We start from the raw sequence: 115,343 nt of genomic DNA, 5'->3' as shown, positions 1-115,343 counted from the left end.
GCGCTGGCCGGGGATCCGATTTGATACCCGGGTGCTGGCCACGCCGCAGGCCGGCCGGCTCAACGCCGATGCCGCGGTCACCGCCCTCCAGGAATCGGCGCGCGCGCACGGGGCCCAGATCCGCCACGGCGCGCGGGTGACGCGGGTGCGGGTTCTGGGAGATGATCGAGTCCGGATCACGGTGGTACCCCAGGACGCGGACGGAAACCCGCAGGGGGATCCCGAGTCCTGGGAGGCCCGGCGAGCCGTGGTGACCCTGGGTGCGTGGACCACCGCGCTCCTGGGACCGGCGATCGCACTACCCCGGCTCACCGTCACCCAGGAACAGCCCGCGCACTTCGCCGAACGCGAGCCGGGCCTGATCTGGCCGGGATTCAACCACACCCCGGCACCCGGGGATCCACGCTATGGATACTGGCACTCGCCCATCTACGGGATGCAGACGCCTGGTGAGGGAATCAAGGCGGGGTGGCACGGCGTCGGACCGGTCAGCGACCCCGATGCACGCACCTTCCGCAGCGAACCGACCCAGCTGCATGACCTGCAGCGTTATGTCCGCGACTGGCTCCCCGGTGCCGATCCCGATTCATTCACCGAGATCAGCTGCACCTACACCACCACCGAGGATTCGAACTTTGTCCTGGACCGGGTGGGACCGATCGTGGTGGGGGCGGGTTTCTCCGGGCACGGATTCAAGTTCACCCCGGTGGTGGGGACATACCTGGCCGATCTGGTGCAGGGCCGCGGCGCACCGGAGCTGTTTTCGCTCCGGGCGGCGCGCGGACCCGCCCGCGCCTAAGCCGCGGCCGTCTCGGCCGCGTCGGTGGCCGTCTCGGCCGCGTCGGTGGGCGTCTCGGCCGCGTCGGTGGGCGTCTCGGCGGCGTTCGCCTTGTCTGCGGCGTTCGCCGAGGATCCCTAGTCCGTCGCGTCTGCTGCGTTCGCCGGGTCTGTCGTGCCTGCGGCGTCCGCGCTGCTTGACTCACCGGCGGCCTCGGACTGCAGCTCGGGGAGGAACTCTGCGCGTTCGGCGTCGTAGCGGGCCTGGATCTCACGCGCGTCCAGGTCCTCGGCGGTCAGGGACTTCGCGAACCCATAGATGCCGATCTGCTCGGCCGTTTCCCGCGGATCAAACAGGGGTGTCCAGCCGGTGCCGAGGTACAGGCGAACGGCCTCGGGCTGACGCGGCCCGGTGGTCAGGTAGGCACGGGTGAACCCGCGACGCCGAGACTCGTCTTCCAGCTCGGCCAGCACCCGCTTGGCGAGTCCCTGACGGCGCTGCTGGGAGGAGACCCAGATGCGCTTGAACTCGGTGGTGTGCTGGTCAAAACGCTTGAATGCGCCCCCGGCCACCGCGACGCCGTCACGCATCAGCAGGGCGAATGCTCCGATCGGCGGCAGGAAGTTCTCGGCCGGATACCGGTACAGCTCGGCAGAAGCAGGCTCGCCGAAGAGGTCACCGTAGCGGTGGTCGTACTCGGCGGCGAGTTCGCGAATCAGCGGTTCCACGCGCGGGTCCTCGGGGGAAACGTAGACAAACTCCTCGTGCGAAACGGTCGCGCCCGCGGAGTCGGTGGCGGGAACTGCGGCGGCGCGGGCGTCGCTAGCCCGTTGTGTGTCGCTAGCCTGTTGTGCGTCGCTGGACTGCGCGCCAGTAGGCTGCGTGTCAGCGGCCTGAGTGTCGGTGGGGGTCTGAACGGTGTCTGTCACGGCGATTCTCCAGGGTGACGTGGGCGCGCGGGCTTGCGAAAAAGCGGGCGGTGCGGGGATGGGGAGCGCTCACGCGAGGGACAATTCTCACGGAACACTCGAACGTAACACGAGCAGCGTAGTCCTGATTCCCGACCGCGAGCTTCGGCCTGTCGGAACCGGATGCTCGGACCTAGTGATCGTAGGGCTCGATGTGATCCCTGACGATTCCGTGGGGCGGGACCGAGGGGGCCGGCGCGGCCCGATCCAGCAGCGCGGCGGACATGATCGCCCCGGCCCCGAAGCGGGCGCGCAGCGTATCAATCGCGGATTCGGCCTCGCGCCAATCCTCATCGGGGTCCCAGAGCGCGGCGCGCGGATCGGTCCCGGTTTGCAGCTGTTCCCCGCGGACGCCGATCAGCCGGACCGGACGCCCGGCAATCTCCAGCGCGTCCACCAGGTCGGCGGCCTCCTCGAAGATTCGCCGGGCCACGTGGGTGGGCTCGGCGAGGGTGCGCGAGCGGGAGAGGGTCGTGAAATCGTCAAAGCGAACCTTGATCGCCACCGTCTTGGCCGACATATCCGCCGCCCGCAGCCGCGCGGCGACCCGGTCGCTCAGTCCCAGCAGTTCGCGGCGGATCGCTCGCGGATCGGCGATCGAGTGTTCGAAGGTGACCTCGTGTCCGATGCTCTTCTCGGCGGCAACCGCCGGCTCCACCCGACGGGCGTCCTGGCCGCGGGCAAGCAGCTGCAGTTTCAGCGCCGTGGCCGGACCAACCGCGCGCACCAGGAGTCGTTCGGGAGCATCGGCCACGTCGGCCACCGTGCGCAGCGCGATCCGCTCGAGTGACTCGGCGGTTTTGGCCCCCACTCCCCAGAGCGCACGGATCGGAAGCGGACGCAAAAACGCCACGGTTTCGGCCTTGGGGATCACCAGCAGCCCGTCGGGTTTCCCCTTGCCGGAGGCGATCTTGGCCACAAACTTGGTGGCGGCGATGCCCACGGTGCAGGCCAGGCCGGTCTGTTCGCGCACCCGGCGACGGATCTGCTGGCCGATCTCGCTGGGGCTGCCCAGCAGTCGGCGAGCGCCGGACACATCGAGGAACGCCTCGTCGATACCCAGGACCTCGACCATCGGGGTCATCTCGCGGAAGATATTCATGACGATGCCCGAGTAGTGCCGGTAGGCGGCAAAGTCGGGTTCGATCACCAGCAGCGAGGGGCACAGCTGGAGCGCCCGGGCCATCGGCATCGCCGCGTTCACCCCGTAGCGACGTGCCGCATAGTTCGCGGTGGACACCACGCTGCGTCCCGAACGGTGACCGATGGCCACCGGCCGATGCGCGTCTTCGGGGCGGTCCAGCAGCGACACCGACGCAAAAAACGAGTCCATGTCCACGTGCAGGATCGGGGTTTCGCTGTCGTCGGCATTTGCCGCCGACACCAGCCTCTCGCGCCCGTCCTGCTTACTCACTCCCCTATTGTCCCACCGACCCCCGACATCGGCGAGGCCCGCGAGGCCCGTGTGGGTCTACTCGGGGATGCGATGCCGCGGACTGTTCGGGTTGAGGAGCGAATGGCGGCGTGAGTACCCGAAGTAGACAGCCAGGCCGATGACCAGCCAGATCAGGAAGCGCAGCTTGGTGAGGTCATCAAGCTGCCAGATCAAGAATCCCGAGGCGAGGACCCCGAATGCCGGAATCACCGGCATCAGCGGCAGCCTGAACGCCCGCTCGGCATCGGGACGCGTGTAGCGGAACACGATCACCGCGATACACACCACAACAAAGGCGGCGAGGATCCCAATATTGGTGAGCTCGGCCACCTCACGGATCGGAAAGACCCCGGCCAGGAACGCGGCGGCGCATCCGGCGATCCAGGTCACCCGGTTGGGCACGCCGCGCTTATCCGTGTGCGCAAACCAGCGCGGAAGCAGACCATCCCGGCTCATCGAGAACCAGACCCGAGTGACGCCGAGCAGGAAGGTCAGGACCACGGTGATGATCGAGACCACCGCGAAGATCGAGAGAATCGTCGCGACGTTTTTCAGCCCCACGCTGTTGAAGGCCGAGGCAAAGCCCGCCCGGGTATCGATGTCGGCGTAGTTCTGCATGCCGGTCAGGACCAGGCTGGCCCCGATGTAGAGCACCAGCGCGATGCCCAGGGAGAGCACGATGGCCCGAGGCATGTGTTTGGGTCCGTCCTTGGCCTCCTCGGCCGCGGTACTCATCGCGTCGTATCCGAATACCGCAAAAAACACGGTCGCCGCCCCGGTGATCACCGAGCTAAAACCGTTGGGCATAAACGGATCGTAGTTATCGGTGTTGATAAAGAAGGCTCCCAGGCCCACGATGCCCAGCACAAGGAGCACCTTGATCCCCACGGCGATCAGCTCAAACCGGCCGAAGGCCCGGGCGCCGCGGCTGAGGATCCAGGTGACCACCAGACACACGATGATCGCCGGGAGATTGATAAAACCGCCCTTGCCCTCATCTACCGTCGAGGTCAGCCAGATCGGCATGTCCACCCCCACGCCGCCGAGGAACGCCTGGAAGTATCCGGCCACCCCGATCGAGACGACCGCTGCCACGGCAACGTATTCCAGCAGCAGGTCCCAGCCGATGAACCAGCCCACCAGCTCGCCCAGTGCCACGTAGCCGTAGGTATAGGCGGAACCGGCGCGCGGCACCATCCCGGTGAACTCCGCATAGGACAACGCGGCCGCCGCCGAGGCGAGTCCGGCGATCAGAAACGAGAACAGGACCGCGGGCCCCACCCCGGGAACGCCGTCGCCTCCGCGGGCCACCAGCCCGGCGAGCGAGAAGATTCCGACCCCCAGGATCCCGCCGATGCCCAGCGCCGTGAGGTGCCAGAGTCCCAGAGTCTTCTTGAGTGGACTGTTTGCGGCCTCCGCCATGATCTGATCGAGGGGCTTGCGCCGGACCAGGGATCGAAAAAACGAGGGTTCGGACATCGAGGCCTCCGCATCGGTGGGGATCGCATCGACTCCACCGGGCGCGGAGTACGCGACACAGCCTAGGTTGAGCGGCGAGACCGTCCCCAGCCCTAATCCCATTTCCCAGCGGATATCAGGCGCGATACTTTCCCGCGTTTCCCCTGCCGTATCGGGGTGTATGCCCCGGGTACGGATTCACATTAGTCACTGCACCCGGTACCGAGCGCGTCCCGGATACCCTGCGCCGTAACTGCCTGTTTGGGGTGACGACGCTCGGCTTCATCGGCCAGGGCGAGAATCGAATCGACCAGGGCGGGCGTGCGGGAATCGGGGCACAGCAGAATCGCGAGTTCCAGCTGCCCCAGCATGGCGGAGCGTTTCGGCACAATCTCGAGGTAGGTCTCCCAGCCGCGCGGATCGCCGGTCAGTGCCAGCAGATAGGCGGCCTCACACCGCGTGGGCAGATCCGAGTTCTCGACATACGTCTCGCCCGTGGAGTGCAGCCACTCGTTCCACCAGTTACCGTGATCCTCACGGCGAAGATCTCCCCACATGGGATGCACAATGTGGCGTTCATAGGCGTTTCGCATCGTGTTGAGCAGAATCACACGGGTACGGTCATCGGCGGCGATCAGGACCGGGTCCAGGACGTCTCGAAAAGCCGGATCGAGGAAGTGGTTTCTCACGGGGAGAAGCATCCAGCTGAGCTCGGCACGAGCCAGCCGATTCAGTGCTCGTCCCGCTTGCAGGCGGTTCTGGTTCTCATCGCTGGTTGACCCCAGATCCTCGGTGATCCGGGCGATCTCGGCCTCCAGCGTCGCGGCCCTCCGAGCATATTTTTCGGATTGCAGTAGCGAGATGATGTGCGGCTCCATGCTCGCTAGGGTAGCCGGAATCGCTCACCCTTCGCAGCACCAGGACTCGACTCGACACGCAAAAACGATGGCCCATATTCCGCGAAATCAGGCCCACGGGCCGCCGCGTGGCGGGGCGTGCGGTATGCCCCGTTCAGCGTGTGTCAGGATTCGGGCCCACCACTCATACGGGTCACAGCGGACACACGGCTAACAGGGGTTAGTCTTCCCACATGACAACGGATTTCCCCTCCCGCGCCCGGCGCGGACCCCGCCGATGAGCGCCGCCTCCGCCTCCGAGCGGCCCCACACCGAAACCGGATGGGCGAGTACCGGACGGGCGGCACTGTTTTGGGCCAGCGCCACGGTGGGCGTGGCCGTCATGTTTGCGGCCTGGTTCCTGCTGAGCGTCGCCTCCCTGGAGGAGGCCACCGATCAGAGCAGGGCCCTCGCCGCCGGCGAAAGCATGGCGGGAACCGCGCTGCTGTGGGGTGTGCTGCCGCTCGTGGCTGTGCACATCTTGGGCCTGGCTATCCTGATCCCCATGGGCCGCCGGGCGCGTGCAAACCCTAAGATGGGCGGGCTTCTCGGCACGATCACGGTGATCGCGGCCTCGGCCATCGGCTTCGTCTTAGTGCTCCTCGTGACCAACGGCGTTCTCTTCAAACTCGCGTCCGCCTAGCAAAACGGCGGCCCGCCCTCCCGAAGGGAGTGCGGGCCGCCGTGGAGCGGGGCGTGAGTTATGCCTGCGCGGCGCGCTCCAGCAGGAGTTCGCGCACGCGAGCGGCGTCGGCCTGGCCCTTCATGGCCTTCATGACGGCACCGATCACGGCACCGGCGGCCTGGACCTTGCCCTCGCGGAGCTTTTCCAGGATGTCGGGCTGGGCGGCCAGCGCCTCATCGATCGCGGCGATCAGGGCACCGTCATCGCTCACCACGGCGAGGCCGCGAGCGTCCACGACCTCCTGCGGCGAACCCTCACCGGCGATAACACCCTCGATAACCTGGCGGGCCAGCTTATCGGTCAGGGTGCCGGCCTCGACCAGCTTGGCGGTCGCGGCAACGTTCTCCGGGGAGATCAGCGACGCGGCATCCACACCCTGGGTGTTGGCGATGCGCGAGATCTCACCGGTCCACCACTTACGGGCGGCCTGAGCGGTAGCCCCGGCGGCGACGGTAGCGCTGATCTCTGCCAGCAGACCACCGTTCACGACGTCCTGGAACTCCAGGTCGGTGAAGCCCCACTCGCCCTTGAGGCGACGGTTACGGGCGGCGGGGGCCTCGGGCAGCTCGGAGCGCAGCTGCTCGATCAGCTCGCGACCCGGCACGACGGGCAGCAGGTCGGGCTCGGGGAAGTAGCGGTAGTCGTCCGCGTCCGACTTCGGACGGCCGGCGCTCGTGGTGCCGGTGTCCTCGTGCCAGTGACGGGTCTCCTGGGTGATGGTGCCACCGGCCTCGAGGATCGCAGCCTGACGCTGGATCTCGTAGCGCACCGCACGCTCAACCGAGCGCAGCGAGTTGACGTTCTTGGTCTCGGTGCGGGTACCCAGCTTCTCCTGGCCGCGGGGGCGCAGCGAGACGTTGGCGTCGCAGCGCAGGTTACCGCGCTCCATCCGAGCCTCGGAGATGCCCAGCGAGATCGCGATCTCTCGGACCACGGCCACGTAGGCCTTGGCCAGCTCTGGGGCGTTGTGCTCGGCACCAAAGATGGGCCGGGTCACGATCTCCACCAGCGGCACACCCGCACGGTTGTAGTCCACCAGCGAGGCCGAGGCACCCTGGATGCGACCGGCCGAACCACCCACGTGGGTGAGCTTTCCGGCGTCCTCCTCCATGTGCGCACGCTCGATCGGCACGTGGTAAATGGTGCCATCGGCCAGCTCAACCTCAACCGAACCGTCATAGGCGATCGGCTGATCGGACTGGGTGATCTGGTAGTTCTTGGTCATGTCCGGGTAGAAGTAGTTCTTCCGGGCAAAGCTCGAGGTTTCGGCGATCTCGCAACCGAGGGCGAGGCCCAAGCTGATCGAGTAGCGCACTGCCTGCTCGTTGACCACCGGCAGGGTGCCCGGCAGGCCGAGGTCCACCGGGGTGATGTTGGTGTTGGGCTCGGAACCGAACTCGTTCGGTGCCGACGAGAACATCTTCGTCTTGGTACCGAGCTCGATGTGAACCTCGAAGCCGAGTACGGGCTCAAACAGTTCGAGTGCGCGCTCGAAGGAGAGGATCTTGTCCTTGGCCATGTTTACTTTCCTCCCAGGGCGGGTGCCTGCGAAATGAGGGTGTGTCCCCAGCCGGATTCGAGGCGGGCCTCGATCGCGGCGGCGACGCGGTACAGACGGTCATCGGCGCGAGCCGGGGCCATCAGCTGCAGACCGGTGGGCAGACCATCCTCGGGGGCGAGACCCATCGGGATGCTGATGCCGGGCACACCCGCGAGGTTTGCGGGAATGGTGGTGATGTCGTTGAGGTACATCGCCAGCGGGTCGTTGATCCGCTCGCCCAGCTTGAAGGCGGTGGTCGGGGCCGACGGCGAGGCGATCACGTCCACCTGCTCGAACGCGGCGTTGAAGTCGCGCTGAATCAGGGTGCGGACCTTCTGTGCGCTGCCGTAGTAGGCGTCGTAGTAACCCGAGCTCAGGGCGTAGGTACCGAGGATGATGCGGCGCTTCACCTCGGGGCCGAAGCCGGCCTCACGGGTCGCGGCCATGACGTCCTCGACGGTGCCGCCACCCTGCGGGTGCACGCGCAGGCCGAAGCGTACGGAGTCGTAGCGGGCCAGGTTGGAGGAGGCCTCGGCTGGCAGAATCAGGTAGTACGCGGCAACGGCGTACTCGAAGTGCGGGGCGTCGATCTCGACGATCTCGGCACCGGCACCCTGCAGCAGGGTCAGGGTCTCGGCAAAGCGCTGCTCGACACCGGCCTGGAAGCCCTCACCGGAGAACTGCTTCACCACGCCGACGCGCAGGCCCTTGAGGACCTCGCCCGACTGGCCCTCGCGGGCCGCGGCGGCCATCAAGACCCAGGACTCGGGGATCGAGGTCGAGTCGCGGGCATCGTGTCCACCGATGACGTCGTGCAGGAGCGCGGCGTCGAGGACGGTCCGGGTAACCGGGCCGACCTGGTCCAGGGAGGAGGCCAGCGCGATCGAACCGTAGCGGCTCACGCCACCATAGGTGGGCTTGACGCCGACGGTACCGGTGACATGGGCAGGCTGACGGATCGATCCACCGGTGTCCGAACCCAGTGCCAGCGGCGCCTCGAATGCGGCCACGGCCGCGGCCGAGCCACCACCGGAACCACCGGGGATGCGGGTCAGGTCCCACGGGTTGTGGGTCGGGCCGTAGGCCGAGTGCTCGGTGGAGGAACCCATCGCGAACTCGTCCATGTTGGTCTTACCGATGGCGATCAGGCCGGCGGCGCGGGCGCGCTCCACCACGGTCGCATCGAACGGGGACATGTAGCCCTCGAGGATCTTCGATCCCGAGGTGGACGGCATGTCCGTGGTGACCAAGACGTCCTTGACCGCGAGCGGCACACCGGCCAGCTCGTGGAGCTGCTCACCGGCGGCGCGACGCTCGTCGATGCCGCGGGCGGTCTCCAGTGCCGAGTCCGAGACGTGCAGGAACGCGTGGACGTCGCCATCGACGGCGGCGATGCGGTCCAGGTGGGCCTGGGTGGCCTCCACTGCGGAGACCTCACCGGCGGAAAGCTTGGCGGCCAGCTCGGCCGCGGAGAGGCGAATCAACTCGCTCATTACTGCTCCTCCCCGAGGATCGCGGTGACCACAAACTTGCCGTCCTGCTGCTCGGGCGCATTCTGGAGCACCTGCTCCTGGGTGAGGGTCTCCCCCACCACGTCGGCGCGCAGCGCATTGGTCAGCGGGATCGGGTGGCTCGTGGCGGGCACCTCGGCGGTGGCCACCTCCGAAACCTTCGCGATGCTGTCGACGATCTGACCCAGCTCGGTGGTGAGGCTGGCGATTTCGTCCGGGCTGAGGTCGATCCGGGAGAGCGACGCGAGGTGCGTCACGAGCTCCGGGGTAATTTCCGACATGTAGCTCCATCTCAGAGGGCGGGAAGAATCTCCTCAGTCTATCGTGGGGCGCGCTCCCCTCGCCTCCCGCCACCGCAAAACCGCGGTGTCGGGGAGGTAAACCACCCGCCGGCCGCGCACCACGCCCCGAGTTTCGCCCGAATTGGGGACCGGTCTGCGTAGTATGGTGCGCGTGAATACCTCGTCCTTCGCATCCGAAACCCGTCCCTGGCTGGCCAGCTACGCAGAAAACGTCCCCGAGGACATCGCCGTCCCCTCGGGCAACCTGGGCGCGCTGGTTCGTGGCTCCGCCGAGAAGTATCCGAGCGCGGTTGCGCTGGAATTCTTCGGGGCCACCACCACCTACGCACAGCTGCAGGATCAGATTGAGCGCGTGGCCGAGGGGCTGCGCCGCCTGGGCGTGCGCCGCGGCGACACGGTCGCGCTGGTGCTACCCAACTGCCCGCAGCACATCGTCGCGTTCTACGCGGTGCTGCGCCTGGGTGCGATCGTAATCGAACACAATCCGCTCTACACCCCGCGCGAGCTGCGCCACCAGTTCGAGGACCATCGCGCGCAGACCGCGATCGTCTGGGACAAGGTGGCCGAGACCGTGCAGGACTTCCCGGTTGACCTCGGTGTCCGCTCCCTGGTTTCGGTCAACGTGACCACCGCGATGCCGCGGGCCATGCGCGCCGCGCTGCACCTGCCGATCGCCTCGGCGCGCGCCTCCCGCAAGCAGCTCACCACCCAGGTGGAAAACACCATTCGCTGGGAGAAGCTGCTCAAAAACGACCGGATCTCGGCCGAGGTTCCCGAGCCCGAAACCGCCGAGACCGCGGTCATCCAGTACACCTCGGGCACCACCGGCAGCCCAAAGGGTGCGGTGCTCAGCCACGCCAACCTGCTCGCCAACGCGATGCAGGCCCAGGCCTGGACCCCGACGATTACCCGCGGAGGCTGCGTGGTTTACGCCGTCCTGCCGATGTTCCACGCCTACGGGCTCACGCTCTGCCTGACCTTCGCGATGAGCATGGGTGCACGCCTGGTGCTGTTCCCCAAGTTTGATCCCGACCTGGTCCTCAAGGTCATGAAGAAGCACCCGCCGACCTTCTTCCCCGCGGTCCCGCCGATCGCCGAGCGACTGATGCAGCGCGCGGTGGAGCGCGGCATCTCGCTCGAGGGGATCGAGATCGCGATCTCCGGGGCGATGCCCCTGCTCACCGAGCTGGTCGAGCCCTGGGAGAAGCTGAGCCGCGGCTACCTCGTCGAGGGCTTCGGCCTGAGCGAGTGCTCCCCCGTGCTGATGGCCAATCCGGTGGCCGAGAACCGCAAGGCCGGCACCGTGGGACTGCCGATGCCCGGCACCCTGCTCAAGGTTGTCGATCCCGAAAACCCCACCGTCGAGCTGCCGCTGGGTGAGCCCGGCGAGCTGCTGGTCAAGGGCCCGCAGGTCTTCTCCGGGTACTACCGCAAGCCCGAGGAAACCGCCGAGGTGTTTGTGGACGGCTGGTTCCGCACCGGTGACATCGTCACCATCGACGAGGACGGTTTCACCCGCATCGTTGACCGAATCAAGGAACTCATCATCACCGGCGGCTTCAACGTGTCCCCGTCCGAGGTGGAGGCCACGATGAAAACCCACCCGGCCATCGCCGATGTCGCGGTGGTAGGCCTGCCTTCGACCCACTCGGGTGAGGACGTGGTGGCCGGCGTGATCGTCGAGGCCGGACAGAGCCTCAACGAGGAGGAGGTGCGCACCTGGCTGCGCGAACGCCTCACCCCCTATAAGGTTCCCCGCCGGATCGTGGTGCTGGACGAGCTGCCGCGCTCACTGATCGGCAAGGTGCTGCGCCGCGAGGTGCGCACCAAGATTCAGGAGCTCGACGCCGCGTAGGCGACAGACTGCATCGAAGACACACCACAGAACCCCCGGAGGCCGCGAAGTCTCCGGGGGTTTTGCGTGCGCGGGCGGCGCGCTACTCGGCGCTCGGGGCCTCGGCGTCGGCAGTTTCTCCGGTGTCCGATTCCGTGGCCACACCCTCGGGTTCTGCGGTGTCGGTTCCGGCGGCGTCAGTGGCGGCGTCGGCAGCGGCGTCACTGGCTGCATCGTCGGCCAGGAATCCCGGCCCCTCCACCACCAGGCGCGCGAACTGCGCGGCGTCCAGCACCGGTACCCCCAGCGCCTCGGCCTTGGCCAGCTTGGAACCGGCACCGGGTCCGGCGGCCACATAGTCGGTCTTCTTGGACACGCTGGAGGCGGACTTTCCGCCGGCCGCGATGATCGCCTCGGCCGCCCCCTCGCGGGTGAAACCCTCAAGCGATCCGGTCGCCACAACCGTGAGTCCGGTCAGCACACCCTCGGCCGCCGATGAGGCACCGGGTCCGGGATGTCCGGGAGTGGCCCACTGCACGCCGGCGGCACTCCACGCGGCGATAATCTCCTCGTGCCAGTCGATCGGGAACCACTCCAGCAGCGAGTCGGCGATGGTCGGTCCCACGCCCTCAACCTCGGCCAGTTCCTCCCGGGTGGCGGTGCGAATCGCGTCCAGCGAGCCAAAATAGTCGGCCAGGGCACGCGCGGCCACCGGGCCCACGTGACGAATATTCAGCGAGACCAACAGCCGCCACAGCGGCTTGGTCTTGGCGATCTCCAGGTTTCGCAGCAGCTCCTCGGCGTTCTTGGAGGGCACCCAGTCGGCGTCCCCGAAGAATTCGCCCTCGGGATCAAACTCGGGGTCGCGCTTGCTGCGCTTCCGGCGGAACGGGTTCAGCCGCTTGGGCAGCCCGGTTTTCTCGTCGATCCGCGGCTCGCCGGTCTCTCCGTCACGCACCTCGACCACGATCGGGAAGATGTCTTCCAGGCGCAGCGCGAACAGGCCGGCCTCGGTCACCAGCGGCGGAACCTCGGGGAACACCGGCTGGGTCAGCGCGGCGGCAGCCACCTCACCGAGCGCCTCGATGTCGAGGCCCCCACGCGAACCGATGTGCTCGACCCGGCCGCGCACCTGGGCGGGGCAGGAGCGGGCGTTGGGACAGCGGAGGTCGATATCGCCCTCCTTCATGGCCCGCAGCTCGGTCCCACACTCGGGGCAGCCCACGGGCATAACAAACTCGCGCTCGGAGCCGTCACGCAGGTCGACCACCGGGCCCAGGACCTCGGGGATCACGTCCCCGGCCTTGCGCAGCACCACCATGTCACCGATCAGCACGCCCTTGGCCTTGACCACATCACGGTTGTGCAGGGTGGCCTGGGCCACCTCGCTTCCGGCCACCCGCACCTTTTCCATCACCGCATAGGGGGTGGCACGACCGGTGCGGCCGACGCTCACCACGATGTCGAGGAGGCGGGTGTGCACCTCCTCGGGCGGATACTTATAGGCCGTCGCCCAGCGCGGCGCGCGGCTGGTGGCACCCATCTCGGCGTGCAGGGCCAGTTCATCCACCTTGACCACGATGCCGTCGATCTCATGCTCGAACGTCCCCCGGGTGGACCCGACCTCCTCGATCCGCGCGGCCACCTCCTCGATCGAGGCATACACATTTGAGTTCGGCGAGGTGGGGAGCCCCCAGCTGTCCAGCAGGTCATACACCTCGGACTGGGCGGAGACCGGCGGGTTCTCCCAGGCACCGATCCCGTGCACATACATCGAGAGCTTGCTCAGGCGCAGCGTCATCGCCGCCAGCTGGGCGGGGGTCTTTCGGTCGGGCTTTTGCCGCAGCGATCCGCTGGCCGCGTTGCGCGGGTTGGCAAAGACCTTCTCGCCGACCTCCTGCTGGGTTCGGTTGATCTCGTCAAAGTTTTTCACCGGGAAGAAAATCTCCCCGCGCACCTCGACCAGCTCGGGCAGATTATCGCCGTGCAGTCGGTCCGGGATACCGGGAATCAGCGCGATGTTTTCGGTCACGTCCTCCCCGGTCACGCCGTCGCCGCGGGTCGCCGCGCTGACCAGCTCGCCGTTTCGATAGCGCAGGTTGATGGCCAGTCCGTCGATCTTCAGCTCGGTCAGGAACCTGACCTCGCGCCCCGCCAGGGCGCGGGCCTTCTCGGCCCACTCGCGCAGTTCGTCCAGGCTGAATACGTTATCGAGGCTCAGCATGCGCTCGGCGTGGACAACCTCGGAGAACAGGGTGTTCTTGGCGGCGCCAACCGTCAGGGTCGGGCTGTCCTGAGACTGGAGCTCGGGATACAGCCGTTCCAGCTCGGCCAGGCGATGCTGCAGGGCATCGTATTCGGCATCGGTGACCGGCGCGGCATCGCCACCGTAGTACGCATCACGCAGGGAGAGGATCCGCTCGGTCAGCGCGGCCACCTCGGCGGCGGCGGCATCACGATCGGGCACGGCCTCATTCTCCGGCGCGGTCCCCTCGCCCGGTGCAACCTCGGAATCGGGCAGGTCGGCCAGCGCCGTGTCCGGCTGCGGAACCGGGGTGGCGGCCTCGGGCGCGGAAGAAGCGGGCTGGAGGGCGTCGGAACCTGCGTTGTTAGTCACGAATCCATTGTACGAAGGGACCACCGACACGGCTATCCGCCCCGCTGGCACAGATTTGTCGTATATTGACCGTGAATTTTGGATACAAAACGGTCTCGGTTTCCGTGTTTTGCACAAACGTGCTTATGGTGTGAGACGTACTAATTCGATCTACGGCGGCTCCGGGGGCAGCCGTAGGCCGAGCCCGGACGCCAAAAGTGACCGGACGCGGGTAAGTTCCCCGAACGAGAAAAGAGAATTCGTGTCCGAATCTAGGGGGCCGCACTCTACTGCGGAACAGAAAAAACTACATCGGCGCGTGGTGGGGGTTGCCGCGGCCGCAGCAGTCGGAGGATTTCTTTTCGGCTTCGACTCCTCCGTTGTTAACGGCGCCGTCGATGCGATGCAGAAGCACTTCGCACTCTCCGATGCACTGATCGGCTTCGCGGTAGCCTCCGCGCTGCTGGGCTGTGCCATTGGTGCCTACTTTGCCGGTCGGATCGCGGATAGCCGCGGCCGAATCTTCACCATGCTGCTGGGCTCCGCCCTCTTCCTGGTCTCCTCCTTCGGTGCGGCCTTCGCGTTCGCCCCCTGGGACCTGATCATCTGGCGCGTCGTGGGAGGCCTGGGAATCGGTATCGCCTCGGTGGTGGCCCCGGCGTACATCGCCGAGGTCGCACCCAAGTATGAGCGTGGCCGCCTGGCCTCGCTGCAGCAGCTGGCGATCACCCTGGGTATCTTTGCCGCCCTGCTCTCCGACGCTTCCTTCGCCGGGGCCGCCGGATCCGCCGAGTCGGAGTTCTGGTTCGGGATCGAGGCCTGGCGCTGGATGTTCCTCGCCTGCGCCGTCCCCGCCGTCGTCTACGGCATCCTGGCCCTGCGCCTGCCCGAGTCTCCGCGCTATCTGCTGATGCACGGTCGCGAGCCCGAGGCCCGCAAGATCTTCGCCACCATGTGGAAGGCCGAGGACATTGAGGCCGCCGTGGGCGAGGCCAACCGCGCCATCGAGGAGGACAAGACCACCAAGAAGGCCTCGCTGTTTGAGGGCCGTCGTCTGCTGCCGATCGTCTGGATCGGTATCATCCTGTCGGTGTTCCAGCAGTTCGTGGGCATCAACGTGATCTTCTACTACTCCACCACGCTGTGGAAGGCCGTCGGGTTCGATGAGAGCAACTCGCTGCTGATCGGTGTGATCACCTCGGTGATCAACGTGGTCGCAACCCTGGTGGCCATCGCCCTGGTGGACCGAATCGGCCGTCGTCCGATCCTGCTCACCGGTTCGCTGGGTATGGGAGTCTCCCTGGCCGCGATGGCGATCTCCTTCGCCAACGCGACCGTGGTGAACGGCGAACCGCACCTGCCCGGTGCCTGGGGAACCGTCGCGCTGATCGCCGCCAACCTGTTTGTGGTCTGCTTCGCTGCCAGCTGGGGCCCGCTGGTCTGGGTGCTGCTGGGCGAGATCTTCCCCGGTCGCATCCGCGGTAAGGCGCTCGGTGTGGCCGCCATGGCCCAGTGGATCGCCAACTTCCTGATCACCGTGAGCTTCCCGGTCATGGCCGCGGCCTCGCTCCCGCTGACCTACGGCATGTACGCGCTGTTCGCGTTCGCCTCGCTGGTGTTTGTCTGGTTCAAGATTCCCGAGACCAATGGTCTGAGCCTCGAGCAGGCGGAGACCCTCTTCACCCGCAAGAACGTGGCGAAGAAGGACTAACGCACCCACACAAAAGGCGGCGACCGGAATTCCGGTCGCCGCCTTTTTGGGTTTCGAGATCTAGCCCAGCGCACCCGCGGGCACGGCCGAAACCGTGCGATCGATCGTGCACTGTCCCAGCACCCGGGTACCCACGTAGATCACCGCGGTCTGGCCGGGCGCGACGCCGTCCAGCGGGGTCTCGGGGATGATGTGCAGCTCGGTGCCCTCGGCCGTCTCGGCCACGCGGGCTACCGCGGGAACCGGATCGGCGTGGGCGCGAATCTGCACCTCGCAGTCGAAGGTCTCGGTGGGGTTTTCGGGGGCAAGCCCCGCCCAGGTGTAGCGGGATCCGGCGATCTCGGCGGTGGCCAGGGCCTCCTTCGGTCCGACGATCACCTCGTTGGTCTTCGGACGCACCTCGAGCACAAACCGCGGGCGACCATCCGGTGCCGGGGTTCCCAGGTGCAGGCCGCGACGCTGGCCCACGGTGTAGGCGTGGGCACCCTCGTGGCTGCCCACGACGTTGCCGGCGCGGTCGACGATCTCGCCGGTCTGCGTGCCCACCCGGTCGGCCAGCCAGCCGCGAGTGTCGCCGTCGGGGATGAAGCAGATGTCGTGGCTGTCGGGCTTATTGGCCACGCTCAGTCCGCGCTCCTCGGCCTCGGCACGAACCAGCGCCTTGGTCGGGGTGTCGGCCAGCGGGAAGTAGCAGTGTTTGAGCTGCTCGGCGGTCAGCACGCCGAGCACATAGGACTGGTCCTTGGCCCAGGCACTGGCGCGGTGCAGCTCAATGTTGCCCTCGGCATCGGTGACGATGCCCGCGTAGTGACCGGTGCACACGGCATCGAAGCCGAGGTCCAGGGCCTTTTCCAGCAGCGCGGCGAACTTGATCTTCTCGTTGCAGCGCATGCACGGGTTCGGGGTGCGACCGGCCGAGTATTCGGCGATGAAGTCGTCCACCACGTCGAGTTTGAAGCGTTCGGAGAAGTCCCATACATAGTAGGGAATGCCGATGATGTTTGCCGCGCGTTGGGCATCCATCGAATCCTCGATGGTGCAGCAGCCTCGGCTGCCCGTGCGGAGGGTTCCGGGCATCCGGCTCAGCGCCAGATGCACCCCCACGACCTCATGCCCGGCTTCGACCGCCCGGGCCGCGGCGACGGCGGAGTCCACTCCGCCACTCATTGCTGCAAGAACCTTCATCCCTCAAGTCTACGCGCCGAAGGGAAATCCCCACATTCGAGTGGGGAACGTCGTGTGCGGTGCGCCCGGTCCCGCCCGCTCAGACGGTGCGGCTCAGCGAACCGAGCCCCGCCGCCTCAGACGGTGCGCTCAGCAAACCCGGTCCCGCCCGCTCAGACCGTGCGGTTGGAGAGCCCCGCCCGCGCGGCCGACGCATAGGCCGCGGGGACCGCGGCGACGCAGGCATCCACGTCTTCCTCGGTGCTGGTGTGGCCCAGAGTAAAGCGGAGGACGCTTCGTGCGGCATCCTCGTCCCGGCCCATCGCCAGCAGCACGTGGGAGGGTTCGGGGATCCCCGCCTGGCAGGCCGATCCGGTCGAGACGGCGAGGCCCGCCATGTCCAGCAGGAAGAGCAGCGAGTCGCCCTGAGCTCCGGGGAAGGCCACATGCACGTTGTTGTCGAGGCGCTCCTCCCCCGCGACCCCGGACAGGGTCGCCGCGGGGTTCGCCGCAAGGACCCCGGCGATCAGGCGGTCCCGCAGCGCGGTGAGCCTGACGTGTTCCTCTGCCCGGGTCGCCTCGGAGATGGTCGCCGCGGCGGCGAAGGCCACGGCCGCGGGCACATCCTGGGTGCCCGAGCGCACCTGTCGCTGCTGCCCGCCGCCGTGCAGCAGGGGCTCGATCGCCGCGCTTCGGGCCAGCACCAGCGCGCCGATGCCGATCGGCCCGCCGATCTTATGGGCGGACACGCTGATCGCGACCGGACCGGCGTTTCCGCTGGCCCCGGCCTCGGCGCGCAGCGCGTGCAGGTTGATCTCGGCGTGGCCATAGGCCGCCACCGCATCCAGGTGCAGCGGCACCCCGGCCGCGGCGGCGAGCCGGGACAGCTCGGCGACCGGCTGAATCGTCCCCACCTCGTTATTGGCCCAGATCGCGGTGGCACACGCGACCGCGTCGCCGTGCTCGGCCAACGCCGCGGCAAACGCGTCGGTCCGGATTCGCCCCGCCTCATCCAGCGGAATCGCCACGATGGTGGCGTCCTCGTGGGTGGCCAGCCATTCGGCCGTGTCGATGGTCGCGTGGTGTTCCCCATCGGGCACCAGGATCACCGGACGCGAGGCACCGGTGTTGCGCTGCCAGTACAGGCCCTTAAGCGCCAGATTGATCGACTCGGTGCCGCCGGAGGTGAACACCACTTCGATCGGATCGGCACCCACGGTGCTCGCGACTCGTTCCCGCGCCTCCTCCAGCACCGCCCGAGCCGCCTGCCCGGGACCGTGAATGGAAGCGGGATTGCCCACCCGCGAGTGCGCGGCCACCAGAGCCGCCAGCGCCTCGGGGCGCATCGGGGTGGTGGCCGCGTGATCGAGATAGATCGACATCGAACCCGGGCTTAGAAGAGCAGGTCGGAGAGCGCGCGGCGTGCGGTGCGCACGCGCGGGTCCTCGGCCCCCACCACGTCAAAGTACTCCACCAGGCGCTCACGCAGGCGACCGCGATCCTCGGCGGAGGCCGCCGGGAACAGCTCCAGCAGGCGCACGAAGGCATCCTCGATGTGGCCACCGGACAGGTCCAGGTCGGCCACCGCGAGCTGCGCGGTCACGTCGGTGGGGCCCTCGGCCGCGGCGCGACGGATCTCGTCCAGGGTGCCGTGGCTCAGGCGCTCCAGCAGGCGTACCTGGGACAGGCCGGCACGGGAGAGCTCATCGCGCGGGTTCAGCTCGAGCGCCTCGGAATAGGCCACGATCGCCGCCGGGAAGTCTCCCGCCTCGATCGCGTCAAAGGCCGCCTGCTGCTGCGGGGTCAGCGGTTCGGGCTCGGGCTCGATGGCCTCGCCGCTCACCTGGGCGATCCCGGTGACGCCGTTCTGACCGGCGAGCTCGATCAGCTGGGCAAACACCGACTGGATCTGCGCATCGGGCTGGTCGCCCTCAAACATCGGGACCGGACGCCCGCCGATCAGACCGGCCACGGTCGGAACCGCCTGCGCCTGGAAGGCACCCACCAGCTGCGGGTTGGCGTCGCCGTCCACGGTGGCCAGCACCAGGCGGCCGCCAAAGGCCTCCACCAGCGAGCCCAGGCGAGCGCGCATCGCGTCGCTCTCGGGGCTGCGCGGCGACCAGATCAGCAGGGCGACGGGCACCTTGGCCGACAGCTCGGCGACCACGCTCACGGTGGCATCGGTTGCGGTCAGCACCAGGCTGGCCACCGGCACCGCCTCGACGCCCGCGGGCACCGGGGCCGCCGGGGCCTGCTGGCCGGGCACGCCAAACGCGCTCTGGGCGGCGGCTGCCTGGGCAGGGGCGGCCTGGGCCGGACGACCCAGGGCTGACAGGTCTGCGGCTCCGCGCAGTCCTGCGGGGATGGACTCGTTTACGGTCACTGTACTTCCTCGGCTTTAATCAGGGCCTGGCTGAAGCCCAGAAGGGTAATCTTCTGCTTGCTATCCTTCGCCGGCACATAAAACAGTAGCTGCTCTTCGTAGGTGGTCTGCAGCGGCTTGGTGGTTTCCGCGGCACCCAGCAGGGCGGCCACGGCCTCACCGCTGGGCTTCACCTTGGCATCGGCACTGGTGGGCGACACCTTCACAATATCGTGCAGGCTCACCGAGACGATCGCACCGGAGTCATTCGTGGCCAGGGCCAGCGGCTTGCCGGTTCCGGGTTCGGTGCGGAATTCGGCGGTGGCGGCCTTATCGGCCAGGCTCGCGGTGACCTCGTCCCGGAACTTCTGGATCTGGGTGCGCAGCGAGTCACCATCGGCGTCGAACTTCGCATAGCTCTCGCTCTGCTCACCGTTGGTCAGGATGTCGCCATAGGCGGCTGCCAGCTGGTCGGGGGCCATGGCCAGGAAGGCCGAATCGGCGGGAACCGAGGCGGCGCCCACGCTGACCGAGGCCACGTCGGGGATGGTGACCTTGGGCTCGAGACGGGTGGCATAGTGCACCACGTAGTTGGCACGCGGGCTATCCTGCACCAGCATCAGCGCGGTCGGGGCCAGGGTGGGGTCGTCCTTATCGGCAACAACCGTGAGCAGGGTCCGCGGCCAGCCGTCGGTGGCCTGGGGCAGGGTCAGTCGCAGCGGCGATCCGGGAACCGGGGTCAGCGGTGCCAGATCGGCCTTCACACCCTGAATCTTGTAGCCGATTTCGCGCTCGGTCAGCGCGGGACCGGCAAAGCGGGTCTTGGCCAGGTCGAGGTTTTTCGCCTGATCGGCCTCATGGGTGGTGACCGAAATACGCTGAATGATGCGCTTGGCCTGCGGCTCGGTCACCACGGGGTTGGGCAGCGCGTCGGCGTCGGAGGTCGCGCTCGGGCTGGCCGACGGGTCGGCGGGGCTGAGCGGCGCGACCGAGGCGGCGGTGTCCTCGGGGGTCTGGGTTTCGCCCCCGGGCCAGTAGGCGGCCGAACAGCCCGACAGCGCCAGCACGGTTGCGAGTCCCAGCGGAACTACCACCAGGCTCCGCTTGCCGAAGCGCGGACCGGTGGCCCCACCCTCGGGACGGTACTTACGTGCGCGCGGCAGCTTCACCTTGGTGCCCTCCTCGGACAGCGGGGCCAGGCTCTTTCGACGCGGCCCACGCGACTTACGCATGTGGCGCACACCCAGCAGGTACAGGATGATACCCAGCAGCAGGAAGGCCAGGCCGGCCACGATCAGCGGCCCCGCCCACGGGGTGCTGTTATCCAGCGGCCAGCTGACGGTGATGTTCTTGGGGGCCGGCTTGGTGCCATCCGAGGCGATGATGACCGAAACGTCTTCCGGCACCGAGATCGGCGCGATCACCGCGGTGTCCTCCGAGGTCTCCCAGAGCCACATGTCCGAGCCGGCGGGGTTCGCCCAGGTCGCCGGGCTCACGCCCTCGGGCGCGGTGCTGGCCGGAATGGTCGAGCTCACATCAGGGGTCTTGACCTTGTCAACCAGCTGCGTGCCGTCCTTGTTCAGCGAGAGCTGGTTGTACTTGGACTGCCCGAGCCACGCCTCGACGTTGCTGGTGCGGCCGTAGGCCACAAAGACCTTCTCGCCGTCGTCACCGGTCACCGAGAGGGACTGTCTCCCCTCGTGGGAGGTCAGCACGGATCCACCGATCACGGTGTACGGCTCGGAGGTGGAAACCTTGGTTTCCAGCTCCACCTTATCCGGGCCCAGGAACACGGTTCGCTGGGCGATCCCGAGCACAATCAGGACGGCGGCAAGCACGAGTGAGGCAATGGCCAAAACAAAACGCACGGATTTTCTCCTTCTGTGTCACCGCAAATCGGGCTACCAGGTCATCATCTTTTCGGTACGCGGTCACACACACAGACTCTTCAGGATAACCGACTTGGCACACGGGTGCCCAGATTGATCCGGAAATTCCCAGCGTGTGACGTTGGCTCGCCGCCATTTTGGCAGCCTCGGGTCCCCCGTTCGGGCTATGCTCGGGACAGTAATGATGGCTGAAGGGAGCCACTCGGTGCAGATCAAAAACGCGTTCCGCCTCGGCCTGGTGGGAACGCTCGGGGTGGGGCTGGGAATTCTCATCCTGATGTCGGTGGTTTCCCTCCAAAGCATCCTGGTCTACGTGGGAGCGGCGCTGTTTCTCGCCCTGGGCCTGGACCCGATCGTGGGCTGGCTGGAGAAGAAGCGGTTCCCCCGGTGGACCGCGGTTCTCACGGTGGTTCTGGGGGCGCTCGGCGTCCTGGCCGGCCTCGCCGGCATGGTGGTGCCGATCGTGGTTGAGCAGATCAGCCGCCTGATCGCGATGCTGCCCGACATTCAGCGCCAGCTCACCAACACCGACATCGTCGACTACCTGGAAACCCAGTTCCCCGCACTCAACATTCCCCAGCTGCTGGACCAGGTCTCCAACTTCCTGCTCGCGAATATCTCGAATATCGGCAGCCAGGCGATCCAGATCGCCTTCGGGTTTGGTACCTTCCTGTTCGGCGCGCTCGTGGTGACCATCCTCACCATCTACTTCACCGCCTCGATGCCGGCGATGAAGCGCGGCATGTACCTGCTGGTTCCCGCGAGCAAGCGGGTGCGCTTTGCCGAGCTGTCCGAGCAGATCACCGACTCTGTCGGCCGATACGTGATCGGCCAGATCGCCACGGCCTCCTGTAACGGCGTCCTCTCCTTTATCTTCCTCTCGATCATCGGGGCGCCCTTCCCCCAGGTGCTCGCCTCGATCGCGTTCTTCTTCTCGCTGATCCCGCTGGTGGGTACGCTGAGCGCCGCGGTGGTCATCTCGCTGATCTGCCTGATCCCCGGCCTCGGCTCCCCCGGGATCGCCCTGGCCGCCGCCATCTACTACCTGATCTACATGCAGATCGAGGCGTACGTAATCTCCCCGCGCATCATGAGCCGCGCGGTGGCGGTGCCCGGTGCCGTGGTGGTGATTGCCGCGCTGAGCGGTGGTGCGCTGCTGGGGCTGCTGGGGGCCCTGATCGCGATCCCCACGGCCGCGGCCATCCAGATGATCGTCAAACAGGTCCTGATCCCCAGGCAGAACCGCGCCTAGGGAGAACCGCAAAGAGAAGGAGCGGGGCCGATTTTCGGCCCCGCTCCTTTTATTTGGTCAACGCTACTCGGCTTCGTCCCACTCGGTGGGCAACGGCAGCGCCTCGGGGTTGGTCACCCGGACAATCTCATCCAGCACGATCTTGACGTACTTCTCCCCCACCCAGAGGTGCTTGGCACCCTCGATCGGCAACACCCTCATCTCCGGGACCGAGGAAAAGCGCTCGGCCGCCTCGGGCGGACGGAGATAGTCGTCAAACTCGGGGATCAGCGCCGTCAGTTCGCGGGGATCCCCATGCCACGCGGCGACCTCCTCGGCGCTCGCGCGATGCAGCGGAGGGCTCAGCAGGATGGCCCCGCGAATCGCATGGTCCCGGCCGTATTTAAGCGCGAGTTCGGTCCCGAAGGACCAACCCACGAGCCAGGGATTGGGCAGGTTGCGCTCGGCGACAAACGCCATGGCCGCGGCGACGTCCAGACGCTCCCCCAGGCCCTCCTCGAAGTGCCCGTCACTGGTGCCCCGGGGCGAGGAGGTCCCGCGGGTGTTGAAGCGCAGCACGGCCAGGTCGGCCAGCGCGGGCAGCCGCGCGGCGGCCTTTCGCAGAACATGGGAGTCCATAAAGCCCTGCGCGGTGGGCAACGGATGCAGGGTTACCAGGGTGGCCACCGGCGGATGCTCGGCGGGCAGCGCGAGTTCGCCCACCAGCTCCAGTCCGTCCTCGGTGTGCAGGGTGATGTCCTCACGGATGGCCGGCAGCATCACGCCGGCCCGCACCTCTACTAATGACACAACAAATCTCGCTTTCCCTGGCTCGCCTAGGCGATCAGCCAGCAGTGATTGTGCCAGTGGCGACGAGCCTCCAGGCCCGCACGCTCCCCCATGACACCATCGGTGCGCCACACCACCACGTGGGCGGTGCCGATCTCGATGGCCAGGTTGCAGCCCGGGCACACGTAGGGCTTGACCGCGCTGCGCGGGGACACCGGCTGCACCGCGTACTCGATGCCGCGGCGCGTCTCGGAGCGTTTGAGGCCCGCAACCAGGTGTTGCAGGCCGTCGTGGTCATGAGCGGGAGGTTTACGTCCCCGCGGCCGATTACTCCGAGGCATACAGTCCATTCTAGGAGGCGAGACCCGACAGAAGAAACGACGAGGGGCCAAACGCACGTGGCGTTTGGCCCCTCATCACAACCGTTAGGTTAGTACCAGTTCAGCGCCTGGGAGTGAGCCCAGGCACCACACGGCGAGCCGTAGCGGCCGGTGATGTAGCCCAGTCCCCAGTTGATCTGGGTGGCCGGGTTGGTGGCCCAGTCGGCACCGGCCGAAGCCATCTTGCTGCCGGGCAGAGCCTGCGGGATGCCGTAGGCACCGCTGGGGTTGGCCGCGTTATAGCGCCAGCCGGACTCCTTGTTCCAGAGCGCAACCAGGCACGCGTACTGGTCCTGACCCCATCCTCGTCCCATCACGATGTCAAACGCGATCGCCTGAGCGGAACCCGCGTTCGGTGGTCCGGCGGGCGGTGCCGAGGCGTTGCCGGCCGGGGCGTTGTTCCCGGTCGTCTTGGTGGTCTTGGTGGTGCCTGTCTTTCCCGAGGTGTCCGCGGTGTCATCCGCGGGGGGCGGGGTGACGGGTGCCTTGGGAATCAGGGCGACGTCAAAGCCGTCGCGAGAGAAGTCGTTTGAGTACTCCCCGGATGCCTCCAGCGCCTGGGTCGCGGACGTGAGAACGTCTGCGGAGACCGGCGCAAAGGGCGAAGTACGGTAGGGGGACGCAACGGCTCCACCGGAGGGATCAATCACGGTCGTCAGTACAAAGCCTGCGGATGCCGCAAAGGCGATGCAACCAAGAAAGACCCGACCCCGGGAGAAGGGACGTACGGGCACCGGGCGCCGATTACGAGTTCGGCGCGCGGGTGCGGCGGGTGCGGGAGCTAGATGTTTTGTCACGATTTGATAAAGCATACGCGGCGATTCGTGATCTGGCCAGCAGCGACCCCCCATTTGGGTCAAAAAGGTTGGATCCGCTGTCTGGCTAGTACCAGTTCACCGCCTGCGAATGCGACCACGCACCGCAGGGTGAACCGTAACGACCCGAGATGTACCCCAGGCCCCACTTGATCTGAGTAGCCGGGTTGGTTTCCCAGTCGGCACCCGCCGACGCCATCTTGCGTCCGGGCAGCGCCTGCGGGATTCCGTATGCCCCGCTGGAGCGGTTGGCGGCGTTCACGCGCCAGTTGGATTCCTTATGCCAGAGCTTCTCCAGGCACAGGTACTGCTCATCGCCCCATCCACGGTCACGCACCATCGAGAGCGCCACCGAACGCGCGCCACCGGGATCCGCAACCACGCCGCGACCGGGGGTTTTCTGCGCATCCGCGTCGGTCTTATCGTCGACCGGGTCCGGATCGGGCACCCGCTCGATCATCGCGATTTCATAACCGTGACGGGAAAAACTGTTGTTGTATTCGGCCGTGCTCACCAGGGTCTGACCCGGGTCGATTGCCCGCGGCTCGGTGACGGTGGCCAGCTGGAAGTACGGCGAGGCGGTCGCCCCCGAGTAGGGATCGATGATGCTGACCATCAGGAATCCGGATACCGCGGCGAAGGAAACCCCCGCCACCGCCCGCCGACCCCGGGGACGTGCATTTCGCGTCCGTCGATTGGGAACGCGCTGCTGCGCCTGAGAATTAGCTCGGTGTTTGCCCACGATTTCCCTAGCCTAGCCGACCGATGCAAAAAGCGCTATGCGCTTAGCGCACCGAGAGCATGACGTTGATGACCTCGTCGAGCACCAGGTCGACCTGCTCCTCGGAGTATCCTCCACGCTCGGCACCGAAGGTCACCGTACGCACGCGATCCACCGAGAGCGGGGCGCCCTCCTGGAAGTATCCACGCAGCTCGACCGAGAACGCATCCACGTCATCCACCGAGTACCCCTGGGTAAACCGGCCCACGCGGCGGAATCGCTCGCGGCTGGGACGGGCCAGACGGTTCAGCAGAACCTGGGCGGTCTCCCGCACCTGGACCAGCCAGGCATCCTGGCCGGACCGGGCCAGCGCGATCTCACGCTCGCGCGAGGCAAACGCGTCCTCGAGGCGCTCCAGCGCCGCGTCCACGTGTCCGGTCGAGTACCCCTTCTTTACCAGCTTGAAGGAGGTCTCACGGATCTGGGCACTGGTCAGCGCGTCCTTATCGCCGGGCGCGGCATCGTAGGCGGTGCGGGCGCGCTCAAGGAAACCATCAACATCCGCGGGACGGTACCCGCGCACACCGCGCTTATTCTCGGGAAAAGTCGTAGGCACGAGGGACCTCCTGGGGTGAGTAGGCAGAGCCTAGTGAACCGCGCTAGAGAGCGGACTAAAGATCATAAAGAGGGCAAAGGCAAGCGGGGCGGAGGGCAGCATCGAGTCGATGCGATCCAGGAATCCGCCGTGACCCGGCAGCCAGGACGACATGTCCTTGATTCCGATGTCGCGCTTGATCAGGGACTCGCCGAGATCACCGAAGGTGGCCGACACCGTGAGCAGCGCTCCCAGAATCATTCCCACCCAGAAGGGCACCTCGAGCATGAAAATCGCCAGCAGGATTCCGGCGATCTGCGCGGCAATCGCCGCACCGGCCAGACCCTCCCAGGTCTTCTTCGGGCTAATCTTCGGGGCCATGGGATGCTTACCGAAGCTCAGGCCACTCGCGTAGGCACCCACGTCCACACTCACCACCACGATGAGGAAGGCCAGGGTCCACCACTCGCCGTGTTCCTGACGGGTGAGCAGCACCGCGAAGGAGGCCATCAGCGGAACGTACACCTGCACCAGGAACACCACCAGGACATCCCGCAGGATCTCCGGGGCCGTGCGCTCATCGGCCTCGATCATCTGGGCGATCAGGCGCCACACCACCACCACGGCGATTCCGCCGAGCAGGGTGCTCCAGATCAGAACGGGGTCGGCGATATAGGAGGCCACCACCATGGCGGCACCGGCCAGGACGTTGGGGATCGGGTCGACCTTGCGCGGCGTGAGTCGCAGCGCGTTGACCAGTTCCAGCGTGGTGAAGACCACAAACGCCAGCGCCAGGATCGCAAACAGATCCTTGATCACGATCAGGCTCACCAGCAGCACGCCGCCCAGACCCAGACCGATCAGGATCGCCAACACCAGGTTACGACCGGTGCGGGCGGCGATGCGCTCGTTGACCTGGTCAACCTGCGCGCGCGTCTCCTGAACCTTGCGTTCGATATCGGCGCGGGTCGCCTTCAACTGAGCGTGCAGCACCTCACGCGAGGAGTGCGACTCCCCCGTGGTGCCGGGCTCGGGATCGCCCGGGGCGCCCGTGACCTTAGCCACGAGCGCCTCCGAACGAATCGATGATCGAGATGATGACCAAGATCAGATCTCGAGCAGCTCGGCTTCTTTACGCTTCAGGGCCTCGTCGATCGCATCGGTGTGCGACTTGGTGAGAACCTCAAGCTCCTTCTCGCCACGGGTCACGTCATCCTCGCCGACCTCGCTCTTGAGGGCGTCGAGCTCTTCCTTGGCCTTGCGACGGATGTTGCGCACGGCAACCTTGGCGTCCTCGCCCTTGGTGCGAACCAGCTTGACGAACTCCTTGCGACGCTCCTCGGTGAGCTCGGGCAGGGTCACGCGGATGACGGATCCGTCGTTCGAGGGGTTGGCACCCAGGTTCGGGATGTCGCGGATCGCGTTCTCGATGTCGCGCAGTGCACCCTTGTCATACGGGCTCACCAGGATGGTGCGAGCCTCGATGTTCTGCAGTCCGGCCAGCTGCGAGAGCGGGGTCGGGGTGCCGTAGTAGCTCACGATTACCTTCTGGAACATCTGAGGGTTGGCGCGACCGGTACGCACACCGGCAAAATCTTCCTTGGCAACCTCGACGGCCTTGGCCATACGCGCGCCGGTGTCGGTCAGTACTTCCGCAATCACGGGGACTCCTTCAACTTTCTTAGGGGCTCGGTTCATTCTACCGGGAACGGCGTGATACCCGAGCAGGTTGGGGTGGAACTAGTTGCGAACGAGGGTTCCGATTTCCTCACCCAGAATGGCCTTGGTGACGTTTCCTGCGGGTTCCATCCCAAACACGCGCATCGGCATGCCGTTGTCCATGCACAGGCTGAACGAGGTCGAGTCCACAACCTTGAGGCCGCGCTGCAGCGCCTCCTGATAGGTGATCTCCTCGATCCGGGTCGCGGTGGAGTCGATGCGCGGGTCGGCGGTGTAGACACCGTCCACGCCGTTCTTGGCCACCAGGACCACGTCGGCCTCGATTTCCAGGGCGCGCTGGGCGGCCACGGTGTCGGTGGAGAAGTAGGGCAGACCGGCGCCGGCACCGAAGATGACCACGCGGCCCTTTTCCATGTGACGCTCGGCGCGGCGCGGGATGTACTGCTCGGCAACCTGGGTCATCTCGATGGCGGACTGCACACGCGTGGTGGCGCCGGCCTGCTCGAGAAAGTCCTGCAGGGCGAGGGCGTTCATCACGGTGCCCAGCATGCCCATGTAGTCGGCGCGGCCGCGGTCCATGCCGCGGGTGGAGAGCTCGGCGCCACGGAAGAAGTTTCCGCCGCCGACCACGATGGCGATCTCCACGGTCTTGGCCGCTTCGGCGATCTCCTTGGCGATGGCGCTCACCACGTCGGGGTTCACACCGAGGGATCCGCCACCGAAGGCCTCACCCGAGAGTTTCAGAAGGACGCGTCGTTTTTCGCTCGAGGCCATGGTGTATTTCCCTTTCGGTGTTTCGTCTGTATTGTCCAGGCTAGTGCTTCGCCCCTGGCTGGCGACAGCGAAAAGGAGTCCGGATCGCAAATGCAATCCGGACTCCTATCGGGTGAGACTAGGCGCCGACCTTGAACCGGAGGAATCCGGTAACGGTCAGGCCTGCGTCTTCGAGAACCTTGGCAACGTTGATCTTGTTGTCCTTGGCGTAGTCCTGCTCCAGCAGGGCAACCTGCTTGAAGTAGGAGGTCAGACGACCCTCGATGATCTTCGGCAGGGCTGCCTCGGGCTTGCCCTCGCTGCGGCTGATCTCGGTCACGATCTCGCGCTCCTTCTCGACGGCGTCCGCGGGGACGTCCTCACGAGAGAGAACCGACGGGTTGGCGAAGGAGATGTGCTGCGCGATCGAGCGAGCGGTCTCGGCGTCCGAACCGGTGTAGGCCACAACCACGCCCAGCTGGGGCGGCAGGTCCTTGTTGGTGCGGTGCAGGTAAACCTCGAACGCGTCACCCTTCAGGGCGCCGACGCGACGCAGTTCAACCTTCTCGCCGATGATGGCGGCCTCATCGCTGATGAGGTCGGCAACGGTCTTGTCGCCGGCCGGAGCGGCCAGGGCGGACTCAACCGAGTCGGCACCGGCAGCGGCAACCGCGGCCAGCACGTCATCGGCGAGCTTACCGAAGCGCTCGTTCTTGGCAACGAAGTCGGTCTCGCAAGCGAGCTCGAGCAGGTAGGTGACGCCGTCCTTCTCAGTGGTGGCCACAAGGCCCTCGCTGGTGGAGCGGTCGGCACGCTTCGCGTTACCCTTTGCACCCTTCAGACGCAGGATCTCGGTGGCCTTCTCGACGTCGCCGCCGGCCTCCTCAAGCGCCTTCTTGGTGTCGACCATACCGGTGCCCAGGGCCTCGCGGAGGGCCTTCAGGTCTGCGATGCTGAAATTAGCCATGGTATTAACCCCTCGTGGTTCGGTTGTTACTTGGACTCTGCGTCGGTTGCCTCGACGGCAGCCTCGGCGACCTCGGCAGCAGCCTCGGCTACGGGAGCCTCGGCTACGGGAGCCTCGGCAGCAGCTTCGGTGGTCTCTGCACCGGCGAGGAGCTCCTGCTCCCACTCGGCCAGCGGCTCTGCAGCGGTCTCGCCCTCGGCGGGCTTCTGGTGACGCTGGATCAGACCCTCGGCAGCGGCGTCAGCGATCACGCGGGTCAGCAGGCTGACGGAGCGGATGGCGTCGTCGTTACCCGGGATCGGGTAGGAAACCTCGTCCGGGTCACAGTTGGTGTCGAGGATACCGATAACCGGGATACCCAGCTTCTTGGCCTCGTCGATTGCCAGGTGCTCCTTCTTGGTGTCAACAACCCACAGCGCAGACGGAGTCTTGGTGAGGTTGCGGATACCACCGAGCGACTTGTGGAGCTTGTCCAGCTCGCGCTTCTTGATGAGGAGTTCCTTCTTGGTGAAGCCCGACTTCGAGGTGTCCTCGAAGTCCAGCTCCTCGAGCTCCTTCATGCGAGCGAGGCGCTTCGACACGGTGTTGAAGTTGGTCAGCAGACCACCCAGCCAGCGCTGGTTCACGTAGGGCTGACCCACGCGGGTTGCCTGCTCGGCGATGGACTCCTGAGCCTGCTTCTTGGTACCCACGAAGAGGATGGTGCCACCGTGAGCGACGGTCTCCTTGACGAAGTCGTAAGCCTTGTCGATGTAACCCAGCGACTGCTGCAGGTCGATGATGTAGATACCCGAGCGCTCGGTGAAAATGAAGCGCTTCATCTTCGGGTTCCAACGGCGGGTCTGGTGCCCGAAGTGCACGCCGCTGTCGAGCAGCTGGCGGATAGTAACGACGGCCATGGTCGTACTCCTTATATAGTTTCTCGGTTGATCCGAACACCGACGGCGTTCGGCCTGGTGCCCGGCACAGCCCCGCAGACCCTTCTTTCGAAGGGTGACCGATGGGGGTTGTGCGTGATCCGAGCACGCGTAGTCGCCCTCATACGAAGGCGCTCTTGTTATCTTAGCAGGATCGCCGCCCCGGCTAAACTTCCGCGCGTCGCGTCACCTAGACCCCGGGGAATCCGGCGTCGTCGATGAAGTGCACGCCCTGGGTCTTGCCGTCGACATCGGATACCGAGACAAATTTCAGGTCCTGGGTGCCCAGGTAGTCCAGGGAGACCGCGATGATCTTGGCCATGTCCTGGAGCACCAGGACGCCGGTGCCGCCGGTCTTGTCCGCAAGCAGCTCCGCCGGGGCGGTGATCGCATATCCGCCGGCCCCCTCGGGCCGAGCGGGCGCCACACAGTCCTTATTGGCGCAGCTCGGGAGGCCGAGCGCCATCAGGTTATTGGCGGCCTTGGTGACGCGCGTCGCGGTGTCGTCGGTCTCGGAGATTCCCTCGGTGACCACCTTCACCAGCGCGAGTCCGGACGGCATGTCACCGCCGCCGTCGTCACCCAGTGCGTCGTCGTCGCCCAGCGCGTCGTCCCCGCCCAGCACATCGTCATCGCCACGGGCATCGGAGGTATCGTCATCATCGCGGCCACCTCGCGGCGACTCATCGGGCGCGACCCGGCCCGGCTTGCTGTCCATGAGCGGTTTGATCTGGTTGTGTAGCCCGGTTGTCACCGCCTGTCGATGAGCCTGGGCACCGTTACTCATTCCCAGTCCGAAGCCAATGCCTCCGCCGAGGATCACCACGAGTGCGGCGGCGAGAATCACGATGAGGTTCCGGTTTCGGGAAAACCACCCGGGACCGGACGGCGGCACGGGCGCGGACCGCCAACCCGGTTGCGGCGGCACACTGCCCGGCTGGGGCGAGTAGTACTGCGGCGTGGGCGGTGGAACGGCACCGGGGTCGAAGGACGGTTGTGAGTTGGGTGTTGTCATGATCTGCTGCTTTCGGGCCGGGGCTAGCGGGTGGAGGCCGGGTTGATCGGCGTGCGCGAGGAGCACCGGGTATCAAAGTCGCTCGATTCGAGCCGAACGATGCCCACGTTCTGATCCGCCGCATTCAGCACATAGAGGAGCGAGCCCGCCAGTGCCCGGCAGTCAGACTCGGAGAGCTGCCCAGAATCCAGGTTCAGCGAGATCGAGACGTCGGCTCCGGACTCGTAGTAATAATCGATCAGGTCTACGGAGATCCCGGCCGAGCGCAGCACGCGGCGCAGCACGCCCTCACCGTCCGAGTCATCGTCGGTTTTGACATCGTAGAGTTCGTAATCGCGCTTGCCGTCGAAGGCCGCCAGGACCTTTTCCACCCGGGTCGACTCGGCCGAACGGGCTGAATTCTCGCCCACCACTCGTCCCCCCAAAACTCCCCCGGCAATCGCCAGGACAAGCGCGACCAGCGCACCAACGAGGATCAGGATGAGCGATCTTCGCCCCCGAGAGTGAGAGCTCGGGGGCACCGCCGGTGGCGGCGCACTCACCGTCGCAACTCCCGGCGCATAACCATCGGGCTGACTGAGGAGATGGGCGGCGGGCTGCTCCGGGGGCGGCGGGGCGGGATAGCTCATGCGGTGAGTCCTAACGGTGTACGGCCACACGCCTCGGGGTGAGGCTGGGCTCACCCGTCATGCGGCTCGATGCGCGGCAACTCTAATTCCCTGCCCGCACACTCCGTACCCCGCTGGCCGCAGCCGACGCCCACCCTGTCGGGATAACGCCCGCGGAGCTTTTCAGCGCCAGCCCAGGCGCGGGGCCACCTCGCCGATCAGAAGCTCGAGGGAGCGCAGAATCAGGGGGTGCTCGGGATCCACCGAGTGCACCTGAAAGGACAGCTGGGTCGCGCGATCCAGCACGCTGTCGGCCCCGAGCGAGGCCACCACGGTGTCCACGTCCCCCACGTGGACATCGAGCTTGCGCAGCAGGTCGTCCCGTTCCAGGGTGTCCACCTGATCGCCGAGCACAAACCGGGCCAGCGGCGCCTCCCGATACCGGCGCTCGGCCAGGGCGCGTGCGGCCTCGCCGTCATCGGCCACAAACACGCTGCGCGCCACCGAGACCCGACGCCGAGCCCCGGCCGGCAGCGCGGCCTCATAGGCGTCGATGATCGGATGCTGAAGGTCGGCCAGGGTGGCCTCGGGGTTCTCCGCGGTGCGCGGCTGCGAACGCGAGAGCTGAAGACCCAGCCCCTCCCGCCCGGCGCGCTCGGCCAGGGGCGGCGTGAACGTGGCGAACCAGAGCCGCTCGGCCAGGGTGGGGGCCGCCGGATACAGAAGGTTGTCGGTCGCGCCAAACCTCTCCCCGCGCAGCGCGCTGCGCAGGGTCTGGAAGTTGTCATCGAAGGCGCGATGGCGATCCTCAAACTCCAGCCCGAATGCCGGGAACGAACCAGGGGTGCCACCCGAGCCGAAGCCCAGCTCGAGCCGTTCCCCGGAAATCGCATCGAGCACCGCCGCATCCTCGGCCGTCCGCACGGCGTTTTCCAGGCCCAGCGTGATGATGCCGGTGCCCAGCCGGATCCGGCTGGTCTGCGCGGCCGCGGCCGCCAGCAGCACGAGCGGCGAGGGCAGCCCGCCCTCGTCGCGGTGGAAGTGATGCTGGGCCACCCAGGCGCTGTCGAACCCCAGGCTCTCGGCCCACTTGATCTGCTCGATGGCCAGGCGGTAGCGTTCGGAGGCGGTGACGTCGTCGAGCACTCGGGTAAAGAAGGCGAGTTCGGGCATAACGCTGAAATCTCTTTCGTTCGGTGGAGGGGAACGGCGCCTAGGCGCTGGCCAGCGCGCCGGCCGCGGCGGCGCGACGCCCGGGAATGGCGGCGATCAGCTGGCGGGTGTACTCGTGCTCGGGATGATCAAACACGCGGGCGGTGCGTCCCTCCTCCACGAGTTCGCCGCCACGCAGGACCGAGACCGTGTGGGCGAGCTGACGCACCACCGCCAGGTCGTGCGAGATAAAGAGGTAACTGACGCCGAGATCGCGCTGGAGCTCGCCGAGGAGTTCGAGGATGCGCGCCTGGACGGTCACATCCAGGGCCGAGACCGCCTCATCGAGCACCACCACGTCGGGACCGGGGACCAGGGCGCGGGCGATCGCCACGCGCTGACGCTGTCCACCGGAGAGCTCATGCGGACGCCGGGTCAGGACCGTCGCGGGCAGGGCCACCCGATCAATGATCTGCGCCACCCGGGTCCGACGCTCGGCCGCATCCCCGATGCCAAAGTTGCGCAGCGGCTCGGTCACGATGTCGCCGATGGACTGGCGCGGGTCCAGCGAACCGAACGGGTTTTGGTACACCATCTGCACCCGGCGGCGCAGCTCACGCAGTCCCGCACCGCGCAGCCCGGTGATCTCCCGACCGTGAATGTGCACGGTGCCCGAGGTGGGTTTTTGGAATCCCAGCACGATTCTTGCGGTGGTGGTTTTGCCCGATCCGGACTCCCCCACGATCGCGTGGGTGCTGCCCGGGGCGATGCTGAAGGACACGTTGTCCACCGCACGCTGGGGTGCTCCCGCGCGGCCAAAATCCTGCACCAGATTGCGCGCCACCACAACCGGAGCGTCGGATCCATCGACGTCTTCCGAGCGATGACTCACCCCCTCGAAGACCTCGCGCTCGACCACGTGGAGGGCGCGCTCCCCCCGCGAAATCTCGGGCTTTGCCGGCGGCGTGGAATCCAAACGGAGGCTATCCCCCAGTGAGAGCGAAGCGAAGGACGGAGCGTCTTTCAGGAGCCTGCGTGTGTAGGCACTCTCGGGGTGGGCGAGCACCCGGTCGGTATCCCCGCTTTCCTGGACGGTGCCGTCGCGCAGGACCACCAGTCGATCGGATCGATCGGCGGCCACCGCAAGGTCATGGGTGACCATGAGCACCGCGGTGCCCGAGTCCCGCCGCAGCGTATCGATCAGGTCGAGGATCTTGGCCTGCACGGTCACATCCAGCGCGCTGGTCGCCTCATCGGCGATCAGCAGCGCGGGCTCCAACGCGATGGCCCCGGCGATCAGCACGCGCTGCTTCATCCCGCCGGAGAGCTCGTGCGGATACTGGGTGGCCCGCAGCTCGGGATTCGGGATCCCCACGTAGTCCAGCAGCTCGATGACCCGGGCCCGGCGGGCCGCGCGATCCTTCCAGCGGTGAATCCGCAGCACCTCGGCCACGGATTCCCCCACCTTCTTCACCGGGTTGAGCGAGTTATTGGGATCCTGGGGGATCCACCCGATCGAGCGTCCACGCAGGTCGCGGAAGCGCTTCTCGCTCCACCCGCTCACGTCGCTTTCGCCGATCAGTACCCGTCCCCCGGTGATCGATCCGTTGCCCGCCAGCAGGCCGGTCGCCGCCTGGGCGGTGGTGGTTTTACCCGAGCCAGACTCCCCCACCACCGCCAGCAGCTGGCCGGGTTCGATTTCCAGCGAGACGCCGCGCACCACGTCCAGGCGCTCGCGTCCCACCGTGTAGGAGACCTGCAGATTGTCGATGGTCAGGGTAGTCATGAGATCCGTCCCTTGGCGGCGATGGCCGCGCTCACTCGGTTGGCGGCGAGAACCACCAGAACCACCACGGCTCCGGGCAGCGTGGTGAGCCACCAGGCGGTGGCGATGTAGTTGCGTCCCTCGGCGATCATCAGACCCCACTCGGGCGTGGGCGGGGGCGCCCCGTAGCCGAGGAAGCCGAGGGTCGAGATCGAGAGCACCGCGGTGCCAAACTGCAGGGCCGCCAGCGCCAATACCGCGGTCAGCGAGTTGGGCAGCACGTGTCGCCAGAGGACCACCGGGAACCGGCCGCCGCTGGCAAACGCGGCCTCCACGTAGTCCGATCCACGCACCCGCACAACCTCCGAACGCGACAGCCTGGCAAACGCCGCGACGCTGGTGAAACCAACAGCGATGGCGGCCTGGGCGGTCCCAAATCCCAGCAGGATGATGATCGAGAGCGAGAGCAGCAGCGAGGGGATCGCCAGGAAGACGTCGACGATGCGCATCAGGATATCGTCCAGGATGCGGCGGGAGGATCCGGCGATGACGCCGATCGCGGTGCCGATCACAAAGCCCACGCTCACGGCGATCAGCGCGCCGGAGAGCGAGTTGATCGACCCGTAAACCACCCGGGTGAACATGTCGCGCCCGGTCGCATCGGTCCCAAACAGGTGCTCCAGGCTCGGCGGCTGCTGCGCCTGGGCGGCGTTTCCGGCGATCGGGTCCAGCGGGGTAAATGCCTGCGGGATGATCGCCCAGGCGATCACGATCAGCAGCCACACCACCGAGAGCACCACCGAAACCTTCGGTCGTCCGATGCGCTCGCGCAGGCTTCGGCGGATGGGCACAAAGGGATCGGGCAGGCTCGATGCCCGCGTCTCCCGCTCGTTTACGCTCATACGGCTACCACCTTTCTCTCCCGCGAAATCCGAGCAATCCCGCGCTTGCGGGCACCCAGACGCGGGTCCAGTACCGGGTAGAGCAGGTCCACCACCAGGTTGATTACCACAAAGACGGTGGCCGAGAGCAGCACCACCGCGAGCAGAATCGGCGTATCCTGCTGGCTCACCGCCTGCTCGGTCAGCCGTCCCACCCCCGCGCGTCCAAACACGGTCTCGGTGACCACGGCCCCGCCGATCAGCTCACCAAAGAGCACCCCGGCCATCGTGAACGCGGGCAGCACTGCGTTGCGGGCGACGTTTTTAGAGAGGATCCACCAGGGACCCGCGCCCCGCGCCCGCACCACCGCCACGAAGGGGTAGCCCAGCACATCGTCCACCGAGCGGATCAGGATCTGCGCGAGCGGTGCCGAAATCGGCACGGCCAGCGTGAGGACCGGCAGGATCAGCCCCTCAACCGGCCCCGGATTCACCACCGGGATGAGCCGCAGCTGGAAGGAGAATACCTGGATCAGCACGATGCCCAGCCAGAACACCGGAACCGCCACAAACAGCGAGGGGAGCGCACGAAACACGTCGGCGATCCGGCGCAGTCCGGGAAGGTTTGCCAGGATCGTGATCCCCACCGCCAGCAGCACCGCCGCCACAAATCCCAGCGAGGCGAGTAGCAGGGTGCCCGGCACCACCTCGGCCAGGAGCTGTTTGACCGGCGTCCCGCTCTGGATCGAATAGCCGAAGTCGCCCCCGAGGAACCCCAGCAGCGAGTGCACATACTGAATCGGCAGCGGCGTATCGGCACCGTAGGCGACCCGCAGCGCGGCGATCTGATCCGGGGACAGCCCCAGCTCGGGATTCTCGAACTTGATCATCAGCGCATCGCCGGGCATCGCCTGGAGCAGCACAAACGCGACCGTGAACGCGGCCAGCAGCACGGCCGCGGCCTGGCCGAGCCGGCCCAGAACGTACTTCATGGGGATCCTTTCAACGGGGGAAACCACGGACGTCCGGATCGCCTCGGGCGAGGCGATCCGGACGGTGGGGACTACTGCTTGTCTACCCAGACGGCGTCAAAGCTTGGCCGTCCCACGGATTCGGAGGAGAAGCCGTGCACGAAGTTGGCGGTGGCAAACACCTGCGGCTCCTCGAAGAACGGAATCACATAAGCCTGGTCGGCGAGGTACTTCTGCACGGTCTGGCTGGCCTCGATCCGGGCCTTGGGATCCGCGGTGGAGGCGACCGCCTGCAGCAGCTCCTCCAGCTTCGGGTCGCCGATGGACTGGTCGGCGTTGTCGCGGTTGAGTAGGGTGTTGCGGTTCTTGGAGTAGAACTGGCTCTTGATCACATCGAGGTCCGCGCGGCCGACCATCGAGTGGTAGATCTGCACCTGGTTGGCATCCTGGATCGCCTTGGCGTAGGTGCCGGCGTCGGCCTTGAGGATCTGCAGGTCCACGCCGATCTTCTTGAGCTGCTGGCTCACCAGGGTCAGGGCGTCGAAGGAGCGCGGCTGCGGGGCGGCCTCGTTGACCACCAGGGTCAGCGGCTGACCGTCCTTTTCGCGGATGCCGTTGCTGCCGAGCTTCCATCCGGCCTCATCCAGCAGCGTCGCCGCCTTCTTGGGGTCGTAGGCGAAGGCGTCCTTGGTGTCCACATAACCGAGCGCGGTCTTGCTCAGCACCGAGGTGGCCAGCGGGTAGTTCTTGGTATAGATGGTCTTGACCAGCTCCTCCCGGTCGATCCCGGCGATCAGCGCCTGGCGTACCCGAATGTCGGAGAGCTTCTCGTTGCGGAAGCGCAGGCTCAGGCCGTTGTTCACGCCGTTGGTCTGCGCGGCGTATACCTGGAACCCGGCGTCGGTGACCTGCTTTTCGTCCTGGGCCTCGACGTCGCGGATCAGCCCGGCCTGGCCCGAGAGCAGCGCGCCCACGCGGACGCTCGCCTCGGGGGTCACGGTGATCTGGATCTTGTCGAGGTACGGACGTCCCTGGTTCGACCAGGACTTCGGTGCCCACTTATAGTCCTTGCGGGCGACCAAATCGAGACCGGTACCGATCTTCTCGTTGTCCACGGTGAAGGGACCCGATCCGATGATGTTGGCCGCGTTTCCGGGGCCAAACTTTTCGAACGGAAGATCGAGGGTCTTGGAGGACAGCAGGCCCGAGTTGATGGTTGAGGTGGCCTGGAGGAACCCGGGAGACGGTGCCGAGAAGTGGAACTTCACCGTGTTCTTGTCCACCACCTCGCTGCTCTGGTAGTTGTTGATCGCCTCCGAGACCGTCAGTCCGCGGGCGGCGTCGCCGAGCCCGTACAGGTCAAAGTTCTTGGCAACCACCGCGGCATCCAGCGGGGTGCCGTCGGAGAAGGTCACGCCGTCGCGAATGGTGAAGGTGTACTCGGTTGCGTCGGCGTTGGATTCCCACTTGGTGGCGATCCACGGCTCGAACTCCAGGGTCTTGGGGTCCTGGTAGACGAGGCGATCGGCGATGTTGTTGACGATGCCACCGTTGGGATAGAACCCGGCCCCCGGCGGGTACAGCCCGGTGATGGCCTGGTGCTCGAGGTAGACGAGGGAGCCGCCGGTGACCGGTTTTCCCGTCTCGCTGCTCGACCCCGACCCCGGGGTGCTGGCGTTCGCCGAGCATCCGGCGAGCGCGAGGGCAAGCACGGTTGCGGTCGCAAGACCGGCGATAAGACGTCTCGGTGAGGGCATAGGTGGTTCTCCTGGCGCGGGGCGGAACGAGCGGGCTCGACCGCAAGACTGTGATCGGGTGGGTGAAACGTAACCCCGACAGTAGTGGCGCATCCGGCCCGGTTTGGAGGGCATGACAAAGTATGACCCCATGCGTCGGACGGCGACATCCGTGGGTGTGAGCTCGGTGTCGGATCGCTAGGGTCGGCCCTACGACCCCGCGTCTCGTGCCCGTCCTTCCCGGCTGAGGTGATTTACTCGGCTCGGGTGGCCTACCCGGGGCGAGCGGCCTTCCCGGGGCGGACGGCTTTCCTAGCTCGGGGAGCTTTCCCGGGGCGAGCGGCCTTCCGGGCTCGGGCAACCTTCCCGGGGCGAGCGGCCTTCCCGGGGCGGACGGCTTTCCTAGCTCGGGGAGCTTTCCCGGCTCGGGTGGCCTACCCGGAGCGAGCGGCCTTCCCGATTAGGGTGCCTTTTCCCGCTCCGGCCGCTTTCTTAGCTCGGCAGACTTTCTCCGTTTGGGCGAGGCGTGGCACGGTAGCGTGGAGTACAACGCTTCACTCGCAGCCCCTCGGAAGGACCCCCGATGACCACGCCCGAAACCTTCACCAGCCCGTCCCCCGAGACATCTCCCGCGAGCAGCGCCACCGAGACGGACACGATCGAGGCCGCGGTTGAGGGAGCCCTCACCGTGGTAGCGGCCTCGGCGGCCCGCCCCCGGGCCATCGTGACCGGCGCCACCGGAGGCATGGGACTCGAGATCGTCCGCGACCTCGCCCGCACGCATGACGTGATCGCACTGGGCCGCTCGGCCGCTCGCCTCGCCGAACTCGATGCCCACGCCGGGGTGACCGCCCGCGCAGTGGACCTCACCCGACCCGACCTGATCGCCTCAGAGCTGGGTGATCCCGGCCCCGTGGACGTGGTGATACATGCGGCGGCACTCGGTGACAAATTCTCCGTCGAGACGGCCACCCCCTCCGACTGGCTGACCCAGCTCACGGTGAACGTCGTGGCCGCATCCGAGCTCACCCGGATCCTGCTGCCGACCCTGCGCGAGCGCGAGGGCACGGTGATCTTCATCGGTTCCGGTGCCGGCACCAACCCGGTCCCCGGTAGTTCCGTGTATGCGGCAAGCAAGCACGCCCTGCGTGGACTCGCCGATTCCCTGCGCGTCGAGGAGGAGCAGTACCGCGTTCGGGTCGCCACGGTTGCCCCGGGCCAGACCGACACCGAAATGCTCCGCGGCCTGATCGATACCAACGACTACCGGCCGGAGCGCTACATTCGCCCCGAGTCCGTCGCCCAGGCCGTGCGTTTTGTCGTGGATGCCCCCGCGGACATTCATCTGACGGATGTGGCCGTGCGCCCCCGCCGCGAACTCAACCGGTACTAGCCACCGCCCGCCCCACAGGTCTTGATCGACCGCACAAAAACACACACCGAGGCATCCTCCACAGGATAGGTCCGCCATCCAGTTCTCCCCAGCGTGAACTTCCCACCCCCTCTATCCCCCGCCATCACGAAGGCTGGATGGCATGAACCAAACACCCACACAGCCTCAGTCGCGCGCCCATTTCCCGCGCTTTGCATTCAGAATCCTCGCCGCGCTCTTGCTCCTGCTCGCCGCCTTTGGCATCGAAGCCGCCTTTCCGGCCACGGCTACGGCCACAGCCACAGCCACAGCCACAGCCACGAATACGGCCACTGCCACTGCCACTGCCACTGCCACTGCGCTACCGGAGACCATCACAACGACCGCCGCCGCACGCCCCCGAGGCATGGTGCCGTCAAGGGCCGTCACCACGGTCACCGCCCACCCCGGAGTCTTGCCGCGTCCGCAAGCCCTCCCTCCCCTCTCGACACCTCCCGAAACAGTGGACACCGCCCCCGAAGGACGCAACCCAGTCGAACAAAACACAAACGGGTTTGTCCCATTGCAAACAATCGCTTTCTCATCCGTGAAGCCTGCAGGCCGCGTCGACGCCCAGCTACGGAACCATCCCAGTCGGTGGCCCTGGCCGATCCCCACCCCGGTGAACGTAATCGAGGAGTTTCTCGCGCCGCCAAACCCCTGGAGCCCCGGGCGGCGCGGGATCTCCCTGGCCGCAGAGACCGGCACAACGGTGCTCGCGCCAGCCGAGGGCAGGGTGTCTTTCGTGGGGGTGGTGGTCGATCGTCCCGTCATCACCATCGAACATCCGGGAGGCCTGCGGACCAGCTACGAACCCGTCGATTCGACATTCGCTATCGGAGATCTCGTGAGCGCCGGTTCCCCCATCGGCACCATCGCCTCCGGCGGCGTATGCCCACAGCTGTGCCTACACGTCGGGGTGCGATCCGGTGATGAATACGTTAATCCGCGACGTTATTTTGGCAGCCGCGCCCGGCTAGTTCTGCTGACCCCCTAGGCGACATCACGCGATCTCGACCCGACTAAGGCAGGCTCGTCAGGGCCCATACACGGCCCAGGTTTTAGACAGCATGAAAACTTACCGACAAAACAAGGAAAATTGTACATAAGGCTTGCCTAACCTAATGTTTGCCAATAGATTATCAACACGAACGGATCAGGTTCAGCTATCGCCCGATAGTGATCCGGTCGCCGTTTTCGCAAACGGACGTAACGCATCCTGGCAAGACCGCAACAGGCTGCCCGCCACTACCTCGGCGGGCAGCTGCGGTTGCCACGATCTCACCGCCTCCAGTTCTCGCAGTCTCGCAGTCTCGCAGTCTCGCAGTCTCGCAGTCTCGCAGTCTCGCAGTCTCGCAGTCTCGCAGTCTCGCAGTCTCGCAGTCTCGCAGTCTCGCGACGGAGGATACTCGGTTTCCATGCATGTGAGCGCCGGATGGCGGAGGTTCTATGCGCGCGGATGAGCGATTCGATAGGCGTCGCGCAACCGTTCGGTCGAGACATGCGTGTAAATCTGGGTGGTTCCCAAGGAGGAATGGCCCAACATTTCCTGCACGGTTCGCAGGTCGGCACCGCCATCGAGTAGGTGCGTGGCTGCACTGTGCCGCAGGGCGTGTGGTCCCGATGCCGTCGCGCCGGGGAGCGCTCCCAGGTTCTTGGCCACCAGTGCGTACGCGGCCCGGGTGCCCAAAGCCCCGCCGCGAGCACCCAGGAAGACGCGATCCACCTCGACGCGCAGGAGCATCGGACGGGCACGCACGAGGTAGGCTTCGAGCGCCGATCTGGCGGGCGCTCCAAACGGCACAACCCGTTCCTTGCCACCCTTTCCCCACACTCGAATGGTGAGACGTTGGAAATCAATGTCGTGCTGCGTCAGGGCGCATAATTCGGCCACGCGAATGCCGGTTGCATAGAGGAGTTCAAGGACGGCGCTGTCGCGAAGTTCGAGCGGGTCGCCTTCGGCGGCTCGGCTGCGGAGATCATCAAGCAGTTCCCGCAGCGGCTCCTGGGCAACCACCTTGGGTAGGCTTCGCCCGGCACGCGGCGCGCGTAATCGAGCAGCAGGGTCATTCGAAATCCGATTGTTGTGAGCAAGCCAACTCGTCCACCCACGAACCGCCGCGGCATGCCGGGCAAGGCTGCTGGGGGCAAGCCCGCGCTGGCTCAGATCCCACAGCCAGTCCCGCAACAGCTCCAGGTCAATATCCGCGACCTCAAAGACGTTCCGAGGTTTCGCAAACTCGGCGAGCGACTGCAGGTCGGCACCATACGCGCGCACGGTCGCCGGCGAATACTGGCGTTCGGAGTGCAGCACGTCGAGATACTCCTCGATGGCCAAACGAATCTGCATGTCCCCATGGTGTCACATGGAACCGATTTGCGGATCTCGCCGGAGCCCGGCTGGTCGTCACTCTTCAGGACGACTCGGCACGTCTGGCCAGGACCTATCGCTTTGACTCAAACAACCCCAAACTTTTCCTGTTCAAACCTCCTCCGTTCAAACCCTCCCCAAACAGGCCTCCCCCAAACGAACTTCCCCCAAACAGGCTTCCGCAACCAAGCCTCCCCCGAACGAACCTTCTCCATTCAGGCTTTCCCCATTCGGACGTTCCGCATTCGGGTTCTCTCGATGCGCGGGTTGTCCGTTCGGGCGCGGCCGGTTGATGCGTTGAGTTTCAGATCGCACCAGTCAACGATAAGCCCCTCTTCCATGTGTGGGCCTACTGTTCGGTGGTGCCTTGAGGAGCCACCCCTCACCGCTGTCAAACACCTCTTCGTGCAACGCCAGGAAACCCAGAGCCGCACGCACGGTAGCAAATGAGAGCCCCGCGTCTACGGCAATTTCTTGAGGCGACCGGGGACGGTACCGGCTCAAACAGTCTCGCACCCGTGAAATCTCCGAAGCATCCACACCCTGCGAAACCGAATACTCATTCGTCCCGCCACGTCGGCTCGATCCTGCGGCGGGTTCCCCCGCGCTGCCAACCAAGGATGAATCGGACACGTGAGGGATGAGCGCGGGTGGCACCCCCGCGCTCGGTGAGGCCACACTCGGCGTCGTTCCAGTCGGCGGCACCGCGGTGCGTGAAGTCGCGATTGGCGGTGTCACGACGGCGCGAAGTGTTGCGGGTGGCGGCGACACGACGGCTCGGGGTGTTGCAGGTGGCGGAGTCAGGACCGGAGGTGACGTCGCAGATTCTGCCAACCCGGCCGGCGGTGGCTTCGGAGTAAGAGAACCAGCTCCAGGGGTGTCAGCCGGCGGGAGGGGATCTTCCGGCCGGGAGCCGGTCGGAGCGCTTGGAGTGCCGAGGTCCCAGGTTGAGGGTCCGTCCAGCGATCTGCCCGGTGCCGAGAGTGTTCCTGGATACTGCGTCGAGGTGTCGATCACGATCGGGACCTCGGGGTATTCGGGTACGAGGGTGTCGCTCTCGAGAAGTCTCAGAGGCGCAGTATTGCGACTCGAGGGCCGCGGAGCCTCGCCCGGATCGGGTTCCAAGTAGCCGGCGTCGTCCGCGTAGAACTTAGACGAAGCAGGAGATGGAGTTGAGGCCACGGCGGCGCCGGATTGTGAATCCCGGGACTCTTCGGCCGCCGAAGTTGCAACGGTAGCGGAGTCCGCTCCCTCTTCATGATCCGCCTCCGCCGTATTGGCAGAGGACGAGTCAGCGGAGGGCGTATCGGTGCGTGCGCTCTTGATGGGGGTATTTGTGAGCGCGCTGGCGGAGTGGCTGTCGCCCGGCGAGTCGGGGGTCGTCAGGTCCGTGGGCGATGCAAGCGTCGCGGTCAGTGGCTCGATCAGCTCTACCACCGTCTCCGCATCGATAATGAGCTGAGCACCGTATTCACGCAGGAGCCGGTGGCATCCCGCCGAGGACGCATTGGTGACCGGGCCCGGTACCGCGCCCAGTGGACGGCCGAGCGTGGCCGCATGCCCCGCCGTGTTCAACGAACCGGATCGCCACCCGGCCTCCATGACCACGGTGCCGCGCGAGAGGGCCGCGATCAGCCGATTACGCTGCAGGAAACGCCACCGCGTGGGCGAGGTGCCGTTGGGAACCTCGGAGATGACCACCCCATCGCGGACGATCCGGGAGAGCAGGGCTTCATGCCCGGCCGGATACGGGCGATCGGCACCCCCGGCAAGCACCGCCACCGTCTGGCCGTGGCTGGCAAGCGCGGCTCGATGCGCGACCGCGTCGATTCCATATGCCGCCCCGGAAACGATCGTGTATCCACGCTCAACGAGTCCGGTCGCGATCTCCACGGTGACTGACTCTCCGTACCGGGAAGAGGCACGCGCTCCCACCAGTGAGACCGAATTCGCGCTGGCTTCGAGGGTGTCCAAATTGCCCCGCACCCAGAGGCACAGCGGGGCATGCGAGCCCAGGTCGTTGAGGGCAAGCGGCCACTCGTGGTCGTGAGGGCCGACGATGACCGTGTCGGTGCGTCCGGCACGATCCAGCACGTCTAAGACCCGACCGGCGGCAAGGCGCGGCCGCCAGCGCGCCAGCGCGCGCTCGGCCCGCTCCAGGGTGACCTCGGGGTCCAGGTCGCCGGCATGATGCTCAAGCATCACCGCGGACCAGTACCGCGCGGGTTCATCGCGCACCAGTGCGTTGAGCGCCGCGGGGGCGCCGAGAACGTCGAGGAGCTCATGGGCCGCCGAGTCGCCCGGTTCCACGATGGATGACCATGCCGCGCGGGCAAAGGTATCTAGCAGGGCGGCTTCATCTTCACGGCCCAGCGTGTCGTGTCCAGACGTATCGCGCACAGAAGAATCGTGATGAACGCCCTCGGGGCTAGCGAGACGTCGGGCGGCCGCCTCACGAGCGGTGGTCTCGCGACCGCGGTCGGAGACGGGATCCGTGGGGTCACGCCTGACCGCGGCGGCGGCATCGAGGACGCGTGATCGGGGCAGACCAAACAGGGTGGCTCTGGGCATGTCTATTCCTTGGTTGTGAATCGGATAATGGTCGCGGCAAGCGGGAGGGCTCACCGTCATTCCGGCTGGGTGGGAAATCCTTCCCGCGGTGATGCGGATTAGGTGGGAAACCCCTCACGCAAATCGAGCGCGTGAGATACATCGTCAGCAGTCGGCACGCCGTGTTCGGCCAGGTCGGCGACCGTCCATGCAACTCGCAGGACCCGGTCATAGCCGCGCATGCTGAGACGCTCGCGAGCAAGACTGTGATCGAGCGCACTGAGCGCTTCCGGCGTTATCTGGCGTGGACCCTCCCGTAACCAACTACCGGGCACCTCGGACGCCTGAGTCCACGGGGTATCACGCAGCCGGTGCCGCGCGCGATCACGAGCCTGATGGATCCTGGTGCGGATGGCCGCATGATCGTGATGGGGACTATCCCGAGCGAGTCTGAGTTCGGGCAAGGTCAGCGGGTTCACGCGGATTCGGATGTCGATCCGATCCAGCAGCGGGCCCGAAAGCCGTGCCTGGTAACGACGAATATTTTGTGCCGGGCACCGACACCGCATGTTTTTGTCGTCGTAGTAGCCACAGGGGCAGGGATTGGCCGCAAGAATCAGCTGAAAACGACCGGGAAAGGAGGCGGCCCCGATGGCCCGGTGGATCACGATTTCGCCGGTTTCCAGGGGTTGGCGCAGCGTATCAAGCACGTGACTGGGAAACTCGGCGGCCTCATCCAGGAACAACACCCCGTGGGCCGCACGGGCCGCGGCACCGGGACGAATGAGCCCACTTCCGCCACCGATGATCGAGATCACCGATGCGCTGTGGTGCGGAGCCTCCCAGGGCGGCCGGGTCGGGATACCCGCGTCCAGGGAGTCTCCGTTCACCGATCGAACCGCGGCGACCTCGAGTGCCTCCTCGAGGGAGAGATCGGGCAGCAGCGAGGGAAGCCTCGCGGCCAGCATGGACTTTCCCGCCCCCGGAGGCCCGATCATGCCGAGGTGGTGGCCACCGGCGGCGGCCGTGGTGAGCGCGTCCACGGCGACATCCTGGCCGATGACATCCGCCAGCGAAGGCTCGGCACCCGGCAGCGAATCCCGGAGTCTCCGGGGCGCGGTGCCGAGCGTGGCAACCGCCCCGTCCGCCACCACGTCTCCACCGAGGCGGCCGTCCGACGCGATCGTTGACTCCGCGAGCTCGGACCGCCCGGGTTCACCAGGTGATGCAGGTGCAGCGGAAGCGACGGGTGCACCGGCCGGCTCCCCTACCTCTGCCGAAACGGAATCGCCCGGGTGTGTGACGGTTCCGGCGTGGGCCAACACCCGGGGGTCATCGATGGGTTCGAGGTCGGCCCCATGCCAGATCGCGGCGGCGCGCAACGATTCGATCGGGATGATCTCGACCCCGGGTACCAGCTGAGCCTCGGGGCCGTTGGCGGCCGGGACCATGATGCGCAAAAACCCCGCATCCCGGGCGGCGAGAACCGCCGGCAGGATTCCCCGGGTGGCACGCAGCCGCCCGTCCAGGCCCAGCTCCCCCAGGTGGACCACCCGGGCCACCGATTCCAGCGGCAGTCTTGCGTCGGCCGCGAGACAGGCGAGCGCGATGGCCAGGTCGAACCCGGCTCCGGCCTTGGGGAGGCCGGCGGGTGAGAGGTTGACGGTGATGCGCCCGGTGGGCAACCGACATCCCGAGTTTGTCGCGGCCAGCCGCACCCGACCCTCGGCCTCCCCCAGGGAGCGGTCGGCCAGACCGATGATGACCAACCGCGGCAGACTCTGCGAGATATCGGCCTCCACCTCGACCATTGCGCCGTGGATCCCCAGCAGCGAGACCGCCCACGTGCGCCCCACACTCATGAGACACCGCACAGGTATTCAATGCGTCCCACACTCATGAGACACCGCACAGGCATTCGATCCGCCCCACACTCATGAGACACCGCACAGGTGTTCGATCCGCGGCGCACTCATGAGACACCACGCAGGTGTTCGATGCGTGGTGCACCGGGAACCCCCATGGTGACCCCGATGGCGTCGAGGCGAATTCGGCCGGAGAATCGATGTTGGAGCCGCCACTCCTGAGCGACGGCATTCATATGGCTGAGCTTGAGTGGGGTGATCGCCTCCAGCGGGTCTCCGGCACCGCGCGAGCGCCGAGTTTTCACCTCCACAAAAATGAGGGTGCCCGCGCGATCCCGGGCGATGATGTCCACCTCCCCGTACTGGCAACGCCAATTCTGGCGGGCGACGGTAAAGCCGTGCTCGCGTAAATATTCTGCGGCGATTGCCTCGCCCTCACGGCCCACCCGCTGATTGCTGTGTCGGCCCCGTCGTTTGGTCATGGGTCCACCTCCTGGTCCCCATCCTCCGGCGCTCACTCGCCCCAATCCGAGCCTCGACCAAACCTGTGGAGAATAGTGTCGCTCGCTTCACCTGTGGAGGAAGCGCAGCACGGCAGCACCGGTTCGAGTGATCACGCCGAGCATCCGGACGCCCGAAGTACCCGATGCTCTCGGAGTACCCGAGGCACCCGAGGCACCCGAAGCACCCGAGGTACCCGAAATGCCCGATTCGTGGCCCCAACCCGCGCCCGGTTCGACACTCCGAAGCGTGACCCCAATCAATTCGATATACGCTTACATTCGCCACTGACTGACGATGAGGTTTTTGTGTCGACCACCACTTTTGAGCCCGCGCACGCGCGTGATTTTGCGACCCTCGGGGCCATCCTGCTGGAGGCCGGGGAGTCGGTCACCACCGTGGGGGCCTCGCTCCAGGAGGTCCGCACTGCGCTGGACCTGATGACACTGGAGTTCTCGGTGTTTCCCACGCTGATCCTGGTGACGGAGACACACAGCGGCGCCACCGTGAGCGTGACCGCCCGCACCGAACTCACCTTCCGCGAGGCGGCGGTGGCCAATCAGCTTCCCTCTCAGCTTCGTCGTGGACAGGTGCGCCTGGATCAGGTGCCGGAGCTCGCCCAGAGCATGCGGTCCCGATCAAAACCACGCTCGTTTTGGCGGACGGTCCTGGGCAATGCGGTCACCGCCGCGTCCTTTGCGACCCTGTTCCAGAGCCCCTGGTGGGCGATCCTCACCGCCCTCGTTGTGGGTGTCATCGTCGGAATGATCATGGGGGTATTCGAACGCTCCCGTCCCGGCGTGGCCCTGCAACCCTTCGTGGTTTCGTTTATCTCCACGGTCCTGATCGGGCTGGCATCCAACTGGCTCTCGTTCCCGAATATCTCGCTGTTTGCGGTGGTGGCACCGGTTGTGGTGTTGGTTCCGGGCTCGGTGATCGCCAAGGCGCTGCTGGAGGTGACCTCCTCCGACGTCATCTCCGGTGCCGCCCGCATGGTGGGCGGACTCATGATGATGGGGTTCATGCTCGCGGGAATCGCCGCGGGTTCGGTGCTCACCGGCCTGGCGGTGGATCCGACCACCTCGTCGCTGGTGGGTGAAATCACCCGTCCGGCCCAGCACGGAGGCTGGGAATCCACCCCACCGCTGTGGGCGGTCTGGCTCGGGGTGATCGGGTTGGCCGCGGGCGTCAGCATCATTTTCCAGGCGGGGACCAAGCTGAGCCTCGCCTCGGCCGTGATCATGTGCGCAGCCTATGCCGCCGCCCTGCTTTTCACGCCGGTCCTCGGTGCCGCCGTGGCCATCGGTGCCGCGGCCGGCGTGGTGTTCCTTGCTGCCAAGACGTTGGAACGGGTGCGCCCGGCACTCCCCGCGGCGGTCACATTCTTCCCCGCATTCCTGCTCTTTGTTCCGGGGACCGTGGCCCTGGTATCCCTGGCGACGCAGAGTCAGGGAGCGGTGATCGCCGCGCTCACCTCGTTCCTCAGCCTGTGCATCGGCATCCATGTGGGCGGACTGATCGACCTGTGGCTCGACAAGACCGTCTGGCGTCTGCACCGCGAACGCACGACGGCCGCGGTGCTCCCGTTGACGGGCGCACGCACGCTCCGCAGACCGTGGCATCGGCAGCGCTAGGACCGTTAGAGAACACTCGATATCGCACCCGGACACCGCGGTAGCACCCACCACCACATTCGAACCGGTTATCCCAGCGGCACCGTGCCCTCGGCACCCAACCGCTTCATCACCATCGTCGAGGTGAGCCGCTGCACCCCGGGGAGCGCGCCCAGCTCGGTGTCGTAGAGCTCCTGATACGCGGCAATATCTCGGGTGAGTACCCGCATCATATAGTCGGGCTCACCAAAGAGACGCTGGGCATCGACAACGTTGGGGATCGCGACCACGGCCTCCTCAAACGCGGTGATCGTGTGCAGGTCGGTGTGGCTCATGGTCACAAAAATCAGCGCCTCGAAGGTGAGCCCCACGGCCTCGCGCGCGACGACCGCTCGATAGCGTTCGATCGCCCCGGAAGCCTCGAGTTCGCGCAGCCGACGGTGGCAGGAAGACAGGCTGAGCCCCACCCGAGTGGCCAGGTCGGTTGCGCTCATACGCCCGTCGTCCTGAAGCAGTGAAAGAATCTCCCGGTTAATAGCGTCCATAGCACCCATTCTTCCAGCAAACCCGGCAAGTCGCGCGTCATTGCGTAGCACCTCTCGCGAAATTCTTCCTAGAATCTTCGACTATAGAGGGAAAGGACGCGTGATGGATCTCGCTTTGATGACACAGTTTTGGCTGGTCGCGGTGCTCCTCGTGCTCACCCCGGGTGCCGACTGGGCGTATGCAATTTCGGCGGGGCTGCGGGCCCGCACCATCGCTCCGGCGATCCTGGGAATGGCCTGCGCCTACACGATTATCGTGGTGATCCTGGCGCTGGGCGTGGGCGCGCTGGTCACCGCCGAACCCATCACCCTCACCATGCTCTCCCTGGCCGGATCGGCCTACCTGATCTATCTCGGCACCAGCACCCTGGTCCAGCGTGCGGGCACCCTGGCTCCCAGCGACCAGGCCCTGGATACCCGCTCGGCGCACCAGTTCTTCCGCGGTATCGCGGTGAGCGGGCTCAACCCCAAGGGTCTCCTGCTCCTACTCGCCCTGCTGCCCCAGTTCCTCTCCCCGGTCGGATGGCCGGCGGCCGATCAGATGCTGGTCCTAGGTGGGCTGCATGTGGTCAACGGAATCGTGGTCTACTCGATCGTGGCCGTGCTCGCCCGGCGACTGCTGCGCTCGCGTCCGCGGGCCACCATGCTGGTCACCCGTGGGGCAGGCATCGCGATGATCGGTGTGGGCCTGGGGATCCTGATCGAGCAGGTCCTGAAAATGTTCACGCTTTAGCTCGGGGAGCGTAAGACCGTGGCACACCCGGAGAGCGGCCCGCTTGGCGGGAGGCTCACCCGGCGGGAGGTCCGAAATGAGGACGTTCACGGGTGAGAACGTTTTGACCTGGCGGGCTTTCGCACCTGGCTGTCGTTCACAGGTGAGGGCTGTCCCACCCGGTCCCGCTCACGCGTGAGCGCGATCACGCACGGGGGCGAATTCCGCGCTAGCGTAGAGCATGTGCGCGCATCCGTCCGGCACCGGGCGAGGCGACGCCCCAATACCCGTTCGAAGGATTCCCCGTGAGCACCCCCACCCCGCCGCTGACCCGCCTGCGAGTACTGCTACCGGGCCTCGGATTCGCCCTGCTCGCCGCGGTTGTGGCCCAGGGCATCCACCTGGTCACCCCGGCGGTTCCCGCGCTCACCTGGGCCGTTCTGCTGGGCATCATCGCCGCCAATGTTCCGGCAACCTCGCGGATCCTGCGCGGGATCGGGGCACCGGGGATCGCATTTGCCGCCAAAAAGCTGATGCGGCTGGGCATCGTGCTCCTGGGTCTCAAACTGAGCATCGTGGATGTCGCGGGCCTGGGCTGGCCCACCCTCCTGGTCGTGGTCGGGATCGTCGTCCTCACCTTTATCGGGACCCTCTACGGCGGCAAGCTTCTGCGGCTCCCCGGCGACCAGCCCCTGCTGATGGCCGCCGGTTTTGCCATCTGCGGCGCCTCGGCAATCGGCGCGATGAGCGCGGCCACCGGTGCCAAGAGCCGGGATGCGGTCGCCCCGGTGGCGATGGTCACCCTGTGTGGGACCCTGGCGATCGCGGTCCTCCCGCTGGCCGGACACCTGATCGGGCTAAACCCGACCGAGTTCGGCTTCTGGGTGGGCGCGAGCGTGCACGATGTGGGACAGGTGGTAGCCACCGCCCAGACCGCGGGGGCGAGCGCCCTGGCCATCGCGGTGGTGGTTAAGCTGACCCGGGTGATCCTGCTGGCCCCGATGGTCACCGGCACCGCGCTGGTCGTTCGTGCCCGGGAACGACGCAACTCGATTCCCCAGGAATCCCCCGTCTCGGCGACCCTGCCGCCGATCCTGCCCCTGTTTGTGGCCGGTTTTTTGCTGATGATTGTGCTGCGCAGCTTCGATCTGGTGACCCCCGGCGTCCTGGATGTCGCCGCCCAGGCGCAGGACTGGCTGCTGGCCCTGGCCCTGTTCTCACTCGGTGCCGGCGTGCGCGTGGGTGAGCTGCGTCGCGGGGGCGCGCGGACCGCGCTTTTGGCACTGGCGTCCTGGGTGCTGATCGCGCTGCTCGCCCTCGTCGCCGTCTGGCTGCTCCAGCCTGGCGCGTAGGCCCGAAAACGCGTAGCCCCGAAAACGCAAAATCCGGGCGCCCTATCGGCACCCGGATTTCACGGAAGGTCGGGAAAGCTAGCTCTTTTCGGCCAGGGCCTTGTCCAGGGCCGCGCGAATGTCGTCGAGGCGGGTGAGCTGGAGCGGCTCGTTGTCCACGAAGATGGACGGGGTGCCCTGCAGCCCGAAGCGGGTCGCGGCGTCCAGGTCTTCCTTGACCCGCGCCTCGGTGGCCGGGTCGGCGATGGCCGCATCATAGGCGGCCATGTCGAGGCCCAGCTGCTCGGCATAGCCCCGGAAGACCGATGCCTGCGACTCGGCCTTGTGACTCCACTCCTCCTGCGTGTCGAAGAGCTTGTTGTACATCGCCTCAAGCTTGTCTTGGCGGGCGGCGGCCTCGGCGGCGAGGGCGGCGGGGCCGGAGTTGGGGTGTCCGTTCAGCGGGAAGTAGCGCAGCACAAAGGTGATTTTGCCCGCGTAGTCCTTCCGGACCTGCTCCATATACGGGTGCACCGCCGCGCAGGCCTCGCACTCGAAATCGAGGAACTCGGTGAGCACCACGGCGTCGGGACCGGCATCATCGAGGCGGTGGCTGTTTTCGGCGACCACGGACACACCGTTGGAAGCGGAGGGAGACGCTATCTCCTTTTTCTCGAACGGTTTTGCGATTACCAGGTACACCACCCCCGCCGCAATAAGGAGGAGGGCGACAACGGCAATCTGAATTCGAGTACTGGTACGCATCGAGACCCGAGCCTAGCCGAAAATCCGGCCGAAAACACGAAGGCGGCCAGCGCGGACAAAAGTCCACCCTGGCCGCCGGGCGACCGTAACGACGCCGGGAACCTACTTCCCGAGGGAGAGATCCTTGGGGATCTCGAAGTCACTCGGGTTGAGTTCCTCGACGTTGACGTCCTTGAAGGTGAGCACCCGAACGGACTTCACAAAGCGGTCCGAACGGTAAATATCCCACACCCAGACATCGTTCATCGTGATCTCAAAATAGAAATCGTGCTCGGTGTCCTGACGCACCAGGGTTACCTCGTTGGCGAGGTAGAACCGGCGCTCGGTCTCGATCACATACTTGAACTGGGAAACCACATCGCGATACTCGCGGTACAGGGCGAGCTCGACCTCGCGGTCGTAGTCCTCAATCTCGTCATCATCCATGGTGTCTCTATCCTAGACGCTTTCGGGTGTTGTGTATGCGCCGAGCCACGTGGCGCGGTGCTGCGCGGTCAGGCCGTGTTCACGCACGGCGGTGAGGTGAGCGGGCGATCCGTACCCCTTGTTTCCGGACCATCCGTACTCGGGATGGGAGGCGTCATGCTCCTGCATCAGGGTGTCCCGCTCGACCTTGGCGATGATCGAGGCGGCGGCCACCGAGACGCAGTCGCGGTCGGCCTTGACCCGGGTGCGCACATCCAACGGAGATGCCAGCCCCGGCGAGAGCCAGTCGTGGGAACCATCCAGCAGGATCGTCGCCGAAGCCACATCGGCCCCGGCCTCATGCAGGATTCCCAGCGCGCGCTTGCCGGCCAGGGCCAGCGCGGGCACGATGCCGATCCGGTCCACCTCGGCGGCGCTGGCCATCCCCACCGCGTGCAGCGGTGCCCAGGCGCGCACCAGCGGTTCCAACACCGTGCGCTTCTTCTCGCTGACCAGCTTGGAATCGCGCAGGCCCTCGGGAGGCGTGCCCAGGCCCGGCACAAACACGGCCATGCCCACGGCGACGGGGCCGGCGATTGCGCCGCGACCCACCTCATCGCATCCGATGATCAGCCGCGAACCGGTCGCCAAAAACTGCGTTTCCACCTCATCGGTGGGTAATACTGCGGGCATTACTTCTTTTCTACGCCGTTGAACACGTCGGGATAGTTGCCCAGGCCGCTCCAGCGGTCAAAGGGCCAGGTGATCACGAAGGCTCGACCCACCACGTTCTTGATCGGCACAAACCCCTTGGTGGGACCATCCTGGTTGAAACGGGAATCCAGCGAGTCGTAGCGGTTGTCTCCCATGACCCACAGGCTGTCCGGGGGCACGGTGACCTTGAAATTTATGCCGGAAACGCTCTGGTTTCCGTTGAGTTTCACATAGGGCTCGTCCAGGGGAACCCCGTTGACGGTCATCTGGCCGAGCGCGTTACAGCACTCAATCACGTCGCCCGGGAGACCGATCACGCGCTTAATCAGGTGATCGTTGTTATCGGGTGAGGCCAGTCCCACCAGCGAGAGGAACCATTCCCCGGCACCCACCAGCGCATTGGCCGGCTGCTGTTTGGGTGTGACCGGCAGCCATCCACCCGGGTCGCGGAAAACCACGACGTCACCGTGCTGAAGGGGCACCACGTTGGGCACCAACTCGTTCACCAGGATGCGGTCGTTGACCTGCAGCGTGTTCTCCATCGACCCCGAGGGGATGTAGAACGAGCGCACCAGGAAGGTCTTCACCAGGAAGGATGCCAGGATCGCGATAACCACAATGACCGCAAGATCGCGGACGAAGTACCATCCACCGCGCTTCTTGGTAGCGCGCTTATTACGTCGCGAGGGTAGATTCTCCCCCGCCAGAATGCTATCTGTCATTTAACCGCCCGAGCTCCCCACCAGCATAGCGGTGGGGAGCTCGGTTATTCTGACGGCTTGCCGTGAGAGATATGAAGCAGCGCTTAGAAGTCGCGCTTCTCCTTGATCTTCGCCTTCTTACCGCGCAGCTCGCGCAGGTAGTACAGCTTGGCGCGACGAACGTCACCGCGGGTGACAACCTCGAGCTTCTCAATTACCGGGGAGTGCACCGGGAAGGTACGCTCCACGCCAACCTGGAAGCTGACCTTGCGGACCGTGAAGGTCTCGCGAACGCCGTCACCCTGGCGACGGATAACCGCACCCTGGAAGACCTGGACACGAGAGCGGGTGCCCTCGATGATGTTTACGTGAACCTTGACGGTGTCACCGGGGCGGAAGGAGGGGATGTCCGCCTTCAGCGATGCTGCATCGACTGCGTCGAGGATATGCATTTTAGTTCGCTCTCTGTACCCGCCACAGGTCGACTACGAAAATAGGAATTTAACGAATGGTGTGTATCCGCGAGGATGCCGGCTCCCCTGTGGCAGAGCGTGGCCGCGGCACAAGGGGTAATTATGTCACACTTCCGCACACGCGCTCAACTTGAGCGGGTGCGGGCGCGGACTAGGAGTCGCGCGGGCGCTCCTCGATCACGATGTACTCGCCGTCGTCCTCGAATCGCGGCCCGTTCGCGCCGGGCTGACCGTTTGCGCCGGGCTGCTGCTGGGCGAGGCGCTCAAACTCGGCCATGGCCTCCCGGGTGCGCACCGCGGCCTCGCGGAACAGTCGCCAGATGGAGTACCAGAGCGCCCCGAGTCCGGCGATGACCCCGAGCACACCAAACAGTGCCATCGAGGGGCCGAAGATCCCGAATCCGATGATGGTTGCGTGCCAGATCGCCAGCACGGCCACATCGCCCCACTCCAACGCCCGCTGTCGGCGCACCTGAGCGCGACCGTAGATCAGCAGGGTCACGGCGAGCAGCGCGATAAAGAGCACGGGCATCGTGAACAGGAGTCCGAGGAAGTCCCAGCCGTTGTTGTTGCCGTCGAAAATCACCCAGCCCAGTAGTGGCCACAGCGGCAGCAGCACCACGGCCAGGAACATCCAGCGAAGGAAAATACGACGAACGAACATACCTCCAGAATACGGCGTTCGGCTCGTGGAGGATATGCCCGGGCATCGTTCCCGAGGATGATTTCGCGAGGGGCGTAGCGGGCTATACCGCCGGCTCGGGCAGGACGATGGGTTCGGTTCCGGGATTGCGAAGAACACCGGTCTCGGCGGCGGGTTCCGATCCGGCTTGGCCACCAGCGCGCGCCTCTGCCGACACCGGCGCGGTTCCGGCCAGTCGGACCCGGAGCAGACGCAGGGCGAACTGGATCATCGGCCCGATGCCGAGGGCGAAGATCACTGTACCCACGCCGAGTCCGCCGCCGAGAGCCCAGCCGCCCAGGGCCACGATCACCTCGATGGATCCGCGCACCTTCCAGATCTTCCAGCCGGTGCGGGCGGTCACCCCGGTCATCAGGCCGTCGCGGGGGCCGGGACCCAGGCCCGCCCCGATATAGAGGGCGCTGGATAGGGCAAGGAGCACCATTGCGGCGATAAACAGGATGATCCGCACCGGGAACGATTCGATCGGCGGGAGCAGGGTCAGGGCGAAACCGGCAACCGGCCCCACCGTCAGCGCGTTGACCAGCGTCCCGATTCCGGGCTTCTGGCGCAGCGGAATCCACAGCAGCATGATCAGGAAGCTGAGGATCAGCACGCTAAGCCCGAACTCGATTCCCGTGCGCACCGAGAAGCCCTGCGAGAGCACGTCCCAGGGCGAGAGGCCGAGATCCGCACGGACAAACAGGGCGATCGCGATGCCGTAGCCGGCCAGCCCGACTAGGAGTCGGGTGGTGCGCAGGAGCGGATGGGTGCCGGTGAGGAGGTGGTGCATGGGGTCCTTCTTTAACGAGATGCCCGGACAACTGTCCGGGGAGAATCCCATCGTCCGCCAAATTGGCACCCCTCGACAGTGCCACATCGGATAAAGTGGCACCATGTCACCAGCCACGCCGCCCCCGGTCTCCCCCAGCAGGCTCGTCCGCGCGCTCGGCGACTGGCAGCGCCCGGACCAGCCCACCTATCGGGCCCTGGCCGCGCGCATCCGGCTCCTGTTGCTGGATGGACGCCTCGCCGCCGACACCCGCCTCCCCGCCGAACGCGATCTGGGAACGCGGTTGGGCCTCAGCCGCAACACGATTGCCGCGGCCTATGCCGCCCTGCGCGAGGCCGGCTATGTGACCAGCGTGCGCGGATCGGGCTCACGGCTGTGCCTGCCCGGCGGCGAACGCGGCGAGAGCGACCTCCTGCGCACCAGCGCCATCGACTTTCGACGCGCCACCTTCACCGCCTACCCGGGTATCACCGACCTATATGCCGAGGCGGTCGAGCGCCTCCCCGATCACATCAACGAGTCCGGCTACGACATCCACGGCCTGCCGATGCTGCGCGAGGCGATTGCCACGCACTATGTGGGGCGCGGCATCCCCACCACCCCCGAGCAGATCATCGTGACCAGCGGTGCCCAGCACGCACTGCACCTGGTGACCCACGCGCTGATCCGGCCCGGCGAACGGGTCCTGATCGAGCATCCCAGCTATGCACACGCCTTCGACACCCTGGCCGCCGGGGGCGCACGCCTGCTCCCCCTCCCGATCGAACCCGAGGGGTGGGACGTGGCGGCCGCGACCGAACTCCTGCGCCGCGCCCGGCCCAGCGCCGCGTACATCATGCCGGACTTCCAAAACCCCAGCGGGGCGAGCCTGACCGAGGAGGATCGCCACGCCCTCGTGCGGGCGGCCGCGCAGGCGGGCACCACCCTGATCGTCGACGAAACCACGTCCTGGCTCGACATCGACCGAGGCGAACGCACCGGGCTCGCCGCGCTCTCCCGCGATGTGGTGACCCTCGGCTCACTGGGCAAGGTGGTGTGGGGCGCGATGCGGATCGGCTGGATTCGCGCGCCCCGGCCGCTCGTCGACCGGATTCTCGCGGTTCGATCCGGGGTGGATCTGGGCACCGCGATCCTGGAACAGATCGTCGCAACCCTCGCCCTGCGCGATATCGACGCCGTGCTGGGGTTCCGCCGGACCCAGCTGCGTGACAGCCGCGATCACCTGGTCGGGCTGCTGAACGAGCACTTTCCCGAGTGGAACACGCACGTGGTCAACGGAGGCATGTCGCTGTGGCAGCACACCGGAACCATCTCGACCCTGGCCCTGGCCGATGCCGCCCGCGCCGAGGGACTGGCGATCATCCCCGGGACCCGCTTCGGGGTGGACGGGGCCTTCGACAACTACCTCCGCCTGCCCTTCGGCTACACCAACGCCGATCTCACCGCCGGTGTTCTGGCGCTGCGCCGCGCGGCCGATGCGGTGGGATCGCCGAGCGCCCAGCGCCGGGTGTTTGAACCGGTGGTGTAACTCACCCCCGACCGTGGATCGCTGTTTCCGCGCGGCCATATGCGTGAGTGCGGTGGATCCTGCGAGAATGGATGCATGATTGAACTGCGCACCCCCGAAGAGATCGAGCAGATGCGTCCGGCCGGACGCTTCATGGCCGAGGTCCTGACCGCCCTGGAGGAGAAGGCCGCGGTGGGTGTGAACCTGCTGGAGCTGGACGAGCTGGCCCACAAGATGATCCGGGACCGCGGTGCCGAGTCCTGCTACATCGACTATCACCCCTCCTTCGGCACCAGCCCGTTTGGCAAGGTGCTGTGCACCTCGGTGAACGACGCCGTGCTGCACGGCCTGCCCCACGACTACGTGCTCCAAGATGGTGACCTGCTGAGCGTCGACTTCGCCGCCTCGGTGAACGGCTGGGTGTCCGACTCGGCGCTGTCGCTGATCGTGGGGACCGAGCGTCCCGAGGATCGCCGCCTGATCGAGATCACCCAGAACGCCCTGGAGGCCGGCATCGCCCAGGCGGTGGTGGGCAACAAGATGGGTGACATCTCCAACGCGATCGGCGCGGTTGCCACCGTCGCCGGGCTGAAGATCAACACCGACTTCGGCGGTCACGGTGTGGGTCGCACCATGCACGGCGAGCCGCACGTGCCCAATAAGGGCCGCCCCAACCGTGGATTCCCGCTGCGCGAGGGCCTGGTCATCGCGATCGAGCCGTGGTTCCTGCACACCACCGACAAGCTGATCACCGACGCCGATGGCTGGACCCTGCGTTCGGCCGACGGCTCGCGCGGTGCGCACCAGGAGCACACCGTGGCGATCACCGCCGACGGACCGATCATCCTCACCGCCCGCGATTAGCGAACCCTCCGGACGCCCCGGCCTGTGCTCGCACGGCCGGGGCGTTCCGCGTGCTGATGGGCCTAGCTGCGGCGCGCCCGCGCCACCGCCCCGCCATCATCCACGTGGTGGCGCAGCGCGAAGAGCAGATCCGCACGGGCGTGGGCATCCTCCAGGTCTCGGCCGAGTAGGGACTCGACCCGCTGGATCTGACGTCGCACCGCGTTTCGATGCAGATGCAGGGCGCGGGCCGCACGATCCCAGCCGCCATTATTGAGCAGCCAGGTGTAAAGGGTGCCGATCAGCTCGGCGGAGTCCGGGGCCTCCAACAGCGGTTCGAGCACCGCGTGGGCGAAGCGATCGGAGAGGTCGGCGGGGATGAGCGCGCCCAGGCTGCGCAGCTCCTCCCCCGCCACGAGCGAGCGCTCGGCCTCCCGGGCCCGCGGCAGCAGCAGTTCGGCCTCGCGCACCGCGGTCGCGACCTCTTGCACCGGATAGCCGGCGCTGATCCCGGCGATCCATCCGCGACGCTCAAGTGCCCGCAGCACCTCGGTACCGGGCACCTCGGCGACCAGCGCGCGCAGGGATCCGGCACGCTCATCCACAAACGGGGTGTCCAGCGCCAGCCGCCACCAGAGCAGGTCGGCGGGGCGCGCGGGTTCGCCGTTTTTGGCCACCGCGACCACCGTGTGGACGCGGCGGGAGGACCCCGCGTTCAGCGCGGTCGCAACCAGGCGCGCCCAGCGATCCACACCCGCCGGGTCGATCGGGACGCCGTCGACCAGGAGGAGCATCATCAGCTGATCCAGGGCGATGGTCTGTGAGCGAGGCAGGCCCTTGGCCACCCGAATCAGATCGGCGGCGAGCGAGAAGCCGGTGCGGTCCTCGCTCAGCACGTGGTCCTTAACCAGCACCAACACGGTGTCACGCACCGCGCGCTGCCCCTCCTCGGTAATCCGCCGGGCCACCAGCTCACGCCCATCCTCGGTCACCCCAAACACCATGCCCTCGCCGGCATCCAGCAGCGCATCGGCCTGGGCAAACAGCGGCGCATCGGGATCGGTCCCACCCGCCGAGAGCACGTCGGTCCCCTCGCGTAGCAGCACCCGAGAGCCGGTTTCGGTGGCCAGAACTTCGATCACCCGCCGCTCGGGCTGTGCCCGCAGCACGGCCGCCGTGAGCCGGCGTGCGAGCGTGCTGACGGTCTGCAACCCGCGCACCCGCAACCGCTCCAGCTCGGCGGCAAAGTGGGCGGTGACCTGTACAAACGGGACCGCGCGATCCACCCGCACCAGCGGCAATCCGATCCGATGACACGCGTCGATCAGCGGCTCGGGCACCTCGCGATACACCGGCTCGACCCCGAAGCCCAGCGCCGAGATCCCGCTCGCACGCAGCCGGCTCACGTAGGTATCGAGGGCGCTCTCGGTCTGCGGGAGGCCGAGTCCGGTGATCAGCAGCAGCTCATACCCGGAGAGGTATGTGCCGGGCTCCTCGAGCTCCACCACGGCGCAGTGGGTGATCACGATGTCCGCGGGGTCCGTATCGCCGGGCACCAGCAGCGTGAGTCCCAGCTCGGGTGCGGCGAGCAGCGTGCCCAGCGACACACCGGTGGGCCGCGGCGGCGCCCCCGCCGGACGCGCGGTGCCGGTGGACGGGAAATCTGGCGACATGAACCCTCCTCGCGGGATAAATCATCCTATCTACCCCTAATTCGGGATAGTTTACACACATGCCGGCCGGGATTTCCTGGCTAGCCTGACCGATAAGCAATGACGCGGCACCATCCCCGGGCCGCGTTCCCCCACACTCCTCGGGAGGACAACGTGGTCCTGGACTATATCGTGATCGCGGTCTATATGATCGTGATCCTCGGCGTCGGCTACTGGGGCCTGCGCCGCTCCAAAACCAAGAGCGACTATCTGGTGGCCGGTCGCCGCCTGGGCACATTCATGTACTCGGGGGCCCTCTCGGCCATCGTGCTGGGTGGGGCCTCGACGGTGGGCGGCATCGGCCTCGGCTACACCCACGGACTCTCCGGCGCCTGGCTCGTGGTGGCCATCGGCCTGGGCATCCTGGTGCTCAGCGCATTCTTTGCCAAGCGGATCGTCAAGCTCAAGGTCTACACGGTCACCGAGATGCTCGACCTGCGCTACGGCGGCAACTCGGGCCTGATCTCCGGCGTGGTGATGTTCCTCTACACACTCATGCTCACGGTAACTTCCACGCTGGCCTACGCCACCATCTTCCACGTGCTGTTCGGGATCCCCAACATCGCCGGCATCGCGATCGGCGGTACCGTGGTGATCGCCTACTCGGTGATGGGTGGCATGTGGTCGATCACGCTGACCGATGTCGTTCAGTTTGTGATCAAGACCGTCGGCATCCTCTTCCTGCTGCTGCCGATCTCCCTCGCCCACGCCGGCGGATTCAGCGGGATGGGTGAGCGCCTGGCCGACTCCTTCTTCTCCCCCTGGTCCATCGGCGGAGCCACGATCATCACCTACATCGTGGTGTACACCCTCGGCCTGCTGATCGGTCAGGACATCTGGCAGCGTGTGTTCACCGCCCGCACCCCGAAGATCGCAACCCGCGGCGGCCTGGCCTCGGGCATCTACTGCCTGATCTACGGCATCGCCGGAGCCCTGATCGGCATGGCCACCCGGGTGCTCTACCCCCACCTGGAATCCCCCGATGCGGCGTTTGCCACGATCGTCCAGGACGCCCTGCCCCCGGGAGTGCGCGGACTCGTACTGGCCGCGGCCCTGGCGGCGATGATGTCCACCGCGAGCGGGGCGCTGATCGCCTCGGCCACCGTGCTCACCTCGGATATCTTCCCGCGAATTCGGGCGATCTTCAGGCCCGGCACCGAGAGCTTCTCGCAGACCGGATCGCTCGTGGTCTACCGGGTCGCGATCCTGGTGCTCGGGATCGGCACGGTGGGCATCGCCTCGGCCGTGGACAGCGTGGTCGCCGCTCTGACCATCGCCTACAACATCCTGGTCGGCGGCCTGTTTGTCTCGATCCTCGGCGGGCTGATTTGGAAGCGCGGCACCCGGCTCGGAGCCTGGGCCAGCATCCTGACCGGCACGGTCGCGGTGGTCATCACGATGTTTGCCACCGACATTCTGGCCAATGAGCCGATCTACTTCGGCCTGGGTACGAGCCTGGTCACCTACGTGGTGGTGAGCCTGCTGACCAAGCCCACCGAGCCCGAGATCATGACCGAGTGGTCGCGCCGACTCTCGGCGAGCGACAGCGAGGACATCAACGTGTCCCACCCGGAGACCGCGACCATCCGCTTTGACCCGCACGCCCACTAATTCCTCGTTTCTTGCACCTCCGTAGCACCCGCGAAAGGACACACCATGTCTGCACACCCGCACCTTCCCGCATCACTGAGCGCCAACGCCGCGCGCGTGGTGGAAAACGGCTTCACCGGACCGGTGAACTCCGCCCTGGTTCCCCGCTACAGCGGCCCGGCGACCTTCGCCCTGCTGCCGGGCATCGAGACCGTTGAGCACGCCGATGTGGCGATCCTCGGCGCCCCCTGGGATGCCGGAGTTTCGTTCCGCTCGGGGGCGCGGTTTGGTCCCGAGCACATTCGTTCGGCCAGCCGACTGCTGCGTCCCTATAACCCGGCCCTGGATGTGTCGCCCTTTGCCGGCATGCAGGTTGTGGACGCCGGGGATGTGGCGCTCAACCCGTTCAACATTCCCGAGGCGCTCGGCGTGCTCCAGGACACCGCGACCTCCCTGGTGCGCGGCGGCACCTCACTGGTGACCCTGGGCGGGGACCACACGCTGGCCCTCCCGCTGCTGCGCTCGGTGGCCGCGGTGCACGGCCCGGTCGCGCTGCTGCACTTCGATGCCCACCTGGACACCTGGGACACCTACTTCGGGGCCGAATACACCCACGGCACCCCGTTCCGGCGGGCGGTCGAGGAGGGCATCGTGGACACCGAGGCCATCTGCCACGTGGGCACCCGCGGTCCGCTCTACGGACACCGTGACCTTGAGGAGGACCGCCGCTTCGGCTTCGGGATCCTCACCTCCGCCGACGTCTTCCGCCGGGGCGTGGACGAGATTGTGGCCCGGCTGCGCGAGCGCGTGGGGAACCGGCCGCTGTATGTCTCGATCGACATCGACGTGCTGGATCCCGCCCATGCGCCCGGTACCGGAACCCCCGAGGCGGGCGGGCTGACCAGCCGCGAACTGCTGGAGATTCTGCGTGGCCTGGCCGGGCTGAACATCGTCGGGGCCGACGTGGTGGAGGTCGCCCCCGCCTATGATCACGCCGACATCACCGGGGTCGCCGCCTCCCACGTGGCGTATGATCTGGTGTCGCTGCTCGCGCTGCGCGACGGCGGAAAGGGAACCCGATGAGCACCCCCGAATCCCAAAGCCCCGGGCAGGCTCCCGGCGAAAACACGACCCAGCAGATCCCTGCCGGGACGCGGGACACCGACCGCCCCCAGAACATCAATGGCGCGGCCCCGGAACCCCGCGCCGCCACACGGGACGCCGACCGCCCCCGAATCGGCGGGGACGTGACCCTGGAAACCCTGCGCGCACTCGGTGCCCGCGCGGTGGTGGGCCTGCCCGGCCAGCACGCGCTGGGCCTGTTTGACGCGCTGCGCCGCAGCGACCTGCACTATCTGAGCTCCCGGGTGGAGAACAACGCGGGCTTCATGGCCGACGGGCTGGCTCGGGTTTCGGGCTCGGCCGCCCCGCTGCTGCTCTCCACCGGACCCGGCGCACTCACCTCGCTCGCGGCGCTGCAGGAGGCCGCGGCCTCCTCGATTCCGGTGCTGGCAATCTCCGCGCAGATCCCCGTGGCCGGACTCGGCGGCGGGAGGCACGGCTACCTGCACGAGCTGCCCGATCAGTCGGCCTCGTTCCGCGGGGTCGTGAAGTCCACCTTTACCGTGCGCACCCTGGCGCAGATTCCCTCGGCGCTCACCGCCGCCTGGGAGCTCGCGTTGGAAGCCCCGGCGGGCCCAACAATGGTCGAGATTCCCGAGGACATTCTGCTCGCCGATGCCGCCGATCTGGTGCCCCCGGTGCGGGCGATTGCGCCGCAGGTGCGCGCCCATGCGCCGCGTCCCGAGCTGGTCGAGGCCGCGGCCGACGCCCTGGCCGGTGCCCACAACCCGGTGGTCCTCGCCGGCGGCGGCGTGGTCCGGGCCGGTGCACGAGACGAGCTGCGCGCGGTGGCCGAGGCGCTGCAGGCCCCGGTGGTCACAACCTTCGGCGGCAAAAACGCCTTCGACTGGGCACACCCGCTGTCGGCGCGATCCTGGCTGGAGGACATCGCGGTGACCGAGTTCCTCGAGGCGGCAGACGTCCTCCTGGTGGTGGGCAGCGGGCTCGGGGAAACCTCGAGTAACTATCACACGTTTGCCCCCGGCGGCCGGGTGATCCACATCGAGGCCGATCTCGGTAAGGTCACCTCCAATCACGCGGGGCTGGGCATCCATGCCGATGCAAAACTCGCGCTGGGGGCGCTGACGACGGCGCTGGGTACCCGCGAGATTACCTCGCGCTCGGTGCGCGAAGAACGGGTGCGCGGCCGGATCGACGGGCTGCTCGACACCGTGCTCGCCCGTCTCGATGCCCAGGACCTCGGTGCCGAACGTGCACTGATCGACGCGCTGCGCCGCGCGGTGCCCGACCACGTGAACACCTACTGGGATATGACGATCCTCGCCTACTGGGCGTGGTCGGCCTGGGATCCGCGCGGCGGGGAGTTTGCCAGCGCGCAGGGATCCGGCGGCCTGGGCTACGGGTTCCCGGCGGCGATCGGGGCGGCGTTTGGGCACCGGGTCGACGGCTCCGACGCGCCCGTGCTCGCGGTCTCCGGAGACGGCGGCGCGCTCTACGGGATCGCCGAGCTGGCCACGCTCAAGCAGCACAACCTCAACGTCACCTGGCTGATCATCGACGACGGAGGGTACGGGATCCTGCGCGAGTATATGACCGGTGCCTTCGGCGCGGCCACCGCCACCGAGCTGGCCCGGCCCGACTATGTGGCCCTCGCCGAGGCGTTTGGGATCCCCGCCGAGCTCGTGCAGCCGGAAAACCTGGCCGGGGCGATCGAGGTGGCCCTGGCGGCTCCGGGCCCGCGGGTAATCGTGGTGCCCACGGTCCTCGGACTGTTCGCCCCGACCCACCTGGACCGGCTGGCGTAGCCGGGAACAGTCGACATACTCCGTCTGGCTCGCCCGGCACTGTCCAGAGCCGATTGCCGCCCCCGGATTCGCGAATCTAGCGTGGACCGGCTGGCGTAGCCGTCAACACAAAAGTCCCCGACACCGCTGGGTGTCGGGGACTTCTTGGTTGGTCTTAGCGCTGCTCGGGGGGGAGCAGATCCGGGCGCACGCGACGGGTGCGCTCCACCTGCTGCTCGTGACGCCACTTATCTACCGCCCCGTGGTTGCCCGAGAGCAGCACCGGGGGCACCTCACGCTCGCGCCAGACCGAGGGCTTGGTGTAGCTGGGGTATTCCAGCAGGCCGTCCTCGTGGGACTCCTCGACCAGGGACTCGGGGTTACCCACCATGCCGGGGATCAGGCGACCAATGGCCTCGATCATCGCCAGCACGGCGACCTCGCCGCCGTTCAGCACGTAATCGCCGAGGCTCACCAGACGCACGCGCGCCTGGGTTGCGGTGTGGTCAAACACGCGCTGGTCGATGCCCTCATAGCGTCCGCAGCCGAACACCAGCGCGGGCTCCAGGCTCAGTTCACGCGCCATCTTCTGATCGAAGACCTCACCCGCGGGCGAGGGGAAGATCACCAGCGGCGAATCCTCGGAAGCAACGGCATCGGCACCCAGAATGGAGTCCAGCGCTTCGCCCCAGGGCTCGGGCTTCATGACCATGCCGGCGCCACCACCGTAGGGGGTGTCGTCCACGGTGCGGTGCCGATCATGAGCGTGATCGCGCAGGTTGTGCACGTTCATGTCGATCAGCCCCGACTGGCGGGCCTTGCCCAGCAGCGAGACGTTGAGCACGTCGAAGTACTCCGGGAAGATGGAGACGATATCGATCTTCACGGCGCTACTCCGCGGGGGTTGCGGGCGATTCGGTACCGTCCGAAGCGTCGTCTTTGGACGTCTCGGTGGAGGCTTCCTCGGCGGAAACCGGCTCCTCGGAGGCGTCATGCACGGAAACCTCGGCTGCCGACTCGTCATCGGCCGATACCTCGACGTCCGAAGCATCCTCAACAGAAGCTTCCTCAGCCGAAGCCTCCTCGGCCGCGATCTCCGCCAGGTCCTCAAAGAGGCCCATCGGCGGGGTCACCACGATAAAGCCCTGCTCCACGTTGACCTCGGGCACAATCGCCGAGACAAACGGAACCATGACCTCGCCCGAGGCCGCCTTCACGATCAGCAGATCCTGGGCGGGCATGTGCTCGATCCGGGCGATGGTCCCGACCTCCACGCCGTCGCGCATCACGCGCAGACCGGCGAGCTGGTGGTCGTACCAGGCGTCGGGTTCGTCGTTATCGGGTGCCTCGTCGGCGTCGATCCAGAGGATCGCCTTGACCAGGGTTTCCGCCTCGTTGCGGTCCTCGACACCCTTTAAGAATGCAACCGCATGACCGTTGTACCAGCGCAGCTCGGCAAGCTCAATCGTCTTGCCGTGCCACTTCGAGCCGGTGGGCACCTGCAGGGTGAACACGGCTCCGGGGGTAAACCGGTGTGCGGGATCGTCGGTGTACAGCTCTACCTTGAGGGCTCCCTTGAGCCCATGTGCCTTCGTCAGCCGGCCGACACGCAGCTGATTACTCTTCGGCTTTACTCCGCGATTCATCTCAGGCAGCGGTGTCGACAACGTCAACCCGTACCCGGGAGTCACCGGCGAGAGAATTTACCAGGGTGCGCAACGACTTCGCGGTGCGACCCGAGCGGCCGATCACGCGGCCGAGATCCTCGGGGTTCACACGAACCTCGAGGATCTCGCCGCGCGTCGTGCTCTTCGCCGCGACCTGGACGTCTTCCGGGTGGTCAACGATCCCCTTAACGAGGTGTTCCAGAGCGGTGGAGAGCAAAGTTACGCCGTTTCTTCTTCGGTTGCAGTCTCAGCAGCAGCCTCGGTCTCCGAGGCCTTAGCGGGTGCCTTCTCGGTCTTGGGCTTCAGGACCGGCTTCTTCTTTGCGTCGAAGACGTAGGGAGCCTTGGCTTCCTTGACCTTGACGGTCGAGACGGCGTCCTTGTCGCCCTTGAACTTGCCCCAGTCACCGGTCAGCTTCAGCAGAGCGGCAACCTGCTCGGTCGGCTGTGCGCCAACGGAGAGCCAGTACTGGGCACGGTCCGAGTCGATCTCGATGAACGAGGGCTCTTCGGTGGGGTGGTACTTACCGATCTCCTCGATCACGCGACCGTCGCGCTTGGTGCGCGAGTCGGCAACGACGACACGGTAGTAGGGTGCACGGATCTTACCCATGCGCTTGAGACGAATCTTGACAGCCACAATTCTCCTGTGTGTTTAGTGTGGTGAACTGGTGCCGAGCGCGTGGGGTGCACACGCGGCGAAAGCTCTAATGGGGTCTGAGTGGGCGGATAGAGGGTCGGCCACACACGGACTCAAACACCTATTCTGTCAGAAATCGACGCATCCGGGTAATCCATCTCACACGCGTGTCAGAATTGAACCCCATCCCCCGCCCGCGCAGAAAGAATCGATGCCCGTGCCCACTGAGTTTGCACCGTCGCCCGAGGTGGCCTCCGCCGCGGTATCGCCCGCGGTTCCCGCAATTCCCTTTGCCCGGTCGGCACGCGGAACCGTGGGCCTGGAATGGGAACTGACCCTGGTTGATCCGGCCACCGGCGCCCCGGTTTCCCGGGCCCCCGAGGTGCTGGCGGCCCTCGCCGCGCCGGACGGGACCCCGCACCCGTTTATTACCGGCGAACTGCTACTCAACACGGTCGAGCTGGTGAGCGATGTCCACACCACCGTGCCCGCGGCCATTGATGATCTGCGCGGCCAGCTGGATGAGCTGCGTGTGGTCTGTGACTCACTGGGAATCGACCTGATCGCCTCCGGCTCGCACCCGTTTGCGCAGTGGCAGGATCAACCGATCACCCCCAAACCGAGGTACGAGAAGCTCATCGATCGCACCCGGTGGTGGGGACGAAACATGATGATCTGGGGTGTGCACGTACACGTGGGCGTCGAGGATGCCGAGCGTGCGCTCCCCCTGCTCGACGGGCTCCTCACCTACTCCCCCCACCTCCAGGCGCTCTCGGCGTCGAGCCCGTTCTGGGCCGGGGTGGACACCGGCTACGCCTCCAACCGCTCGCTGATGTTCCAGCAGCTGCCCACCGCCGGGATCCCCCAGCAGTTCACCCGCTGGTCGGAGTTTGAGGCGTATGTGGCCGATATGACCCGCACCGGCATCATCGAGGATCACAGCGAGGTGCGCTGGGATCTGCGCCCCTCCCCGCGCTGGGGCACGATCGAGCTGCGCTCCTGCGATGCCGCGTCCACCCTCACCGAGTTCGGGGCGATTGCCGCCCTCGCCCACTGCCTGAGCGATGCGCTGACCACCCGGCTCGATGCCGGCGAGGAACTCACGGTCCTCCAGCCCTGGTTTGTGCGCGAGAACAAGTGGCGCGCCGCCCGCTACGGACTCGAAGCCGAGCTGATTGTCAACGCCGAGGGCGACGAGCGCCTGGTCACCGATCACCTGCGCGAACTGGTCACCGACCTCACCCCCGTGGCCGAGCGCCTGGGCTGCGCCGCCGAGCTGGCCTCGATCCCCGGGATCCTGGATGCCGGGGGAAGCTACCAGCGCCAGCTGCGGGTCGCCGCCGAAAACGACGGCGACCTGCGGGCGGTGGTGGCGAACCTGGCGGCGGAGCTGCGCGGCTAGGCGGCCAGGACGCGCTCGACCTCGCGCCGTGCCGGATCGCGCAGCACCAGGGCAACCATCAGCGCGATGACGAGGAGCACCAGCATCACCACAAAGCTCACCCGCACGCTGGTGGCGTCGGCGATCGCGCCGAGCGCGGGACCCATCAGCCCACCGAAGGACAGCGTGAGTCCCAGGGTCACGCCGCTGGCCAGGCCGATCCGATTGGGCAGGAACGCGTGCGAGAGCGTGACCTGCGGCGAGAACGGCAGGAACAGGGCGATGCCGAGGACCGCGGTCGCGATCACGGCGACCGGGGCGCTCGGGGCCAGCACGATGCCCACCATCGCAAGCACGGCCAGCGCATACCCGGCGCGCACCACCCGCAGGCGGCCAAACCGGTCGGCAAGGAAGCCGCCGATCAGGGTGCCCGCGGCCCCGGCGGCGGGGAACACCGTCAGGGCGATCGAGGCCTCGGCGGTGGAAATCCCGAAGCGCTGGATGCCGTACAGGGCGATGAACGAGCTGGTGCAGATATAGGCGACCGACCAGCAGGCCAGCACCGCAACCAGCACACCAAAGCCGCGCCAGTCATCCTTCGCCACGGGAGCGTGCGCGTCCGCGGACGCGGTTTTCGCCGCGGGTTCGGTTCCGCGCGGACGCAGCAGGAACGCGGCGCCCATGACCGCGGCCGGGATCATCAGCAGCGGGGTCGCCGAGAGACCCCACACGCCCACTGTCAGCAGGACGCCGGTGGGCGCGAGCGCCGCCCCCACGTTGCCTCCCACCGAGAAGATGCTCAGCGAGCGGTTGGTCCCGCCCCCATACTCGCGAGCCAGCACGGTGCCGGAGGGGTGATAGGCGGCAACGCCGATCCCCGAGATGGCGATCGCAATCCAGGTCGCCGCATAGCTGTCGGCAAAGAGTCCACTCACGGCGATGCCCACGCCCGCGGTGAGCAGGCCGGCGAGCACCAGCCAGCGCATCCGGAACCGGTCGGCCAGCAGCCCAAACGCGGGCTGGGCGACACTCGAGAGGCTCGTGGCGGCCAGGGTTATGCCGGCCACCGCGGCATAATCGTAGTGACGCTCCAGGATGAGGAACGGCAGCAGGGCGGATACGGCACCGGCATAGAAATCGTTGGCGGCGTGGGTGGCCGTCAGCACCCAGAGACCTGCTCTGTTTTGCATGTTTTTCCTTTTGTAGCGTGGACATCCCGGTTGCAGCGGGATAGTGTTGGGGTACCGCAACCCCTCAGACAAGTAGACAGGTTACGATGATTTCGCAGATTTCACAACAGCCGCTTGCGGCGCGGGTGGCCGAGGAGCTTCTGGGGCGCATCCGTGCCGGCGAGTGGCCCCTCGGGCACCGCCTCCCCGGCGAGACCACGCTTGCCGCCCAGCTCGGCGTGGGTCGCTCGAGCCTGCGCGAGGCGATCCGTGAGCTCGCCGGCAAGGGGGTGCTGACCAGTCGCCAGGGGGCCGGGGTCTTTGTGACCGCGCTCGATGTTGAACAGGGGCTTGAGGATGTGGTGCGCGATGCCGAGGTCACCGCGGTGATCGAGGCGCGGATCGCCGTCGAGACCGAGGCCGCCCACCTCGCCGCCACGCGCCGCACGGCCGCCGATATCCGCCTGCTGCGCAAGACCCTGGAGGTGCGCGAGGCATCCCGCGACAGCGTCGAAGCCTACGTGGACACCGACACCGAGTTTCACCGCGCGGTGATTGCCGCCGCCCACAACCCGGTACTCGGCGAGCTCTTCGATACGTTTGTGCCGCGGATCCGGCAGGCCATGATCGCGATGCTGAAAGCACAGCCCAAACCCGCCACCACCGATCCCGCCGGACACGGCGGGCTGATCGAGGCGATTGTGGCGCGGGACGCCGAGCTCGCGCGCACCCTCAGCCGCGCCCACCTCACCGAGCTCCTCACAAACTTCACCGCCCGCTAGCCGGGCACAACGCGAACACCCCGCCCATCCAAGCGGATGAGCGGGGTGTTCGGAGTGCGGATCGGCTAGTCTTCGTCGCGCGTGCCACCGATCGCGCGTCGCGACCGGAGGAAGACCCCGCTGCCCAGCAGGAGCATCGCGGCGAGGGCCAGCGCCCCCATGCAGACCGCGTCGGCACCGGTGGTCACCAGGCTGCCGCCACCCGAGCCGGGGCCGGTGGTTCCGGGGCCCGGAGTCCCGGGTCCCGGGGTGCCCGGATCGGTGGTGCCGGGGCCCGGGGTTCCCGGCAGCGGGGTCACGCCGATCGAGATCGAGGGCGAGCGGTTCCCGGCCGGATCGATGACCGTGATGATCAGCTGGCCGGCATCCACGACATCCTCCGAGGTGCAGGTCCAGGTGCCGTCGGCACCCACCGTGACCTTACAGATCAGGTTACCCTCGGGATCGGTGATCTCCACCGTGGAGTCCGGTTCGGCGGTCCCCGAGCAGGTCACCGTGCCATCGGCGTTGGCCGAGCACTCGACGCCGGTGGGCGGGGCGGGTGCGGCGGTGTCGATGTTCAGGGTGATCGAGATCCCGGCGAAGGCGTTACCGTCCGCGTCGGTGGCCACCGGGGTCAGCGTCGCGGTTCCGTCGGCCAGCTCGTCCGCCAGCGTGCAGGACCAGGTTCCCTCGGGTGTCACCGTGGTGGAACAGAGGACGGAGCCCTCGGCATCCAGCAGCTCCACGGTGGTTCCCGGGGTGCCCGTTCCGGTGAGCGTTGGACGAGACTCGCCCAGCACGCTGCCCGTGTTCGGGCTGGTGATGATCGGCGGCGCGGGTAGCGCGTGTACTCCGCCTGAGTTCCCGGCCGGATCCACGGTTTCCACGCTGACCGGGAAGGAGGTTACCGGGCCGCCGGTGCAGGTCCAGTGACCACCCGCGGGTACCTCGACGGTGCAGATTTCCTTGCCGTCGCCGTCGGTGACCACGACGGTGTCCCCCTCGGTTCCGGTGCCTTCACAGGTCACCTCGCCCAACTGGTTCACCGAGCAGACCACGTCGGTGGTGGGGGTGGGCGGAGTGGTGTCCACGGTCAGGGTGATCGGGTTTCCGGGGGTTTCGTTTCCGGCGATGTCCACGGCCACCGGGGTCAGCGTGTGATCCCCCTCGGTGAGTGCGGTTGCCGGTGCACAGGACCAGGTTCCGTTGGTCACCACGGCCGAGCACAGGACCTCTCCACCCGGGCCACGCACCTCGACCGTGGTGCCGTTCTCGCCGGTACCGGTGAGGGTCGGGGTGGTGTCATTGCCCACGCTGCCGTTGTCCGGCGCGGTGATCACCGGGGCGGCCGGCAGCGTGGTTTTCACGGTGATGGTCACCGAGGTACCCTCGGTCTCGTTCCCCGCGGCATCCACGGCCACCGCGGTCAGCGGATACTCGCCGTCCACCAGCGCCGGGGACACCACGCAGGACCAGGCACCATCCACGACCTCGGCCGAGCACAGCACCACTCCGGCAGCATTTCGAATCTCCACGGTTGACCCGGTTTCGCCGGTTCCCGCCAGGGTCGGTGTGGTGTTGTTGGTGACGATGTTGGCACTCGGGGTGGTGATTACCGGGGCGGCCGGAGCCGTGGTGTCCACGGTGATCGTGATGGCGGTGCCCGTGGACACGTTTCCGGCGGCGTCGGTGGCCACCGGGGTCAGCACGTGCCCGCCCTCCGTGAGCGCCGGGGCGAGCGTACAGGACCAGGTCCCCCCGCTCACCACGGCCGAGCACAGAACCTCGTCCGCGGCGTTACGCACGGTCACGGTCGAGCCATTCTCGCCGGTTCCCGACAGGGTCGGGGTCGTGTTGTTGGTCACCAGGCCATCGGCGGGCGAGGTGATGACCGGGACGGTCGGCGGGGTGACGTCCACGGTGATCGTGATCGCGGTCCCCGACGCCTCGTTCCCGGCGGCATCCTTCGCCACCGGGGTCAGCACGTGATCGCCCTCGGTCAGCGCGGTAGTGAGGTCACAGGACCAGGCACCGCCGGTCACCACGGCCGAGCAGAGCACAACCCCGGCTGTGTTGTGGATCTCGACCGTCGAGCCGTTCTCCCCGGTGCCCGAGAGGGTCGGGGTGGTGTCGTTGGTGACGGCACCATCCAACGGCGAGGTAATGACCGGGACGGCCGGCGGGGTGACGTCGACGGTGATCCCGATGGGTGCCCCCACGGCCCGGTTTCCGGCCACATCCTCGGCGGTCGGGGTCAGCACGTGATCGCCCTCGGCGAGCGCCGGGGACACCACACAGGACCAGGTCCCGTCGGTCACCACTGCCGAGCACAGCACCACGTCCTCGGCGTCACGCACGGTCACGGTCGAGCCGTTCTCGCCGGTGCCCGAGAGGGTCGGGGTGGTGTCGTTGGTGACGGCACCATCCAACGGCGAGGTGATGGCCGGGGCGGTCGGCGGGGTCAGGTCCACGGTGATCGTGATCGCGGTCCCCGGGGTCTCGTTACCGGCGGGGTCCGTGGCCACGGGCGTAAGCACGTGCGAGCCCTCGGTGAGCGCCGGGCTGAGGTCGCAGGACCAGGCCCCGGCGGTCACCACGGCCGAACAGAGCACGTCCCCGGCGGCGTTGTGGATCTCGACCGTCGAACCGGTCTCCCCGGTGCCCGACAGCGTCGGGGTCGTGTTGTTGGTCACGAATCCGTCCACCGGCGAGGTAATTACCGGAGCGGCCGGCGGCGTGACGTCCACAGTGATCGTAATCGCGGTCCCCGAGGTCTCGTTTCCGGCGGCATCCGTCGCAACCGGAGTGAGCACGTGGTCACCCTCGGCGAGCGCGGTTGTGAGTTCACAGGACCAGGCACCCGCGGTCACCACGGCCGAACACAGGACGTCCCCGGCGGCGTTGTGGATCTCGACCGTCGAACCGGTCTCCCCGGTGCCCGACAGCGCCGGGGTGGTGTCGTTGGTCACGAACCCGTCCACCGGCGAGGAAATCACCGGAGCCGCGGGCGGGGTCACGTCCACGGTAATCGTGATCGCGGTTCCCGAGGTCTCGTTCCCGGCGGCATCCGTCGCGACCGGCGTGAGTACGTGGTCACCCTCGGTGAGCGCCGGGGCGAGCTCGCAGCTCCAGGCCCCCGCGGTCACCACGGCCGAGCACAGGACGTCCCCGGCGGCGTTGTGGATCTCCACCGTCGAGCCGGTCTCCCCGGTGCCCGAGAGCGTCAGGGACACCACGTTGGTGACCGTGCCATCCAGCGGCGCGGTGATCACCGGGATCGTGGGCGGCACGGTGTCCACGGTGATGGTCAGCGGGGTGCCGGGAGTCTCGTTGGTCGCGGCATCCACCGCGACCGCGACCAGTTCGTGATCGCCGTCCGTCAGCGCCGGCGCCACCACACAGCTCCACGTGCCGCCGGTTACCGGCGCCGAACACAGCACCACTCCGGCGGCGTCACGCACCTCGATGGTGGTGCCGTTTTCCCCGGTACCGGTCACCGTCGGGGTATTGACGTTGGTGATCGTGCCGTCGGTGGGCGAGGTCACGATGGGGGCACCGGGGAGCTCGGTCTTGACCTCGATGGTGATCGCGGTTCCAGCCGTCTCGTTGCCGGCGGCATCCTTCGCCACCGGGGTCAGCACGTGGTTGCCGTCCCCCAGTGCGGGGGCGAGATCACAGGTCCAGGCACCGGCGGTCACCGTGACCGAGCACAGCACCTGATCGGCGGCATTTCGGATCTCCACGATCGACCCGGTTTCCCCGGTGCCCGAGAGGGTCGGGGTGGTGTCGTTGGTCACAAACCCATCCACCGGCGAGGTGATAACCGGAACCGTCGGTGGGGTGACATCCACGGTGATCGTGATCGCGGTTCCCGAGGTTTCGTTCCCGGCGGCGTCCTTCGCCACCGGGGTCAGGACGTGGTCCCCCTCGGTGAGTGCCGCGGTGAGGTCACAGGTCCAGGCACCGGCGGTGACCACCGCCGAGCAGAGGACGTCCCCGGCGGCGTTGTGAATCTCCACCGTCGACCCGGTCTCCCCGGTGCCCGACAGCGTCGGGGTGGGGTCGTTGGTCACGAATCCATCCACGGGTGAGGTAATCACCGGGACGGCCGGTGGCGTCACATCCACGGTGATCGTCACCGGGAGACCCGAGGTCTCATTCCCGGCGGCATCCTTCGCCACCGGGGTCAGCACGTGGTCACCCTCGGCGAGCGCGGTCGTGAGCTCACAGGTCCACGATCCCGCGGAGACCACGGCCGAGCACAGCACTTCTCCGGCTGAATTGTGGATCTCCACGGTCGACCCGGATTCCCCGGATCCCGAGAGCGTCGGGGTGGTGTCATTGGTGATCGTCCCGCTGACGGGGTCGGTGATCGCCGGAACGGTCGGCGGCGTGATGTCGATCGTCAGCGCAACGATCGTGCCGGCGGTCTCGTTGCCGGCGGTGTCCACCGCGACGGCGCTGAGAATGTGCATCCCCTCATCCAGGGCGGGGGCAATCGTGCAGGTCCACATGCCGTTTTCAACCAGGCTCGAACACAGCGCGGTTCCGTCCGCCGCACGGATCTGAACGGTCGAGCCGTTTTCTCCGGTCCCGGTAAACACCGGCGTCGTCACGTTGGTTGCGGTACCGGTGAGCGGCGCGGTGATCACCGGGGCCGCGGGCGGGGTGAGGTCGATCGTAATTGTGACCGCGATCCCGGTGGCTTCATTCCCGGCGGCGTCCCGGGCAACCGGGAGCAGCGGGTGATCACCCTCGGTCAGCGGCTCGTCGAGGGTGCAGGACCAGATACCCGCGGCAACCGTCGTGGTGCACAGTACGGTCCCGGCGCCGTCCCGTACCTCGACGGTCGAGCCGTTTTCTCCGGTACCCGAGACGGTGGGGGTGGCGTTATTGGTGATCGTCCCGTCCTGCGGGGCGGTGATGACCGGAACCTCGGGTGCCACGGTGTCCACGGTGATCGTGATGGCCGTGCCCGCGGCGGTGTTGCCGGCGGGATCCACGGCGACCGGGGTCAGCACGTGGTCCCCCTGCCCGAGTGCCGGGCTGATCTGGCAGGACCAGGCACCCGCGGTGACCACGGCCGAGCACAGCACCTCGTTGTTGGCACCGCGAATCTCCACGGTGGAGCCGTTCTCTCCGGTTCCGGAGATGGTGGGGGTGTCGGTGTTGAGCAGCGCGCCATCCGCGGGCGAGGTAATCACCGGGGCGGCGGGCGGAGTGAGATCCACGGTGATCGTGACCGCGGTGCCGGGTGCGGTGTTCCCGGCGGCATCCCGGGCAATCGGGGTCAGCGTGTGCGAACCCTCGGTCAGCGCCATCGTCGGCTCACAGGACCAGGTGCCGTTAGCCACGGTCGCGGTGCACAGCAGCGCGTTCGCCGTTCCCCGCACCTCGATCACCGAACCGTTTTCTCCGGTTCCGGTGATGGTGGGGGTGGCGTCGTTTGTCAGCGTGCCGGTGGCCGGGGCGGTAATTACCGGGACGGTCGGGGCCACCGTATCGATGGTGATGGTGATCGAGGTACCGGTGGTTCGGTTCCCCGCCACGTCCTCGGCAATCGCGGTCAGCGCATGGTCGCCATCCTGCAGCGGCGTGGCCGGCTGGCAGCTCCACGCCCCCGCGGTGACCACGGCCGTGCACAGCACCGTGTTGGCCCCGTCACGAATCTCGACACGGGAACCGGTTTCCCCGGTTCCCGTGAACGTGGGCTGCGTGTTGTTGGTGACGGTGCCGGTGACCGGCGAGAGGATGATCGGTGCCGCGGGCGGGACCGTGTCCACGGTGATGGTGATGGGGGTACCCGGCGTCCGGTTACCGGCCGCGTCAACGGAGATCGGCGTCAGCGTGTGAGATCCCTCGGCCAGGGCCGGGGCCACCACGCATTCAAACTCTCCCTCGGGCACATCCCCCGAACAGAGCAGCTGATTGGCGGCGTTACGAATTTCGACGATGGTCCCGGAATCCGCGGTACCGCTGATCAGGGGGCTCTTATTATTGGTGACGGTTCCGGTTACCGGAGAGGTGATCACCGGTGCCGTGGGCGGAGTCGTGATCACCGAGAAGGTGACCGGGGTTCCGGGCGCCGCGTTTCCGGCTTCGTCCAGCGCGACCGGGGTCAGTGTGTGCGAGCCCTCGGTCAGGGCGGGTGCCATCACACAGGACCAGGCCCCGGCGACAACGGTCGCCTCACAGAGCACCGCACCGCCCTCGCCACGCACCTCGACCCGGGAGCCGGTTTCCCCGGTTCCGCTCACGGTGGGCGTGGTGTTCGCGGTTGCGGATCCGGCTACCGGAGAGGCGAGCACGGGGACTGCCGGTGGGATCGTGTCCACCACAAACGATCGAGTCGCGGCCGACGTGGTGACGCCGTTCAGCGCGGCCGTCACCGAAATGTTGTTGGTACCCTCGGGCCGATTGGCCGTGGGGGTGAATGACCACGCGCCGTCCGTGACCGGTGCCGTCCCCAGGACCGCACCCGAATCCGCATCGGTGATCGTCACCGCGAGGGTGGTGCCGGGGAGGCTGTCGGCGGTTCCGCTGATCACCGGGCGGGGATTATTGGTCAGCTGCCCGGCGGTGGGGGTGGAGATCGTCGGGGCGGCGATATTTTTGGCCGTGAGCGTGGTCGATTCGATGGTCGGCGCGGCGGTACCCACCCTCAGTGCATAGCGGAACGTGCCCAGGGTGGCACCGGGGACGGTATCGGCGGGAACGGAGTAGGAGAACGTATAGGTTCCAAAGTTCCCGACCCTGTTGTCCTCATACCCGCAGGAGATGCCGGGGTGCAGCGAGGTCAGATCGTTACGGGGAATGAGGGCACCGCCGGGTGCCGTGGTATAGCAATCGTAGGCGGTATCGGGGCGGGTGATCTCGACCCCCGACGGCGGCGTAAACGTAACCTGGGAACCGTTGACCTGCATCACCACGGTCACCGTGCCGTCTGCCTGTCCCACCGATCCGGGAACGGAGGAGAACGACGCGGCAAACGCCGCGGTAGGCACCAGCGCGGGGACGATCAGCCCCACCGCAAGTGTCGCCGCGAGCAGTCCCCTGCGCGCGAGTCTCCCCAGGCGAGAATGCCCCAGATCCGTCAGTGCCGTGTCGTTCATGGTCCCCCTTGATCCGAGCGCCGAAAGCCGAATGGCCAACCGTGGTCTGAGCCCTGTTTAGCAGCTACCGCTACCAACAACAAGGGTTTACCCTGATCCGGGGGACAAAATTCCCGGATTCACTGGAGGTTTCCATAGGGTCCAGCCCGATCGTTGACCACCGGGGCGGCTGCCTCACAAATGAGAGCACCCCGGCGCGATCGTTTCGGATCGTGCCGGGGTGGGTCGCGGGTGGGACTAGGCGGTCGGGAACAGCTCCGCTTCCAGGGCGTCGAACTCGGCGGTGAAGCTCTCACGCATCGCCCGCTTCTCGGGCTCGGGAACCCAGCTGGCCTCCACTCCGGCCAGCGACATCGCGCGCAGCTTATGGCGATCCACGCCGAGCTGCCCGCTGAGGATCGCATACTCCTCGGCCAGGGTCGTGGGGAACATCCCGGGGTCATCGGAGGCGGGGATCACGTTCAGGCCGGCCTCAAGCATCGCGGCGATCGACGCGCGACGCCACGGACGCCAGGACCGACGCGAGGTCGTGGACACCACGGTAAACGCGGTCTGTTCCTCGCGCACCCGTTCGACAACCGCCGGATCCTCCAGCACAAAGTAGCCGTGGTCGATGCGGTCGCAGCCCAGCAGGTCCAGGCACGTGATCGTGTTCACGGCCACCGGTGCGTGCTCGGAGGAGTGGGCGGTACGGAACAGCCCCGCCTCCCCCGCGAGCCGATAGGCATCGGCGAAGCGCTCGGGCGGACCCGCGGTCTCCAGGTTGTCCAGGCCGATTCCCACCACGTACTCATTGGGGTTGTCCACGATCCGGCGCACCATCGCCAGCGCGTGCTCCCCGGACTTGCTGCGGTCGATGCCGGCGATCATCCGTCCGGTCATCCCGAAGTCGCGCTCGGCCATCCGAATGCCCTCGGCATAGGCCTCGACCTGGCCGCGGTACCCGAGCTTTTCCAGGTGCGGCGGCAGGTCATCGAAGAACAGCTCGAGGTGACGGGTCGCGCTGGTGCGGTGCGCGGCCTCGAACGCCTCATAGGTCACCCGGGTCAGGTCCTCGGGGCTGCGCAGCACCTCGACAACCCACTCCGACGCCTTAAAGAGGGAGTAGGAGGTTTCCGGCTCATCGGCCGAGCGTCCCTGCGGCACCGGAATGTGGGTGTCGCGGTAGAGTGCGGGGTCCGGCGGCAGCGAGTTGATGTCGCGGAAGATCAGCTCGGGATCCGCCGGCAGCTCAAGCTTTTCGCGGCGAGCCAGCTCGGCAAAGGTCGAGGCACGCACGGTGCCGATCAGGTGGCAGTGCAGGTCGGTTTTGGGTGCGCGGCGCAGAAACTCGGCGGTCGCATCGGTTGACACGGTGATGGTCAGGTCCCCTCGGGTAAAACGAAAATCAAAAACGGGAATCGCCCGGACCCCTGTGACGGGGTCCGGGCGAGGCGGGAGTTAGCGGCTGGCAACCTCGCGGGCGAACCGGTCGGTCCACTCGGTACGGTTCTTCACGATGACCGAGATGTCCAGGGTCTTGTAGCCGGCGGCGATCGGATCGGTGGCGGCCTCGCCCACGATCTTCTTCAGGTTCTCCGGGACGGTGGCCTCGGGGTTGACCGGCAGGTCGCCGACGATCTTGGCGGAGCTGGTCTGAGCCTCGGCCCCCAGCAGGTAGTTGATGAACGCGTGTGCGCCCTTCACGTTCTCGGCGTTGGCGGGGATCATGGCGCGGTTGGTGGCCATGAACTTGCCGGTGGCCGGCGGGGTCCAGGCGATCGGCTCGCCGGCCTCAACCAGGCTGGTGGCAAAGCCGCTCAGAGCCGGAGCGTTGACGATCTCGCCCTGCAGCAGCAGGTTGGTGACCTCGGTGGAGGACTTGTAGAACTGCAGCACGCCCGGGGACCACTCGCCCAGGGTCTTGAACGCGGCATCCACGTCGTAGGGGTCCTTGCCCACGGTCTCGGCCACACCGGACACGGTCAGCTGACCGGCGGTCACGCTGAAATCGGGCAGGGCGAGCTTGCCCTTATAGGCAGCATCCCCGAACGTGTCCCACTTGGCCGCGGTGGTCGCATCCAGCTTGTCGGTGCGGTACAGCATGCCGTTGAGCTGGTAGCTGTAGGCGGGTCCGTCGTACTGCTTCTCCTTGGCGAAGTCGGCGACCTTGGCCAGGTTGGGCAGCTGGGCGTCATCCACCTTCTGGAAGAGCTTCTTGGACTGGCCGAGGGCGGCGTAGTAGTCCGAGATCAGCATGACGTCGGCGCCGGCGCGCTTGCCGTTGAGCTCCAGCTTGGACAGGCGCTCGGAGTTCGATCCGGTGTCCACCTCAACCTTGTAGCCGGTCGCCTTCTCGAACGGGTCGATGATGGCCTTGGTGAACTCGTCCACGCCAAACGGGAACGTGCTGACCACGATGGTCTTGTTGTCGTCGCCGCCGGTGTCGCCACCGGGGGTGGCGGAGCAGCCGACCAGCAGAGCGGTCGAGGTGAGCAGAGCCGCGGCGGTCGCCAGGGCGCGAACGGGGATACGGGAACTCATCGGAGGGGTCCTTACTGTGAAAGGGATGTGGTGGGGAGTGTGTGGGGCCGGCCGGGGGCTATTCGGGCAGGGGCTTTAGGACCCGGGATCGGGTACCGGTGCAGGTGCCGGCCGGGGGCTATTCGGACAGGTGGACGAGCGCGGGCGCCGGCGCGGTGACCGAGATCCGCTCCCCCGGGGTGAACCCGGTGTGTCCGGCGGGCAGGGCGTCGCGGCGCAGCACCGAGATCAGCGGCACGGTTTCGCCACCCGGGGCCGAGGCATCCACGCCGACCACCAGGTCGACGCCGCGGTAGGCGCTGCTGGTGATCACGCCGTCGAGGTTCAGGCCCGGCGTGGTGGCGTCCGCCGAGGCAATCTGCAGCTGCTCGGGACGCACGGTGAACAGGCCCTCGGCAGTGGGGATGAAGTTCTCATAGCCCAGGAACTCGGCCACAAAGCGGTTGGCCGGGGCGGGGAAGACCTCGTCCGGGGCGCCGGTCTGCATGACCTTACCGGCGCGCATGAGCACCATGGTGTCACTCATTTCCAGGGCCTCGTCCTGGTCGTGGGTGACGAGCACAACGGTGAGGCCGGTCTCGGCCTGGATGCGACGAATCTCGGCACGCATCTGCACGCGCAGGCGGGCGTCGAGGTTGGAGAGCGGCTCATCCAGGAGCAGAAGCTTGGGGCGGATCGCGATGGCCCGCGCCAGCGCCACGCGCTGCTGCTGTCCACCCGAGAGGGCCTTGGGCTTGCGGGCGGCCAGGTGACCGAGACCCACGAGCTCGAGCGCCTCGGTCACGCGAGCCTTGCGCTCGGCGGCGGGCACCTTACGCAGCTTGAGTCCGTAGCCCACGTTGTCGGCGACGGTGAGGTGCGGGAACAGCGCATAGGACTGGAACACCATGCCCAGGCCGCGCTTTTCCGGCGGCAGGGCGGTAGCGTCCTCGCCGCCGATCAGGATCTTGCCCGCGGTGGGGCGAGCGTATCCGGCGAGCATGCGCAGCGAGGTGGTCTTGCCACATCCGCTGGGGCCCAGGAGGGTGGTGAGCTTGCCCTCTTCGATGGTGAGGTCCAGGTTGTCCACGGCGAGGAAGTCACCGTACGCCTGGGTTACTCCGACAAATTCGGCTGCGGGAATCACTTGTTGATACCTCCAAAGATCTTGGCGAAGCCGACCGTGCGCTCGGCGATGATGGCAACCACGACGGTTGCGGCGAGCAGCAGGGTCGACATTGCTGCGATGGTCGGGTCATAGTTCTGCTGGATGTAGTCGAGCATCGTGACTGGGAGCGTGCGGAAGCTGCGGTCCTGCAGCAGCAGGGACAGCGGCACGTTGTTGAACGAGGTCACGAAGCTCAGCAGGGCGGCGGAGAAGATCCCGGGACGCAGCAGCGGCAGGGTCACCGTGAAGAATGCGCGCAGCGGCGAGGCACCGAGACCGCGCGCGGCCTCCTCGATCGCCGGATCCGCCAGGGCGAGGGATGCTCCGGTCACCCGCACCGCGTAGGGCAGCAGGATCGCGGTGTGTCCGATCAGCAGGGCGATCGAGTTCGACTGGCCCAGCACCACCATGATCTGCTGGTAGAGCGCGAGGCCCACCACCAGCTCGGGAACCACAAGCGGGGAGAGGAACAGGCCCTGAACCAGGGACTTGCCGGGGATCTTGCCCCGGTGCATCGCGATCGTGGCCGGGACTCCGATGGCCAGCGCGATCACGGTCGCGATCAGCGCGAGCTGCAGGCTCTGCCCCAGCGAGGACATGAACGTGTTGTTGCCGAGGGCCGCGCCAAACCAGTCCAGGGTGAAACCCTTGGGCGGGAAGGATACGGTGCGTCCGGTGGAGAACGCGGTGCTCACCACAAACAGGATCGGGACGATCATGATGATGTAGCCGAGTACGGCCAGGGTCCCGAGCACCGGGCGGGCGTTATTAGTTTTGATCATGCTCATGACTGCACGCTCTTTCCCCGCGACAGCAGCGAACTCAGACCCGAGACCAGGAACACCAGCAGCGTCATGATCAGCGCGGTGGCCGAGGCCGAGGCCCAGTCCACGGTCACGTTGGAGTAGTTGTACAGCTCGGTGGCGAGCATCCGCTGACTGGATCCACCCAGCAGATAGGGGGTCGTATAGGCGGTTGCAGCACCGGCGAAGACCAGGGTCGTGGCAACCACGAGGCCCGGGGCCGACAGCGGCAGCACCACGGTCCAGAGGGTGCGGGTGCGGCTGGCACCGAGTCCGCGGGCGGCGTCATCGAGTCCGGGATCCACCTGAGCGACGGCCGAGTAGCAGGAGATGATCGCCAGCGGCAGGAACAGCTGGGTCATACCGAGGACCACGGCGAGCTCGGTGTAGAGCAGCTGCGGGGCCTCGGAGGCGAGACCCAGGCCGGTGATGAGCTGGCCGATCGCGCCCTGGCTGCCCAGCAGCACGATCCATCCGAAGGTGCGCACCACGTTGCTCAGCAGCAGCGGGAAGATCGCCAGCGCGAGCCACATGCCGGCAAAGCGCGAGGTCGAGCGGGCCAGCAGGTAGGCGATCGGGAAGCCGAGCACCAGGCAGGTCGCGGTGGTGATCAGTCCGAGGCCGAGGGTGCGGCCGATGATGCCGAGCGAGTAGGGGTCGGTGAGCATCTGGCCGAGACGCGCGAAGACGTCTCCGGTGCTGACCCCGGGCGGCGCGATGAGCATCGCGACCGAGGGAATGGCGAATCCGAGCAGGATAAACACCAGACCGGGCAGCAGCAGCCAGGCTGGTTTTCGAGACATGTGTGCCCCCATTGGCAGTGGTGTGGGTGCGGGACGGGGATCCCCACGCACGGGCGGGCAATTTCGGCGCAAAACGCCGAAACGGGCAATGAAACCGGTTGCACAACCGGTTTCACACACTATACGCTAAGTTCTATCGAAGAAACAAACACTTCTTTTTCTCCCCCGACGACGCCGCAATTCGCCGTCACGCCCATCCCCCAGCGAGCGCTTTCGGCCTCGCCCACCCGCATAAATTCGGAGGCTCCGTGAGCACACTTGAGGACGTCGCGCGTCTCGCCGGGGTATCCAAGGCCACGGCCTCGCGCGCCCTCAGCAAGCCCGAGCTGGTCGCCGCCGCGACCATCGAGCGGGTTCAGCGGGCCGCCCAGGAACTGCACTTCGCCCCCTCCCGTACCGCCACCGCGCTGGCCAGTGGACGCACCGGGGTCATCGCGATGGTGGTTCCCACCCTGGAAAACCAGTTCTTCACCCCGATCATCCAGGGCGCACAGGACCGCGCGGATGCCGCCGGCTACCTGCTGACCGTCGCCGCCACCGCGTTCCTCGAAGACAAGGACGTGGAACAGTTCGCCCGGCTCGCCCCGCAGGTGGACGGCTTCCTGCTGGCCGCCCCGCGCGGTAAGGACCAGTTCGTGGAACCCGCGTGCAAGCTCAAGCCCACGGTGCTGATCGACCGCGAGATCGACGGGGTGCCCTCGGTGGTCGCCGACTCCGCCACCGGCTTCGCCGAGCTGGCGCTCCGCATGGTGGAGCAGGGGCACCGGCACATCGCGCTGGTGGGTGGCCCCGGACGCTCCTGGCAGAACCTGCGCCGCGTGGCCCACGTGATCGAGGCCCTGCGCGGCAAGGCCGCCCTGACCGTGCTCGGACCGCACCGCTCGACCTTCGCCGCGGGCGTGGGAGTGGTGGGCGAAATCCTGACCTCCGGCGCCACCGCGGTCATCTCCTACTCCTCCTCGCTGTCCACCGGGATCATGTTTGGGCTTCAGTCCCGCGGGATCACCAACCTCGTGGTGAGCGCGGATCGCGGCATCGCCGACGCACTGGGATCCGCCAACGTGCCCGTCCTCGAGGTGGACGGCCTGGAGCTGGGCCGCCAGGCAATGGACACCCTGCTCGCTCGCCTCGACGCGGCACCGGGCGGCGAAATCCCCCGCCTGCGCCTGCCCGTCTCGGTGGACTGGGACCTCGGCGAGCGAGAACCCGCATAGGGCGTAGGGCCGAGACCCTAGGCTCCCTTGAACACCGCCGAGGGTGAGATCGCGTGCGCCAGTGCGGCCCCCAGCAGCGGAAGCGGCAACAGGGCGAGCAGCAGCCGGGCGATATCGGCACCGGCCAGCAGGTACTCCTGTGTGCCGATACTGCCGGTGAATCCGGCCACCGCGATCACCGCGCTGGCCCCGATCGCGACCGGAACCAGGACCGTGGCGATCACCTCGGCCGCGAGCGCCAGCGTGATCTGCACCGGCCGCGCCCCGAAGGCCCGGTACAGCGCCATCTCCGCGCGCCCCGACCACCAGAGCACACCGAGAAGCAGGAACAGGATCCCGGCCCCGAGTGCCCAACCCCACGCACTCGCGCGCTGCGGCAACTGCTTCTCCGGGTCCATGACCAGCGCACTCTTTTTGAGGTACGGTGCGGGGGTCGCCTTAAACGTCGGCGGCACGGCCTCGGTCAGCGTGGGAATCACCGCGCCGGCGGCACCCGGCTGCATCTCCACATAGCACTCGCGGGTGTACTGGTCGGCGCGAACGTCCGGCTCCAGGAGGGCCGTGTTGAGGCCGTCCACCCGGGACCGCTCCCCCGCGATGCTCACAATGTCGCGGGTCTCGCTCGTGCCCGCACGGGTCAGGTTCACCGTGGTGTCCGGCACCAGACCGGTCTGGGTAGCCAGGTCCTTGCCGGCGACGATGCCCGATCCCGGGATCGCAAGTCCGGGCCAGGCAATCGCAATCATGCCCGGGCTCACCCGCAGCAGCTCACGATTCTGTCCGGGGAAGGTCGCCAGCTGGATCTGTTCGCGGTGCAGGATCGCCCCGGCCGCGATCACCCCCTCGGTGCGCGCGATGTTCTCGCAAAACGTCACGGGAAATCCCTCGATCGTCCCCGCCCGAATCACCTGGACAAAGCGGCCGGCGGCGCGCTGCTGCTCCCATGACTCGCGCAGGCCGCCGGTTTCGATCAGCGAAACCAGCGGCACGGCGGCGCCGATCAGCGCCGCACAGAGCGCAATCAGGAGCGCACGCCACGGCCGGGCTCGCAGCCCGCGGGCGTGTTCACGGACAAACTCTCCGGTGTGAAACCCGCGGCTCATGCGGGCACCAGCCGGTCCATGCGGATGATGTGGTCGGCACGCTCGGCCACGATATCGTCGTGGGTCGCGATGATCACGATCGCCCCGGCGTCGGCCGCGGCGCGCAGCGCCCCGATGACCAGTCCGCGGGCGGCGGCGTCGAGGGAGGCGGTGGGTTCATCGGCGAGAATGATCGGGGTCTCGGCGGCCATCGAGCGCGCAACCGCAACCCGCTGCCGCTCGCCCCCGGAGAGGCGCTTGCCGAGGCGATCACGCACCTCCTCAAGCCCCAGGCGTTCGAGGTGTCCCGCGGCGATCAGAAGCGCTTCCTCCCAGGTGCTGCCCCGCGAGAGTGCGCCGATTGCCACGTTGTGGGCGGCCGTGCGGTGTGGGAACACCGGTGAGGCCTGGTCGATCCAGGAGATCTGAGGAGCGTGCTCGGTCCCGTCGGCCGCGGTGAAGGCCACCGTGCCCGCATCGGGTTTTTGGTGTCCGGCGATGACCGCGAGCAGCGTGGACTTTCCAAAGCCCGAGGGGGCGCGCAGCGCGGTCATGCTGCCCTCCACAAACTCGGCGGTGAAACCGGTCAGGACCCGGCGCTCCCCGAACGCGACCGAGATATCTCGCACGGCTACCGGCATTCGCACCGCTCCGCAGGCACCGAGAGCAGCACGCGGTCGGTGGCATTAAGCTCGCCGGTGACCACCACGGATCCCCCCTCGCCCGCACCCACCTGCACGGCGACCGGGCCGGATTTGGTCAGCACGCAGCTATTCGCTCCCACCTGGAAGACGGCGGCCGCGGGAATGCGCCATCCCGAGGTCTGCACGGTTTGGGAAACCATCGTGCGCACCATCGGCTCCCCCGCCGTCGCCGTTTCGGTCAGCGCGATCAGGCCCTCGGGGGTGATCGCGTCCCGTGTCTCGGTCAGGGGAAGCTCGGTGGTGCCCAGCTTCAGAACGGCATCGGCGGGCACGGGCATCCGGATGATGCGTTCCTGATCGAGGACCGGCAGCTCCGTCTTCTCTCCGCCCTGGGGTCCGGGGGCCATCGGGGCCAGGCCCTCGCCGGTGAGCAGCGCCGCGGTGATCCGCGGACGAGGCGCAAACAGTGCCTCCCCGGCCGCGGGCGCGGGCTGACCCACCGAGAACGCGGGTGCACCCACGGTGATCTGCGGCTCGGCCAGGTGCACCACCCAGGACGGGTCGAAGGTGTCCCCCTCGGCCCCGATCTTCTTGGCCAGCTGGGTGATGCCCCGGGCGGTGGAGGCGCTAAACGTGTTGCCGGTACCGCGGGCAAGTCCCAGGTCTCCCAGCAGGGTGTTGAGCCAGCCGATGTCGCTGCCGGCGGTGGTCTCGGGGCCGATTGCGCGCCAGAAAGGGCCGGGGGTGCGGGCGGCGAGGCGATCGATGCCGTCGATGGTGACCACCACGTCACCGGGCCCCACCGAGGCGGCCTGCGGGCGCACGGCGGTGATCAGCCCGGACCAGGCCGGGGCGCGCAGCACCGGACCCTGTTCCCAGCCGAGCGCCAGGTCCATCGGAGTATCGGTGTTCGCCTGCCCGGTTTCCACCGGCGTCCAGGTTTCGACCGGTTCGGTGAACCGCACCTGCCCGCTCCACAACACGATCGCCGCGATCAGCCCAAACGGCAGCACCACCCAGGCACCGGCACCCACCCAGAGCAGCACGGATTTTCCGATCGAGCGGCGCGTGGCCATGATGTCCCCCTGTTCGGCGCAGCTGCGCCCCAAAATTTCCGGGGTTTACCCACCCGGTTGCGTGCCGCTCCCGCGCGGGCACGGTCTCAAGGTAGTGGCAACGCTCTCCCGGGTCAATTTGATAACACCCGTTGGCCCCTGCACGTGGGGTGCGCTCTTCCCCCGCTGGGACGTGGCACACTGCCCTCACCAAACCCATCACATCGAGGCAAATTCGCGGGGAACATCTCCGTCCATCTCTATCTCAACCAGTCAGGTTCAGAACGCCAAATTCGGTCAGTTCGCGCTCCATGCAGGACACGACGGACAAAGTCTCGCCATCACAAGTCTGCGTGAATCAGAACCAACCATGTCCAACGTGTCCGCTTTTCGCCCCGTGATGCTTTGCCCAAAATTCCGCGTCTTTTCATGGGTTTCTCACTGCGTGCGCGCATCCGAAAAATGGGCCGTTGCATATCGGACACCGAGCCCGCAGGCTCGTGAAAGATCCAACAAAAAGGAGTTGAGTAATGATTCGAAATTCAATAGCCACCGCGGCCACGCTCATTTTGTGCGGAGGCCTGATTCTGAGTACCGGAGGGGGTGCATCTGCCTTCGGGGCGCGAAACGTCTACAACAATGGCTGTGGCACCACGTACGGATTTGCAAGTTGGCCCGATGGCCTTGGTGGTGCCGTGTCTTCAAAAGGGAGCGATGGCACATGTAGCGGTTGGCCAGGTGTATCGGTCACCTACGCGAACGGATCCAAGACAATGCGCATCAACGATCCCTGGCGCGCAAACGTCGTGAGCTACAGCTCAGGCGCACGGGGAGGCTATCACTGGCGAGCCCTCGCAGATTCGACAGGTTGGCGAACCTAGTAGACGGTCCAGTCCACCTCAATAATCGGGTGCGGTGTCCCCTCCCCGCGCTCTGTTGCCCCCAGCGAAAGGACCAACCCGGTGAAAGCACTTCACACCGCATCCATCATCCTCGCCACCCTGCTCCTCAGCGGGTGCAGCGCAACGGACACACCCAGCACAGACTCGGCTCGCATCGACAGCGGCCCCTCCGCAGCTCAGCGTGCCCTGCTCACGCGCGACACCATCGGATTTGACGAGTACAAGGAGGCATTTGCCAATTACTCTCGCTGCATCGAGGATGCCGGATATACGATGACGCCTCCCGTGCTCAACCCGACCGATGGACGACGATATCTTTCGCGACTCGATCCGACGCCGGGTAAGCAGATCAATACCGAACTGGAGAACAGCTGCGATCCGAGAGAGCTCTCGAGTGTTGAAAGAGAATATCTCCGGCAAAATCCGCCCGAGATCGACCCGGTGCTCCTTTCCGAGATTTTTGGGCAACTCACGCAAAAGAACATCTCTTTTACAGGAAACGAGAAACAGATAGCCGATTTCTTTCCCAACAAGAACGAGGACCAGCCTCGAGTGACAGAGGTCACCGCAATTATCGAGCAGGCAACTCGTAAGCTGTTCCCCGATCTCCCGTACATCCGCACTGGGTTTTAGGGTCCCGCGCACCGGGGCGCACGTTCAGATTGGGTCAATTAGATAACACTCGTTGTGGAGGGGTCGCCGGCTCCCCACTCCCGGTACCATGGGCCCAGGCGCCGCCGACCTGCATCGTGAATTGGGGGCAATCAGTGTTCAGGGGTATTTCCGTTGTACCGATGCTTGGTCTTGCGCTGGTGCTGACCGGCTGCACGCCCACGGCGGAACACGCGGACGGGCGCACCACGGAATCCGGTATCTCCACCGCCCAACAGGCTCTCCTCGATCGCGACACCATCGGGTTTGACGAGTACAAGGAGGCGTGGTCAAACTACGCCCAGTGTCTGGTCACCAGCGACTCCGGGTATCGGGCCACCAACCCGACCCTCGATCCCATCAGCGGCCGCCGCTACAACTGGGATCTCGACGTCGTCCCCGGTGCTCGATTCGACAATGCTGCCAAGCAGAACTGCGAGGTCGCCGAGCTAATCCACGTGGATAGCGAATATGTTCGGCAAAACCCGCCGCGGATGGACCCGGCACTGCTCAACCGGGTGTTTGCCGACCTGAAACGCGCCGGGGTCAGCTACACCGGCACCGAAACCAACTACGGCGACTTCTTCCCCAACGGCAACGAGGACGCTGCACGCACCGCCGCGGTCGACGCCGTCCTCCTCGACGCAGCCCGGGCGCTCTACCCCGAGGTCACCACCTGGGGATTCGGATACTGACGCACCCCTAAGACCGGGGCGATTTTGAAGGTTCCGCTGCTCAATCTGGCGCGAATCACGACCCAATAACTCCGAATATACGAAAACGGCGGTGGACCAGGGTCCACCGCCGTCGCTGCGTAGCTGAGCGCCTGCCTAGCCCTGGCCGCCCAGCATGCGCTGGATCGTGGCCATGTCGTCCTCGCTGGGCTGCCCCTTGGCGCCGCCCTTGCCCAGGCCGAATCCGCCGCCGGTGGGCGCCGCGGGAGCCGCGGTGATGCCCTTAGCCTCGGCCGCGCGCTTCGCCGGGTTGCCCGAGCGCGAGCCACCCTTCTTCTTGGCGTTCTTCTTGGGCATCTTCGGCCGACCGCCGGGGATCGGGCCCATGCCCGGGATCTGCGGCATGCCACCCTTGGCCATGGTCTTCATCATCTTGGCGGCCTGCTCGAAGCGGTTCACCAGCTGGTTGACCTCGGTCACGGTGGATCCCGAACCGCGGGCGATCCGCAGGCGACGCGAGCCGTTGAGCAGCTTGGAGTTCTGCCGCTCGGCGCGGGTCATCGACTGGATGATGGCCTCGGTGCGGTTCAGCTCGGACTCGTCGAAGTTGTCCAGCTGCTCCTTCATCTGGCCCATGCCCGGGAGCATGCCCATCATCTTCTTGATCGAGCCCATGTTGCGCAGCTGCTGCATCTGCTTCAGGAAGTCGTCGAGGGTGAAGGTGTCGGTCGCGAACTTCTCCGCGAGCTTCATGGCCTCTTCCTCGTCGAAGGCCTGCTGCGCCTGCTCGATCAGGGTGAGGATGTCACCGAGGTCGAGGATGCGGCTGGCCATCCGGTCGGGGTAGAAGGGCTCGAAGTCGTCGAGGTTCTCGCCGGTGGAGGCGAAGATGATCGGGCGTCCGGTGACCGACGCCACCGAGAGCGCCGCACCACCGCGGGCGTCACCGTCGAGCTTGGACAGCACCACACCGGTGAAGTCCACACCCTCCTGGAAAGCCTTGGCGGTGTTGACGGCGTCCTGACCGATCATCGCGTCGATCACAAACAGGACCTCGTGCGGGTTGATGGCGGCGCGAATCTTCGACGCCTGCCTCATCATCTCCTCGTCGATACCGAGGCGACCCGCGGTGTCCACGATCACGACGTCGTGCTGGTTGCGCTCGGCATAGGCCACACCATCCTTGGCAACCTTGACCGGGTCGCCCACACCGTTACCGGGCTCGGGCGCATAGATGGCTGCGCCAGCCTGCTCGGCCACGACGCTGAGCTGGGTGACGGCGTTGGGACGCTGGAGGTCGGCGGCGACCAGGAGCGGGGTGTGCCCCTCCTTGATCAGCCACTTCGAGAGCTTTCCGGCCAGGGTGGTCTTACCGGCACCCTGCAGACCCGCGAGCATGATGATCGTGGTTCCGGTCTTGGCGAACTCCAGGCGACGCTGCTCGCCACCGAGGATCTGCACCAGCTCGTCGTTGACGATCTGGACCACCTGCTGGGCGGGGTTCAGGGCCTTGTTGACCTCATCGCCCAGCGCACGCTCGCGCACGCGGCCGGTGAACTCCTTCACGACGTCGAAGGCGACGTCGGCCTGGATCAGTGCGCGGCGAATCTCGCGGACGGTGCCGTCCACGTCGGAAGCCGACAGGGTTCCCTTCTTCCGAAGGTTCTTGAAGGTATCGGCGAGCCGATCTGAGAGATTTCCAAAAGTAGCCATTTGAAGCCAGTTTACCAATTTCCCGGACGCGATGGGTGCGCCCGGCCGGGCCTCGGTGCAGCCGATTCGTTTTAATTATTGGACCGCGTACATTAATGCTAGGTTAGGCGCATGGTTCGCATCGCACAGCTGGGTCTGGCCCCCGAATACCTCGACTATCGGGTGGGGTGGACGCATCAGCGCACCCTGCATGAGGGGGTGGTCGCCGGAACCACCGACGACACCCTGCTGCTGTGCGAGCATCCGTCCGTGTATACCGCGGGGCGTTCGGCCCGTCCCGATGAGTATCCGGCGGATGGGACCCCGGTAATCCCGGTGACCCGTGGGGGGCGGGTCACCTGGCACGGTCCCGGGCAGCTGGTCGGGTATCCGATCATGCGACTGAAGCCGATCGGCGAGGATTCCAACCTGGTGGATGTGGTGGGGCACGTCCGCAGCCTCGAACGCGTTCTGATCAACACCGCGCAGGCCCTCGGGGTGTCCGCGTTTCGAGTTCCCGGACGCAGCGGGGTCTGGGTCGAGGATGGCGCGAGGCAGGCCAAGATCGGTGCGATCGGCATTCGGGTCGAGCGCGGAGCGAGCCTGCACGGCTTCGCACTGAACTGTTCGGGAGACCTGGCCGGGTTCGCCCAGATTGTGCCCTGTGGGATCCGGGATGCCGGGGTGAGCTCGCTCAGCGCCGCCGCCGGGCGCCCCATCACCACGGCGGATGCGGCGATCCTGATCGCCGCCCACTTCGACGACTGGTATCACTCCCCCGAACCGGCGCCCGACAGCGTTCCGACCCTCGCGCAGGCGCACACCCCGGGCGGCCAAAAATGAGCGCACGCAACCTCGGCTCGATCGGCACGCCCCCCGAATCCACCACCGCGACGCCCTCGGGCCCGATGATTCCCGCGTCCCTGGGCCTGTTGATGGCCGAGCCGCCGGGCGCAACCGAGCCCGGCGAGGCAAGCCCCGCGGCTCACGGCGCAACCCTGCTCCCGACGGTGGCCGGCGAACCGCTGGCCGCCCCCGAGGGACGCAGGATGCTGCGAATCGAGACCCGCAACACCCAGACCCCGATCGAGCACAAGCCCTCCTGGATCAAAACCCGCGCAAAAATGGGCCCGGAGTATCGTGGGCTGCAGCAGCTGGTCAAGACCGAGAACCTGCACACCGTGTGTCAGGAGGCCGGATGCCCCAACATTTTTGAGTGCTGGGAGGATCGCGAGGCCACATTCCTAATCGGCGGCGCACAGTGCACCCGGCGCTGTGATTTCTGTCAGATCGACACCGGCAAGCCCTCGGCGTATGACCGCGATGAGCCCCGCCGGGTTGCCGACTCCGTTCTTCGGATGGCGCTACGCTACGCCACCGTCACCGGCGTTGCCCGCGATGACCTCGACGATGAGGGGGCCTGGCTGCACGCGGAAACCGTGCGCGCGATTCACGAGGCCAATCCCGAAACCGGCGTGGAAATCCTGGCAACGGACTTTTCCGGCAATCCCGAGCTGCTGGACACCGTGTTCGCCTCTCGACCCGAGGTGTTTGCGCACAACGTGGAGACCGTGCCGCGTCTGTTCAAGCGCATCCGTCCGGCGTTCCGCTACGAGCGCTCGCTCGGCGTGATTACCCGGGCACGGGATGCGGGCCTGGTCACCAAGTCCAACCTGATTCTCGGCATGGGTGAGGAACCCGCCGAGGTCCTGACGGCGCTTGAGGATCTGCAGGCCGCGGGCACCGACATCATCACGATCACCCAGTACCTGCGCCCGAGCCCCCGCCACCTCCCGGTGGCCCGCTGGGTGCGCCCCGAGGAGTTCCTTGATCTCGAGGTTGCCGCCCGGGAGATCGGATTCTCTGGGGTCCTCGCCGGTCCCCTGGTGCGCTCCTCCTACCGGGCCGGCCGACTCTGGGCCGAAACCATGCGCGCCCAGGGCCGCCCGATCCCCGAGGCCCTCGCCCACCTGGATCGCGCCTCCAGCGCGCCGCAGGCGGTGCACGCCGGATAACGCACGAGATCCGCTAACCCAGGTGTTTGAACCCCGCGTGCGAGCGGGCGAAGCCCAGGCGCTCGTAGAACTCGTGCGCGCGGGTACGGCGCAGGTCCGAGGTGAGCTGGGTGATCGCCGCACCGCGGCGGACGCCCTCGGCGAGGGCCCAGCGAACCATCGCCGAACCGACCCCGGCACCGCGCTCGGAACTGGCCACGTGGACCGACTCGACCTGCAGGCGGTTTACGCCGCCACGACCCAGGCCCGGCAGCACGGTCAGCTGCATCGTGCCCACGGCTTCGCCGGCCGGTGAATCCACGATCACCAGGAGGTGTGCGGGATCGCGGTCGATTCGGGAGAACGCACGCTCGAAGACGCTGATGTCGGCGGCGGGATCGGTGTCCGGGGCGTCGCCGCGGGCGTGGGCCACATCGTCATCGGCGAGCAGGCGAAGCAGGGCGGGCACGTCGGTGCTGCTGGCCCGGCGAATCGCATATCCCCCGTCAAGGTCGGCGATCATGACGCCCGCGCTTTCGCTAGGGATCAGCGCACCGTCGGCCTCGTGCAGCACCCCGTGGATTCGGCGCACCGCGGGCTGCGCCGGACGGGCGGCCACCGTATCCAGGTCGCGGCCATAAAACAGAGTGTCCGCGCCGTCGGCGAAGTAGCCGAACGCATCGATCGGACGGTAGTCGTAGCGCTCGTACAGGCGCACCGACTCGGGCTGCTGGGTGCCGGTTTCCAGGCGCATGTAGCGGGCACCGAGTGCCACGGCCTCGCGCTCGAGCGCCTCCAGGATGATCCCGGCCAGGCGACGACCGCGCGCCTCGGGCACCACAAAGATGCGCTTCATCTCCATGATGTCGGCGCTTTCGCGGCGGATCGCGCCGCAGCCGATCGGCTTACCGTCCTCGAAGGCGACGATGAAGGCCTCCACCTCGGCCGGGTTCAGGTCCGGAATCGGACCGCCCTGCCAGGGACCGTAGCGGACTGTCAGGTCTGCCTGCTGGGCGCTGCGAAGTTCCCGCCCCACGGGGTCTGACCAGTGGGTGCGGACGAGGGTGATGCTCATGACGTGTTGCTAGTCCTGTTCGATTGAGACGGCTTCGCCGCGGTTGTTCAGCGACACCAGCAGGACATCGTCGGACTCGTCCATGCTGAGCGCATATTCGAAGACCACAAACGTGTTGTCCTCGCCGGCGTGGGAGGGGCTAAAGCGCACCCCGATCACCGCGATGGCACGCAGCAGGTCGATGTCGCGGTCGCCGGAGACGTGGCTGAAGTAGTCCTCCAAGTCCTCCCCGTGCTCGTCTTCCAGCAGCGCGATGAACCTGCTCACCGCGGTGTGCCGGGAGGAGATTTCGGCGATCATCGCCTCGCGGGCACGCAGGTCGAGTTCCTCCAGGGAGGAGATCATCGCGGCGGCCACCTCGAGGGATTCCTCGGTGACGTTTTGGGCATCCTCGGCGCTGAGCGAGACGCCCACCGCCTGGTCGCCGAACTCCACGGTTTCGGACCAGTAGATTCCGCCGGGTCCGCCGGTGGAAAGCAGACCGAAGAAGTCGTGTTCGAGTGCCATGATTAGCCCATCAGTTTCTGTGCGATGCCGTTGCGGGTGAAGCTCAGGGGGAGCATATTCGACTATCCCACCAGTTTCTGGGCAAACGCATGCGGGGTGAATCCGGTCAGGTCACCGATCCCCTCACCCTGACCGATCAACTTGATCGGGATGCCGGTGCGCTCCTGCACGGCCAGCACAAACCCGCCCTTGGCCGAGCCGTCGAGCTTGGTCAGCACCAGGCCGGTGACCCCGGCGTGCTGAATGAATGCCTCGGCCTGTGCCAGGCCGTTCTGTCCGGTGGTGGCGTCCAGGACCAGCAGCACCTCGGAGATCGGGGCCTGCTTTTCGATCACTCGGCGGATCTTGGAGAGCTCATCCATCAGGCCGTTTTTGGTCTGCAGCCGTCCGGCTGTATCGATCAGGGCGATCTCCACGCCATTGCGCTTGGCAAACTCGACCGTCTGGAACGCAACCGAGGCCGGATCCTGACCGTGGTGCTGCGGACGCACGATCTGCGCCCCGCCACGCTCGGCCCAGGTGGCCAGCTGTTCGACGGCGGCCGCACGGAACGTGTCCGCGGCGCCCACCACAACCGAGCGCCCGAAGGTGCCCACGTAGTTGGCGAACTTGCCGATCGTGGTGGTCTTACCCACCCCGTTCACACCCACCACGAGGACCACCGCGGGACGCTCGCTGAGGTGCAGCGTGGGATCGTACTTGGCCAGTCGCTCCTCGACGTTCTCGCGCAGCATCCGCTGCAGGTCGCGCGGATCGGTGGTGTGGAAGCGGGCGACGCTGGCGCGCAGCTCCTCGATCATGTCCTCGGCGACGTCGGCTCCGAAGTCGGCGGTGATGAGTGCGTGCTCCAGATCATCCCACGTGTTGTCATCGATCGTGGGTTTCTGGAACAGTCCCCGAAGGGCACCACCGAGGGACCATGTGCTGCGTTCTGCCATACCCCTAGCCTAGCGGTTTTGCGCCCGCGACCGGCCGCCCGGGTCTATTCGGCGACCGCCGCGCGGTCCACCACACGCTGACCCACAACCGCCGAGACGCCATCCTGTCGCATCGAGACACCGTAGAGGGCGTCGGCGATCTCCATCGTGCGCTTCTGGTGGGTGATCACGATGAGCTGCGAGTTCTCACGCAGCCCCTCAAAAATGGTGAGCAGACGGCCGAGGTTGGCATCATCCAGCGCCGCCTCGACCTCGTCCATGATGTAGAACGGGCTGGGGCGGGCGCGGAAGATAGCCACCAGCAGCGCGACCGCGGCGAGCGAGCGCTCCCCGCCGGAGAGCAGAGACAGCCGTTCGATCTTCTTACCCGCCGGGCGTACCCGCACCTCGATGCCGGTGGTCAGCAGGTTCTCGGGTTCGGTGAGGGAGATGCTGCCGGTGCCGCCGGGGAAGAGGATCGGGAACACCTCGGCGAACTGCGCCTGGGTGTCGGCGAAGGCGGCGCCGAAGATCGTCTGCATCTTGGCGTCGAGCTCCTCGATGATCGTCATCAGATCGGCGCGGGTGCGGGTGAGGTCGGCCAGCTGCTCGGTGAGGAATGCGTGGCGCTGTTCGAGCGCGGCGAACTCCTCCAGCGCGAGCGGATTGACCCGGCCCAGCTGTCCCAGCTTGCGCTGCGCGGACTGGTGGCGGCGCTCCTGCTCGGCGCGGACGTAGGGCAGGGTGCGCTCGTCGGAGTCGAGAGCAGGGCCGAGGCCGTGGGCGTCGGCGGGGTCGGTTTCGGTGACAACGGCAATCCGTGCGCCCGTAACCTCGGGATCGTCAAACTCCGTGGCCCGGTCCACCGCGGCGATCTCGATGCTCGCTCCTGCCCGCAGCCAGGACACCCGTCCGGTGCGAGTCAGCTCATCCTGCTCGCTCGCGGTCAGCCGCACGCCGGTGGTTGGGCCATACTCACCAACCAGCGCGTCCCGATCCAGGCCCAGCTCGGACTGCGCGCGCTCAAGCAGTGAGGTGAGCTGCACCCGGCGCTCGTAGATCTGCATTTCCAGGCCGCGCATCGAGTCGGCGATGGCGTCGAGTCGGGTGCGAGCACCGGATTCCTCGGCGCGCAGCTCCTGCAGTTCGCGGGTCTGTTCCCCGCGCTGATGCTCGGCCTGGGCCAGTTCCAGCGAAGCCTGGGCGAGTGAGCGCTCCAGGACCTCGCGCACCGCGGGCAGGTCGGTCAGTACCGAGCGAGCCACCTCCAACTGCCGGGCGCGCAGCACCGCGCGCCGAGCCTCGGCCTCGGCGGCGTCGCGCTCTGCACGGTAGCGACGACGCAGCGAGGCGAGACGATCCTGTTCGGTACGGACCCGCTCGCGCGCGGTTTCGGCGCGCAACCGCGCCTCGACCTCGGCCTCACGGGCGGTTTCCAGCTCTGCCCACAGGCTCTCGCGCAGGGTCCCGTCCAGGATGGGCCGCGGCTTGGCGCGCACGGTTTCCACCGCGCGTTCGGCGGCCGCGGCGGCGGCCTCGGCCTCGCGCAGCCCCGCGGCCGAGGCGGATCGGGCGGCGTGCAGGCGCTCGCGCTCGGCCTGGGCGGCCTCATGCTGTCCACGCGCACGGTGCAGGCGTTCGGATTCGGCGGCGAGGCTCGCATCGAGTTCACGCAGCGCGGCCAGCGCCGCGGCCGAGGCCTGCTTGGCCGACTGGCCCTCGGCGCGGGCGGCGCTGAGATCCGCCCGGAGCGTGTCGATCGAGGAGAGGACCTCGGCCAGGCGTTCGGCGGCGGTATCGTGCTCGGCGCGCAGCGCGATCCGGCCGCGCCCCTCCCCCGAGCCGCCGCTGATCGAGAAGCGGGTGAGAACATCCCCGGTGACCGTGACGATGGTGACCGGCATGTCCGCGGGCAGGGTGTTCAGTCCACGACGGGCAGTCTCCCGGTCTTCGGCGACGAACACGCCCGAAAGTAGGCCGCGCACGCCGTCGGGACCGGTGACCAGCGAATCGGCGGGGATCAGCCCGGCCACGGGTGCGGTATTCGCGGCTCCGGCGGCGGCAATCACCAGGTCCACCCGGCCCAGGGTATCGGCCTCGACCCGATCGAGGGCGGCATGCGCGGCGTCGGCGTCGGCGACGATCACGCCGTCGGCAAAGCGCCCCAGTGCGGCGGTAATCGCCTGCTCATACCCGGCATCCACGCGGATCCCGGCGGCAACCAAACCGTTCACGCCGGTGAGATCACGGGCCAGCAGCTCGGCGGCACCGTCGCGAATGTCGAGGGCTCGGGCCAGCGCGGTGGTCTGCGCGGTGAGGGCGTCACGCTCGCGCTCGGCGGCGTGCAGAAGCTCGCGCAGGCGCTCGATTTCGGCCTCGGTGGATTGCACCCGCTCCTGCTGATCGCGGTAGGCATCGTTCAGACCGGTGGTGTCGGCGTCGATCACGCCCGCCCCGGCCTCGGCCTCGGCGAGCGCCCGCGCAGCCTCCTCGGCGCGCCCGGTGGCGGCAGCTTCGGCCCGCTCCTGACGCTCGGCCTCGGCGGCAAGCGCGGCCAGACGCGAGGCGGCGGTTTCGGCTCGGCCGGTGGCCGCCTGGACCTCCAGGTCGTGGGCGGAGAGGAGTTCGGACTGAACCGTCAGTTCGGTATCCACCGCGTCCAGGGACGCCCGGGCCGCGGCGGCTGTCTGCCGTGCACGTTCCCAGCCCGCCTCGGCGGCGTCGATCCCCTCGATCAGCCGGGTCACCTCGGCCTCGGCCCGCTCGATCGCCTCGGGCGAGATGCCGGGTGCCTGCGCGGGGCGCTCCCCCTGGGCGTCCAGCAGGGCAACCTTCTGGGTGGCCAGCCCGGTCAGCGCGTCGAGGCGCTGGCGGACGGACTCCAGGTCGAAGACCACCGTGCGCGCCCGATCCACCGCGTCCCCGATCTGTGCCTGTTCCAGCAGGGCGATGCGGGCGCGGGTGTGATCGGCGCGCTCCTGGAGGATCGCGCGCTCGGCCAGCCGGTCGGATTCGGTCCCGGAGAAGGCGAGGATGTCGGTATCGAGCCGGACGATGTCATCGGCGACCAGTCGGGCCCGCGCATCCCGGGCAATGGCCTGGATCGACTGGGCCTCGCGAGCCACCTCGGCCTGCTTGCCGAGGGGCTTGAGCTGGCGGCGGATCTCCCCGGCGAGGTCGCTCAGCCGGGTGAGGTTGGCCTGCATTCCGTCGAGTTTGCGCAGGGTTTTTTCCTTGCGCCGGCGGTGCTTGAGGATGCCGGCGGCCTCCTCGATGAAACCGCGACGCTCCTCGGGGGTTGCCCGCAGCACGGCGTCCAGCTGGCCCTGCCCCACGATCACGTGCATCTCACGGCCCAGGCCCGAGTCGCTGAGGAGTTCCTGCACGTCAAGCAGTCGGGAGCTCTGACCGTTGATCGCGTACTCGGATCCGCCGTTGCGGAACAGCGTGCGCGAGATCGTAACCTCGGTGTAGTCGATGGGCAGCGCACCGTCGGAATTGTCGATGGTCAGCGTGACCTCGGCGCGGCCCAGCGGGCCCCGCGTGGACGTGCCGGCAAAGATGACGTCCTCCATCTTGCCACCGCGCAGGGTTTTGGCGCCCTGCTCACCCATGACCCAGGCCAGTGCATCGACCACATTGGACTTGCCGGAGCCGTTGGGCCCAACCACGCAGGTCACCCCGGGTTCAAACGCGAACGTGGTCGGCTGGGCGAAGGATTTGAACCCCTTCAGGGTGAGGCTTTTGAGATACACGCGCACTCACCCCTTTCCCGGTTCGAAGATACGTCTGCACTACCGTACCAAGAACCGGCGACCCGGCCCGTGATTGCGCGGGTTTTGGGCGAATTTCGGGTGGGGCGAATTCGCGGGCTAGAGCTCTTCGGACTCCGAGAGGTCTTCCACACTCTGCGGGACGCGGCCGACGAAGTTCACGCCGATCCCAAACTCTTCGGCAACGGACAGCGCCGATTCCTGGAAGCGCAGCATCCAGGTACCGTCGCCCCAGATCACGGCCTCGGGTTCCCCGAACGCACCGCCGGGACCGTCCAGAAGCGCCAGGTCCGTGCCCGAGAGCGCCCACTCCGGTCCGCGCAATGCCTCGTCCAGGTACTCCAGGGCGTCGCGCACCAGTTCGTCGAAGTCGGCGACGACGGCAGCCGCTACCTCCACCACATCGGCCTCGGGTGCCGCGGCGGGCTCGATGATCAGGCTCACCTCGTGCTCCCCGTCGGCACCGTTCACCGTGGCAACCCAGAAGGCCAGCTCCTCGGGTGACTCGATGCGAACAAACTCGGCCGTGCCGGCGCTAAAGGCGGTGGGAATCTCACTCATGAGTCGAGTTAAGCACAGCCCGTCCCCGAACCGTGCATCCCCACGCGCTTCAGGGAACCACGAGGCGGTCTGGCCGCGCGGGATTGTGTGCAGAAGATCCGCTCCCCCGCTCGCGGTAAACGTCGAGGGAAATGGCTGCTCCCGGAGATCATGGTTCTTGGACGCCCTGGAATGCGGATCCCGTGATTCTACCTTCGTGGAAGCTCAAACTGGTCGTGTTCAAGCTTGCATAGTTTAAAGAGGATACCGTTGATTTCACGGAACTCCATGAACGGGCCAAAAACGCCGAGGAACTGATAACCACTGCGTCCGACGGAGTCCTTGGTACGGACAAAGGTGAGGCGTTTTACACCGGTCCACCGCGATACCGGCTCGAATTCTGGGTAGTCCCCCATCGACTGAGGATACGTCCATTCCGGCAACGGCTTCACCCCGGCTTCCTCGGCTTGTTTTCTTGCCTCACGCGAGGCTGCGGTCGGGGCTGCCTCACCGATAAAAACATCGTTTCCCTCGGCGACAATCACGTTCAGAATTCCCGACGTATTTGTTGAGCGGTACGTGCCGGAGGATGACTGGTTTGCGAGGGTGGCGCACCACACCAGGAAGCCAGGAATCGACGGGTCAAAACTCGCAACGTAGGAGTTGCGTTTTCTACGCACGTCACTATCCGGGCTAAACAGTTCTCGGATTTCTCCGTTGTGTCGAAAAACATAGCCGTCGGCGGAATGCAGGGCTCCCGCACGCTTAGCAAGCGCCCAGTCGGGTGTTTCACTTTCCCACGCCAAAAACCCCTGACGTGCCCAGCGGAAGCCTCCGTTTGCTACCTCATCCCAGCGCTGTCTGATCGTGATCACCGCATCGTCAAGCTGTTGCATAACCTCTGAAGGGGCCACCGCCTCACCCTTCTCATCCTTCTCTACGCGGATCCGGATCTCCAGGTAGTCGGGGATTGCACGTTGAATATCCGCGGTGCGGGAAGCGTCCAAAACAACGGCAGTGTGGTGCTGCGCCTCGTCGCACTCAACTCCAAGATGAAGCTGCGGGAAGTAGAGATCGATCAGCGCGTGATTCACCGACTCCGCTCGGGATGATTCTCCATAAAAGTCAAGTACGCCCGCGCCCTGGTAGGATGACCGACGGTTTACATACTGTTGGGTCACCGGTCTGAGGGCAACATGAGCGAGCTTCGACCACAGATAGTTGATAACGAAACTCTCGTATTTCTTTCCTGCGGTCCGCCGTGCGAGCGTCGCGACCAAATATTCAAAATTCTCCCGGGTTGCGCCGCTGAGATTTCGGTTCTCGGTTCCCGCAACAGGCTGATTTGAATCCATCTGTTCCTCGTCTCTGGGTAACACCGGACCACCCATGGGAGGGCTCGGAACGGCGGCAGGATACGTCCCTGCGATCTGTAGGTTATGACCATCACTCCGGTCCGAATGGCACCACGCCTACCCGAATGAAGATCAAACGAACCCCCAAATCGGGGCTCCCTCGAGGATTCCGTGCGCCTCGGACCGTCGCAATCACGACGCCCCAAATATGCATTCACGCCGACTCTTTCGCCGCCCACGGCCGTCCTCGGAGGCATGTCAGGGTAGACCCTCCCGCTGAGAGCAATCGGGGCTCTTTCCGCGTATAAGCTGCGAGGACACTCGCCGTCACCGAGTCGCGGCGAGCACTTCCTGCGCCTCTGCGACCTTTGCCTTGACCGCGCGCGGCAGCGGGCGGCGAGCCAGCGTTCGTTCGATGATGCGCTCCAGGGCATCCCACTCTCCAAGTTCCTGGGCAAGGGGAAGTAACTCATCCTGCTGCGGGTGGATGCGCGGGTAGGCGATGCCGACCTCGGCGCAGCGCGCGACCGCTTCGTGAAACAGCGCCCCGAATCGAGCGGGGTGCGTGGCCGCGGCAGCCACAAGCAGGCGGGTATAGGCCCACTCGATCATGTTTGTGTCTTTTTCCAGGCCGGCACCCGCCCAATCGAACGCCGCGGCCTCGGTGAGGGTGCGCTCGGCGACAGCCGGATACCCCGCAAGGCTCAGGGTGATTCCCGCGCGCACCGCGTAGTTGGGGTACTGGTTGGGATCCTCCGGGGACTCCGCGGCGCGTTCGGCGGCCACACAAAACAGCACCGCTGCGTTCTCACACTGGCCGAGGTCCCAGCGCCGGTGCGCCTTTTTGGCGACGTCTGCGGCGCAGAGCACGGTGCCGGGCTTCTCGGCGAGCAGATCGGCGGCAGAGGCTCGGTCAATTTCGGGCAGGTGCAGTGTCATCATGCGTCCCTTCAGGATTACGGTGTCTCAGCGCGTCACGAGAACCGCTCGCTGTCATGTAGCACGCCAACTGATTTCTCGATCAAGAGCGAGACTACCGGTGATGCGATAGGGACAGCATAGGGTTTCACCGGCGACAGGCCACGATTCCGAGGAGAGACCCCTCAGACTTCACGGTGCACTTCCGTGAACCCGTGTGTACGTGCCAGTTCGATCGCGACAGGGAGAACTCTGACTCGTTTCGGCTATCCTGATGCCGGTCCCCGTGGAATTCCGCCAGCCTCCGGCGCGTGGAAGGGAGGGATGTCATGCATCTCGTCTGCACAGAGACCCCTCATCGCGTCGCCCAGGTCTGGCCGAGTACGGCCACCGGTGAGTGGGCGGTCCGAGAGGGTACCCTTCGTCGAGCTGGACGCATCCACAAAACGGGTCTACACTCCGATTCCACGCCAATTGAGCGCGTGGACGGTCATGACCGAGGCACGCGCGGGAGCGACGGCGAGACCGTTGTCAATATCTATGCCCGGGGTCCTCGTGGGCGATCTGGGGGCCGAGGCAGCGACGGCGGCGCTGCGCGCAGGGCGAGCGGATGCCACGCATGCAGCCATCGCTTTTCGATAAGCAGATGAGGATGAGTGAACGGTGCGCTACGAACGCACATCGGGAAACTCCCCGGTCCATTCACCACCTGAGCGTAAAACTGGGCCCAAAGATTCTCGTCCGGTGCGGTGGTGTCGGCGTACCATCGATGTATGTCCCAGGACCCCATTGACCGTCTTCATGCCCTGGCTCCTCGGCTGGATGATTCCCTTGAACAGCTGCAACTGAACGAGGCGCGGGCACTCGTGGCTCAGATCGAACAGCCTCTCAGCCGCGAGGATATCGACGCCCTCCTGGAGCTGTTGCCCGCCGAGGGTGATACCGCTCACGGTCTGAACTGGGATATCCTGCACCTCATCGAGGCCGCACCGCTCTGGCCGGTCTGGGAACTTCTCAGCGACATCGACCACGGATGGGTGGAGGTCTTCATCGCCCGCATCCGTAACGGCGACTGCGCGCCGTGGGGCTGAGCATCATCTTGGAGGCGATGCCACAGCGATACCGTCGGCGTAAGAACCGAGGTACCGAGCTCGCTACTTCGCCGCCGATGCCTCGCGTGTAATCTCCTTCGCCACGACCTCGCCGCCGCTGGTCAGCAGGGCGCGCCGCCAGGGCAGGGTTCCCTCGATCTCGATTTGGATCGACATGCTCAGGATGGTTCGAATGATCACGATGAGGCCCAGCACGGCGGCATCCTCGAGCGAGGGTGCCGACAGTGTGTGAATGATGTCCGCCGCCACAAATACCTCAAGGCCCAGCAGGATCGATCCCCCAATGGTGGTGCGCAGCGTCTGGAATGCGGCCGTACCCCCGGCGCCGCGGCGCAGCGCTCGCGTGGCCAGCACGGCGGCAATCACGAACCCAACGACCACCACGCAGACGCCGATGACTTCAATTACCTTAACGACAATCTCAAACAGCGACTCAGCGATCATGAGCACAGTATAGGGGTCGGCATCGTTGCGGGTCACCCCGCGACGAACGTAGAATCAGCGTTTCTGCTGACACCTCGGGTAGAAGTGCGACCCCCTGGTCGTGATGCTCTCCCACACAATCTCAATACCGAAGCGAAGGCGACGCGCAGCACCCCGCGCACCGGCGACAGCAGTTCGCTCCCTCAAGCGGAGTGGTCCGCCAGCGCCTCGACCGCTCCGGAGACGACCTGCCAGCGGTCATCGAGCACTCGCCACTCTCGATGCCAGGTGAGTCGCACGCTCACCGTTCCCTCCTCAACGCGAAGCACCGCATTGGCGACGGTTTTTGTGCGCCCTCCGTCGTCACCCTCCGTTGATTCACGGATGAGCACGTCAATCTTCTCGAACGAGGTGGCGCCGGTGCGGTGTGCCTCAAGGTCGGCCTGCTTGGTCAGGACGGCACCGTCTGGGCCAATGAACGTCAACTGGTCGGAGATGAGCCGGTCGAGCGCCACAAGGTCGCTCGTCCGCATCGCATCGAGGAGTTCCGTCTCGGTGTCGTCGATTGTTCGGCCTGCACCGTCTCGTGTACTCATGAGCCGAGACTATCACTCAGTCTCGGTATGGCCCCGGCACACGTGCGGAACCCGAGACAGCGGGCAACTGAGGCCCACGGCGGAAGCAGAAGCGCTCATCGCAACAACATCACGAGCACTCACACGCCGAGCACTCACAGGCGCGAGAGACCTCTCGCCCGTCAGGAGCTCAGGTCAGCGTTTTCGTTGACACCGCGGGCAGAAGTGCGAACCGCGGTTCATGAAGCTCTCCCGCACAATCTCGCCGCCACAACGCGGACACGCCTTACCCTGCTGGCCGTAGGCGTTCAGCGAGTGGGCGAAGTAGCCCGAGTTACCGTTGACGTTCACGTACTGCGCGTCAAAACTCGTACCGCCCTCGGCAAGGGCGCGGCGCAGCACACCGCGTACCTGCTCCAGGAGGTCGCGGCGGCGCGTGAGCGGGATACCGGCGGCCTGGCGGTCATAGTGCAGGCGGGCGGCCCACAGCGCCTCGTCGGCGTAGATGTTGCCGATGCCGCTGATCAGCGTCTGATCCAGCAGCGCACGCTTGATACCCGTGCGGCGTCGAGCCAGGCCGGCGAAAAAGGCGCGGTCGTCGAAGTGCGGGTCCAGCGGATCGCGCGCAATGTGGGCCGCGGTGCGCGGAATCCACGCACCGGGTTCAAGCGCTCCCCCGAAGCCCGCGGGCCGGGCGTCCGGGGTGGGCACCAGTGAGTCGATCATCATGCCGCCGAACAGGCGCTGATCCACGAAGTTGAGCCACAGCTCGCCGTGTTCGGGATGGTCCAGGGTCAGTCGAATCCGGGTGAGCTTATCGTCGCGTCCGGGCTCGCGCAGCAGCATCTGCCCGCTCATCCCGAGGTGGGCGGCGAGCACGTCCCCGCCGGCGAGCCCGTCTCCGCCTGCCAGAACGTCCCTGCCGGACAGCACATCCCTACCGGACAGCACATCCCTACCTGACAGAACATCCCCGCCGGACAGGACATCGCTGCCGGTGGATGAATCAGCCGGCACGTCCGCTTCCCTCGAGGATCCCGCCAGCGGGAACCACAGGTACTTCCCGCGCCGCACGGCCCCGCGAAGCCGCGCACCGGTGAGCAGGGTGGCAAAGTCGCCGCGGATCGGATCGTGTCGCTTCAGCGCACGCCGATCCAGCACCTCCACCCCGGAGATGACCGCACCGGTCACCGCGGGCTCCAGGCCCGCGCGCACCACCTCAACCTCGGGCAGCTCGGGCACGCTACGCCTTGTTCAGGTTGGTCCAGGCCTCCAGCGCGGCGGCCATCTCGGCCTGCTTCTTGCTGGTGCCCGATCCGGTTGCGCTGACCAGGGTGCCCACGATCACGGTCGCGGTGAAGACGCGGTTGTGGTCGGGACCGGTCGAGGTCATCTCATAGCGCGGCGGTTCCTGCTGACGCGCGGCGGCAATCTCCTGCAGCGCGGTCTTCGGGTCGTGCGCGGCGCTCATCCGCTCGGGATCGGCCAGCAGCGGGCGAATCAGGCGCAGAACGAGCGCCTCGGCCACCTCGATGCCCTGATCCAGGTAGACGGCACCAAAAATCGCCTCCATGGTGTCGGCGAGGATCGAGGACTTGTCTCGTCCTCCGGTGCGCTCCTCGCCGCGACCCAACTTGATGAAACGCCCGAGGCCCAGCTCACGCGCCACCTTGGACAGCGCGACCTCGGACACCACGGCAGAGCGCATCTTCGCGAGCTCCCCCTCGGCGTGATCGGGGTACTCGCGGTACAGCTCGGCCGTCATCGACAGGCCCAGCACCGAATCGCCGAGGAATTCCAGGCGTTCGTTATGCGGGGCACCACCGTGCTCGTAGGCGTAGGAGCGGTGGGTCAGGGCAAGATCAAGAATCTCCGGCTTAACCGAGACACCGAGGATCGCTTCGAGCGATCCTCGGTGTACCCGAGAGCCTGAGTCCTTCACGGAGTCAGTCACAAAAAACCGGCTTAGACGTCGGCGACCTTGCGGCCCTTGTACTCCAGGAACAGCGGGGTTCCGGCGGAGTCGGTGACAACCTTGGCCTGGTGCGGCAGGCTGTAGGTAACCTTGCCGTTTTCAACGGTCTTCACGAGTGCGGGGGCCTGAGCCTTCCACTGCGAACGACGGGAGTTGGTGTTGGAGCGCGACATCTTCCGCTTGGGAACAGCCATGACTTATCTCTCTTCTGTGTTTCCGGCGTCCGGAGTGCCGGCGCCCTGGTCTGGGGAAAACTCCGCGAGCGCGGCCCAACGAGGGTCAACGATTTTACGGGGTTCATAGTCCGGAATATCTGCCAGACGCTCGCCAGTCTCGGGGTCGAGACCGGGGCAGTCTGGCCGGCAAACCGGCTGAAACGGCAGTGACAAAACCACTGCATCTCTGATCAGAGGTTCAAGATCCACGTGGTCATCGTGAACCTCATGTTCGGAGGCTTCATCACTAGAGTACGCGAAAAGCTCGGCAAATTCGACTTCGACAGGCTCAGTGAACTCATCCAGGCATCGTCCGCACTCGCCGACGGCCTCGGTTTCGACCTGCGCCGTCACATAAATACCCTCGTGAACGGACTCGAGTCGGACCTGAACACTCAGCTCTTTCCCGGCCGGAACCACCATCAAACCCTCACCGAACTGCTCCGGTAGGGCGAGGGTGATTTCCTGCTCCCGCATTTCTCCGGGACGACCGTGAAGGTCTCGAACATTGACCGCAAGCGGTCCTTTTTTCACGTATCTCACGTCAGGAAGTCTACAGGCTGAATCCCCCGATGGGATCCCGGTTCGCCCCGGGCTTCCCGGATGTGGCACCCGGTGGACCTCCGCGGCTCGATCCGGGTCGCGGAGGGAGGATCCGGCACCTCCCATCCGGATCGCCGGAATGGGCCCGTCTCGTGAGCGGCGAATTTTGGTTCCCCGCACCCCGATCGGCGTGTCGCAACCCGACGATGCGCGCAGAAACCCGGGTGGGCAACGCGAGGGGCTCTAGGAGCCTGCCGGAAGCTCCCGCGTCAGCGAGGTCACAATCTCCGCCGCCGGGGCCACCCGCACGCCCTCGAAGCCCGCACCGGCCCACAGGTGCAGCTGCTCGGGGTCGGCCTGCGCCGCCGCCTGGGCGCGCACCCCCGCGGTGAGAAAGTGCAGGGCCGGGTACATCGTGGGGGCGTGATCGGAAAACGCCTCGGTGAACCGGTTGCTCACGGCACGCGCGGTACGCCCGGTGAAGGCGCGGGTGAGGACCGTTGCGCGATGGCGCAGATCCTGCAGGGCCGCCAGATGGGCGGGCTTGGTGCCAGCCTCGGTCGCCCCGAGGAACAGGGTGCCCACCTGGGCAGCGGTCGCGCCGGCCGCCAGGATGTCCCGCACGTCCGCGGCATCGGCGATCCCACCGCCGGCAAAAATCGGCTGGTCGGACCGGGATCGGGCGTAGCGGATCAGCTCACGCAGGTCCTGTTCGTCGGCGTCTTCTCCGTCGATTCCGAGCACGGTGGCGCGATGCCCGCCCGCTCCCGGACCCTGAATGCTCAGCACGTCGGCTCCGGTATCGAGCACGGCATCGATGCCCTCGCGGGAGGTAGCCCCCAGCACCACGCGTTTACCGGCGGACTGGAGGCGCTCGATAACCTTCGGATCCGGATACCCAAACGTGAACGAGACGAAGGCCGCCTCACTCGCCAGGGCGAGGCGCACCTTCTCGGCGTAGTGATCGTCGGACTGCTGCGGCGTCTCGGGCAGCAGGACCGGGTCGATCCCACCCCCGGCCAGCAGCTGCTCCCGATAGGCCGCGTAGACGGCCGGGTCGATCCCCGGGTCGGCCTCATTCGGGGCAAAGATGTTGATGCCGAAGCGGCGTCCGCTCAGTTGCTCCAGCTGGGCACTCAGCGCATCCGGGCTCAGATACCCGGCGGCCACAAAGCCCAGCCCGCCGGCCTCGGCCACCGCGGACACTAAAGCCGGGGTGCTCGGGCCGCCGGCCATCGGCGCGGCGACGATCGGAACCGAGAATCCCAGCTGGGTCAGCGCGGCGGACATCGCGGGTTCCGACTACCGGACGTCGACCGCATGCGGCGCGGTCAGGAAGCGCGCCACGGCACCGGGCACATACGGCGCGATATCGCCCCCGAGGGCCGACACCTGGCGCACCAGCGAGCTGGATACGTGCGCGTGGGCGGGGTTGGGCAGCATAAACACGGTTTCCACCCCGGCGAGGTTGCGGTTGACGATCGCCATCGGCGTCTCATACGCCACGTCGATCTGCGAGCGGATGCCCTTCACGAGCACCTGCGCGCCCACATCGGTCACATAGTCGACCAGCAGGCCCATGCTCCAGGAGGCCACCACGATATTGGCGGGGGCACCGGCTTCGGCGAGCGAGGTTTCGATCAGGGACACCCGCTGGGCGATCGGCAGCAGCGCCGTCTTGCCAGGGTTATGCACAACCAGCACGTGGACCTCGTCGTAGAGGCCCGCCGCACGGATAATCACATCCAGGTGCCCGAGGGTAACGGGGTCAAAGGATCCGGGGACAACGGCAATCCGCTTCATGACTTCACCCTATCGGTCACCCCTCCCCCAAACACCAGTAACCATCAGGGAACTCTCAGATGTCGCCGGATGTTTCCCCGGATGGTGAAACGTTACGGCTAGTTCTTGGCGAGGGCGGCGCGGGCCGCGGCATCCACCTGACGATCCAGGGCCTCGCGCAGCAGCGGCTGATCGGTCAGCTCGGGGTCGGTGCCCACCAGCAGATCGGCATCCTCACGGGCGCGCTGAATAATCTCGGCGTCATCCACCACGCGCAGCAGCTTGAGCGAGGAGCGGCCGCCCGACTGCACGCTACCGAGGACGTCGCCCTCGCGGCGCAGTTCGAGGTCGATCCGGGCCAGCTCGAACCCGTCCTGGGTGGAGGCCACGGCCTCGACTCGCTCGCGGGCGGTGGTTTCCTGCGGGGCCGCGGTGACCAGGAGGCAGAGTCCGGGAAGTCCGCCTCGGCCGACGCGTCCGCGCAGCTGGTGCAGCTGGGAGACGCCGAAGCGGTCGGCATCAAGAACGACCATGGTGGAGGCGTTCGCCACATCCACACCCACCTCGATGACGGTGGTGGCCACCAGCACATGGATCTCCCCCGCCTGGAACGCCCGCATCGTGGCGTCCTTCTCATCGCCGCTCATTCGGCCGTGCAGCGGTTCGATGCGCAGGCCCGCAAGCGCCGGGGTCTGGCGCAGCTCGGCGAGCACGGTCTCCACCGCGGCACGGGGACGCGGCGGTCCCTCCCCCGGGGCGGGCTCGGGGGCCGGTTCGGGTTCGGCACTCTGCCGCGATCCGCGGCCACCGGTGGTAGGCACCGCGTGGACGTCCTCGGACACCCGCATCGGCGCGCGCCGACCGGTTTGTGCCGGGGCAGCAGCCGCGGGGACAGGGTCGGCGGCGAGGTCCGTGGTGGCGGGATCGGGATCGATTGCCGGACACACCACAAAGGCCTGCCGTCCACGGGCGATCTCCTCCCCCATCCGCTCCCAGACCCGGCCCATCCAGCCCGGACGATCCGCCAGCGGCACCACAAACGACTCGATCGGCTGACGCCCGGCGGGCAGCTGCGCGATCGTGGACACGTCGAGGTCACCAAACACGGTCATCGCGACCGTGCGCGGGATCGGGGTGGCCGTCAACACCAGCGTGTGCGGCGGGCGGTGGCCCTTCTCGCGTAGGGTCTCGCGCTGATCCACGCCGAAGCGGTGCTGCTCGTCCACCACCACGAGCCCCAGGTCAAAGAAGTGCACGTTATCGGAGAGCAGCGCGTGGGTGCCGATGACGATCTTGGCAGCCCCCGATACTACCCGCAGCAGGGCCTTTTTCCGCTCGGACTGCGGCATCGATCCAGTGAGCAGCGTGGGCATCAGCTCGGCCGAGAGATCGGGACCGAGCGAGTTCACGATCGAGCGCAGGTGCTGCGCCGCCAACACCTCGGTGGGCGCCAGCAGGGCCGACTGGCCCCCGGAATCGGCCACCGCGAGCATCGCCCGCAGCGCCACCAGGGTCTTACCGGAGCCCACCTCACCCTGCACCAGACGGTTCATCGGGGCCACCTGGGCGAGGTCGTGTTCGATCTCCCCGGCGACGGTCTGCTGGTCCTCGGTCAACGAGAACGGCAGGCCCGCGTCGAGCCGGTCACGGTATCCACCCGGGGTCGACTGGCGGATCGTGGTGGGGTGCACGCGGGCACGAGCCCGCTGCTGAAGGAGCGCCGCCTGGAGCAGGAACGCCTCACGATAGCGCAGCGTGTGCCGGGCCTGCTTCCAGTCGGCGTCCTGTTCGGGACGGTGAATCAGCTCGACGGCCTTGCGATAGGAGAGCAGGCGCTCTCGCTCGCGCACCGACGCGGGCACCGCGTCCTCGAGCGGCGGTAGCGCGTCCAGCACGACCTCGATGGCCTTGGCGACCTGCCAGCTGGCCACGGTTGCGGTGGCCGGGTAGATCGGGATGGGTTGGTTTGCCCAGCGATTCGCGCTGGCATCCCCGGCGTCCAGGGCGCGCTCGGCCGGGTCGAAGAGCTCATAGTCGGGATGGGCGAGCTGACGCGTCCCGCGATAGTCGCCGACCTTCCCCGCGAAGATACCGCGGGCGCCGGGCACCAGATCTTTCGCCCGCCAGGCCTGGTTGAAGAAGGTGAGGACCAGGACGCCGCGTCCATCGGTGATCTTCACCTCGAGGATCGACCCGCGGCGCGCCCGCATCGTGCGCTCGCGCACCTCGACCACGTCGGCGACGATGGTGATCGATTCGCCCAGCGGCAGGCTGTCCATCGCAGTCAGCTCGCCACGCTTGGCGTAGCGGCGCGGATAGTGGCTGAGGAGGTCCGAGACGGTGTGCACGTCAAAGGCGCGCTCAAACGCGGCGGCCGTGCGGCCACCCAGTACCCCGTCGAGGCGGGCGTCAACGGCGGAGACACTCATGCTCCCAGTCTATGGCGAGCCGCCGACACCGACGGATTCTGGACGCGCGCGTCCGCACGGCGACGCAGCAGTCGGTGCGGAGGCAGGCCGATCATCCGCCCTCATTCCGTCCCGAGCCACGAGGCCCGGCTCGGTACGTTCGCCGGCCCGCTAAACTTGCCGGGTGACTCGTATCGTTTCCGGCCGCGCCGGCTCCCTGGCCCTCAAGGTTCCCTCCGCGGGTACCCGTCCCACCAGCGACCGCGTGCGCGAGGCCCTGTTCTCGGCGCTGGAATCGCGCGGCTACCTGGAGGACGCCCACGTCCTGGACCTGTTTGCCGGATCCGGTGCGCTGGCCCTCGAGTCGATCAGTCGCGGGGCCGCAAGCGCGGTGCTGGTGGAAAAGGCGGCCCCGGCCGCCAAGATCTGCACCCAGAACGCCAAGGCGCTGACCCAGGCGCTCGGCCGGGCCGACATCCGCGTCGTGGTGCGCGGGGCCCAACCCTTCGTGGATGAGGGTTCCGAGGACTACGATCTGGTGTTCATCGACCCGCCCTATGACTACACCGAGGACGAGCTCACCGCGCTGCTCGCCGCCCTGCCGCGCCGTCTCCGGGAGGACGCCCTGGTGGTCGTTGAGCGCTCCACCCGCTCCCCCGAGCCCACCTGGCCCGCGGGCCTTGAGCGATTCGTGCAGAAGAAGTACGGCGAAACCACCGTGTGGTGGGCCGAACCCATGCGCTAAATCCCGCGCGGCGAGCCGGAGGAGCAGAGAGCCAGAGAAGCAGAGAGCTAGAGACGCGGAAAGCTAGACGCTGGTGAGTTCCCGCGCCGGCGCGTCAAAGCGCGCACCCTGGGTGCGGGCGCCGACACTCGCCATGCAGAGGATCAGCACCGCGGCGACCACGGGCAGGATGAACGGGTGCACCGCGTGGGTAGACATCTCCGCACAGGTCACCACGATCCCGCCGACCAGGGCCGAGAGACCCGCGGCCACGCCGCGACGAACACCCATCCGGCGTCGACGGAGCGAGGCCCACGCCGCATAGCCGGCCAGGAAGGCGGCGATCCCGGTAATGGCGCCCACGAGCGCTCCACCCGAGGTATCCCAGTGGGTCAGCAGCCGGGCGGGATCGGGCAGCGCAACCAGAATGGCCCCCAGACAGGCCCCACACACCATCGCGATCAGGCTCGCGGCAATGATTCGTGTTGCGGACATGTTCCCCCGAATTCTGTCCCGCCGATTGTCCGGCGCGGCCGGTGTCATCCCCACCAAAATACCGCATGTGATGTGGGATGGCTAGCCGGGCCGACCCGTGACCGGGTCTAGCCGAGCCGTCCGTCCCAGGTTGTGTAGGGGTCCCAGCCGAGCTTCCCGGTCAGCGGTGCCCCGTCGCGCATGACCCCCATCCCCGCCCGCACCACGCCGATCGCCCGGAACGGTTCGGGCAGGGCCGAGGCCGCGGGGAACGTGGCCAGCAGCGCGTGGTCCTCGCCGCCGCGCAGCGCCCGCTCCAGATTGGGTTCGGCAGCAAAGGCCGCCGAGTCCAGGTCCAGTGCTACGCCGCTGGCGCGGGCAATTCGGGAGGCGTCCAGGGCCAGCCCGTCGGAGACATCCATCATCGAGGTGGCCCCGGCCAGGGCCGCCGCAATACCCGCGGAAATCGGCGGATTTGGCGCGAGTTGGGCGGCGACCAGCTCGGATTCCCGGGCACGGAGCGCGGCGGTCGCCTCAGCATCGGGGACCCCGGTGGCATCCACGCCCTCGGCAAACAGAAGGTCGAGCCCATGGGCGGCCCGCCCGGCGTCCCCGGCCAGCGCGATGATGTCCCCGACCCGGGCACCCGAGCGCAGCACCGGTTCGCGATCCTCGAGGTCACCAAACGCGGTGATCGCGATCGTAAAGGTGTCCGAGACCGAGAGGTCCCCGCCCACCACCGCGCAGCCCGGGGCAAGCTGCGCGCAGGCGGCGCTCAGTCCGTCGGCGAGTTCCTCGAGTGCGGTGAGTTCGGTGTCGGCGGTGGCGGCCAGGGCGACCACCAGTCCGGTGGGACGCGCGCCCATCGCATACACATCGGCGAGGTTGGTAACCGCCGCCTTCCACCCCAGCTCAAACGGGGTGTGCCAGGCCCAGCGGAAATCCGGGCCGTGGATCATCATGTCCGTGGTCACCACATAGCGATCCCCGTGCTGAACCATGACCGCGGCATCGTCGCCGGGGCCCACCTCGGCACTCCGCGCGACGGCATAGCGAGGCAGCAGACGGTCGAGAATCTCGGCCTCGCCGGCATCACGGACGCGGCGCGGAACACTGGATGCGGGGGTTTCGGGCATGAGTCCACGGTATCGGGTCTGCCCCGGGCGAGCTGAACGGCGCGGCGAGGGTTCCACGGTAACCTGGAGGGACCATGTCTGTCGCCTCTCGCTCCGTGCTCACCCTGATCGCCGTGGGCGTTGCCGCGCTCACCCTCACCGGCTGCGTGCAGGAGGTCCCGATGGAACCCGCCGCGGATGCCAACAACCCGCACTGCGCCGATATCACCGTGACCCTGCCGGATAAGCTGGCCGGCCTGGACAAGCGCCGCACCAATGCGCAGGCAACCGGTGCCTGGGGCGATCCGGCGGCCGTGCTGCTGCACTGTGGGGTGACCCCTCCCGCCCCGACCACCGACCGCTGCGTCACCGTGGACGGCGTGGACTGGGTCTTTGACGATTCCCAGGAAAAGGAAGAACTCTTCCGTTTCACCACCTACGGTCGCGTTCCCGCCGTCGAGGTGTTCATCAGCTCCAACCCCGACAAGGGCGGAGTCTCAGGCACCGCGGTGCTCTCGGATCTGGGTTCCTCGGTCGGACGTCTCCCCCAGGTCAGCAAGTGCCTGAACGTCAGCGAGGTTCGCTAGCGCGAAAACCCGGACCTCAAAGCTCGTGGCGGCCTCGGCGCTAGACCCCTCAGCCCCGAACCGAACAGGCGACGCCCCGAGAAACCTACCGACCCGAACCGAACAGGCGACGCCCCGAGAAACCTACCGACCCGAACCGAACAGGCGACGCCAGAGTCCCGATCCCGGCTTGACCGAGCCCGTGCCGAGCGGCGCAATCTCGCCGGTTTCCCCGTGCTCACTCTGCGGCTCATCCGAGGCGGTGGTGAGGTGCGGGGCGATGTCGCGCGGATCCATGGTGCCCTCGATGACCCGCTTGACCTGCTGCACGATCGGCATTTCCACGCCACTCGCGGCGGCGATTTCCAGCACCGGGGCGACCGAGGCGAGTCCCTCGGCGGTCTGCTGCATCTGCTTAACCACGGAGGCCAGCGAGTAGCCCTGGCCGAGCAGGCGTCCGGCGGTGTTGTTGCGTGAGAGCGGGCTCTGACAGGTGGCGATCAGGTCGCCGAGGCCGGCCAGACCCGACAGGGTTTCCGCGTGGGCACCCTGGGCCACGGCGAAATCGGTCATCTCGACCAGGCCGCGGGTGATGATCGACGCCTTGGTGTTCTCGCCGTAGCCCACACCATCCACGATGCCGATGGCCACCGCGATGAGGTTCTTCAGGACCCCACCAAACTCGGTTCCGATCACGTCGGTGTTCACAAACGTACGGAAGTAGCGGTTGCGCGCGAGCAGCGCGACCTCCTGCGCCGTCTCCAGCGAGACCGAGGAAATGACCGCGGCGGTGGGCTGTTCCTTGGCGATCTCCATCGCCAGGTTGGGCCCGCTAGCAACGGCCACCCGTTCGGGCTCGATTTCCAGGCACTGTTCGATGACCTGGCTCATCCGCAGACCGGTCTGCTTCTCCACGCCCTTCATCAGCGACACCACGATGGTGTCGCGCCCCAGCAGCGGCTTGATCGCGGTCAGGTTATCCCGCAGCGCCTGCGAGGGCACGGCGATGAACACCACGGCTGCACCGGTGATGGCGGCCTTGAGGTCCGAGGTTGCACGCAGGTTCGCCGGCAGCGTCACGCCGGGCAGATACTCGGCATTACGGTGTTCGCGATCGATGGCCGCGGCGGCCTCGGCGCGCCGCGCCCACATGTACACATCCGCCCCGCCGTCGGCGAGGATCTTCGCAAACGTGGTTCCCCAGCTTCCCGTGCCCAGCACGGCTACTCGGGTGGGGGCGGTGGTACTACGCTTCGTCAAAACGACCGGTCTCCGTCTGATTGTGTTTGCTCGGGTCCCAGCGTTCGGCCGGGGCTTTTTCATCCCGCAGGGTCTCCAGCAGTTCGGTAACCGCGTCCATGACCTTGTCGGTGGCACCGTGCAGTACGGCCGAGTCCTGCTGCTTGCCCAGGAACTCGTCGAGGTTGACCGGATCACCGATCACAATTTTGATGTTCTTGCGCGGGAACAGCGAGATCTTCTTGCCATACCGCGGCATGACCTGCTGGGTTCCCCAGTGCGCCATCGGGTACACCGGCAGGTTGTGGGTCAGCGCCATCCGGGCCACGCCGGTTTTGCCGCGCATCGGCCACAGGTTCGGTTCGCGGGTCAGCGTGCCCTCGGGATAGATGATCACGCCCTGCCCGGTCTCAACCAGCCGTCCTGCGGCGGAGATCGGGTCGTTGCCGCGGGTCGAGCCCATCCGCTCGACCGGAATCTGACCGGCCGAGCGCAGGATCCAACCCAGCACCGGGTTTTTAAAGAGCCCGGCCTTGGCCATAAACCGCGGCGCACGACCGATCTTCCAAACGGCCAGCGCCACCACGATCGGATCAATTTCCGAGTAGTGGTTGGGCGCCAGGATGAACGGGCCGGATCGCGGCAGCTTATAGGCGTCGCGAATATCCAGCCGGAACAGCGGAACCGTCAGCGGCTTCACGATCGCCGCGAGCGGCCACAGGAATGAGGGCCGAGACTTCTCCGGCGACTTCTCAAGCTTGCGACCCTCGGGGTCACGGTTTACGCGGGTAACGCTGGTCACGAATCTAACCTACGCCTCGAGGGTGAAGTTTGCGCCCAGCGCGGTCAGCTTTTCGAAGAAGTTCTCGTAGCCGCGGCTGATGATGCCCACGTTGGACACCCGCGAGGCACCCTCGGCGCTCAGTGCGGCGACCACGTGCGAGAAGCCTCCCCGCAGGTCGGGGACCGCGATGTCCGCGGCGCGCAGGGCCGACGGACCCGAGATCACGGCGGAGTGCTGGAAGTTACGCTGACCGAAACGGCAGGCCTGCGAACCCAGGCACTCGCGGTGCACCTGGATGGTGGCACCCATCTCGATCAGGGCGTCAACAAAGCCGAAGCGCTGCTCGTACAC

104 protein-coding genes (2 of these 104 only partly in view) are annotated in these 115,343 nt (G+C 66.8%); 25 read left to right on the top strand and 79 right to left on the bottom strand.

Translation table 11 applies throughout. The features are described 5' to 3' along the window. Positions 1-799: the 3' portion of an FAD-dependent oxidoreductase gene (locus IE92_RS0112155; RefSeq protein WP_030148767.1), read on the top strand. It extends 365 nt beyond the left edge of the window; the window shows 799 of its 1,164 coding nt (coding positions 366-1,164); the start codon falls outside the window, past its left edge; the stop codon is at positions 797-799. A 116-nt stretch (positions 800-915) separates the two neighbouring features. Here IE92_RS0112155 and IE92_RS0112150 read toward each other — a convergent pair whose 3' ends face one another. From IE92_RS0112150 to IE92_RS0112135, 4 genes are all read right to left on the bottom strand, one after another. After that, positions 916-1,707 carry a GNAT family N-acetyltransferase gene (locus tag IE92_RS0112150; protein ID WP_211250782.1) on the bottom strand — a complete coding sequence of 264 codons (792 nt, stop codon included), beginning with the start codon at positions 1,705-1,707 and terminating at the stop codon, positions 916-918. 172 nt (positions 1,708-1,879) lie between these two features. Beyond that, on the bottom strand, positions 1,880-3,160 hold the full coding sequence (dinB, locus tag IE92_RS0112145) for a DNA polymerase IV (protein ID WP_030148765.1): 1,281 nt from the start codon (positions 3,158-3,160) through the stop codon (positions 1,880-1,882). 57 nt (positions 3,161-3,217) lie between these two features. After that, complete coding sequence (locus IE92_RS0112140; protein WP_030148764.1) at positions 3,218-4,660, bottom strand: amino acid permease; 1,443 nt, start codon at positions 4,658-4,660, stop codon at positions 3,218-3,220. 182 nt (positions 4,661-4,842) lie between these two features. Next, a complete protein-coding gene (locus tag IE92_RS0112135) occupies positions 4,843-5,517 on the bottom strand; it encodes a hypothetical protein (protein WP_030148763.1) in 675 nt (224 codons plus the stop codon). A gap of 256 nt (positions 5,518-5,773) precedes the next feature. Between IE92_RS0112135 and IE92_RS0112130 the strand changes: the two genes are divergently transcribed. Then, positions 5,774-6,178, top strand: a complete 405-nt coding sequence (locus tag IE92_RS0112130) for a hypothetical protein (protein ID WP_030148762.1) — start codon at positions 5,774-5,776, stop codon at positions 6,176-6,178. 58 nt (positions 6,179-6,236) lie between these two features. Here the strand turns inward: IE92_RS0112130 and gatB are convergent, their stop codons facing one another. The 3 genes from gatB to gatC are packed head-to-tail and all read right to left on the bottom strand — an operon-like array spanning position 6,237 to position 9,552. Continuing rightward, entirely contained in the window at positions 6,237-7,739 is a 1,503-nt protein-coding gene (gene gatB, locus IE92_RS0112125; protein WP_030148761.1) for an Asp-tRNA(Asn)/Glu-tRNA(Gln) amidotransferase subunit GatB, read from the bottom strand. A gap of 2 nt (positions 7,740-7,741) precedes the next feature. Beyond that, positions 7,742-9,253: an Asp-tRNA(Asn)/Glu-tRNA(Gln) amidotransferase subunit GatA gene (gene gatA, locus IE92_RS0112120; protein ID WP_030148760.1), complete on the bottom strand. Its 1,512-nt coding sequence runs from the start codon at positions 9,251-9,253 to the stop codon at positions 7,742-7,744. Further along, complete coding sequence (gatC, locus tag IE92_RS0112115) at positions 9,253-9,552, bottom strand: Asp-tRNA(Asn)/Glu-tRNA(Gln) amidotransferase subunit GatC (RefSeq protein ID WP_030148759.1); 300 nt, start codon at positions 9,550-9,552, stop codon at positions 9,253-9,255. Before gatC ends, gatA begins: the two co-directional genes overlap by 1 nt. A gap of 172 nt (positions 9,553-9,724) precedes the next feature. Between gatC and IE92_RS0112110 the strand changes: the two genes are divergently transcribed. Beyond that, on the top strand, positions 9,725-11,428 hold the full coding sequence (locus IE92_RS0112110; protein ID WP_030148758.1) for a long-chain-fatty-acid--CoA ligase: 1,704 nt from the start codon (positions 9,725-9,727) through the stop codon (positions 11,426-11,428). A gap of 82 nt (positions 11,429-11,510) precedes the next feature. Here IE92_RS0112110 and ligA read toward each other — a convergent pair whose 3' ends face one another. Further along, the gene (gene ligA, locus IE92_RS0112105; RefSeq protein ID WP_425411830.1) at positions 11,511-13,937 is read right to left on the bottom strand and encodes an NAD-dependent DNA ligase LigA; all 2,427 of its coding nucleotides are present in this window, start codon (positions 13,935-13,937) and stop codon (positions 11,511-11,513) included. Between the two features lie 328 nt (positions 13,938-14,265). Here ligA and IE92_RS0112100 point away from each other — a divergent pair, with 328 nt between their 5' ends. Continuing rightward, a complete protein-coding gene (locus IE92_RS0112100; RefSeq protein WP_030148756.1) occupies positions 14,266-15,714 on the top strand; it encodes a sugar porter family MFS transporter in 1,449 nt (482 codons plus the stop codon). A 60-nt stretch (positions 15,715-15,774) separates the two neighbouring features. Here the strand turns inward: IE92_RS0112100 and mnmA are convergent, their stop codons facing one another. The 4 genes from mnmA to IE92_RS0112080 all read right to left on the bottom strand — a co-directional run bounded on the left by mnmA (position 15,775) and on the right by IE92_RS0112080 (position 21,108). Continuing rightward, entirely contained in the window at positions 15,775-16,899 is a 1,125-nt protein-coding gene (gene mnmA / locus IE92_RS0112095; RefSeq protein ID WP_030148755.1) for a tRNA 2-thiouridine(34) synthase MnmA, read from the bottom strand. Between the two features lie 152 nt (positions 16,900-17,051). Continuing rightward, positions 17,052-18,260, bottom strand: a complete 1,209-nt coding sequence (locus IE92_RS0112090; RefSeq protein WP_030148754.1) for a cysteine desulfurase family protein — start codon at positions 18,258-18,260, stop codon at positions 17,052-17,054. Positions 18,261-18,271: 11 nt separating this feature from the next. Then, entirely contained in the window at positions 18,272-19,261 is a 990-nt protein-coding gene (locus IE92_RS0112085) for a tetratricopeptide repeat protein (RefSeq protein ID WP_030148753.1), read from the bottom strand. Further along, positions 19,258-21,108 carry a DUF8094 domain-containing protein gene (locus IE92_RS0112080; protein WP_030148752.1) on the bottom strand — a complete coding sequence of 617 codons (1,851 nt, stop codon included), beginning with the start codon at positions 21,106-21,108 and terminating at the stop codon, positions 19,258-19,260. The genes IE92_RS0112085 and IE92_RS0112080 overlap by 4 nt, the downstream gene beginning before the upstream one ends. A gap of 226 nt (positions 21,109-21,334) precedes the next feature. Between IE92_RS0112080 and IE92_RS0112075 the strand changes: the two genes are divergently transcribed. Further along, a complete protein-coding gene (locus IE92_RS0112075; protein ID WP_030148751.1) occupies positions 21,335-22,381 on the top strand; it encodes an AI-2E family transporter in 1,047 nt (348 codons plus the stop codon). Between the two features lie 63 nt (positions 22,382-22,444). On the opposite strand, the gene IE92_RS0112070 is transcribed toward IE92_RS0112075, so the two are convergent. The 17 genes from IE92_RS0112070 to IE92_RS0111990 form a co-directional block, all read right to left on the bottom strand. Next, positions 22,445-23,140: an alpha/beta hydrolase gene (locus tag IE92_RS0112070; protein ID WP_030148750.1), complete on the bottom strand. Its 696-nt coding sequence runs from the start codon at positions 23,138-23,140 to the stop codon at positions 22,445-22,447. A gap of 56 nt (positions 23,141-23,196) precedes the next feature. Beyond that, positions 23,197-23,490, bottom strand: a complete 294-nt coding sequence (locus IE92_RS0112065) for a hypothetical protein (RefSeq protein ID WP_030148749.1) — start codon at positions 23,488-23,490, stop codon at positions 23,197-23,199. An 89-nt stretch (positions 23,491-23,579) separates the two neighbouring features. Then, positions 23,580-24,341: an aggregation-promoting factor C-terminal-like domain-containing protein gene (locus IE92_RS0112060; protein WP_156027524.1), complete on the bottom strand. Its 762-nt coding sequence runs from the start codon at positions 24,339-24,341 to the stop codon at positions 23,580-23,582. A 70-nt stretch (positions 24,342-24,411) separates the two neighbouring features. Further along, positions 24,412-24,999, bottom strand: coding sequence for an aggregation-promoting factor C-terminal-like domain-containing protein (locus IE92_RS19160; protein ID WP_245601271.1), 588 nt, complete (start codon positions 24,997-24,999; stop codon positions 24,412-24,414). 130 nt (positions 25,000-25,129) lie between these two features. Beyond that, positions 25,130-25,681: a DivIVA domain-containing protein gene (locus IE92_RS0112050; protein WP_030148746.1), complete on the bottom strand. Its 552-nt coding sequence runs from the start codon at positions 25,679-25,681 to the stop codon at positions 25,130-25,132. A 30-nt stretch (positions 25,682-25,711) separates the two neighbouring features. Next, positions 25,712-26,725 carry a phosphatidate cytidylyltransferase gene (locus tag IE92_RS0112045; RefSeq protein ID WP_245601270.1) on the bottom strand — a complete coding sequence of 338 codons (1,014 nt, stop codon included), beginning with the start codon at positions 26,723-26,725 and terminating at the stop codon, positions 25,712-25,714. A 42-nt stretch (positions 26,726-26,767) separates the two neighbouring features. Next, positions 26,768-27,322 carry a ribosome recycling factor gene (frr, locus tag IE92_RS0112040; RefSeq protein WP_030148744.1) on the bottom strand — a complete coding sequence of 185 codons (555 nt, stop codon included), beginning with the start codon at positions 27,320-27,322 and terminating at the stop codon, positions 26,768-26,770. A gap of 78 nt (positions 27,323-27,400) precedes the next feature. Further along, a complete protein-coding gene (gene pyrH / locus IE92_RS0112035) occupies positions 27,401-28,114 on the bottom strand; it encodes a UMP kinase (protein ID WP_030148743.1) in 714 nt (237 codons plus the stop codon). Between the two features lie 118 nt (positions 28,115-28,232). Continuing rightward, positions 28,233-29,060: a translation elongation factor Ts gene (gene tsf, locus IE92_RS0112030; RefSeq protein ID WP_030148742.1), complete on the bottom strand. Its 828-nt coding sequence runs from the start codon at positions 29,058-29,060 to the stop codon at positions 28,233-28,235. Positions 29,061-29,086: 26 nt separating this feature from the next. Further along, positions 29,087-29,959 (bottom strand): 30S ribosomal protein S2, encoded by an 873-nt coding sequence (gene rpsB / locus IE92_RS0112025; RefSeq protein WP_030148741.1) that lies wholly within the window; start codon positions 29,957-29,959, stop codon positions 29,087-29,089. 208 nt (positions 29,960-30,167) lie between these two features. Next, positions 30,168-30,824, bottom strand: coding sequence for a hypothetical protein (locus IE92_RS0112020; protein WP_030148740.1), 657 nt, complete (start codon positions 30,822-30,824; stop codon positions 30,168-30,170). A gap of 191 nt (positions 30,825-31,015) precedes the next feature. Next, positions 31,016-31,621 (bottom strand): hypothetical protein, encoded by a 606-nt coding sequence (locus IE92_RS18395; protein ID WP_156027523.1) that lies wholly within the window; start codon positions 31,619-31,621, stop codon positions 31,016-31,018. Positions 31,622-31,783: 162 nt separating this feature from the next. Beyond that, the gene (locus IE92_RS0112010) at positions 31,784-32,773 is read right to left on the bottom strand and encodes a putative FMN-dependent luciferase-like monooxygenase (RefSeq protein WP_030148738.1); all 990 of its coding nucleotides are present in this window, start codon (positions 32,771-32,773) and stop codon (positions 31,784-31,786) included. A gap of 40 nt (positions 32,774-32,813) precedes the next feature. After that, complete coding sequence (locus IE92_RS0112005; RefSeq protein WP_030149571.1) at positions 32,814-34,538, bottom strand: dipeptide ABC transporter ATP-binding protein; 1,725 nt, start codon at positions 34,536-34,538, stop codon at positions 32,814-32,816. Further along, positions 34,535-35,419, bottom strand: coding sequence for an ABC transporter permease (locus IE92_RS0112000; protein ID WP_051701558.1), 885 nt, complete (start codon positions 35,417-35,419; stop codon positions 34,535-34,537). Before IE92_RS0112000 ends, IE92_RS0112005 begins: the two co-directional genes overlap by 4 nt. Continuing rightward, on the bottom strand, positions 35,416-36,390 hold the full coding sequence (locus IE92_RS0111995; RefSeq protein ID WP_030149572.1) for an ABC transporter permease: 975 nt from the start codon (positions 36,388-36,390) through the stop codon (positions 35,416-35,418). Before IE92_RS0111995 ends, IE92_RS0112000 begins: the two co-directional genes overlap by 4 nt. A gap of 71 nt (positions 36,391-36,461) precedes the next feature. After that, positions 36,462-38,126 carry a TIGR04028 family ABC transporter substrate-binding protein gene (locus IE92_RS0111990; RefSeq protein WP_030148734.1) on the bottom strand — a complete coding sequence of 555 codons (1,665 nt, stop codon included), beginning with the start codon at positions 38,124-38,126 and terminating at the stop codon, positions 36,462-36,464. A 562-nt stretch (positions 38,127-38,688) separates the two neighbouring features. Between IE92_RS0111990 and IE92_RS0111985 the strand changes: the two genes are divergently transcribed. Continuing rightward, positions 38,689-39,498: an SDR family oxidoreductase gene (locus tag IE92_RS0111985; protein WP_081863864.1), complete on the top strand. Its 810-nt coding sequence runs from the start codon at positions 38,689-38,691 to the stop codon at positions 39,496-39,498. A gap of 165 nt (positions 39,499-39,663) precedes the next feature. Here the strand turns inward: IE92_RS0111985 and IE92_RS18775 are convergent, their stop codons facing one another. Further along, positions 39,664-39,915, bottom strand: a complete 252-nt coding sequence (locus IE92_RS18775; protein WP_211250792.1) for a hypothetical protein — start codon at positions 39,913-39,915, stop codon at positions 39,664-39,666. Between IE92_RS18775 and IE92_RS17890 the strand changes: the two genes are divergently transcribed. Further along, the gene (locus IE92_RS17890) at positions 39,884-40,513 is read left to right on the top strand and encodes a murein hydrolase activator EnvC family protein (RefSeq protein ID WP_156027522.1); all 630 of its coding nucleotides are present in this window, start codon (positions 39,884-39,886) and stop codon (positions 40,511-40,513) included. The two genes, IE92_RS18775 and IE92_RS17890, sit on opposite strands and share 32 nt — an antisense overlap. 450 nt (positions 40,514-40,963) lie before the next feature. On the opposite strand, the gene IE92_RS0111975 is transcribed toward IE92_RS17890, so the two are convergent. The 4 genes from IE92_RS0111975 to IE92_RS0111955 form a co-directional block, all read right to left on the bottom strand. Further along, positions 40,964-41,866: a tyrosine recombinase XerC gene (locus IE92_RS0111975; protein WP_030148731.1), complete on the bottom strand. Its 903-nt coding sequence runs from the start codon at positions 41,864-41,866 to the stop codon at positions 40,964-40,966. Between the two features lie 339 nt (positions 41,867-42,205). Then, the gene (gene dprA / locus IE92_RS17885) at positions 42,206-44,458 is read right to left on the bottom strand and encodes a DNA-processing protein DprA (RefSeq protein WP_156027521.1); all 2,253 of its coding nucleotides are present in this window, start codon (positions 44,456-44,458) and stop codon (positions 42,206-42,208) included. 98 nt (positions 44,459-44,556) lie between these two features. Further along, positions 44,557-46,299, bottom strand: coding sequence for a YifB family Mg chelatase-like AAA ATPase (locus tag IE92_RS0111960; RefSeq protein ID WP_030148729.1), 1,743 nt, complete (start codon positions 46,297-46,299; stop codon positions 44,557-44,559). A gap of 110 nt (positions 46,300-46,409) precedes the next feature. Continuing rightward, on the bottom strand, positions 46,410-46,784 hold the full coding sequence (locus IE92_RS0111955) for a YraN family protein (RefSeq protein WP_030148728.1): 375 nt from the start codon (positions 46,782-46,784) through the stop codon (positions 46,410-46,412). A gap of 327 nt (positions 46,785-47,111) precedes the next feature. On the opposite strand from IE92_RS0111955, the gene IE92_RS0111950 reads away from it, so the two are divergent. Continuing rightward, positions 47,112-48,437 carry a threonine/serine exporter family protein gene (locus IE92_RS0111950; protein ID WP_051701559.1) on the top strand — a complete coding sequence of 442 codons (1,326 nt, stop codon included), beginning with the start codon at positions 47,112-47,114 and terminating at the stop codon, positions 48,435-48,437. A gap of 68 nt (positions 48,438-48,505) precedes the next feature. Here IE92_RS0111950 and IE92_RS0111945 read toward each other — a convergent pair whose 3' ends face one another. Beyond that, positions 48,506-48,961 (bottom strand): Lrp/AsnC family transcriptional regulator, encoded by a 456-nt coding sequence (locus tag IE92_RS0111945; RefSeq protein WP_030148726.1) that lies wholly within the window; start codon positions 48,959-48,961, stop codon positions 48,506-48,508. A 118-nt stretch (positions 48,962-49,079) separates the two neighbouring features. Here IE92_RS0111945 and IE92_RS0111940 point away from each other — a divergent pair, with 118 nt between their 5' ends. Both IE92_RS0111940 and IE92_RS0111935 read left to right on the top strand, forming a co-directional pair. After that, complete coding sequence (locus IE92_RS0111940) at positions 49,080-49,694, top strand: LysE family translocator (RefSeq protein ID WP_245601269.1); 615 nt, start codon at positions 49,080-49,082, stop codon at positions 49,692-49,694. A 284-nt stretch (positions 49,695-49,978) separates the two neighbouring features. Next, complete coding sequence (locus tag IE92_RS0111935; RefSeq protein WP_051701560.1) at positions 49,979-51,025, top strand: YeiH family protein; 1,047 nt, start codon at positions 49,979-49,981, stop codon at positions 51,023-51,025. Positions 51,026-51,103: 78 nt separating this feature from the next. On the opposite strand, the gene IE92_RS0111930 is transcribed toward IE92_RS0111935, so the two are convergent. From IE92_RS0111930 to yczE, 7 genes are all read right to left on the bottom strand, one after another. Continuing rightward, positions 51,104-51,769, bottom strand: a complete 666-nt coding sequence (locus IE92_RS0111930) for a DsbA family protein (RefSeq protein WP_030148723.1) — start codon at positions 51,767-51,769, stop codon at positions 51,104-51,106. A gap of 102 nt (positions 51,770-51,871) precedes the next feature. Next, positions 51,872-52,195 (bottom strand): DUF2469 domain-containing protein, encoded by a 324-nt coding sequence (locus IE92_RS0111925; RefSeq protein ID WP_030148722.1) that lies wholly within the window; start codon positions 52,193-52,195, stop codon positions 51,872-51,874. 12 nt (positions 52,196-52,207) lie between these two features. Next, positions 52,208-52,867 (bottom strand): ribonuclease HII, encoded by a 660-nt coding sequence (locus tag IE92_RS0111920; RefSeq protein WP_030148721.1) that lies wholly within the window; start codon positions 52,865-52,867, stop codon positions 52,208-52,210. Further along, positions 52,867-53,610, bottom strand: a complete 744-nt coding sequence (gene lepB, locus IE92_RS0111915) for a signal peptidase I (protein WP_030148720.1) — start codon at positions 53,608-53,610, stop codon at positions 52,867-52,869. Before lepB ends, IE92_RS0111920 begins: the two co-directional genes overlap by 1 nt. A gap of 83 nt (positions 53,611-53,693) precedes the next feature. Beyond that, positions 53,694-54,041 carry a 50S ribosomal protein L19 gene (gene rplS, locus IE92_RS0111910; RefSeq protein WP_030148719.1) on the bottom strand — a complete coding sequence of 116 codons (348 nt, stop codon included), beginning with the start codon at positions 54,039-54,041 and terminating at the stop codon, positions 53,694-53,696. Positions 54,042-54,213: 172 nt separating this feature from the next. Beyond that, a complete protein-coding gene (locus IE92_RS16765; RefSeq protein ID WP_030149574.1) occupies positions 54,214-54,726 on the bottom strand; it encodes a hypothetical protein in 513 nt (170 codons plus the stop codon). Positions 54,727-54,808: 82 nt separating this feature from the next. Next, positions 54,809-55,537, bottom strand: coding sequence for a membrane protein YczE (gene yczE, locus IE92_RS0111900; protein WP_051701561.1), 729 nt, complete (start codon positions 55,535-55,537; stop codon positions 54,809-54,811). A gap of 103 nt (positions 55,538-55,640) precedes the next feature. Here yczE and yczR point away from each other — a divergent pair, with 103 nt between their 5' ends. Then, positions 55,641-57,065 carry a MocR-like transcription factor YczR gene (gene yczR, locus IE92_RS0111895; RefSeq protein ID WP_030148716.1) on the top strand — a complete coding sequence of 475 codons (1,425 nt, stop codon included), beginning with the start codon at positions 55,641-55,643 and terminating at the stop codon, positions 57,063-57,065. A 75-nt stretch (positions 57,066-57,140) separates the two neighbouring features. Further along, positions 57,141-57,908, top strand: coding sequence for a type I methionyl aminopeptidase (map, locus tag IE92_RS0111890; RefSeq protein ID WP_030148715.1), 768 nt, complete (start codon positions 57,141-57,143; stop codon positions 57,906-57,908). Between the two features lie 62 nt (positions 57,909-57,970). Here the strand turns inward: map and IE92_RS0111885 are convergent, their stop codons facing one another. Then, the gene (locus IE92_RS0111885) at positions 57,971-59,560 is read right to left on the bottom strand and encodes a PucR family transcriptional regulator (RefSeq protein ID WP_030148714.1); all 1,590 of its coding nucleotides are present in this window, start codon (positions 59,558-59,560) and stop codon (positions 57,971-57,973) included. Positions 59,561-59,659: 99 nt separating this feature from the next. Between IE92_RS0111885 and IE92_RS0111880 the strand changes: the two genes are divergently transcribed. The 3 genes from IE92_RS0111880 to IE92_RS0111870 are packed head-to-tail and all read left to right on the top strand — an operon-like array spanning position 59,660 to position 64,077. Beyond that, the gene (locus IE92_RS0111880) at positions 59,660-61,210 is read left to right on the top strand and encodes a sodium:solute symporter family protein (RefSeq protein WP_081863868.1); all 1,551 of its coding nucleotides are present in this window, start codon (positions 59,660-59,662) and stop codon (positions 61,208-61,210) included. Between the two features lie 45 nt (positions 61,211-61,255). Further along, a complete protein-coding gene (speB, locus tag IE92_RS0111875; RefSeq protein ID WP_081863869.1) occupies positions 61,256-62,272 on the top strand; it encodes an agmatinase in 1,017 nt (338 codons plus the stop codon). Continuing rightward, positions 62,269-64,077, top strand: coding sequence for a thiamine pyrophosphate-binding protein (locus IE92_RS0111870; RefSeq protein WP_081863870.1), 1,809 nt, complete (start codon positions 62,269-62,271; stop codon positions 64,075-64,077). Before speB ends, IE92_RS0111870 begins: the two co-directional genes overlap by 4 nt. 154 nt (positions 64,078-64,231) lie before the next feature. Here IE92_RS0111870 and trmD read toward each other — a convergent pair whose 3' ends face one another. The 4 genes from trmD to rpsP are packed head-to-tail and all read right to left on the bottom strand — an operon-like array spanning position 64,232 to position 66,362. Continuing rightward, the gene (trmD, locus tag IE92_RS0111865) at positions 64,232-64,942 is read right to left on the bottom strand and encodes a tRNA (guanosine(37)-N1)-methyltransferase TrmD (protein WP_030148710.1); all 711 of its coding nucleotides are present in this window, start codon (positions 64,940-64,942) and stop codon (positions 64,232-64,234) included. Between the two features lie 4 nt (positions 64,943-64,946). Next, entirely contained in the window at positions 64,947-65,702 is a 756-nt protein-coding gene (gene rimM, locus IE92_RS0111860; protein WP_081863871.1) for a ribosome maturation factor RimM, read from the bottom strand. Between the two features lies 1 nt (position 65,703). Then, positions 65,704-65,940: an RNA-binding protein gene (locus IE92_RS0111855; RefSeq protein ID WP_030148708.1), complete on the bottom strand. Its 237-nt coding sequence runs from the start codon at positions 65,938-65,940 to the stop codon at positions 65,704-65,706. 2 nt (positions 65,941-65,942) lie between these two features. Further along, complete coding sequence (gene rpsP / locus IE92_RS0111850; RefSeq protein ID WP_030148707.1) at positions 65,943-66,362, bottom strand: 30S ribosomal protein S16; 420 nt, start codon at positions 66,360-66,362, stop codon at positions 65,943-65,945. 211 nt (positions 66,363-66,573) lie between these two features. Between rpsP and IE92_RS0111845 the strand changes: the two genes are divergently transcribed. Beyond that, positions 66,574-67,764, top strand: a complete 1,191-nt coding sequence (locus IE92_RS0111845) for a glutamate--cysteine ligase (protein WP_081863872.1) — start codon at positions 66,574-66,576, stop codon at positions 67,762-67,764. On the opposite strand, the gene IE92_RS0111840 is transcribed toward IE92_RS0111845, so the two are convergent. Continuing rightward, the gene (locus IE92_RS0111840; protein ID WP_030149577.1) at positions 67,761-68,933 is read right to left on the bottom strand and encodes an MFS transporter; all 1,173 of its coding nucleotides are present in this window, start codon (positions 68,931-68,933) and stop codon (positions 67,761-67,763) included. The genes IE92_RS0111845 and IE92_RS0111840 overlap by 4 nt on opposite strands. 86 nt (positions 68,934-69,019) lie before the next feature. Here IE92_RS0111840 and IE92_RS0111835 point away from each other — a divergent pair, with 86 nt between their 5' ends. After that, complete coding sequence (locus IE92_RS0111835) at positions 69,020-69,694, top strand: FCD domain-containing protein (protein ID WP_030148704.1); 675 nt, start codon at positions 69,020-69,022, stop codon at positions 69,692-69,694. Positions 69,695-69,759: 65 nt separating this feature from the next. Here IE92_RS0111835 and IE92_RS0111830 read toward each other — a convergent pair whose 3' ends face one another. The 6 genes from IE92_RS0111830 to IE92_RS0111805 form a co-directional block, all read right to left on the bottom strand. Beyond that, on the bottom strand, positions 69,760-76,788 hold the full coding sequence (locus IE92_RS0111830) for an Ig-like domain-containing protein (protein ID WP_156027519.1): 7,029 nt from the start codon (positions 76,786-76,788) through the stop codon (positions 69,760-69,762). Between the two features lie 237 nt (positions 76,789-77,025). Continuing rightward, the gene (locus IE92_RS0111825; protein WP_245601268.1) at positions 77,026-78,141 is read right to left on the bottom strand and encodes an adenosine deaminase family protein; all 1,116 of its coding nucleotides are present in this window, start codon (positions 78,139-78,141) and stop codon (positions 77,026-77,028) included. An 87-nt stretch (positions 78,142-78,228) separates the two neighbouring features. Beyond that, positions 78,229-79,311: an extracellular solute-binding protein gene (locus tag IE92_RS0111820; protein WP_030148701.1), complete on the bottom strand. Its 1,083-nt coding sequence runs from the start codon at positions 79,309-79,311 to the stop codon at positions 78,229-78,231. 118 nt (positions 79,312-79,429) lie between these two features. Further along, positions 79,430-80,437 (bottom strand): ABC transporter ATP-binding protein, encoded by a 1,008-nt coding sequence (locus tag IE92_RS0111815; RefSeq protein WP_051701563.1) that lies wholly within the window; start codon positions 80,435-80,437, stop codon positions 79,430-79,432. Further along, positions 80,434-81,246, bottom strand: coding sequence for an ABC transporter permease (locus IE92_RS0111810; RefSeq protein WP_245601267.1), 813 nt, complete (start codon positions 81,244-81,246; stop codon positions 80,434-80,436). The genes IE92_RS0111815 and IE92_RS0111810 overlap by 4 nt, the downstream gene beginning before the upstream one ends. Beyond that, a complete protein-coding gene (locus tag IE92_RS0111805) occupies positions 81,243-82,064 on the bottom strand; it encodes an ABC transporter permease (protein ID WP_030148698.1) in 822 nt (273 codons plus the stop codon). Before IE92_RS0111805 ends, IE92_RS0111810 begins: the two co-directional genes overlap by 4 nt. Before the next feature lie 248 nt (positions 82,065-82,312). On the opposite strand from IE92_RS0111805, the gene IE92_RS0111800 reads away from it, so the two are divergent. Beyond that, the gene (locus tag IE92_RS0111800) at positions 82,313-83,278 is read left to right on the top strand and encodes a LacI family DNA-binding transcriptional regulator (protein ID WP_030148697.1); all 966 of its coding nucleotides are present in this window, start codon (positions 82,313-82,315) and stop codon (positions 83,276-83,278) included. A gap of 17 nt (positions 83,279-83,295) precedes the next feature. Here IE92_RS0111800 and IE92_RS0111795 read toward each other — a convergent pair whose 3' ends face one another. Genes IE92_RS0111795 through IE92_RS0111785 form a run of 3 tightly spaced genes read right to left on the bottom strand, consistent with a single transcriptional unit; the run spans position 83,296 to position 86,080 of the window. After that, complete coding sequence (locus IE92_RS0111795) at positions 83,296-84,381, bottom strand: hypothetical protein (RefSeq protein WP_030148696.1); 1,086 nt, start codon at positions 84,379-84,381, stop codon at positions 83,296-83,298. Further along, the gene (locus tag IE92_RS0111790; protein ID WP_051701564.1) at positions 84,378-85,001 is read right to left on the bottom strand and encodes an ATP-binding cassette domain-containing protein; all 624 of its coding nucleotides are present in this window, start codon (positions 84,999-85,001) and stop codon (positions 84,378-84,380) included. The genes IE92_RS0111795 and IE92_RS0111790 overlap by 4 nt, the downstream gene beginning before the upstream one ends. Further along, positions 84,992-86,080, bottom strand: coding sequence for a hypothetical protein (locus tag IE92_RS0111785; protein WP_030148694.1), 1,089 nt, complete (start codon positions 86,078-86,080; stop codon positions 84,992-84,994). Before IE92_RS0111785 ends, IE92_RS0111790 begins: the two co-directional genes overlap by 10 nt. A 941-nt stretch (positions 86,081-87,021) precedes the next feature. On the opposite strand from IE92_RS0111785, the gene IE92_RS0111780 reads away from it, so the two are divergent. After that, positions 87,022-87,594, top strand: coding sequence for a hypothetical protein (locus IE92_RS0111780; RefSeq protein WP_030148693.1), 573 nt, complete (start codon positions 87,022-87,024; stop codon positions 87,592-87,594). A gap of 161 nt (positions 87,595-87,755) precedes the next feature. After that, on the top strand, positions 87,756-88,307 hold the full coding sequence (locus IE92_RS0111775) for a hypothetical protein (protein WP_030148692.1): 552 nt from the start codon (positions 87,756-87,758) through the stop codon (positions 88,305-88,307). A gap of 135 nt (positions 88,308-88,442) precedes the next feature. Here the strand turns inward: IE92_RS0111775 and ffh are convergent, their stop codons facing one another. Next, positions 88,443-89,999, bottom strand: a complete 1,557-nt coding sequence (ffh, locus tag IE92_RS0111770) for a signal recognition particle protein (RefSeq protein ID WP_030148691.1) — start codon at positions 89,997-89,999, stop codon at positions 88,443-88,445. A 111-nt stretch (positions 90,000-90,110) separates the two neighbouring features. On the opposite strand from ffh, the gene lipB reads away from it, so the two are divergent. Then, the gene (gene lipB, locus IE92_RS0111765; RefSeq protein ID WP_081863873.1) at positions 90,111-90,821 is read left to right on the top strand and encodes a lipoyl(octanoyl) transferase LipB; all 711 of its coding nucleotides are present in this window, start codon (positions 90,111-90,113) and stop codon (positions 90,819-90,821) included. Between the two features lie 206 nt (positions 90,822-91,027). Beyond that, positions 91,028-91,993 carry a lipoyl synthase gene (gene lipA, locus IE92_RS0111760; protein ID WP_030148689.1) on the top strand — a complete coding sequence of 322 codons (966 nt, stop codon included), beginning with the start codon at positions 91,028-91,030 and terminating at the stop codon, positions 91,991-91,993. A 13-nt stretch (positions 91,994-92,006) separates the two neighbouring features. Here lipA and IE92_RS17880 read toward each other — a convergent pair whose 3' ends face one another. The 7 genes from IE92_RS17880 to IE92_RS0111725 all read right to left on the bottom strand — a co-directional run bounded on the left by IE92_RS17880 (position 92,007) and on the right by IE92_RS0111725 (position 101,081). Then, a complete protein-coding gene (locus IE92_RS17880) occupies positions 92,007-93,047 on the bottom strand; it encodes a GNAT family N-acetyltransferase (protein WP_081863874.1) in 1,041 nt (346 codons plus the stop codon). Positions 93,048-93,056: 9 nt separating this feature from the next. Continuing rightward, on the bottom strand, positions 93,057-93,554 hold the full coding sequence (locus tag IE92_RS0111750) for a DUF2004 domain-containing protein (protein ID WP_030148687.1): 498 nt from the start codon (positions 93,552-93,554) through the stop codon (positions 93,057-93,059). Between the two features lie 62 nt (positions 93,555-93,616). Continuing rightward, entirely contained in the window at positions 93,617-94,492 is an 876-nt protein-coding gene (ftsY, locus tag IE92_RS0111745) for a signal recognition particle-docking protein FtsY (RefSeq protein ID WP_030148686.1), read from the bottom strand. A gap of 44 nt (positions 94,493-94,536) precedes the next feature. Then, positions 94,537-98,226 carry a chromosome segregation protein SMC gene (gene smc / locus IE92_RS0111740; protein ID WP_030148685.1) on the bottom strand — a complete coding sequence of 1,230 codons (3,690 nt, stop codon included), beginning with the start codon at positions 98,224-98,226 and terminating at the stop codon, positions 94,537-94,539. A 117-nt stretch (positions 98,227-98,343) separates the two neighbouring features. Next, positions 98,344-98,805: a hypothetical protein gene (locus tag IE92_RS0111735; RefSeq protein WP_030148684.1), complete on the bottom strand. Its 462-nt coding sequence runs from the start codon at positions 98,803-98,805 to the stop codon at positions 98,344-98,346. 188 nt (positions 98,806-98,993) lie between these two features. Then, complete coding sequence (locus tag IE92_RS0111730; RefSeq protein WP_156027518.1) at positions 98,994-100,139, bottom strand: AbaSI family restriction endonuclease; 1,146 nt, start codon at positions 100,137-100,139, stop codon at positions 98,994-98,996. 327 nt (positions 100,140-100,466) lie between these two features. Beyond that, a complete protein-coding gene (locus IE92_RS0111725; RefSeq protein ID WP_030148682.1) occupies positions 100,467-101,081 on the bottom strand; it encodes a hypothetical protein in 615 nt (204 codons plus the stop codon). Positions 101,082-101,830: 749 nt separating this feature from the next. Here IE92_RS0111725 and IE92_RS0111720 point away from each other — a divergent pair. Further along, a complete protein-coding gene (locus tag IE92_RS0111720) occupies positions 101,831-102,148 on the top strand; it encodes a hypothetical protein (RefSeq protein ID WP_030148681.1) in 318 nt (105 codons plus the stop codon). Between the two features lie 63 nt (positions 102,149-102,211). On the opposite strand, the gene IE92_RS0111715 is transcribed toward IE92_RS0111720, so the two are convergent. The 9 genes from IE92_RS0111715 to IE92_RS18385 form a co-directional block, all read right to left on the bottom strand. After that, positions 102,212-102,613 (bottom strand): DUF1622 domain-containing protein, encoded by a 402-nt coding sequence (locus IE92_RS0111715; RefSeq protein WP_030148680.1) that lies wholly within the window; start codon positions 102,611-102,613, stop codon positions 102,212-102,214. A gap of 182 nt (positions 102,614-102,795) precedes the next feature. Beyond that, complete coding sequence (locus IE92_RS17395; RefSeq protein ID WP_081863875.1) at positions 102,796-103,188, bottom strand: nuclear transport factor 2 family protein; 393 nt, start codon at positions 103,186-103,188, stop codon at positions 102,796-102,798. A 174-nt stretch (positions 103,189-103,362) separates the two neighbouring features. Continuing rightward, entirely contained in the window at positions 103,363-104,409 is a 1,047-nt protein-coding gene (gene mutM, locus IE92_RS0111705; protein ID WP_030148678.1) for a bifunctional DNA-formamidopyrimidine glycosylase/DNA-(apurinic or apyrimidinic site) lyase, read from the bottom strand. Between the two features lies 1 nt (position 104,410). Beyond that, positions 104,411-105,121: a ribonuclease III gene (rnc, locus tag IE92_RS0111700; RefSeq protein WP_043321520.1), complete on the bottom strand. Its 711-nt coding sequence runs from the start codon at positions 105,119-105,121 to the stop codon at positions 104,411-104,413. 11 nt (positions 105,122-105,132) lie between these two features. After that, complete coding sequence (rpmF, locus tag IE92_RS0111695) at positions 105,133-105,336, bottom strand: 50S ribosomal protein L32 (protein WP_030148676.1); 204 nt, start codon at positions 105,334-105,336, stop codon at positions 105,133-105,135. A 3-nt stretch (positions 105,337-105,339) separates the two neighbouring features. Beyond that, on the bottom strand, positions 105,340-105,834 hold the full coding sequence (locus IE92_RS0111690; RefSeq protein WP_051701566.1) for a YceD family protein: 495 nt from the start codon (positions 105,832-105,834) through the stop codon (positions 105,340-105,342). Positions 105,835-106,143: 309 nt separating this feature from the next. Then, on the bottom strand, positions 106,144-107,190 hold the full coding sequence (locus tag IE92_RS0111685) for an NAD(P)H-dependent flavin oxidoreductase (RefSeq protein ID WP_030148674.1): 1,047 nt from the start codon (positions 107,188-107,190) through the stop codon (positions 106,144-106,146). Positions 107,191-107,202: 12 nt separating this feature from the next. Then, on the bottom strand, positions 107,203-107,703 hold the full coding sequence (coaD, locus tag IE92_RS0111680) for a pantetheine-phosphate adenylyltransferase (protein ID WP_030148673.1): 501 nt from the start codon (positions 107,701-107,703) through the stop codon (positions 107,203-107,205). Between the two features lie 98 nt (positions 107,704-107,801). Beyond that, positions 107,802-110,111, bottom strand: coding sequence for an ATP-dependent DNA helicase RecG (locus IE92_RS18385; protein ID WP_030149582.1), 2,310 nt, complete (start codon positions 110,109-110,111; stop codon positions 107,802-107,804). Positions 110,112-110,274: 163 nt separating this feature from the next. Between IE92_RS18385 and rsmD the strand changes: the two genes are divergently transcribed. Continuing rightward, a complete protein-coding gene (gene rsmD, locus IE92_RS0111670) occupies positions 110,275-110,835 on the top strand; it encodes a 16S rRNA (guanine(966)-N(2))-methyltransferase RsmD (RefSeq protein ID WP_030148671.1) in 561 nt (186 codons plus the stop codon). A gap of 63 nt (positions 110,836-110,898) precedes the next feature. Here rsmD and IE92_RS0111665 read toward each other — a convergent pair whose 3' ends face one another. Together IE92_RS0111665 and thiL are read right to left on the bottom strand one after the other, a co-directional pair. Further along, positions 110,899-111,309: a hypothetical protein gene (locus IE92_RS0111665; RefSeq protein WP_030148670.1), complete on the bottom strand. Its 411-nt coding sequence runs from the start codon at positions 111,307-111,309 to the stop codon at positions 110,899-110,901. A gap of 107 nt (positions 111,310-111,416) precedes the next feature. Then, complete coding sequence (gene thiL, locus IE92_RS0111660; RefSeq protein ID WP_030148669.1) at positions 111,417-112,424, bottom strand: thiamine-phosphate kinase; 1,008 nt, start codon at positions 112,422-112,424, stop codon at positions 111,417-111,419. 74 nt (positions 112,425-112,498) lie between these two features. On the opposite strand from thiL, the gene IE92_RS0111655 reads away from it, so the two are divergent. Next, positions 112,499-112,990: a DUF3515 domain-containing protein gene (locus IE92_RS0111655; RefSeq protein WP_030148668.1), complete on the top strand. Its 492-nt coding sequence runs from the start codon at positions 112,499-112,501 to the stop codon at positions 112,988-112,990. Positions 112,991-113,113: 123 nt separating this feature from the next. On the opposite strand, the gene IE92_RS0111650 is transcribed toward IE92_RS0111655, so the two are convergent. The 3 genes in view from IE92_RS0111650 to murA are tightly spaced (at most 25 nt apart) and all read right to left on the bottom strand, a layout consistent with a single transcriptional unit that may run on beyond the window. Further along, positions 113,114-114,190 carry an NAD(P)H-dependent glycerol-3-phosphate dehydrogenase gene (locus tag IE92_RS0111650; RefSeq protein WP_370581449.1) on the bottom strand — a complete coding sequence of 359 codons (1,077 nt, stop codon included), beginning with the start codon at positions 114,188-114,190 and terminating at the stop codon, positions 113,114-113,116. A gap of 25 nt (positions 114,191-114,215) precedes the next feature. Beyond that, complete coding sequence (locus IE92_RS0111645; protein WP_043321522.1) at positions 114,216-115,010, bottom strand: lysophospholipid acyltransferase family protein; 795 nt, start codon at positions 115,008-115,010, stop codon at positions 114,216-114,218. A gap of 9 nt (positions 115,011-115,019) precedes the next feature. After that, positions 115,020-115,343 carry the end of a UDP-N-acetylglucosamine 1-carboxyvinyltransferase gene (gene murA, locus IE92_RS0111640; RefSeq protein WP_030148665.1) on the bottom strand. Its footprint extends 1,047 nt past the window's final position, so only the last 324 of its 1,371 coding nucleotides appear in the window; its start codon lies off the right edge, out of view; it ends in the stop codon at positions 115,020-115,022.

It is taken from the genome of Mycetocola saprophilus, assembly GCF_000718085.1.
Lineage (GTDB): Bacteria > Actinomycetota > Actinomycetes > Actinomycetales > Microbacteriaceae > Mycetocola > Mycetocola saprophilus.
This window is presented reverse-complemented; position numbering and strand designations above follow the sequence as displayed.

Coding starts and splice junctions, on each gene's coding strand:
- IE92_RS0112140 (WP_030148764.1), bottom strand. CDS start 4,660: ATGTCCGAACCCTCGTTTTTTCGATCCCTGGTCCGGCGCAAGCCCCTC.
- IE92_RS0112135 (WP_030148763.1), bottom strand. CDS start 5,517: ATGGAGCCGCACATCATCTCGCTACTGCAATCCGAAAAATATGCTCGG.
- IE92_RS0112130 (WP_030148762.1), top strand. CDS start 5,774: ATGAGCGCCGCCTCCGCCTCCGAGCGGCCCCACACCGAAACCGGATGG.
- gatB (WP_030148761.1), bottom strand. CDS start 7,739: ATGGCCAAGGACAAGATCCTCTCCTTCGAGCGCGCACTCGAACTGTTT.
- gatA (WP_030148760.1), bottom strand. CDS start 9,253: ATGAGCGAGTTGATTCGCCTCTCCGCGGCCGAGCTGGCCGCCAAGCTT.
- gatC (WP_030148759.1), bottom strand. CDS start 9,552: ATGTCGGAAATTACCCCGGAGCTCGTGACGCACCTCGCGTCGCTCTCC.
- mnmA (WP_030148755.1), bottom strand. CDS start 16,899: ATGAAGGTTCTTGCAGCAATGAGTGGCGGAGTGGACTCCGCCGTCGCC.
- IE92_RS0112090 (WP_030148754.1), bottom strand. CDS start 18,260: ATGTCGATCTATCTCGATCACGCGGCCACCACCCCGATGCGCCCCGAG.
- IE92_RS0112070 (WP_030148750.1), bottom strand. CDS start 23,140: ATGCTGCCGGCCATCCGTGAGGACATCACCCTGCACACCGAGGACGGA.
- IE92_RS0112065 (WP_030148749.1), bottom strand. CDS start 23,490: ATGCCTCGGAGTAATCGGCCGCGGGGACGTAAACCTCCCGCTCATGAC.
- IE92_RS0112060 (WP_156027524.1), bottom strand. CDS start 24,341: ATGCTTTATCAAATCGTGACAAAACATCTAGCTCCCGCACCCGCCGCA.
- pyrH (WP_030148743.1), bottom strand. CDS start 28,114: ATGGCCTCGAGCGAAAAACGACGCGTCCTTCTGAAACTCTCGGGTGAG.
- tsf (WP_030148742.1), bottom strand. CDS start 29,060: ATGGCTAATTTCAGCATCGCAGACCTGAAGGCCCTCCGCGAGGCCCTG.
- rpsB (WP_030148741.1), bottom strand. CDS start 29,959: ATGGCCGTCGTTACTATCCGCCAGCTGCTCGACAGCGGCGTGCACTTC.
- IE92_RS18395 (WP_156027523.1), bottom strand. CDS start 31,621: ATGAGCTATCCCGCCCCGCCGCCCCCGGAGCAGCCCGCCGCCCATCTC.
- IE92_RS0112010 (WP_030148738.1), bottom strand. CDS start 32,773: ATGCCCGAACTCGCCTTCTTTACCCGAGTGCTCGACGACGTCACCGCC.
- IE92_RS0112005 (WP_030149571.1), bottom strand. CDS start 34,538: ATGACTACCCTGACCATCGACAATCTGCAGGTCTCCTACACGGTGGGA.
- IE92_RS0112000 (WP_051701558.1), bottom strand. CDS start 35,419: ATGAGCGTAAACGAGCGGGAGACGCGGGCATCGAGCCTGCCCGATCCC.
- IE92_RS0111995 (WP_030149572.1), bottom strand. CDS start 36,390: ATGAAGTACGTTCTGGGCCGGCTCGGCCAGGCCGCGGCCGTGCTGCTG.
- IE92_RS0111990 (WP_030148734.1), bottom strand. CDS start 38,126: ATGCCCTCACCGAGACGTCTTATCGCCGGTCTTGCGACCGCAACCGTG.
- IE92_RS0111985 (WP_081863864.1), top strand. CDS start 38,689: ATGACCACGCCCGAAACCTTCACCAGCCCGTCCCCCGAGACATCTCCC.
- IE92_RS17890 (WP_156027522.1), top strand. CDS start 39,884: ATGGTGCCGTCAAGGGCCGTCACCACGGTCACCGCCCACCCCGGAGTC.
- IE92_RS0111975 (WP_030148731.1), bottom strand. CDS start 41,866: ATGCAGATTCGTTTGGCCATCGAGGAGTATCTCGACGTGCTGCACTCC.
- dprA (WP_156027521.1), bottom strand. CDS start 44,458: ATGCCCAGAGCCACCCTGTTTGGTCTGCCCCGATCACGCGTCCTCGAT.
- IE92_RS0111960 (WP_030148729.1), bottom strand. CDS start 46,299: ATGAGTGTGGGGCGCACGTGGGCGGTCTCGCTGCTGGGGATCCACGGC.
- IE92_RS0111955 (WP_030148728.1), bottom strand. CDS start 46,784: ATGACCAAACGACGGGGCCGACACAGCAATCAGCGGGTGGGCCGTGAG.
- IE92_RS0111945 (WP_030148726.1), bottom strand. CDS start 48,961: ATGGACGCTATTAACCGGGAGATTCTTTCACTGCTTCAGGACGACGGG.
- IE92_RS0111940 (WP_245601269.1), top strand. CDS start 49,080: ATGACACAGTTTTGGCTGGTCGCGGTGCTCCTCGTGCTCACCCCGGGT.
- IE92_RS0111930 (WP_030148723.1), bottom strand. CDS start 51,769: ATGCGTACCAGTACTCGAATTCAGATTGCCGTTGTCGCCCTCCTCCTT.
- IE92_RS0111925 (WP_030148722.1), bottom strand. CDS start 52,195: ATGGATGATGACGAGATTGAGGACTACGACCGCGAGGTCGAGCTCGCC.
- IE92_RS0111920 (WP_030148721.1), bottom strand. CDS start 52,867: ATGCCCGCAGTATTACCCACCGATGAGGTGGAAACGCAGTTTTTGGCG.
- lepB (WP_030148720.1), bottom strand. CDS start 53,610: ATGACAGATAGCATTCTGGCGGGGGAGAATCTACCCTCGCGACGTAAT.
- rplS (WP_030148719.1), bottom strand. CDS start 54,041: ATGCATATCCTCGACGCAGTCGATGCAGCATCGCTGAAGGCGGACATC.
- IE92_RS16765 (WP_030149574.1), bottom strand. CDS start 54,726: ATGTTCGTTCGTCGTATTTTCCTTCGCTGGATGTTCCTGGCCGTGGTG.
- yczE (WP_051701561.1), bottom strand. CDS start 55,537: ATGCACCACCTCCTCACCGGCACCCATCCGCTCCTGCGCACCACCCGA.
- yczR (WP_030148716.1), top strand. CDS start 55,641: ATGTCACCAGCCACGCCGCCCCCGGTCTCCCCCAGCAGGCTCGTCCGC.
- map (WP_030148715.1), top strand. CDS start 57,141: ATGATTGAACTGCGCACCCCCGAAGAGATCGAGCAGATGCGTCCGGCC.
- IE92_RS0111885 (WP_030148714.1), bottom strand. CDS start 59,560: ATGTCGCCAGATTTCCCGTCCACCGGCACCGCGCGTCCGGCGGGGGCG.
- IE92_RS0111880 (WP_081863868.1), top strand. CDS start 59,660: ATGACGCGGCACCATCCCCGGGCCGCGTTCCCCCACACTCCTCGGGAG.
- speB (WP_081863869.1), top strand. CDS start 61,256: ATGTCTGCACACCCGCACCTTCCCGCATCACTGAGCGCCAACGCCGCG.
- IE92_RS0111870 (WP_081863870.1), top strand. CDS start 62,269: ATGAGCACCCCCGAATCCCAAAGCCCCGGGCAGGCTCCCGGCGAAAAC.
- rimM (WP_081863871.1), bottom strand. CDS start 65,702: ATGAATCGCGGAGTAAAGCCGAAGAGTAATCAGCTGCGTGTCGGCCGG.
- IE92_RS0111845 (WP_081863872.1), top strand. CDS start 66,574: ATGCCCGTGCCCACTGAGTTTGCACCGTCGCCCGAGGTGGCCTCCGCC.
- IE92_RS0111840 (WP_030149577.1), bottom strand. CDS start 68,933: ATGCAAAACAGAGCAGGTCTCTGGGTGCTGACGGCCACCCACGCCGCC.
- IE92_RS0111835 (WP_030148704.1), top strand. CDS start 69,020: ATGATTTCGCAGATTTCACAACAGCCGCTTGCGGCGCGGGTGGCCGAG.
- IE92_RS0111830 (WP_156027519.1), bottom strand. CDS start 76,788: ATGAACGACACGGCACTGACGGATCTGGGGCATTCTCGCCTGGGGAGA.
- IE92_RS0111820 (WP_030148701.1), bottom strand. CDS start 79,311: ATGAGTTCCCGTATCCCCGTTCGCGCCCTGGCGACCGCCGCGGCTCTG.
- IE92_RS0111810 (WP_245601267.1), bottom strand. CDS start 81,246: ATGAGCATGATCAAAACTAATAACGCCCGCCCGGTGCTCGGGACCCTG.
- IE92_RS0111805 (WP_030148698.1), bottom strand. CDS start 82,064: ATGTCTCGAAAACCAGCCTGGCTGCTGCTGCCCGGTCTGGTGTTTATC.
- IE92_RS0111795 (WP_030148696.1), bottom strand. CDS start 84,381: ATGAGCCGCGGGTTTCACACCGGAGAGTTTGTCCGTGAACACGCCCGC.
- IE92_RS0111790 (WP_051701564.1), bottom strand. CDS start 85,001: ATGCCGGTAGCCGTGCGAGATATCTCGGTCGCGTTCGGGGAGCGCCGG.
- IE92_RS0111785 (WP_030148694.1), bottom strand. CDS start 86,080: ATGGCCACGCGCCGCTCGATCGGAAAATCCGTGCTGCTCTGGGTGGGT.
- IE92_RS0111775 (WP_030148692.1), top strand. CDS start 87,756: ATGCTTGGTCTTGCGCTGGTGCTGACCGGCTGCACGCCCACGGCGGAA.
- ffh (WP_030148691.1), bottom strand. CDS start 89,999: ATGGCTACTTTTGGAAATCTCTCAGATCGGCTCGCCGATACCTTCAAG.
- lipB (WP_081863873.1), top strand. CDS start 90,111: ATGGTTCGCATCGCACAGCTGGGTCTGGCCCCCGAATACCTCGACTAT.
- lipA (WP_030148689.1), top strand. CDS start 91,028: ATGCTGCGAATCGAGACCCGCAACACCCAGACCCCGATCGAGCACAAG.
- IE92_RS17880 (WP_081863874.1), bottom strand. CDS start 93,047: ATGAGCATCACCCTCGTCCGCACCCACTGGTCAGACCCCGTGGGGCGG.
- IE92_RS0111750 (WP_030148687.1), bottom strand. CDS start 93,554: ATGGCACTCGAACACGACTTCTTCGGTCTGCTTTCCACCGGCGGACCC.
- ftsY (WP_030148686.1), bottom strand. CDS start 94,492: ATGGCAGAACGCAGCACATGGTCCCTCGGTGGTGCCCTTCGGGGACTG.
- IE92_RS0111735 (WP_030148684.1), bottom strand. CDS start 98,805: ATGAGTGAGATTCCCACCGCCTTTAGCGCCGGCACGGCCGAGTTTGTT.
- IE92_RS0111730 (WP_156027518.1), bottom strand. CDS start 100,139: ATGGATTCAAATCAGCCTGTTGCGGGAACCGAGAACCGAAATCTCAGC.
- IE92_RS0111725 (WP_030148682.1), bottom strand. CDS start 101,081: ATGATGACACTGCACCTGCCCGAAATTGACCGAGCCTCTGCCGCCGAT.
- IE92_RS0111720 (WP_030148681.1), top strand. CDS start 101,831: ATGTCCCAGGACCCCATTGACCGTCTTCATGCCCTGGCTCCTCGGCTG.
- IE92_RS0111715 (WP_030148680.1), bottom strand. CDS start 102,613: ATGATCGCTGAGTCGCTGTTTGAGATTGTCGTTAAGGTAATTGAAGTC.
- IE92_RS17395 (WP_081863875.1), bottom strand. CDS start 103,188: ATGAGTACACGAGACGGTGCAGGCCGAACAATCGACGACACCGAGACG.
- rpmF (WP_030148676.1), bottom strand. CDS start 105,336: ATGGCTGTTCCCAAGCGGAAGATGTCGCGCTCCAACACCAACTCCCGT.
- IE92_RS0111690 (WP_051701566.1), bottom strand. CDS start 105,834: ATGCGGGAGCAGGAAATCACCCTCGCCCTACCGGAGCAGTTCGGTGAG.
- IE92_RS0111685 (WP_030148674.1), bottom strand. CDS start 107,190: ATGTCCGCCGCGCTGACCCAGCTGGGATTCTCGGTTCCGATCGTCGCC.
- coaD (WP_030148673.1), bottom strand. CDS start 107,703: ATGAAGCGGATTGCCGTTGTCCCCGGATCCTTTGACCCCGTTACCCTC.
- IE92_RS18385 (WP_030149582.1), bottom strand. CDS start 110,111: ATGAGTGTCTCCGCCGTTGACGCCCGCCTCGACGGGGTACTGGGTGGC.
- IE92_RS0111665 (WP_030148670.1), bottom strand. CDS start 111,309: ATGTCCGCAACACGAATCATTGCCGCGAGCCTGATCGCGATGGTGTGT.
- thiL (WP_030148669.1), bottom strand. CDS start 112,424: ATGCCCGAAACCCCCGCATCCAGTGTTCCGCGCCGCGTCCGTGATGCC.
- IE92_RS0111655 (WP_030148668.1), top strand. CDS start 112,499: ATGTCTGTCGCCTCTCGCTCCGTGCTCACCCTGATCGCCGTGGGCGTT.